The organism is Methanobacterium bryantii (assembly GCF_002287175.1).
GTDB lineage: Archaea > Methanobacteriota > Methanobacteria > Methanobacteriales > Methanobacteriaceae > Methanobacterium_D > Methanobacterium_D bryantii.
Map to the genome: position 1 here is coordinate 57,672 of NZ_LMVM01000001.1, position 115,343 is coordinate 173,014.

Annotated in this window: 115 protein-coding genes and 1 pseudogene (2 of these 116 cut by a window edge); 61 read left to right on the forward strand and 55 right to left on the reverse strand. The window is 32.6% G+C overall.

The genetic code is table 11. From position 1 onward, the window contains the following. From ASJ80_RS00265 to ASJ80_RS00295, 7 genes are all read right to left on the reverse strand, one after another. Positions 1-1,070, reverse strand: partial view of an ABC transporter permease gene (locus tag ASJ80_RS00265; RefSeq protein WP_069584406.1) — the 5' portion only. It extends 22 nt beyond the left edge of the window; only the first 1,070 of its 1,092 coding nucleotides appear in the window; its start codon is at positions 1,068-1,070; the stop codon falls past the left edge of the window. Positions 1,071-1,161: 91 nt separating this feature from the next. Next, positions 1,162-1,368 (reverse strand): helix-turn-helix transcriptional regulator, encoded by a 207-nt coding sequence (locus ASJ80_RS00270; RefSeq protein WP_048080975.1) that lies wholly within the window; start codon positions 1,366-1,368, stop codon positions 1,162-1,164. A gap of 122 nt (positions 1,369-1,490) precedes the next feature. After that, positions 1,491-1,829 (reverse strand): hypothetical protein, encoded by a 339-nt coding sequence (locus ASJ80_RS00275; protein ID WP_069584405.1) that lies wholly within the window; start codon positions 1,827-1,829, stop codon positions 1,491-1,493. 1 nt (position 1,830) lies between these two features. After that, positions 1,831-2,241 carry a hypothetical protein gene (locus ASJ80_RS00280; RefSeq protein ID WP_069584404.1) on the reverse strand — a complete coding sequence of 137 codons (411 nt, stop codon included), beginning with the start codon at positions 2,239-2,241 and terminating at the stop codon, positions 1,831-1,833. A gap of 40 nt (positions 2,242-2,281) precedes the next feature. Beyond that, positions 2,282-2,713, reverse strand: a complete 432-nt coding sequence (locus ASJ80_RS00285; protein WP_083241007.1) for a hypothetical protein — start codon at positions 2,711-2,713, stop codon at positions 2,282-2,284. A gap of 59 nt (positions 2,714-2,772) precedes the next feature. After that, positions 2,773-3,441: an ABC transporter ATP-binding protein gene (locus ASJ80_RS00290; protein ID WP_069584403.1), complete on the reverse strand. Its 669-nt coding sequence runs from the start codon at positions 3,439-3,441 to the stop codon at positions 2,773-2,775. Next, on the reverse strand, positions 3,434-4,528 hold the full coding sequence (locus tag ASJ80_RS00295) for an ABC transporter permease (protein ID WP_069584402.1): 1,095 nt from the start codon (positions 4,526-4,528) through the stop codon (positions 3,434-3,436). The genes ASJ80_RS00290 and ASJ80_RS00295 overlap by 8 nt, the downstream gene beginning before the upstream one ends. A gap of 551 nt (positions 4,529-5,079) precedes the next feature. Between ASJ80_RS00295 and ASJ80_RS00300 the strand changes: the two genes are divergently transcribed. The 3 genes from ASJ80_RS00300 (at position 5,080) to ASJ80_RS00310 (ending at position 7,414) form a co-directional block, all read left to right on the forward strand. Further along, positions 5,080-5,988, forward strand: coding sequence for a DMT family transporter (locus tag ASJ80_RS00300; RefSeq protein ID WP_069584401.1), 909 nt, complete (start codon positions 5,080-5,082; stop codon positions 5,986-5,988). A gap of 85 nt (positions 5,989-6,073) precedes the next feature. Beyond that, complete coding sequence (locus ASJ80_RS00305; protein ID WP_069584400.1) at positions 6,074-6,670, forward strand: TetR/AcrR family transcriptional regulator; 597 nt, start codon at positions 6,074-6,076, stop codon at positions 6,668-6,670. A 12-nt stretch (positions 6,671-6,682) separates the two neighbouring features. Next, positions 6,683-7,414 carry a 4Fe-4S binding protein gene (locus tag ASJ80_RS00310; RefSeq protein ID WP_083241006.1) on the forward strand — a complete coding sequence of 244 codons (732 nt, stop codon included), beginning with the start codon at positions 6,683-6,685 and terminating at the stop codon, positions 7,412-7,414. A gap of 12 nt (positions 7,415-7,426) precedes the next feature. Here the strand turns inward: ASJ80_RS00310 and ASJ80_RS00315 are convergent, their stop codons facing one another. After that, entirely contained in the window at positions 7,427-8,137 is a 711-nt protein-coding gene (locus ASJ80_RS00315) for a hypothetical protein (RefSeq protein ID WP_069584398.1), read from the reverse strand. Positions 8,138-8,433: 296 nt separating this feature from the next. Between ASJ80_RS00315 and ASJ80_RS00320 the strand changes: the two genes are divergently transcribed. Together ASJ80_RS00320 and ASJ80_RS00325 are read left to right on the forward strand one after the other, a co-directional pair. Further along, a complete protein-coding gene (locus ASJ80_RS00320; protein ID WP_069584397.1) occupies positions 8,434-8,931 on the forward strand; it encodes a S1 family peptidase in 498 nt (165 codons plus the stop codon). A 209-nt stretch (positions 8,932-9,140) separates the two neighbouring features. After that, positions 9,141-9,839, forward strand: coding sequence for a phosphoribosyltransferase (locus tag ASJ80_RS00325; protein WP_069584396.1), 699 nt, complete (start codon positions 9,141-9,143; stop codon positions 9,837-9,839). Positions 9,840-9,875: 36 nt separating this feature from the next. Here the strand turns inward: ASJ80_RS00325 and ASJ80_RS16720 are convergent, their stop codons facing one another. Then, entirely contained in the window at positions 9,876-10,028 is a 153-nt protein-coding gene (locus ASJ80_RS16720) for a hypothetical protein (protein ID WP_176720275.1), read from the reverse strand. A 154-nt stretch (positions 10,029-10,182) separates the two neighbouring features. On the opposite strand from ASJ80_RS16720, the gene ASJ80_RS00330 reads away from it, so the two are divergent. The 4 genes from ASJ80_RS00330 to ASJ80_RS00345 all read left to right on the forward strand — a co-directional run bounded on the left by ASJ80_RS00330 (position 10,183) and on the right by ASJ80_RS00345 (position 15,190). Continuing rightward, positions 10,183-10,386: a hypothetical protein gene (locus tag ASJ80_RS00330; RefSeq protein ID WP_048080964.1), complete on the forward strand. Its 204-nt coding sequence runs from the start codon at positions 10,183-10,185 to the stop codon at positions 10,384-10,386. Positions 10,387-10,948: 562 nt separating this feature from the next. Then, positions 10,949-11,884 (forward strand): hypothetical protein, encoded by a 936-nt coding sequence (locus tag ASJ80_RS00335; RefSeq protein ID WP_069584395.1) that lies wholly within the window; start codon positions 10,949-10,951, stop codon positions 11,882-11,884. Positions 11,885-12,150: 266 nt separating this feature from the next. Then, complete coding sequence (locus ASJ80_RS00340) at positions 12,151-13,224, forward strand: SIR2 family protein (protein WP_176720274.1); 1,074 nt, start codon at positions 12,151-12,153, stop codon at positions 13,222-13,224. A 100-nt stretch (positions 13,225-13,324) separates the two neighbouring features. After that, complete coding sequence (locus ASJ80_RS00345; RefSeq protein ID WP_069584394.1) at positions 13,325-15,190, forward strand: ATP-binding protein; 1,866 nt, start codon at positions 13,325-13,327, stop codon at positions 15,188-15,190. Here ASJ80_RS00345 and ASJ80_RS00350 read toward each other — a convergent pair. After that, entirely contained in the window at positions 15,144-15,419 is a 276-nt protein-coding gene (locus ASJ80_RS00350; RefSeq protein WP_141705194.1) for a hypothetical protein, read from the reverse strand. The two genes, ASJ80_RS00345 and ASJ80_RS00350, sit on opposite strands and share 47 nt — an antisense overlap. A 610-nt stretch (positions 15,420-16,029) precedes the next feature. Here ASJ80_RS00350 and ASJ80_RS00355 point away from each other — a divergent pair. Beyond that, on the forward strand, positions 16,030-17,205 hold the full coding sequence (locus ASJ80_RS00355; RefSeq protein ID WP_069584392.1) for a tyrosine-type recombinase/integrase: 1,176 nt from the start codon (positions 16,030-16,032) through the stop codon (positions 17,203-17,205). A 78-nt stretch (positions 17,206-17,283) separates the two neighbouring features. On the opposite strand, the gene ASJ80_RS00360 is transcribed toward ASJ80_RS00355, so the two are convergent. The 6 genes from ASJ80_RS00360 to ASJ80_RS00385 form a co-directional block, all read right to left on the reverse strand. Further along, positions 17,284-17,982, reverse strand: a complete 699-nt coding sequence (locus ASJ80_RS00360; RefSeq protein WP_069584391.1) for a bifunctional DNA primase/polymerase — start codon at positions 17,980-17,982, stop codon at positions 17,284-17,286. A gap of 372 nt (positions 17,983-18,354) precedes the next feature. Beyond that, positions 18,355-20,649 (reverse strand): DUF5906 domain-containing protein, encoded by a 2,295-nt coding sequence (locus ASJ80_RS00365; protein ID WP_069584390.1) that lies wholly within the window; start codon positions 20,647-20,649, stop codon positions 18,355-18,357. A gap of 222 nt (positions 20,650-20,871) precedes the next feature. After that, positions 20,872-21,087 (reverse strand): hypothetical protein, encoded by a 216-nt coding sequence (locus ASJ80_RS00370; RefSeq protein ID WP_069584389.1) that lies wholly within the window; start codon positions 21,085-21,087, stop codon positions 20,872-20,874. A gap of 183 nt (positions 21,088-21,270) precedes the next feature. Then, complete coding sequence (locus ASJ80_RS00375; protein ID WP_069584388.1) at positions 21,271-21,645, reverse strand: hypothetical protein; 375 nt, start codon at positions 21,643-21,645, stop codon at positions 21,271-21,273. Positions 21,646-21,655: 10 nt separating this feature from the next. After that, positions 21,656-21,952 (reverse strand): hypothetical protein, encoded by a 297-nt coding sequence (locus tag ASJ80_RS00380; protein WP_069584387.1) that lies wholly within the window; start codon positions 21,950-21,952, stop codon positions 21,656-21,658. A 41-nt stretch (positions 21,953-21,993) separates the two neighbouring features. Next, a complete protein-coding gene (locus ASJ80_RS00385; protein ID WP_069584386.1) occupies positions 21,994-22,179 on the reverse strand; it encodes a hypothetical protein in 186 nt (61 codons plus the stop codon). Positions 22,180-23,628: 1,449 nt separating this feature from the next. Here ASJ80_RS00385 and ASJ80_RS00390 point away from each other — a divergent pair. Both ASJ80_RS00390 and ASJ80_RS00395 read left to right on the forward strand, forming a co-directional pair. Continuing rightward, positions 23,629-23,820: a hypothetical protein gene (locus ASJ80_RS00390; protein WP_069584385.1), complete on the forward strand. Its 192-nt coding sequence runs from the start codon at positions 23,629-23,631 to the stop codon at positions 23,818-23,820. Positions 23,821-24,122: 302 nt separating this feature from the next. Then, complete coding sequence (locus tag ASJ80_RS00395) at positions 24,123-25,199, forward strand: type I restriction endonuclease (RefSeq protein WP_069584384.1); 1,077 nt, start codon at positions 24,123-24,125, stop codon at positions 25,197-25,199. Between the two features lie 11 nt (positions 25,200-25,210). Here ASJ80_RS00395 and ASJ80_RS00400 read toward each other — a convergent pair whose 3' ends face one another. Beyond that, positions 25,211-26,002, reverse strand: coding sequence for an ion transporter (locus ASJ80_RS00400; RefSeq protein ID WP_069584383.1), 792 nt, complete (start codon positions 26,000-26,002; stop codon positions 25,211-25,213). A gap of 685 nt (positions 26,003-26,687) precedes the next feature. Between ASJ80_RS00400 and ASJ80_RS00405 the strand changes: the two genes are divergently transcribed. Both ASJ80_RS00405 and ASJ80_RS00410 read left to right on the forward strand, forming a co-directional pair. Beyond that, positions 26,688-27,143: a dCTP deaminase gene (locus tag ASJ80_RS00405; protein ID WP_069584410.1), complete on the forward strand. Its 456-nt coding sequence runs from the start codon at positions 26,688-26,690 to the stop codon at positions 27,141-27,143. 277 nt (positions 27,144-27,420) lie between these two features. Then, positions 27,421-28,260 (forward strand): DUF2207 family protein, encoded by an 840-nt coding sequence (locus tag ASJ80_RS00410; protein WP_069584382.1) that lies wholly within the window; start codon positions 27,421-27,423, stop codon positions 28,258-28,260. Between the two features lie 14 nt (positions 28,261-28,274). Here ASJ80_RS00410 and acs read toward each other — a convergent pair whose 3' ends face one another. Together acs and ASJ80_RS00420 are read right to left on the reverse strand one after the other, a co-directional pair. After that, complete coding sequence (gene acs / locus ASJ80_RS00415) at positions 28,275-30,227, reverse strand: acetate--CoA ligase (RefSeq protein WP_069584381.1); 1,953 nt, start codon at positions 30,225-30,227, stop codon at positions 28,275-28,277. 250 nt (positions 30,228-30,477) lie between these two features. After that, positions 30,478-32,001 (reverse strand): PP2C family protein-serine/threonine phosphatase, encoded by a 1,524-nt coding sequence (locus ASJ80_RS00420; protein WP_083241003.1) that lies wholly within the window; start codon positions 31,999-32,001, stop codon positions 30,478-30,480. Positions 32,002-32,428: 427 nt separating this feature from the next. Between ASJ80_RS00420 and ASJ80_RS00425 the strand changes: the two genes are divergently transcribed. Both ASJ80_RS00425 and ASJ80_RS00430 read left to right on the forward strand, forming a co-directional pair. After that, a complete protein-coding gene (locus tag ASJ80_RS00425; RefSeq protein WP_245837412.1) occupies positions 32,429-34,015 on the forward strand; it encodes a thiamine pyrophosphate-binding protein in 1,587 nt (528 codons plus the stop codon). A 303-nt stretch (positions 34,016-34,318) separates the two neighbouring features. After that, complete coding sequence (locus ASJ80_RS00430) at positions 34,319-35,683, forward strand: B12-binding domain-containing radical SAM protein (RefSeq protein ID WP_069584379.1); 1,365 nt, start codon at positions 34,319-34,321, stop codon at positions 35,681-35,683. Positions 35,684-35,724: 41 nt separating this feature from the next. On the opposite strand, the gene ASJ80_RS00435 is transcribed toward ASJ80_RS00430, so the two are convergent. Together ASJ80_RS00435 and ASJ80_RS00440 are read right to left on the reverse strand one after the other, a co-directional pair. Then, the gene (locus tag ASJ80_RS00435) at positions 35,725-36,099 is read right to left on the reverse strand and encodes a hypothetical protein (RefSeq protein ID WP_069584378.1); all 375 of its coding nucleotides are present in this window, start codon (positions 36,097-36,099) and stop codon (positions 35,725-35,727) included. Positions 36,100-36,303: 204 nt separating this feature from the next. After that, on the reverse strand, positions 36,304-36,507 hold the full coding sequence (locus ASJ80_RS00440) for a DUF2795 domain-containing protein (RefSeq protein ID WP_069584377.1): 204 nt from the start codon (positions 36,505-36,507) through the stop codon (positions 36,304-36,306). A 512-nt stretch (positions 36,508-37,019) separates the two neighbouring features. Between ASJ80_RS00440 and ASJ80_RS00445 the strand changes: the two genes are divergently transcribed. The 3 genes from ASJ80_RS00445 (at position 37,020) to ASJ80_RS00455 (ending at position 38,859) form a co-directional block, all read left to right on the forward strand. Further along, a complete protein-coding gene (locus tag ASJ80_RS00445) occupies positions 37,020-37,202 on the forward strand; it encodes a hypothetical protein (protein WP_069584376.1) in 183 nt (60 codons plus the stop codon). Positions 37,203-37,434: 232 nt separating this feature from the next. Beyond that, on the forward strand, positions 37,435-37,965 hold the full coding sequence (locus ASJ80_RS00450) for a hypothetical protein (protein WP_069584375.1): 531 nt from the start codon (positions 37,435-37,437) through the stop codon (positions 37,963-37,965). Between the two features lie 228 nt (positions 37,966-38,193). Next, the gene (locus ASJ80_RS00455; RefSeq protein ID WP_069584374.1) at positions 38,194-38,859 is read left to right on the forward strand and encodes a hypothetical protein; all 666 of its coding nucleotides are present in this window, start codon (positions 38,194-38,196) and stop codon (positions 38,857-38,859) included. Between the two features lie 83 nt (positions 38,860-38,942). On the opposite strand, the gene ASJ80_RS00460 is transcribed toward ASJ80_RS00455, so the two are convergent. Continuing rightward, entirely contained in the window at positions 38,943-40,091 is a 1,149-nt protein-coding gene (locus ASJ80_RS00460) for a pyridoxal-phosphate-dependent aminotransferase family protein (RefSeq protein WP_069584373.1), read from the reverse strand. Positions 40,092-40,321: 230 nt separating this feature from the next. Between ASJ80_RS00460 and ASJ80_RS00465 the strand changes: the two genes are divergently transcribed. Beyond that, on the forward strand, positions 40,322-41,083 hold the full coding sequence (locus ASJ80_RS00465; protein ID WP_069584408.1) for a 6-hydroxymethylpterin diphosphokinase MptE-like protein: 762 nt from the start codon (positions 40,322-40,324) through the stop codon (positions 41,081-41,083). Positions 41,084-41,201: 118 nt separating this feature from the next. Here the strand turns inward: ASJ80_RS00465 and ASJ80_RS00470 are convergent, their stop codons facing one another. Continuing rightward, a complete protein-coding gene (locus tag ASJ80_RS00470) occupies positions 41,202-41,486 on the reverse strand; it encodes a hypothetical protein (RefSeq protein WP_069584372.1) in 285 nt (94 codons plus the stop codon). Between the two features lie 689 nt (positions 41,487-42,175). Between ASJ80_RS00470 and ASJ80_RS16725 the strand changes: the two genes are divergently transcribed. The 5 genes and pseudogenes from ASJ80_RS16725 (at position 42,176) to ASJ80_RS00495 (ending at position 44,869) form a co-directional block, all read left to right on the forward strand. Continuing rightward, positions 42,176-42,337 carry a hypothetical protein gene (locus ASJ80_RS16725; RefSeq protein WP_176720221.1) on the forward strand — a complete coding sequence of 54 codons (162 nt, stop codon included), beginning with the start codon at positions 42,176-42,178 and terminating at the stop codon, positions 42,335-42,337. After that, positions 42,301-42,510: pseudogene (locus ASJ80_RS16575) on the forward strand (hypothetical protein). Before ASJ80_RS16725 ends, ASJ80_RS16575 begins: the two are co-directional and overlap by 37 nt. Before the next feature lie 373 nt (positions 42,511-42,883). Continuing rightward, positions 42,884-43,012, forward strand: a complete 129-nt coding sequence (locus ASJ80_RS17580; protein ID WP_255360679.1) for a hypothetical protein — start codon at positions 42,884-42,886, stop codon at positions 43,010-43,012. A 31-nt stretch (positions 43,013-43,043) separates the two neighbouring features. Next, positions 43,044-43,457, forward strand: a complete 414-nt coding sequence (locus tag ASJ80_RS00490) for a zinc ribbon domain-containing protein (RefSeq protein ID WP_069583354.1) — start codon at positions 43,044-43,046, stop codon at positions 43,455-43,457. A 287-nt stretch (positions 43,458-43,744) separates the two neighbouring features. After that, a complete protein-coding gene (locus tag ASJ80_RS00495) occupies positions 43,745-44,869 on the forward strand; it encodes an ORC1-type DNA replication protein (protein WP_069583355.1) in 1,125 nt (374 codons plus the stop codon). 202 nt (positions 44,870-45,071) lie between these two features. Here the strand turns inward: ASJ80_RS00495 and ASJ80_RS16730 are convergent, their stop codons facing one another. Further along, positions 45,072-45,248: a hypothetical protein gene (locus ASJ80_RS16730; protein WP_176720222.1), complete on the reverse strand. Its 177-nt coding sequence runs from the start codon at positions 45,246-45,248 to the stop codon at positions 45,072-45,074. Between the two features lie 179 nt (positions 45,249-45,427). On the opposite strand from ASJ80_RS16730, the gene ASJ80_RS00500 reads away from it, so the two are divergent. The 26 genes from ASJ80_RS00500 (at position 45,428) to ASJ80_RS00625 (ending at position 76,707) form a co-directional block, all read left to right on the forward strand. Then, entirely contained in the window at positions 45,428-47,713 is a 2,286-nt protein-coding gene (locus ASJ80_RS00500; RefSeq protein ID WP_069583356.1) for a CDC48 family AAA ATPase, read from the forward strand. A gap of 54 nt (positions 47,714-47,767) precedes the next feature. Then, positions 47,768-48,208 carry an archease gene (locus ASJ80_RS00505; protein ID WP_069583357.1) on the forward strand — a complete coding sequence of 147 codons (441 nt, stop codon included), beginning with the start codon at positions 47,768-47,770 and terminating at the stop codon, positions 48,206-48,208. 793 nt (positions 48,209-49,001) lie between these two features. Continuing rightward, complete coding sequence (gene mcrB / locus ASJ80_RS00510; protein WP_069583358.1) at positions 49,002-50,333, forward strand: coenzyme-B sulfoethylthiotransferase subunit beta; 1,332 nt, start codon at positions 49,002-49,004, stop codon at positions 50,331-50,333. Positions 50,334-50,356: 23 nt separating this feature from the next. Next, entirely contained in the window at positions 50,357-50,845 is a 489-nt protein-coding gene (gene mcrD, locus ASJ80_RS00515; protein ID WP_069583359.1) for a methyl-coenzyme M reductase operon protein D, read from the forward strand. Further along, entirely contained in the window at positions 50,846-51,643 is a 798-nt protein-coding gene (mcrG, locus tag ASJ80_RS00520; RefSeq protein ID WP_069583360.1) for a coenzyme-B sulfoethylthiotransferase subunit gamma, read from the forward strand. A gap of 2 nt (positions 51,644-51,645) precedes the next feature. Further along, positions 51,646-53,298: a coenzyme-B sulfoethylthiotransferase subunit alpha gene (mcrA, locus tag ASJ80_RS00525; RefSeq protein WP_176720237.1), complete on the forward strand. Its 1,653-nt coding sequence runs from the start codon at positions 51,646-51,648 to the stop codon at positions 53,296-53,298. A gap of 358 nt (positions 53,299-53,656) precedes the next feature. Beyond that, positions 53,657-54,382 (forward strand): TetR/AcrR family transcriptional regulator, encoded by a 726-nt coding sequence (locus tag ASJ80_RS00530; RefSeq protein ID WP_069583362.1) that lies wholly within the window; start codon positions 53,657-53,659, stop codon positions 54,380-54,382. Between the two features lie 330 nt (positions 54,383-54,712). Beyond that, complete coding sequence (locus tag ASJ80_RS00535) at positions 54,713-55,429, forward strand: TetR/AcrR family transcriptional regulator (protein WP_069583363.1); 717 nt, start codon at positions 54,713-54,715, stop codon at positions 55,427-55,429. A gap of 266 nt (positions 55,430-55,695) precedes the next feature. Further along, a complete protein-coding gene (locus ASJ80_RS00540) occupies positions 55,696-57,192 on the forward strand; it encodes an MFS transporter (RefSeq protein WP_069583364.1) in 1,497 nt (498 codons plus the stop codon). Positions 57,193-57,285: 93 nt separating this feature from the next. Next, positions 57,286-58,884 carry an amidohydrolase gene (locus ASJ80_RS00545; protein ID WP_245837413.1) on the forward strand — a complete coding sequence of 533 codons (1,599 nt, stop codon included), beginning with the start codon at positions 57,286-57,288 and terminating at the stop codon, positions 58,882-58,884. A gap of 96 nt (positions 58,885-58,980) precedes the next feature. After that, positions 58,981-59,904, forward strand: a complete 924-nt coding sequence (locus tag ASJ80_RS00550; protein WP_245837414.1) for an SAM-dependent methyltransferase — start codon at positions 58,981-58,983, stop codon at positions 59,902-59,904. A 112-nt stretch (positions 59,905-60,016) separates the two neighbouring features. After that, a complete protein-coding gene (locus tag ASJ80_RS00555; protein WP_069583365.1) occupies positions 60,017-60,733 on the forward strand; it encodes a flavodoxin family protein in 717 nt (238 codons plus the stop codon). A 42-nt stretch (positions 60,734-60,775) separates the two neighbouring features. Next, positions 60,776-61,216 (forward strand): methyl-coenzyme M reductase operon protein D, encoded by a 441-nt coding sequence (gene mcrD / locus ASJ80_RS00560; RefSeq protein WP_069583366.1) that lies wholly within the window; start codon positions 60,776-60,778, stop codon positions 61,214-61,216. 26 nt (positions 61,217-61,242) lie between these two features. Beyond that, on the forward strand, positions 61,243-61,659 hold the full coding sequence (locus tag ASJ80_RS00565) for a hypothetical protein (RefSeq protein ID WP_069583367.1): 417 nt from the start codon (positions 61,243-61,245) through the stop codon (positions 61,657-61,659). Between the two features lie 320 nt (positions 61,660-61,979). Then, on the forward strand, positions 61,980-63,428 hold the full coding sequence (locus tag ASJ80_RS00570) for an RtcB family protein (protein WP_069583368.1): 1,449 nt from the start codon (positions 61,980-61,982) through the stop codon (positions 63,426-63,428). 260 nt (positions 63,429-63,688) lie between these two features. After that, positions 63,689-64,300: a hypothetical protein gene (locus tag ASJ80_RS00575; protein ID WP_069583369.1), complete on the forward strand. Its 612-nt coding sequence runs from the start codon at positions 63,689-63,691 to the stop codon at positions 64,298-64,300. Between the two features lie 86 nt (positions 64,301-64,386). Next, entirely contained in the window at positions 64,387-64,728 is a 342-nt protein-coding gene (locus tag ASJ80_RS00580; RefSeq protein ID WP_069583370.1) for a hypothetical protein, read from the forward strand. Positions 64,729-64,824: 96 nt separating this feature from the next. Continuing rightward, entirely contained in the window at positions 64,825-65,595 is a 771-nt protein-coding gene (gene mtnP, locus ASJ80_RS00585; protein ID WP_048080931.1) for an S-methyl-5'-thioadenosine phosphorylase, read from the forward strand. A gap of 298 nt (positions 65,596-65,893) precedes the next feature. Further along, positions 65,894-66,814, forward strand: a complete 921-nt coding sequence (gene nadA / locus ASJ80_RS00590) for a quinolinate synthase (RefSeq protein ID WP_176720223.1) — start codon at positions 65,894-65,896, stop codon at positions 66,812-66,814. A 172-nt stretch (positions 66,815-66,986) separates the two neighbouring features. Beyond that, entirely contained in the window at positions 66,987-68,132 is a 1,146-nt protein-coding gene (locus ASJ80_RS00595) for a DUF763 domain-containing protein (protein ID WP_069583371.1), read from the forward strand. Between the two features lie 777 nt (positions 68,133-68,909). Beyond that, on the forward strand, positions 68,910-69,443 hold the full coding sequence (locus ASJ80_RS00600; protein WP_069583372.1) for a PsbP-related protein: 534 nt from the start codon (positions 68,910-68,912) through the stop codon (positions 69,441-69,443). An 80-nt stretch (positions 69,444-69,523) separates the two neighbouring features. Then, positions 69,524-70,513, forward strand: coding sequence for an ATP phosphoribosyltransferase (gene hisG / locus ASJ80_RS00605; protein ID WP_069583373.1), 990 nt, complete (start codon positions 69,524-69,526; stop codon positions 70,511-70,513). Positions 70,514-70,985: 472 nt separating this feature from the next. Continuing rightward, positions 70,986-72,962 carry an FUSC family protein gene (locus ASJ80_RS00610; protein ID WP_069583374.1) on the forward strand — a complete coding sequence of 659 codons (1,977 nt, stop codon included), beginning with the start codon at positions 70,986-70,988 and terminating at the stop codon, positions 72,960-72,962. Between the two features lie 169 nt (positions 72,963-73,131). Then, a complete protein-coding gene (locus ASJ80_RS00615) occupies positions 73,132-73,899 on the forward strand; it encodes a hypothetical protein (protein WP_069583375.1) in 768 nt (255 codons plus the stop codon). Between the two features lie 316 nt (positions 73,900-74,215). Beyond that, positions 74,216-76,321 carry a sensor histidine kinase gene (locus ASJ80_RS00620; protein ID WP_069583376.1) on the forward strand — a complete coding sequence of 702 codons (2,106 nt, stop codon included), beginning with the start codon at positions 74,216-74,218 and terminating at the stop codon, positions 76,319-76,321. A gap of 125 nt (positions 76,322-76,446) precedes the next feature. Further along, positions 76,447-76,707: a hypothetical protein gene (locus ASJ80_RS00625; RefSeq protein ID WP_069583377.1), complete on the forward strand. Its 261-nt coding sequence runs from the start codon at positions 76,447-76,449 to the stop codon at positions 76,705-76,707. Positions 76,708-76,709: 2 nt separating this feature from the next. On the opposite strand, the gene ASJ80_RS00630 is transcribed toward ASJ80_RS00625, so the two are convergent. Together ASJ80_RS00630 and ASJ80_RS00635 are read right to left on the reverse strand one after the other, a co-directional pair. Further along, entirely contained in the window at positions 76,710-77,180 is a 471-nt protein-coding gene (locus tag ASJ80_RS00630; RefSeq protein WP_069583378.1) for a DUF1284 domain-containing protein, read from the reverse strand. A 340-nt stretch (positions 77,181-77,520) separates the two neighbouring features. Then, positions 77,521-78,183 carry a biotin transporter BioY gene (locus ASJ80_RS00635; protein WP_083240920.1) on the reverse strand — a complete coding sequence of 221 codons (663 nt, stop codon included), beginning with the start codon at positions 78,181-78,183 and terminating at the stop codon, positions 77,521-77,523. A gap of 695 nt (positions 78,184-78,878) precedes the next feature. On the opposite strand from ASJ80_RS00635, the gene ASJ80_RS17395 reads away from it, so the two are divergent. Further along, on the forward strand, positions 78,879-80,960 hold the full coding sequence (locus tag ASJ80_RS17395) for a histidine kinase dimerization/phosphoacceptor domain -containing protein (RefSeq protein WP_245837416.1): 2,082 nt from the start codon (positions 78,879-78,881) through the stop codon (positions 80,958-80,960). 170 nt (positions 80,961-81,130) lie between these two features. Here ASJ80_RS17395 and ASJ80_RS00645 read toward each other — a convergent pair whose 3' ends face one another. The 11 genes from ASJ80_RS00645 to ASJ80_RS00680 all read right to left on the reverse strand — a co-directional run bounded on the left by ASJ80_RS00645 (position 81,131) and on the right by ASJ80_RS00680 (position 88,956). After that, entirely contained in the window at positions 81,131-82,078 is a 948-nt protein-coding gene (locus ASJ80_RS00645) for a YbgA family protein (protein ID WP_069583380.1), read from the reverse strand. Between the two features lie 42 nt (positions 82,079-82,120). After that, positions 82,121-82,609, reverse strand: a complete 489-nt coding sequence (locus ASJ80_RS00650) for a TspO/MBR family protein (protein ID WP_069583381.1) — start codon at positions 82,607-82,609, stop codon at positions 82,121-82,123. A 122-nt stretch (positions 82,610-82,731) separates the two neighbouring features. Next, positions 82,732-82,941, reverse strand: a complete 210-nt coding sequence (locus ASJ80_RS17260; RefSeq protein WP_218105046.1) for a hypothetical protein — start codon at positions 82,939-82,941, stop codon at positions 82,732-82,734. 30 nt (positions 82,942-82,971) lie between these two features. Further along, positions 82,972-83,409, reverse strand: coding sequence for an MFS transporter (locus tag ASJ80_RS17265; protein ID WP_218105047.1), 438 nt, complete (start codon positions 83,407-83,409; stop codon positions 82,972-82,974). Positions 83,410-83,447: 38 nt separating this feature from the next. Continuing rightward, entirely contained in the window at positions 83,448-83,627 is a 180-nt protein-coding gene (locus ASJ80_RS17400) for a hypothetical protein (RefSeq protein WP_245837417.1), read from the reverse strand. 131 nt (positions 83,628-83,758) lie between these two features. After that, positions 83,759-84,022 (reverse strand): hypothetical protein, encoded by a 264-nt coding sequence (locus ASJ80_RS17405; protein ID WP_245837418.1) that lies wholly within the window; start codon positions 84,020-84,022, stop codon positions 83,759-83,761. Positions 84,023-84,151: 129 nt separating this feature from the next. Next, on the reverse strand, positions 84,152-84,457 hold the full coding sequence (locus ASJ80_RS00660) for a WYL domain-containing protein (protein ID WP_083240922.1): 306 nt from the start codon (positions 84,455-84,457) through the stop codon (positions 84,152-84,154). A gap of 143 nt (positions 84,458-84,600) precedes the next feature. Further along, the gene (xerA, locus tag ASJ80_RS00665) at positions 84,601-85,557 is read right to left on the reverse strand and encodes a site-specific tyrosine recombinase/integron integrase (protein WP_245837419.1); all 957 of its coding nucleotides are present in this window, start codon (positions 85,555-85,557) and stop codon (positions 84,601-84,603) included. A gap of 102 nt (positions 85,558-85,659) precedes the next feature. Next, complete coding sequence (locus tag ASJ80_RS00670) at positions 85,660-87,171, reverse strand: ATP-binding protein (protein WP_069583383.1); 1,512 nt, start codon at positions 87,169-87,171, stop codon at positions 85,660-85,662. A 118-nt stretch (positions 87,172-87,289) separates the two neighbouring features. Beyond that, positions 87,290-88,450 (reverse strand): DNA primase DnaG, encoded by a 1,161-nt coding sequence (dnaG, locus tag ASJ80_RS00675; protein WP_069583384.1) that lies wholly within the window; start codon positions 88,448-88,450, stop codon positions 87,290-87,292. Between the two features lie 98 nt (positions 88,451-88,548). Continuing rightward, positions 88,549-88,956, reverse strand: a complete 408-nt coding sequence (locus tag ASJ80_RS00680; RefSeq protein ID WP_069583385.1) for a toprim domain-containing protein — start codon at positions 88,954-88,956, stop codon at positions 88,549-88,551. Positions 88,957-89,260: 304 nt separating this feature from the next. Between ASJ80_RS00680 and ASJ80_RS00685 the strand changes: the two genes are divergently transcribed. From ASJ80_RS00685 to ASJ80_RS00705, 5 genes are all read left to right on the forward strand, one after another. Further along, positions 89,261-89,551: a DUF211 domain-containing protein gene (locus tag ASJ80_RS00685; protein WP_069583386.1), complete on the forward strand. Its 291-nt coding sequence runs from the start codon at positions 89,261-89,263 to the stop codon at positions 89,549-89,551. A gap of 6 nt (positions 89,552-89,557) precedes the next feature. After that, positions 89,558-90,223 carry an RraA family protein gene (locus ASJ80_RS00690; RefSeq protein ID WP_069583387.1) on the forward strand — a complete coding sequence of 222 codons (666 nt, stop codon included), beginning with the start codon at positions 89,558-89,560 and terminating at the stop codon, positions 90,221-90,223. Between the two features lie 149 nt (positions 90,224-90,372). Beyond that, on the forward strand, positions 90,373-91,440 hold the full coding sequence (locus tag ASJ80_RS00695; protein ID WP_069583388.1) for a UPF0104 family protein: 1,068 nt from the start codon (positions 90,373-90,375) through the stop codon (positions 91,438-91,440). A gap of 331 nt (positions 91,441-91,771) precedes the next feature. Continuing rightward, positions 91,772-92,038 carry an H/ACA ribonucleoprotein complex subunit GAR1 gene (locus ASJ80_RS00700; protein ID WP_245837421.1) on the forward strand — a complete coding sequence of 89 codons (267 nt, stop codon included), beginning with the start codon at positions 91,772-91,774 and terminating at the stop codon, positions 92,036-92,038. Further along, the gene (locus ASJ80_RS00705; protein WP_048080904.1) at positions 92,035-92,970 is read left to right on the forward strand and encodes a transcription initiation factor IIB; all 936 of its coding nucleotides are present in this window, start codon (positions 92,035-92,037) and stop codon (positions 92,968-92,970) included. The genes ASJ80_RS00700 and ASJ80_RS00705 overlap by 4 nt, the downstream gene beginning before the upstream one ends. 188 nt (positions 92,971-93,158) lie before the next feature. On the opposite strand, the gene ASJ80_RS00710 is transcribed toward ASJ80_RS00705, so the two are convergent. Continuing rightward, positions 93,159-93,359 (reverse strand): DUF2116 family Zn-ribbon domain-containing protein, encoded by a 201-nt coding sequence (locus ASJ80_RS00710; RefSeq protein ID WP_069583390.1) that lies wholly within the window; start codon positions 93,357-93,359, stop codon positions 93,159-93,161. Positions 93,360-93,541: 182 nt separating this feature from the next. Continuing rightward, positions 93,542-94,216, reverse strand: a complete 675-nt coding sequence (gene pyrH, locus ASJ80_RS00715) for a UMP kinase (protein WP_069583391.1) — start codon at positions 94,214-94,216, stop codon at positions 93,542-93,544. A gap of 290 nt (positions 94,217-94,506) precedes the next feature. On the opposite strand from pyrH, the gene prf1 reads away from it, so the two are divergent. Then, complete coding sequence (gene prf1, locus ASJ80_RS00720) at positions 94,507-95,736, forward strand: peptide chain release factor aRF-1 (RefSeq protein WP_069583392.1); 1,230 nt, start codon at positions 94,507-94,509, stop codon at positions 95,734-95,736. Positions 95,737-96,098: 362 nt separating this feature from the next. On the opposite strand, the gene ASJ80_RS00725 is transcribed toward prf1, so the two are convergent. The 7 genes from ASJ80_RS00725 to ASJ80_RS00755 all read right to left on the reverse strand — a co-directional run bounded on the left by ASJ80_RS00725 (position 96,099) and on the right by ASJ80_RS00755 (position 102,717). Continuing rightward, on the reverse strand, positions 96,099-96,698 hold the full coding sequence (locus ASJ80_RS00725) for an orotate phosphoribosyltransferase-like protein (RefSeq protein ID WP_069583393.1): 600 nt from the start codon (positions 96,696-96,698) through the stop codon (positions 96,099-96,101). A 251-nt stretch (positions 96,699-96,949) separates the two neighbouring features. Beyond that, a complete protein-coding gene (locus tag ASJ80_RS00730) occupies positions 96,950-97,903 on the reverse strand; it encodes a Gfo/Idh/MocA family protein (RefSeq protein WP_069583394.1) in 954 nt (317 codons plus the stop codon). Then, positions 97,900-98,769, reverse strand: coding sequence for a hydroxymethylbilane synthase (gene hemC, locus ASJ80_RS00735; RefSeq protein WP_069583395.1), 870 nt, complete (start codon positions 98,767-98,769; stop codon positions 97,900-97,902). Before hemC ends, ASJ80_RS00730 begins: the two co-directional genes overlap by 4 nt. A 443-nt stretch (positions 98,770-99,212) precedes the next feature. Then, on the reverse strand, positions 99,213-100,547 hold the full coding sequence (gene cfbE, locus ASJ80_RS00740; protein WP_069583396.1) for a coenzyme F430 synthase: 1,335 nt from the start codon (positions 100,545-100,547) through the stop codon (positions 99,213-99,215). A gap of 43 nt (positions 100,548-100,590) precedes the next feature. Then, complete coding sequence (locus ASJ80_RS00745) at positions 100,591-101,433, reverse strand: NAD(+) kinase (RefSeq protein WP_069583397.1); 843 nt, start codon at positions 101,431-101,433, stop codon at positions 100,591-100,593. Further along, the gene (locus ASJ80_RS00750; RefSeq protein ID WP_069583398.1) at positions 101,433-102,269 is read right to left on the reverse strand and encodes a bifunctional fructose-bisphosphatase/inositol-phosphate phosphatase; all 837 of its coding nucleotides are present in this window, start codon (positions 102,267-102,269) and stop codon (positions 101,433-101,435) included. The genes ASJ80_RS00745 and ASJ80_RS00750 overlap by 1 nt, the downstream gene beginning before the upstream one ends. 4 nt (positions 102,270-102,273) lie before the next feature. Then, entirely contained in the window at positions 102,274-102,717 is a 444-nt protein-coding gene (locus ASJ80_RS00755) for a pyruvoyl-dependent arginine decarboxylase (protein WP_069583399.1), read from the reverse strand. 869 nt (positions 102,718-103,586) lie between these two features. Between ASJ80_RS00755 and ASJ80_RS00760 the strand changes: the two genes are divergently transcribed. The 3 genes from ASJ80_RS00760 (at position 103,587) to ASJ80_RS00770 (ending at position 106,541) form a co-directional block, all read left to right on the forward strand. Next, positions 103,587-103,976: a translation initiation factor IF-5A gene (locus ASJ80_RS00760; RefSeq protein ID WP_048080894.1), complete on the forward strand. Its 390-nt coding sequence runs from the start codon at positions 103,587-103,589 to the stop codon at positions 103,974-103,976. A gap of 64 nt (positions 103,977-104,040) precedes the next feature. Next, positions 104,041-104,910, forward strand: a complete 870-nt coding sequence (gene speB, locus ASJ80_RS00765) for an agmatinase (protein WP_069583400.1) — start codon at positions 104,041-104,043, stop codon at positions 104,908-104,910. Between the two features lie 395 nt (positions 104,911-105,305). Then, positions 105,306-106,541 (forward strand): ornithine cyclodeaminase, encoded by a 1,236-nt coding sequence (locus ASJ80_RS00770; RefSeq protein ID WP_069583401.1) that lies wholly within the window; start codon positions 105,306-105,308, stop codon positions 106,539-106,541. 146 nt (positions 106,542-106,687) lie between these two features. On the opposite strand, the gene ASJ80_RS00775 is transcribed toward ASJ80_RS00770, so the two are convergent. The 9 genes from ASJ80_RS00775 to ASJ80_RS00815 all read right to left on the reverse strand — a co-directional run. Further along, a complete protein-coding gene (locus ASJ80_RS00775) occupies positions 106,688-107,050 on the reverse strand; it encodes a FeoA family protein (protein ID WP_069583402.1) in 363 nt (120 codons plus the stop codon). Further along, positions 107,047-107,304: a hypothetical protein gene (locus ASJ80_RS00780; protein ID WP_069583403.1), complete on the reverse strand. Its 258-nt coding sequence runs from the start codon at positions 107,302-107,304 to the stop codon at positions 107,047-107,049. Before ASJ80_RS00780 ends, ASJ80_RS00775 begins: the two co-directional genes overlap by 4 nt. Next, positions 107,291-107,479: a DNA helicase PriA gene (locus ASJ80_RS00785; RefSeq protein WP_069583404.1), complete on the reverse strand. Its 189-nt coding sequence runs from the start codon at positions 107,477-107,479 to the stop codon at positions 107,291-107,293. The genes ASJ80_RS00780 and ASJ80_RS00785 overlap by 14 nt, the downstream gene beginning before the upstream one ends. Before the next feature lie 277 nt (positions 107,480-107,756). Next, entirely contained in the window at positions 107,757-109,682 is a 1,926-nt protein-coding gene (locus tag ASJ80_RS00790; RefSeq protein ID WP_069583405.1) for a heavy metal translocating P-type ATPase, read from the reverse strand. Positions 109,683-109,747: 65 nt separating this feature from the next. Then, positions 109,748-110,197: a sirohydrochlorin nickelochelatase gene (gene cfbA, locus ASJ80_RS00795; RefSeq protein WP_069583406.1), complete on the reverse strand. Its 450-nt coding sequence runs from the start codon at positions 110,195-110,197 to the stop codon at positions 109,748-109,750. A gap of 503 nt (positions 110,198-110,700) precedes the next feature. Then, entirely contained in the window at positions 110,701-113,079 is a 2,379-nt protein-coding gene (locus tag ASJ80_RS00800; protein ID WP_069583407.1) for a heavy metal translocating P-type ATPase, read from the reverse strand. 306 nt (positions 113,080-113,385) lie between these two features. Next, positions 113,386-113,745: an ArsR/SmtB family transcription factor gene (locus tag ASJ80_RS00805; RefSeq protein ID WP_069583408.1), complete on the reverse strand. Its 360-nt coding sequence runs from the start codon at positions 113,743-113,745 to the stop codon at positions 113,386-113,388. A gap of 391 nt (positions 113,746-114,136) precedes the next feature. Continuing rightward, on the reverse strand, positions 114,137-115,015 hold the full coding sequence (locus tag ASJ80_RS00810; protein ID WP_069583409.1) for an alpha/beta hydrolase: 879 nt from the start codon (positions 115,013-115,015) through the stop codon (positions 114,137-114,139). Positions 115,016-115,072: 57 nt separating this feature from the next. Further along, a protein-coding gene (locus tag ASJ80_RS00815) for a class I SAM-dependent methyltransferase (protein WP_069583618.1) crosses the window boundary here: on the reverse strand, positions 115,073-115,343 show its 3' end. The gene runs 350 nt beyond the window's last position; the window shows 271 of its 621 coding nt (coding positions 351-621); its start codon lies off the right edge, out of view; the stop codon is at positions 115,073-115,075.

Genomic DNA, 115,343 nt, shown 5'->3' on the forward strand with positions numbered 1-115,343 from the left:
ACAACGTTTAGTTTAGATGCCCTCCATGCGGGATATAATCCTGCTAAAACACTTAAAATTGTAGCACCTACGATTACACCTGCAACTAACCACAAGGGCAGCATTTGGGTAAAGCTCATATTTTCTAGACCTAACTGGGGCCCATATAACATAATTCCCATTTCCATTAAAATGGCAGCTGCAATTATGCCTATTACTGAAGCCATAAATCCCAATAAACCCGCTTCTGTAAGAATACTTCCCAGTATTTCTCTGTTTGTAAAGCCTATTGCTTTAAGTACTCCAATTTCTCTTGTCCTCTCAGAAACATTAACTAACATGATGTTTACAATGCTTATAACACCCACCAGTAACGCAACGCTGGCTATGGCACTTACAAAGAGAGTTACTGTTTGCATTATATTATCTATCTGTTGTGTGTAGTCATTTTTTGTGAATGCACTCGTACCATTTATAGAACTTTCTATTTCTTTTTTAACAGTATCTGGATCGCCTTTAGTATTTGCAGAAATAGTAGATACATTGTTATGGCTCATATCAAGAGCTTTATCTATGTTTATGAATACAAGCCCTATTCCGAACCCTCCTTCGTTGGTTGTCCCAGTTACTGTTAATTTATGATCTTTAATGGTTATATTACTTCCAATTTTATAATTAAAATCATCAGCAAGCGATTTACTGATAACAACGCCTGGTGTACCGTTAATTTTTATCTGATTCCAGTCGCTGATTCCTTCAACAACTATCTGCATGTTGTTTAATTCGCTGTAGAATTGTGATTCTTTTTTAATATCATAAAGTTGAGGCATGTTCTCTATTTTGGAAACTGCAGCAGAGTTTAGAAATGTGTCACCGGTAGATCCTGTGATTCCTGATCCACCGGAGCTGTTTACTATCGTAATATCTCCCATAAGTGATTCAGTTTCCTCTTTCATGTAGGATGTCATCCCTGTACCAATACCCATGAGGACTACTAGGGCAGTAACGCCTATAATCACACCCAGCATAGTTAGGGCGCTTCTAAGTTTTCTTCTTTTAAAATTTTTAAAAGATAGTTTATAAATGCTCATTTGAAACCTCCAAACATACAATAAATTTAAGTAATGCATTTAATTATACAGATATTACATTTTATTTAATAACTTATTACAAAATTAATTATCATAGTTCTATGTCCTCCAGTTCGAATACTTCCTCAATGTATCCCCTTTTAAGAGCTTTAGTAATTCTGTAGGCTAAAATTAGAGAGGGGTTATACCTACCCTGTTCTAAAGCTATAATTGTCTGTCGTGTTACTTCAACAGCTTCTGCTAACTCCTCTTGAGTCATTTTAAGTTCTTTTCTATATTCTTTAATTCTTGTTTTCATAGGTGTTCTTCCATGAAATTGTATACAGGCACAAAAACACGCAGATGATTAAAATAATATGTTTGGAGGTTTCTGCCGAATTTATGCTGTACTGACATATGTAAAGCACCATTATAAAAAAATTATTTTCTAATCCTTTCTTCCTGGAAGTTGTAAAAGAAATAAGAAAGTACACAGATTATTATACTGCCTGAAAAAAGCAGAGTGAATGCTTGTGGAAAGTAAGACATATCTTTAGTCATGCTTATGTAAATTAAGGATATCGCACCTGCAAATATAACATAAAGAAATGTATTTCGGGTTGCCAGTCCAACATTTGCCTGCAACCTTTCATCATTTTCACCGTAAATTGTGAAATAGACCACAAATGCTGCAAAGCCTGCAAATGCAATATTTCCAGTTACAAAATACAGCAAACTCAGCGGGCTCAAAAATCCTAAGTACCATAATGCGTTTTTCATTTTAATTCTCCTTTTCCAGTTTATGTCTGGTTAAAATATTTGTTAAGGCACCTACCAGTGTAATTGATACAATTAAGATGCTTATATTATTTTTCATGTTGGTGTAGTCAAGAATAATGGCAGTTATGATCATCGTTATTATAATGGCCCATGCCATATTTCTCATGGCAATGGAATAATGGGCCTTTCCCCTTTCATCCATTGATTTGTAAGATGCCCTTATCATGTCCATAAACAAAAATAAAAACACAGCCGTAATTATTATACTGATTATCATATCTTGAGGCATCATTATTCCAGTAAAAAGCACTGAAATTGTAACTATAAAGTAGATCCATCCATGCCATGTCATTCCATAGCTGTAAAAAGGTTTATTTCTCCGATTATACCATTCAGATTTTGCAATCACCATTTTTTTCACCATGTTACATTATTTGTAAATATGCATTATTTTAATCATCTTTTTCTAGTTTGTAGTTTGTAACTGACTTTATCACTGCCCCAAAAACTAAAGCAGCTATTAAAAAGGGATCTACGTAAATTTTCTGCTGGAGCGCATTGTAAACTAATTCAATAAAAATTCCAATTGATATAATCACTATCATGCCCCAAGCTGCATTGCGCTCAGCCACAGCTTCATGAATATAATCTCTTTCATCTTTTTTGATATTCCACATCACATCTAACATGTCTACAAGTAAAAAAGCTAACCAAAATCCAGTAAGAACTAATCTAGTTTCTGTAGATAGGTTAGGGATAAGCTGCAGTGCAATTAACAGTGAGAATATAACTACGAGGTATGCTGCCCCTTGCCATGTTTTAATGCTTAAACCCCATCCGGTGTATTTTCTTCTCTCGAACCATTCTGGTTTTGCAATTATCACAGTATCACCATCCATTTTTTTTACTTTTAAAACTGGTAATATGGGTTTTAAACCCAAAATTACCATCCTAAATCCAGAATGTCTCCATCCTGCATTTTAATCACTTCCTCTACGAATTCTGCAGCGAGAGGATTGTGGGTTACTATTATAATAGTTAATCCCTTTTCTTGATTTAGATCTTTTAGTAATCCCATTATTTTCCGTGTATTTACTGTGTCGAGTTCTCCTGTAGGCTCATCGGCAAGTAAGATAGATGGATCATTGGCTAAAGCTCTGGCAATTGCCACCCTCTGCTGTTCTCCGCCTGAAAGCTGCGTCTGATAACGGTCGTACTTGTCTGATAATCCTACTTTGTCAAGGAGTTTTTTTGCTTTTCCTGAGTCCTGTGAGATCATGGGCAGCATAACATTTTCTAACGCTGTAAGCTGTGGCATTAAGTTATAACGCTGAAATATGAACCCAATATTTTTTCTTCTAAGTTCGGCCTGTTCATTCCCTTTATACTCTTTAATATTTTTTCCATTTAGTAAAACAGTTCCTTTACTGGGTGTATCGAGTATTCCTGCCAGGTGGAGCAGTGTTGATTTTCCGGATCCAGAAGGCCCCATTATGGCGATAAATGAACCTTTATTTACTGTTAGGTTTATACCGCGGAGTGCCTGTATATTTTCGGTTCCCATTTTGTATGTTTTCCACACGTCATTAAATTCCAGCACTTTGTTATTCATATCTCAGAGCCTCCACTACGTTTAATCTTGAAGCGTGCCATGCAGGATATAAACCTGCTAAAATACTTAAAACAGTAGCACCTGCAATTACTCCTGCCACCAGCCATAATGGTAACATTTGTGATAGGCTGATATTGTCCATATTGAATTGGGGAGCAAATACAACGATTACAATTTCCATTAAGATTGCCGCTATAATTATTCCAACTACAGATGCTGTAAATCCTAAAAATCCAGCTTCTGCAAGTATGCTGCCTAATATTTCTCTGTTTTTAAATCCTATTGCTTTTAACACTCCAATTTCTCTTGTTCTTTCAGAAACGTTAACCAGCATAATGTTTATAATGCTTATAACTCCCACTAGTAAAGCGATACTTGCAATTGCACCCACGAACATGGTTATTCCGTTCATCATGGTATCAATCTGTTTGCTGTAATCAGATTTGGTTATTGCGCTTGTACCATTTACTGTACTTTCTATTTCTTTTTTTACAGTATCTGGGTCGCCTTTGGTGTTTGCTGTAATAATTGACATCTTGCCATCGTTCATTTGGAGGGCTTTATCCATACTTAAAACAACAATTCCTGCTCCATACCCGCTTTCGTTGCTTATTCCTGTCACTGTCAGCTTCTTATTTTCAATGGTTATGTTGCTTCCAATTTTATAACCTAAAGCATCTACGATTGACTTACTGATAACAACACCTGGAGTCCCGTTCATTTTTACTTGATCCCATTGATCTGTTCCAACTACTACTATTGGCATATTACCTAATTGGCTGTTAAATTGGGTTTGTTCTTTAAAATTGTATAATTGAGGCATATTTTTTATCTTAGAAACTGCTTTTGAATTTAAATATGAATTAGTGCCTGTAGATCCCATAAATCCGGATCCACCAGAGCTGTTTACTATTGTAACATCTCCCATTACAGTTTCGGTCTGTGATTTCATGTAGGATGTCATTCCTGTACTGATACCCATAAGAACCACCAGAGCAATTACGCCTATTATTACGCCTAACATTGTCAAAGCGCTTCTGAGCTTTCTTCTTTTAAAATTTTTAAATGATAATTTGTAGATGCTCATTTAATTCCTCCAATTTAATTAGTTCATTCATGTTTCTTTTAGAGTTTTAATCACGTAATTTAAACGTTTAATTGATTATTCTCTATTTAAATCTGTATTATTTAATTTTTGGGGCGGAAAATGTCTTTTTAGATCCTTTATGCCTTTTGACTGCTATTTTTTCACCTCATGTAAAAAATATGTTACATCTAATGTAAGAAATATATTACATTATATATAAATGTTTTGAAATTGGGGCATGTTAAAAAAAGAAAATTATAATGACTAACTCCAATTATAATGAATGACCAAATATTTTTGATTAGAATCAAAATTTACGATTTTGCATGTACCTAAAATCTTAGATTTTCGAATACCTAAAATGTATAAGTTTAAAAAGTTACTTCATTCACTATAATATTAAAGGTCTAAACAGTATCTAACAAATGGTGAATTTAATTAAATTTAAAATTTCTCAGGTGTAGTATGAATCGTTTTGGGATATTTAATTAAAGGTTTAACAGTATCTAACAAATGGTGAATTTAATTAAATTCAAAATTCCAGGGATAATATGAATCGTTCATGGGGATATTTAAGCGCATTAATGGTGGCCCTTCTTTTTGGGGTATGGTTTTCACTGGACAAGATACTGCTTGGATATCTTCACCCTTTCGCCCTTGCAGCACTTACATATTTAATAGCAAGTGTATTCCTGTTTTTTGTTTATATTTCTCCCCTTAAAAATAGAATATTGAACACCATAAACAAGAAAAGCAGGGTGGAAAACTCCATATCTAAAAAGGAATATTTGATTCTATTTCTAACTGCAATTTTTGGCTCAGTTATAGCTCCAGCGTTATATTTGAGCGGTCTAAGTAGAATAACTGCGGTAAATGCTGCTCTTTTAACAAATGTAGAGATACTATTTATTATCGTTATTGGAATTTTTTTCCTCAAAGAAAAAGTTCATAAAAAAGATATTTTGGGCTTTGCCCTTTTGTTAATAGGGGCCATTTTTTTGAGCACAAATGGCCTGAGGGATCTTTCCTTTAATCAGAGCCTATTTGGAAGTCTCCTGGTAATTTCAGCATCATTTTTCTGGAGCCTTGATACAAGTTTAAGCAAATTTTTAAGCCATAAACGTGATATAATATTTATAACTGCTTTAAAATCTGGAATTGGGGGTTCTATTTTATTAGTTTTATCATTAATTTTAGGGCTGAACTTTACCTTACCTTTATTCAGGTTACCTCTCTTACTTTTTATTGGAATTGTTGCTGTGAGCTTTTCGCTTGTGTTGATCTATTATTCACTCAGGACTATAGGTTCAACAAGAACTGGATCTATATTTGCTCTTAGTTCGCTTTTTGGAGCTATAACTGCTTATTTTGCACTTGGTGAGCCTTTAACTGTTTTAAGAATATTGTTTGGAATTTTAATGTTAATGGGTGTTTTGATTTTGTATAAAGAGGAAAAATAAATTATTTATTGGGAGCGGTGATGTCGACATATTTATATGACTAAAAATTTAAAGTAGTCATAGAGTTTTAAGAGGGGATTATGTAATGAAAGCCTTCGATAAAAGTGAAAAAGAATATCTAAACAAAATGTTCATGGAGAAAGGTAAGGAATTATTTTCAGTGTATGGAATTAAAAAAACCAGTATTGAAGACCTTACAAAATCAGTAGGCATTGCTAAGGGGAGTTTTTACACGTTTTTTAGTTCTAAAGAAGAATTATATTTCAAGATAATGTCTGAAGAAATTAAAAATCTAGCAAAAGAAAATATTACAACACTTGATAGAGAAAAACCGGTTAAAGAAATAATTAAAAGCTTTTTAATTAATGCAGTTGGGGAAATTCACTCAAACCCTATTTTAAATAAACTATTAGTCCCTGGAGAATTTGAACTGGTAAGGCGTAAAATGGCAACTGTAAATTTGGGGGATAACACTAATTTTTTAGGGCCTATGATTGCGTTCTTATCCAAACTACAAAAAGAAGGCCTGATCATTGAAATTGATCCATCACTCCTGGCGAATGTAATACGTGGTTTGCTGCTTCTTTCAACCCACAAAAGAGAGATTGGAAAAGAGTATTTTGATGAAGTAATCCAGTTTTATGTGGATATGATCGCTCTAAAACTAACAGATGTGAAATAAGGGGAAATAAATATGGATCGCCAGAATAAAAGAAAAGGAATACTTTTGATAGCTCTCCTTATTTTTCCATTATTTAAACCATTTCTATCTCCAGTGACTGTAATGATGGGAACGCTTCATGGAGTTATAGTTGGAGGACTGGTTATTTACATATCCCTATTTTTATCATCTCTTTTTGTAGGTAGGGCATTCTGCGGATGGCTGTGTCCGGCAGGAGGGATTCAGGAGTACTGTTCTGTCGTTGTTAATAAGACTCCAAAGTCGACAAAATTCAAAAAACTTAAATATATTTTTTGGATTGGATTAGTATCAGCGATAGCTGTTGCAGTATTTAAATCTGGAGGATTAAATCAGATAGACTTGCTATATCAGAGTAAACTTAACATTCCTGAGCTGCAGGAGTATATCATATATTATGCAGGGGTTGGGATAATAACAGTCCTTGCTTTTACAGTTGGTAAACGTGCTGGATGCCTTTATATTTGCTGGTTAGCTCCATTTATGGTAGTTGGGACAAAAATAAAAGAATTGGCTAAATATCCTTCTTTACATATAAAAACTGATCCTCAAAAATGTATAAAATGTAATATATGTAATGATAAATGCCCGATGAGCATCAATATAGCAGGAAGAGTAAAAAATAAGTTTATATTTGATTCAGAATGCATCATGTGTGGAGAATGTGTGGATGCATGTCCTGAAAAAGTTATGGGCTATAATTTTGGTTCAATTAAAAAGGAATGATTGATCTTCAAATCATTCCTCTATCAATTCTTCAATTTCGTCAGCCACTTCCCAGTGCGAACCCCGTTTTTCAGCCCTTCTAATTAGCCAAACACCAATTAAAGCCCCAACAACTGCACCTGCCGTATCTGTGAACAGGTCATTCATGGTATCATCAAGGGGGTCCTGTGTTGGAGAGCCCTGCATTTGTGTATTTCCAGTGATTTGCCCGATAACTGTGTGAGATAAATATTTATCGTAAGTATACTCTCCCATTTCCAGTACGCCTCCAAATCCTATAGTTACAAGCACAATAAGCACAGCCATGGCAGGTATGGTTGCCTTCAGCCTGCCGTAGAAGTACATTGTATAAACAACCATCATACCTATTAAAGCGATATAGAGTGGCAGCATGAAATGCATGAAGTTATCGTAATGTGGAATGCTTACATAAAGCCCGAGGGCATCGCCTCCTACAAGCTCAAATAAAACCATTAATAGAATTAAAATTTCAATTTCTACAGGTATGGCCCGTATCCTTCCGCGGGTGAAAAATGATGGAGTATAAATTATAACAAGTGCAATAAGGATAAGCAGTCCAAAAATTCTTTCAGTACCGTTTACGCCGCCGAATATCAAAATATAAATACCTGAGATTAAAAGAAATATGCTCATTCCTCTTAACAGATTCTTTTCCCAGGATGGGATTTTTGGTTTATGTATCTTAGGTTTTGGATCAGTCATCTTTACGGCCTCATATTATGTATAACTACTAAACTGTTTTATGAATGTTTGATTATCAATAATTTAAATATTACTATTTTGTTTTATATAATAACTATTTTAAATTTTATGTTTGGATATTGAATTACCTGTAATTATATTATAGATATATAACGGCTTTAAAATGGTTATTTTTGGGTATAAACACTTATTTTATCTAATTTGCAGATTATTCAATTTAATTTTCATATTTTTTTATATTCATATTATTTAAAGAATTAATACTAAATTAATATGTAAAACAAAATAGCGTTAAAATGAAAACTCAAAAAGTAAGGGCAGGCGGGGCTTTAGTATGCAACCATAAAGATGGAGTTATTGGGGCAGTCCTGAAATATGAAAATAAAAACTGTATTTTAACTGCATTTCATGTTTTGAGGGCTGGAAACTGTAGTTTGGGTGATATTTTAAAGGTAAATGGGTTTAAAGCTGAGGTAATTGAGATACTATTTAACTACGACATTGCAGTGGCAGAAATTTATGCACATGAATCGGCATTAGAATTTTCAAATATTGAAAAACCAGAAATAGGACATGCATATGCACTTAAAGGTGAATTTAAAAATCCATGTAACATCATGACTCTTGGAAGGACTTACCATTACCTTTCGTTTTCATTCCAAACACTTCCTCTTCCCGGCGACAGCGGATCCCCTATAATTCAAAATGGGAATGTGGTGGGGATACTGGCATCTGTATTTTGCAATAATGCAGCGGGAATTGCAGTATCCCTTGAAAGATTTAGGAAGCAGTAATTACGGTTAATTTTTAAGGGGCAGCTTTTAATATTTTTAATACAAAGTCCAATTTTAGTAAGAAATAAATAAAATTAAATAAAGTATTAATTAAGGAACTCATAATTTCACTGATATTAATTGTAATAACGATATAACTGGTGCAGTTTCAAAAATTAATATCATTTCAACGGTAAAATATTTCATTAAAATGGTTGGAGAGTGTTTTTATGGTAATTCATTTGGAGGATAACTTTTTTGACGTCCCGGACTTTAGAAATAGGACTGCGGTTTTTCGAAACCGTGAACATGCAGGAGAAATTCTTTCAGAAATGTTAATGCAGTATAAAAATACAGAAGCTATTGTTTTTGCGATTCCTGCAGGGGGAGTTCCAGTTGGAGCAGTAGTGGCTTCTAAGCTCCAAATTCCGCTGGATATTGCAGTTGTAAGTAAAATTACGCTCCCATGGAATACTGAAGCAGGCTATGGGGCAGTAGCTTTTGACGGCACGGTGCGTTTAAACGAAGATATGATATCGCGAATCGGGCTTAAAGAAGAAATTATAGAGGCTGGAATTGAGCAAACACGTAATAAAGTTAATAAAAGAGTCGCTGAATTTAGGGGAGGAAAGCCTCCTGTTCAAGCAGCCGGCCGACCTGCTGTACTGGTGGATGATGGAATTGCATCGGGTTTTACAATGTTAGTTGCTGTAGAAGCTTTGAGAAAGGCAGGTGCAAATAGAATAATTGTTGCAGTGCCGACTGCTAACCTGGACGCTGTAGAATTTGTGCTCCCAAAGGTTGAAGAGGTGTACTGCGCAAATCTCCGGAATGAATGGGCATTTGCTGTGGCTGATGCGTACCAGCACTGGTCAGATGTGGGTGAAGAAGAGGTAAAGGAACTTTTGGGTTCATTTAGGAACCTTTAAACATTTTAGAGTTTTTTCCACTTTTTACTTGAAATCTTAGACTGCCCCTTTGCAAACATGAAAAGTTTCACCTTTTAAACTCGCCAGCAGAAATCTGAGTTCAGCTTCTCTGATAGCTTCCATAAGGTGCATATATCGGGTTTCATGTGAAATTGCCCTGTTAAGTTTAAAACCACTCTTATCGATCATGCTTTAAAGACACCAGTTGTAAGTAGGGTATTCTATTTTAAGTTCCTTGAGCTAGAGTATGTGAAACGTAATAGTTTTATCTGGCAATTAGATTTAATAATTATTAATAATAAAAATATACAGTGTATTATTAATAGATAAGGAGATGGATGTTATGCAGGGTATGCCTAAATGTTCTGATTTAGAAAAAGAAATAGATAATTTAGAAAATGAGATTAAACATATTCAAAATGAACTTTTTACAAGCAGGGGCGTAAGTATAGGAAATGCAGAAAATTCAGAAATTATGGGAAAGATTAACAGTTTACGTACTGAAATCAAATTTAAAAATTCAGAACGAGCACACTGCAGGCCGTAAAGGCCCTGCTATCTATGACGGTGCTTAATTTCTTGGATCAATCATCAATAATTACTTTACTTATTGTAATTGTAGTTAGTTTGATGATTTTTTATGTATATTATACTTTTCCTGATGTACTGGTTAAGATTTTGAATTTAATGAGAAGAAGGTAAATCTTTTGGAGAATTGGATTTTATTGAAATTTTAAACATGCAACTTAGAATTAATTGATGTATGTGGATATTAAGTTAAAAATAGTATATAAATCGGATTATTTCTGGATTTTTATTTTTAATGGGGTGTGTTTGAGATTTTTTGGTCGTGGTAGGTTTATCTGTTACTTGTTTTTGAGATTGTAGAATGAAAAATAACTGAAAAACGACTTAAAATCTTATATTTGAAATTTAACTCTGTAAAATTATTAATTTATTATTTAATTAGATATTAGTTTCGGTTAGGTTGTAATGGAAAATAATAAAAATAGTAATTTATTAATATATCTTCAGAGTTGTTTTTTGGCAATAATTCTGTTCAATTATGAGTAGTCGAATTAAAAATAGAATTAATGAAGGTTTTAAAGATGTTAATTACTAAAAGACGGATAAGAAGCTTAAAATCTAATATTGGAAATGTTGTACCGGGTACAAAGTTTGTAATGGGTATAAAAAACATTGAAAGGTATGGAGATACGCTGGAACACATCGGATTTACCGAAAATCTTGAAATTGGGGAAACAGTACTACCTATGCCTCAAGGTTCAGCTAGTGAATATAATGCAAATGGGAAATACTTAAAGCATAAAGATCAGCCAAAGGAAACCATATACAAAACTAGAGAATGGACTAGGGAACAATGGGCAGGTAGAGGACAGACGGAAACTGTAACTGATTTTGTGGAGTTTTCTTATAAGAGATATCCACGCACATTTATGGAACCACCAAGTATAGAATTTACAATTGCATCTACTACAAATGGAGATAAATTGATTACTGCTCCAGTTTTTGAATATAATGGAAATGATAGTGAATTTATCCATATAATTAATCTTTTTCTAGAATTATTTGGAGAATGTCAATTATTTCATGAAAATTTAGATGAAATAATTAAACCACCTATTAATAGGCTAAATTGGGAAATATTACCCCAAGGACCTATACCTTGGCAGCAAGTTTCAAGAATCATCATGCCAATTATTGATAAAGCTCCTAAAAGTAATCGCCCAGTAATCTTAGATAGAATTGAGACTATTGAAAATTTTAATCCTGATTTCCGTGCTTTTGGGAAAGCGGGTTTTGGAGGATATATTGTTTTTGGATTTGAGGAGAAAAATTTGTTTATATTTGAAAGTATTAAATATGGAAATGCTACTTACATATTTGATAATAATTGGGAGGAATTATCCCAAAAAACTAAAGCTGAAATTTTAGATAATGATCTTCATAAAGCTAGAATAGTTCATCGTATAAACTGGGGAGATCAAATTAAGGAATTATTTAATGATTTAGGGATTAGTTAGATAATAAATAGCTTAAAAATTTGTATTTTAATTAGATGGGGATTAAATGGATAAAGACAAAAAGAATATGAATTTTGATATTTATTACTTAAATCTCTTGAAATATATGAAATATCGATGATGATAAATAATGTAGTTACTTCAAGTGTGCAAAAGAAAAAATTGATACACAAGAAAACTTTCAAAAAATAAGATAAGGCTATATTATCAGTTTTCATGATGTCAAATAGTCTAAATGATTAATTCAAATTAAGGGGGATAACAAGGTGGCAGAAGATGTTATTTTTTTTGGTGCAGGGGCTTCTGTACCTGAAGGAGCACCTGTACAAGGAAACTTATTTGAAAAGTATTTCTCTTTACAGTTAGATGGCAAGTTTGATGAGATAAATAAAAGATTAAATAGTTTTTTTAAGGATTTTTTTGCAATAGATATTGAAAATGACAATTTAAAAAAAATTAATTTTCCAACATTTGAAGAAATATTAGGTATTCTTGAATTATCATTGGATCGGAGGGAAAGTTTCAAAAATTATGGGTTAGACCATAACTTTCCAGAAATACAGCAAATTAGGCAAGATTTAATATTTTTAATTGCTATTACAATAGGTGAAGAATTAAAAAAAAGTGAATTATACAAGGATTCAAATAAAGATAAAAGATGTCATGAGAAATTAATCAAAAGATTAGTCGATGATGATAATATTTTACATACAGATTTTATTAGTTTAAATTATGATATTATCTTAGACAATGCATTGACAGATATGCAATCCAAATATAATTTAGATTTAGATTATGGAATCGAATTTACTAATTTTGAAAAAGATTATGGTTGGAGTTATTGGAGAAGACCCCGTCCCCAAAAAGCTGTCCACCTTTACAAGCCTCATGGTTCCTTGAACTGGCTTTATTGTCCAACGTGTATATCTACAACATTAACTCCAGAGCAAAAAGGAGTTGTGGAGTTATTTTATAAGCCAAAAGAATGTAAAAATTGTGGAAGTAGAATGATTCCAATTATAATTCCTCCCACGTTTTTTAAGGTTATGTCTAATAGGTATCTACAAGAAATATGGTATAAAGCGGAAGATGCACTAAAAAATGCTAAAAGGATTTATTTTTGTGGTTATTCTTTTCCAGATGCAGATATTCATATTAAATATCTTCTAAAAAAAGCAGAACTTAATGGAAATTCTAATCCTGAAATTTATGTAATTAATGGAGAATCTAGAAAAATCAAATCAAAAGAAACTCAATCAAGATATGAAAGGTTTTTTAAGGGCAATGTTAATTGGACGGGTAAAAAATTTGAGTATTTCTGTGAAAATGACATAAAATAGATTATGATAAAATTAGAATTATTAGATGGTTTAAAATATAACTATTAAATTTATAAAAGTTATATGGCTTTAAAACATTAATTTGAAGGAGAGCTATTTAATGGCAAGGAATACTTTTGGTCCAGAAGTTACTGAAAAAGCATTTAAAGAAAATACTAAACATATTGTTTCCGATCCTTTTAATGCAATTATAGAACTTATTTCTAATAGTTGGGATGCTGGAGCAGAAAAAATCATCATAACATGGCCTGATGAACGTGGAGAAGAAGTTATACTTGAGGATAATGGCGAGGGGATGACAGAAACTGAGTTTAGAGAAATATATCCTAAAATGAGTTATAGTAGATTAAAAGTTAAAGGGAAAGAAGTTTATTTTAGAAGAAAAAGGGAGGGATATAGAGAAGCATATGGAAAACATGGTAAAGGAAGATTTGCACCATTTTGTTTTGCCGACTCTTTTATTGTTGAAACTTGGAAAAATGGCCAAAGTTCCAAATTTAAGATAAAAAGAGATAAAGAATCGGGATTTATAATTGAATTAGTAGAAACGGTGCCTAAAGAAGATAGTGGTACTAAAATATATTTTAAATTAAATGAAAATTATAGGGATTCAGAAAAAATAAAAAAAGAGATAGGGGCTCGATTTTTAACAGATCCTTTGTTTAGTATAACAATAAATGGTAAAAAAATCGAATTCGATGATTTAGAAGATAATTTAGATGAAATTCCATGTAAAATTGATAATGAAACTGTTAAAATATTGAAAATAAAATCTAATCAAAAAAGTAGAAACACTCATTTTCATGGAGTAACTTGGATACTTGGAAAAAGAAGAATAAAAACTACTAAATGGAATAAAATATTAGATGGTAGGATTGAGGAAGCAAAACAATATGCATATGTAATTCATTCTGATATCCTTAAAGATGAACTTAATGAAACAATGAGTGATTTTTCAAAATCAGATAATTCTATAAGAATTCAAAATAAAATTATGGGATGTATCAAAAAATCAGTTTCAAAAATAATGGCTGAAGAAAGGAATAATATCAAAAAAAAGATTATAACTGATAATTTGTCACATATAAAAGCTATGGGTAGTATTGATCAAGATGAAGTTGGTCAATTCATATCTGAATTACAAGAAGTACGTACTGCAATTAATCCTACTGATCTTAAAGCTGCAACTGAAGTATTTATTAAAATTAAGCAATCTAAAAATGGAGAAAAACTCTTTCATCAACTCAATAAATTAACTATAAAAGATTTTGATATTTTAAGCGAAATTCTTGAAAAGTGGACTATCAAAGAAGCGAGAGTGGTCCTTGGTTTAATACGATCCAGATTAGATTTAATTGAAGAATTAGAATTAAAATGCGATAATCCTACAACTTTAGAATTACAGGAGCTACAACCTTTATTTGAAGATGGTCTTTGGATTTTTGGTCCGGAATATGAATCAATCGAGTTTACATCTAATAAAAGTTTAACAACCGTTGTTATTTCACTTTTGAAAAAGAAAGGTATTAAAATTAAAGAATCAAGATTAAGGCCGGATTTTGTGGTTCTTCCTGACTCAGCTATAAGTTTTCATTCATGTAATGAAATAGACAAAATATTGTTTATTGAACTTAAAAGAGGAGGGTTCAAAGTTGATTTGGATGAACGTACTCAAGTTGAGAAATATATTAATATACTTGTTAATGAAGGAGCTATTTCTGAAAGTACCATGATTGAAGCATATGTTCTAGGAAGTACAGTTGTATGCGAGGAAGTTGAAGTGGGTAAACGAAAAAATATTAAAATTATCCCAATGCAATATCATAAAATTTTAGATAAAGCAGAAAAACGGTTATTAAACTTAAGGAAAAAAATAGAGGAAGAAAAAAATATAAAAGATGAGCCAACTGATCCTGCAATTAAAGAGACACTTGCCCAGAAGACAATTGTGGATTATTATAAATGATATTATTTTTCATCTTTTCCAATATTTCAATTAATTTTTTTAAATGAACTTTTTGTATTGCTATTTTATATTGCGGATAAAATGTAAATGGAATGTTTAAATTAAAACAGGAATCTATAAATTCCTTTAAATCTTCTTTTAGGCAGAATTCTAAGCAATAAGATTCTCTAAATTCAAATATTTCTTCATAAAAAGTATATCTCTCATTTAACCATTTTTTCTTATCCATACTATCATTTCTCCTTATTAACTTTTTCCATCTTTTACTTAAAAAAATTAGACTGACATTTCTAGATAACATAGAAGTTTCACCTTTCAACGAGTAAGTAAGGTTTAGGTGAATCTTCTTCAACTACTTCCGTGAGATGCATATATTCATTTTTGGAGTAATCTATGGTTTAAATGCATGTTAATTTTATATAGTCAGCCCCTTAAAGATTAATATTTTAATTCAATATTAAATAAACAGTGTTAGAGCATTTGAAAATTACTTATTTTTAGATAGTTTAAAAATTGGAAATTTTTAACCTTCAGAAATTGTAAATTTCTGCAAGTGAAAAGATTTTATTAAATTTAATCTATTTTTAATTAATTACAGCCGGCACGCTCTAGATCTGACTGAAACGAAGTATTTATTAGTTTTTAAGATAATTATAAGATATTCAAATATTTCTAAAAGGCGATAATCATGCTAGGCGAAAAAGAATGCCTTAAATCTTCATTTTACCTGCTTTTTTGATGTAACTTCATCATAATAAATAATATACTGTTATTTTTAAGACAGGTACAAACCGTTACCATCCATTTATTAATGCATATTAATGAAGAACGGTGGTAAAATGAAGAAATCCCATAAAGTAGAAGATGAAGACATATTTAAAGACTTTTGTTTTGATCGTGAAATACGAACCAGTACTATAGATAATTATCGAAATGCTTTACAGAAATATTCTAATTTTACAAATAAGACATTAAAAGAGTTAATTAGAGAAGCAGAGGATGAAGAAGATTCTGGAATAAGATTAAAAAGACGTAAGATTAATAAATATTTAAGGAATTTTAAAGTAAGTCTTAAAGAATCCGATCTGTCTGAAAGTACAATAGAACTAACAATTCTACTGGTAAAATCTTTTTATAGAGAAAATGAAATTGAAATACCAAGAAATAACAGAAAATCAGTTAAAAAAATACGAAGGCAGGAAACAATAGATGATCTTCCTAAAATGGAAGAAATAAGAAGATTTATGGAAAAATTAAATAGTGTATATAAAGCTATGACAGTACTTTGTTTGAGTAGTGGAATGGGAGCGAGTGAAGTTACCAGTTTAACATTTAAGCATCTATATAAAGCAACTTCAATTAAACCATATCCTGAAACAATAACTCAATTAATAGATCAATTAAAAGCTAAAGGCAATTTTATTCCAACATGGAACGTTAAAAGGGTTAAAAGAAATTTTGAATACGTTACTTTTTCATCGCCTGAATCAATAGAACGTATAATTAACTATTTAGAGGATTTGCAGTTTAAATTTGAAGATTATAAACCTCAACCTAAAGATAAACTTTTTAGGGGGTTAAAATTTAATAATCCACTAATAGCTAACGATTTCTTAGCTATGTATACAAATAAAAATAAACAATACTCTTTCAGGAAAACCGAAAATAACCGTAATGTAATAAGAGTGCATTCCCTAAGAAAATTTTTTGCTTCAACTTTAGAAGCTAATAAAATACCACATTTAACTACAAGACAATTATTGGGACATAACATAGATTCTACTACGTCAGCATACTTTAAACCTGATATAAATAGTTTAAAGAGAGAATATAGTCAAATCGTAGACAAATTAATAACAACTAATCAAGATGTAATTATAATTAACCCTTATGAAGACATTAAACAAGAGATGGATACATTAAAAGGGTTTGTTTTAGAAAGTGGTAAGCTACCTGAAGAGTATAGAGATATGATTCTTAAAGATCAAATGAAATTGAATCAAGAAGGAATGTAAGAAATTTTTAACTATTTTTTTAAACATTTTTTTTAAAAAATTTTTTGATACAATCTTTTATAATCTCTTGAAATATCATTAAATAAAAATAGGCATTTTTAAAATAGGTATATTATTTATTGGATTTACTTTAATAGGCTTAGGAATTTTATAACCTTTAAGCTCTAAAGCTTTTATAATATCTTTTAAAACATCATCACTATTAGAAACACTTAAAATACTATTTGGAGAACCATCTAATTTATCATAATATTCTTTATTGAGTCTTTTATTCCATACATAATTAGTTATAACGTATTTTAAAGAAGTACCATATTTTATATGATCTATACCATCTATATAATCTATACCAAAACCTATCGGTTTATGTTTTGGTTTATTTTCGCTTAATAAAAATATGTGGTAACCATCATTAGGTGTTTTAACTGAGTATGTATCAGTTATTATGTCTTCTATGGCTTCTTTGAATATTTCTATTGGTATAAGTTCGGGTATAATGTCTGAAAGTTCTGGTAAAATGTTTGAATATGATAAAAGTTTAGAATAATTTAGTTTATCTATATCTATTACTACTAAATATCTATCCAATTCTTTTATATAATCACATAATATAGCTGTTGGATATTTTAGGTCTTTAAAACCTTTATAATCTTTTGGTTGTTCGTATATATTTATGCTTGGATATTTATTAGATTTACCTGATAATACTTGCCCTTTGTGGGATATTGCTATTTTCTTAGCGTGTTTAAAAACTTCTTTATAATTATATTCTTTCATAATTCATCACCTGTAGTTTAATTTATTATTTAATCTTCTATAATTCCTTGAAATCGTTAATGAATTGATTAATTTAAAAAATAAGAATTTAAAGAATGTTTAGAAAAAATTTAAAAAAAAATAAGTCCACGGTATTATAATGATATTTCTAAAAAAGCAGGGTTTATTTATTATTTTTTAGAAGTACTCTATAAAAGTGGACAGTGTGGACAGTAAAAACGTACTTTTCTATTTAGTAAATTTTTTTAAAATTTTTTAAATTATTTTTTACCAACTCAAAAAGTTGTGGATTACTGTCTTTAGTGTCCAGTCTAATGTCGAAAAAAATTGAAGATGGATTTAACCTGTGGTGTACTTTTCAAATTATCATCATCAATACAGTGAACTTGTACTTTCTGTAAATATTGTTTGGCTTTGTTGATTTATTTCTGGATTAAAAACATATTTCCAATGGTCTTTTAATCTTATACATTCATATATGGATATTTTATCTCCATTTACAGTCTTTCTTCTGTCATAAAATCCTGCTTTGTCCATTGCTTTGTTTATTGCTTTAATTGATGGATTTCTGTGCTCACTGCTTATTAATCCATTTTTATAAGCTTCTTTACACCATTGTTTAATGTATCTGTGTACTTCTTTTTTCTCTAAATAGTCGGTTTCTTCATATGATTCTTCAAATATTTCTTCTATTCCACATTTAAGAGGATAAGCTTTAAAATCATATTCTCTTTTCATTCTCTGCTCATCTTCTTTAGTTGTTAATGGTTCATCTAATTTATCTAAATAAAGATTTATACTATTGTAGATTAGCCATTCTATACCGTCTTTATCGTATTTACCTGAAAGTATATCTGATTGTAGATATTCATCTTTATCTTCATAAGATATTTCATTATCAGCATGAATTAATAATAGTCTTCTTTCTATGCCTGTTCCTATCATTGGAGGTAGTGTGTTTCCATTTGCGAATAATTTAGGTATTTGTTCGGCTTCTGCTTGGATGCTGTTATTTTCCCCTTTGATTTCAACCTGTAAACCATTACCTGTAATGATACTGTTTAAATTTCCTATTCCTTTTAACATCCCATTACTAATATCATCATCTATATTTATTGCTTTCCCAATTAAAGGATGTAAAGTAAATCTTTCATTTTTAACTATTGTCTGCGTCTTTATTTCTGAAAAATTACCTGTAAACATCCTTTTTAATATAGTTGTTAATGTGGATTTACCTGTACCTGATTCACCTTGCACCATTACCATTTTACCTATCCGATTACTACCCATAAAGGCATGTCCTACAGCCCTTAACCATAATTCTTTATTATTAGGATATTTCGGATCATATAATATTTCATCTATTAGTTCACCTATTCGCCCTGATCTCGCATTTGGATTCCAATCAAAAGGTAATGTTAATTTGGGTATTTCTTCTAATTCCTCTTTATTTGGATTAAATTCTCTTGTTAGTGTGTTTAAATAGCCATTATTGAAAATAATTATATTATAATTCCTTTTTATATGATTAGTTATGTATTTGAGTACATTTTTACACTTTGCCGATGAAATTTGATTACTTCCAAATTCATTATTCATAAATGCCTCAATTCTTATATTGTCAATTTCATTTATAGTCCCATCTTCTAGTCTTTCATAGTATTTCATTACTTTTGGATCTTTGTATAATGTTAATTCATGATTTAAGAAGTCCGATAGTTCTTTATTACTTGGCTCTTGTTGTTTGGCTAATTTCCTCATAATTACACTTTTTAAATCTAATTCATCTCCTACTACTAAACTTTCTAATTCCCTTAAATCTGAACCATTTAAATGATCTTTTAGAGCATTCCAACCTCTTAAATCATTAATATTCATTTTATATGCTCTATTTACTACTTTTAATCGTTCATTTAATTCTTCATCATTTTTAAAAGCTGTTCTAATTATTTGAACTGTGGTTTCATATTTAAACTTCTGTTTCCGAAGATAACCTGAAATAGCAAGTGCCAGATCATTTCTATGTCCTTCACGTAAATTTCTACTAATTATATCAGCTATTTGTGATGTATATCCTGTTAATGGGCTTATTTTATATCCTTTTTCTTCTAATATTTTTAATAGCTCGTTTAGTACTTCATCAGTATTCTTAACTGAAAATATAATATCTGGAGATTCTTCTAATTTGGTATAATGTATTTTATTACCGTATTTGTCATAAATAAAATCAGATACAACATATTTTCCTTTCATATTCCCTGTATTGGTTTGATAATCGATATTAACGCGTGGTTGTTTTGCTCTTGGCTTTTCGTTAGATAGTAAATATACATGTATTCCGCCTGATCCAGTTCTTACACTGTATGTTTGATTTATTACTGGTTTCATACAGTCTTCTAATACCTCTAATGGTATATGTTCGCTGTTTGGTTTGGGTATATCTAAATCAATTACTACTAAATACTGATTTAATTCTTTGATATAATCACAAATAATTGCAGTACCATAATTTTCATCATTGAATCCTGTATAATCTGATGGTAGTTTATCCCAGTTTATACATGGTATTTTGGAAGGTCTACCTGCCATTACTTGATCTTTAGATGCTAATGCTATCTTTTTAGCATATTTAAAAACTTCTGTAAATTTAAATTCTTTATCTTCCATTTATACACCTTCTTTATCCATTTTCCAACGATTCCAATGTATTTTTAAAATATCTGCATAAGCACAGATATTTTTTATAAAATAAAATTCATCAATCATTATAATGCATTTATAAAAAGATAGCAACGTTTTTAAAAGTTTTTAGAATCGTTATAAAAAATTTGAGTTCAAAAAATACGATATTATTTACAATTGTCGAAAAAAAATTAGAAAATTAAAATATTAGTCTATGGTTTCTGATATTGATTTAATATCTGAGAAGTGTTCATCCCATAATTGATCTACTCTTTGGCAAGATTCTTCCCATTTTTTACTTACTGTTCGCTTACATTCTTCACTTATTAAATCAGGTCTAACAGATATAACAGGTTTGCCATCTATAAGTCCTAATGTTTTTAATGTTTCCTCAGTTGCTTCCATTTTATCATTAATATTCATTTAAATCATCTCCTCTTTTTAAGTTTTTAATTTCTTCATCTATTTCTAAATGTATTCTTTTTAAATCCTCTGTAATTTCGTTAATATCATCTAAAATTCTTTTAAAGTTGATAGTAATCCCTCATTTATTTTCTTTTATTTTTACTATTTGAAAATATAAAAAAATGTAACTACTGTTTATTATTAGTAATAGGTTAATTCTGTAGTTTCATTATGTCCAGCGGGATATGTTATAATTCCAATATCTCTTTTATAGTCTATTTGAACTCTAATTTTATTGTTATGTATTGTAAAAGCTCTTATAGAGAACATTTTTAATTTATCCCACATTTGATCATTAAATGTTTTAAGTTCATCTATTGTTCCTTTTCCTGATAGTTTATTTAGCTCTTTTTTATCAGCTAAAATAATATATTCCATAGTTAAAGCTGTACTTTTAAAATACATGCTGTCAGGATTCTTTTTAATGTCTAAATTGAATCTTTCAATTAAATATGTACTAATCTTTTTTAAATCAGATTCAAAAATCAGTTGACGTTCTTCAGCAGTTAATAACATACTTATCACCTCACTTTAGTTTCATCTGCTTTTTAGCCAATCCATAATCAAAAATTTCTTCAGGATCTGGAAATATGCCACAATTTATTTCAAAAGTAGTTCTATTCCTTATTTTCTTAACAATACCCAATCTTTTACCATCTATTTCATATCTATAACCCTCTTCTTGTGGTATAGTTATAGTTATATCATCCAAATCGGGATCTTTTACTTCTAATAGATTTTTATCCTGTTTCAACTGTCCATTTTCTATTAAACTTCTTTTAACCTTCTGATAATTATAATCCTTAACTGGTTTACGTTTCATCGTATCACCCCTTTAAAAAGAGTATTTTTGGAGAATTTTTTTTATAATTCTCCTTCTCTTATTGCATTTTTAAGCTCTATTAATCCTCTGTACCCTTCTGGAATCATTCTTCGGTATAATAATCCTCCGCTACAGCCAAGCTTAAAACAAATCTCAAAAATATTCTGATTTATATCAGCTTTTAATAGGTTTACAATGTCAGAAAAACTTATTTTATTTATTTGCATGGTTAATCACCCCTTTTTTTGTTATATTTTTTTATTTCTCTATATAATTTCAAAAAAAAATAAAATAAAACCCTTTTTTTCAATGAATTTAAAAGGATTTTTACTTTATGAGGATAAAGAAGCATGAAAAAACAATCAATTTTATTAAATCTTTCTTTAATATTGAATAGGAACGTTATGAATCTTATAAATATGTTAATTCACTAATTAAAGAATAACAAGAATTATTAACCTAAAAAAATGAATCATTTATACAAATAGAACCCTTATTTCAATGCAGGAAAGACTTAAAAAGAAAATATTAAATTTTATGTTTTTTCCATTTTTTTTTACTTCCTCAATATAATGGTCGATCTAAATTCCGTCTTTAAAAAGAAATTCGTTAACAAATAATTTTTCTAGTATATAAATCAAGTAAAATGCGATACTGTTTTAAATATTCCTTTAAATTGTTAAAGAAGTTTAATAGAATAATTACTGTTTAGGATATATGTAAATATGGATAAATAGGCATTTAACACTATTATACAGTGTTTTTTTATCATATATTGTTCGACATTGAACTAAAAAAATATGATCATATGATAGAAGCTTAGAATGTAAAGTTTGATGGGGGTATACTTGGGATTTTTTCGGTGGTCGTGGTCTTACCTGTTATTTAGTTATGTTTTATGATTTAACTTCGCTTTTTTTTTATAAATTATATTTTTTTATGAATTGATTAATGATCTGAATTAGCTCTGTTAATCATTTGTTTCATGATTTAAAGATTATGATTTGTCTTTTGTGTTTGTGATCTTAGTTCATTTTACTTCGTTAAACCCATATATTACGCAGTAGAAACGATCCTAAATTTCTATTTATATTTTTGATGTTTGTTAAAGTTTATCATTTATTATTGGTTTTATCTACATGAAACACTGATAAAGAATATTGTAATATAAATAACCTAATTAAAACGAGTAGTTCCTTAAAATATAATTAATTTATATCATTAAACAGTGTTTTAATTAATTGAATGTATGCTTTTAATGAAATGTATCTTGTTATTGTGCGTTATACAAAAATACAGTTGTAATAAGATTTTTAAAAAAGTATGAAAATACTTAAAATGTTTTATTTACTATCATCAATGATCATATGTGTACATTGAAATTACCAATTGAATGTCGAAAAAATGCACTAAAAAATTTAAACCTGTTCGTTCGGTGCATGATCTTAGATATTTTGAGTATAATTGATTGAGTACTATTTCTTTTTTATTCCATTTATAACATCTAATATTTATTTGGTTACGTTTTAAAGCTTTAATATAATATTTGCACTGTTATTATGTGTTATAAATCATAAAAGTTTATATATGATCTTATTCAATGTAATAAGTGTCTATTAAGCGTTTATTTTATTTAAATAAACAATATTGTAATAACTAAAAAGGAGTTTGATAATATGGAGTTTGTGATTAATATAATGAATAAATTTACTGGAGATTTTGAATATTTATGGAATGTTAAAAAGTTATTTTGTAGGATGTTAGGTCATAGTTTTGAATTAAAATCTGTTTCAAAAATAGATATGGATGAAGATATAACTTTTTGTGTATATGAATGTAAAGTTTGTGGTTTAATGTCATTTGAATGATTTAATCTCTTGAATGCTTTTTTTTTTTAATTATTTAAAAGATTTTTAGGGTTAATTTTACATTATTTTTAAAAAAGTTTATGTGGTTACATTTTGGACAATGGTATAATATTATATTTATTTCAATAGATTTTCATGTGTTTATTGATAAAAAAAAAGATATCTACAATTTTTAAATGGTAAATTGCAAAATAAACATTTAGTATAAGTTTGAAAATATTATAATAGTTGCTAAGATAGATACATGTTTAAATAATTGTAAAATAAATATATAATTTAATAATGTATGAAGAGGGAGCTAAATGGATTTAATCAACGACTTAAAAAACATTTCAGAATCCATACCAAAACAGATAGACCATATAGAAACTGAAGAAGCCACTAAAACTGCACTTATAATGCCTTTTATAAATGCTTTAGGATATAATTTATTTGATCCAACAGAAGTTGTTCCAGAATTTACATGTGATGTTGGCACTAAAAAAGGGGAAAAAGTGGATTATGCAATAATAAAAGATGGAAAACCTGCTTTATTAATTGAATGTAAACATTGTGATAGTGATTTAGATAAAGAACATGCTTCTCAACTTTTTAGATATTTTGCAGCGAATACTCCTGCTAGATTTGCTATTTTAACTAATGGTATTAATTATCGTTTTTTTACAGATATTGACAAGCCTAACATTATGGATAATAAACCATTTCTTGAAATTGACATGTGTGAAATTAAGGAATCAGATGTTAAAGAACTTGAAAAATTCACAAAAGATGAATTTGACCCTAGTGAAATATTTAAAGTAGCAAGTGAACTTAAATATGTAAATGAGATGAAAAAAATAATTCAAAAAGAAATAAACGACCCATCGGAAGATTTTGTTAAATTTCTGGCTAAAAAAGTATACAAAAAACCAATAACAGAAAAAGTACGTCTAAAATTTACTGGTATTACAAAAACAGCAATGAATCAAATTATTAAAGACCAAGTTAATGATAGGTTAAAATCTGCCTTAGAGGTTTCTAATAATCCAGATAATTCTGATACTGAAGCCAAAGATGAACTCAAGACAATTGATGATGACACAAAAAAGATTATAACAACAGAAGATGAATGGGAAGGATATTATATTGTAAAGGCAATTCTTCATGAAATAATAGATGCTGACAGGGTACTAATAAAGGATACTTTAAGTTATTGTGCTGTAAATCTTGATAACACCAAAAAACCTATTTGTAGACTTCGATTTAATACAAAACAAAAGTATATAGGTTTATTTGATGAGAATAAAAAGGAAGAGAAGATACCTATTGAAAATATTAAAGATATTTATAACTACGCTAAAAGATTAAAAGATACTATAGACTTTTATGATAAGTTATAAGAATCTTTAATTCATTTGTTTTTTTTAATTAAATCTTTTAATTCTTTGATTTCAGATTGCATCCCTATAACTAATTCTTTTAATTCATTAAGTTCTGATTCTTCTTTTGCGTCTTGCTCATTTTTTGATTTCGTTACAAGCCATGTAGCTAATGAAGCAGTGAACATTCCAAAGAATATTGCACCTGTTACCATTAAAACAATTCCCAGTACTTTACCAATTAATGTATGTGGAGTTACATCTACAGCTCCTGCATTTATGATATTTTGTGTTACATAGGAGAAAGATTCCCAAATATCGTATGTATTAGCTTTATTTCCAAATTCTACAATACAATATATGATAGTTCCTGCAAAAATTGAAAAAATAAGTACTCCAAAGCTCCAATCAAGATGGCTTTCTTTAATAAATTTATTAAATTTAGTAAAACTTTTTCTAAATAGTGCAAAGAACCTTAATAACATTAAAAGCCTTAACACTCTGACTAATCTTGCAAAACGGAATAATCTAAATGCAAAGAAATTAAGAGGGATCATTGCAATTATGTCAAGCCATACCCATTTATCTTTAAAAAACTCTTTTTTATTCTCAGCATTTTTTAATCTGAACATAAATTCACAAAATAAAACAAAACAAACCATTAAATCAAAATAAATGATATCTTCTGTAAGATTTGTGCTTAAATTAGAAAAATCGGATAGTATAAGTAAAAATGTATCGGATATAATTAAGCAAATTATAATAAAGTCTGCTATAACTTTGAAATTTATATTTAATTGTGATTTTATGTTATTTTCAGACATAAATTTCTATTAGTATCTTCCTTTATAAATAGATTATAATTGTTGTTATGTCAAATTAAAAATAGCTTTAATTTTCTTGTGTACACTATCTTAGATATTTTAAGAGCTCTAATTTTGATCTTTTTGATTATTAGTTAAATTATTTCATTTTTGATCAATTCTTTAAATATACCTCTTTTATCTTTAATCTTTGCTTCATTATTCGATGGCTTTTCAAGTAGATTTATATAATTACGTTGTCTTCCTAACATTATTGTGAGTTCATTAATTTCTTTCTTTAGTTGTTCTCGTTTGGTCTTAGGACTTTAACAAATTCGTTTAATTCAAAAAGGTTATTATCACTTAAAGGAATAATGAACTTTTCAAACAATTATTATAGTTCCCATTTTTTTTATCAACAATTTTGATACATCTTAGCATTTTCTAATTCTTGAACCAATAATGCCATATTAAGACATTTATTACGTACATGGACATCATATTTTAGAATTTTTGAGTTAGATCATTGAAAAGTACTTATTTTTTTTTGAAAATTTTAAAAAGATTTATATGGGTTAATTTTATAAAACTAAAAATGAAATACATTAAAAATGTTGGTAATGGATTATCCTATTAGTATAGTTATTTATTATGAATTTTATGGAGTTTAGTAGGAAAAAAACGGGTATAAATGAGGTGTTTTAGTATTCTAGGCGAAAAAGAATTAATCAAACTATTTCCAGATTTTGAAGGGCTCATACAGCCTTCAGGGATCGATTTACCATTAGAAGACGTGTTCGTTCAAAAAAGTGCGGGCTCTCTAATTGACAATGAAAAAAATCTTCCAGAATTAGAAAAGCTTGAAGGTCCAATCTACACTTTAAAAGCAAAAACAGCTTATTCAGTCACAGTGGCGCCCAAAGTTAAAATCCCAAAGGGATACTCAATGCTTTACCGCCCGCGTTCCACCCTTAACAGGTCCTTTATTTCAGTCCATACAGCAGTAGGTGACCCTGGATTTTACGGGACACTCCAGTTTATGGTCTACAACTACGGAGAATTTGACTACCAGATTAAAAAAGGGGAAAGAATTGCCCAGGCAGTTGTATTTAAAGTTTCAGGCTCTGGAGAGTACAACGGAAGTTATCAAGAGTCGGAATAATATTTTTTAAATAGCCTAACTTTTTTTTATTTTGAAACCCTTGAACGTGGAACATGCGAAACTTTTGAAAATCATCGATTTTCAATACATCGAAAATTTACAATTTTCGAATGCGCCGCTTTGCTGCTGCAAAATCAAAGATTTTTGCAAGCTTCGTACGGCATTCGAATGCCTTGATTTTTGAGTGTATAACAAAAATAGATAATTTTATATTACTTACGTTACAGATAGTGCGCCATAACAGTATTCTGTTAATTGAAATGAAAAGGTGTGTTAAATGGAATTCAATGTTCTCTTAGAGGTCTTTTTCATACTGCTGGTAGTTATTTTGGTTAGTTATGTGGTCTATACGAAGTATATAAAAAAATCATCATCATTAAATGATTCAAATTTCATTTTTACTCCAAAATACATGTTTAATTACTCTCCAGAATTATTAAATACCTATTTAAATGAAAAAACAGATTTAAATGGATATGAAGATGGATTTAAAGCAACCGTGCTTGATTTAATAAATAAAAATTACATTATTTTCTCAAATCCAGTTAATTCTAATTCCGCTAAAACAAATAATCATTCTTATGGCCCTTTAGTTAGAATAAATAAAAAAAAGAGTGTAACTAAGCTTAAAGCCTACGAATTAGATGTAGTTAACTTTTTGAAGAGGTATGATAAGAAAGGGGTAATTTCATTATACTTTATAGAAGAGGACTTAAAAAATTTAAAAGCTTCCAAAAAATTCGAAAGCAGATACAACAGCTGGGAAAAGCATCTTAAAAATGAATATTCCAATAATAAATTCTTTAGAGGAGACTCAACTGAATTTATGGATGAATTGGATAACTTTAAGTCGTATGTTTCTGGCAGGGATATAACTAATGCAGATATTTCTCTTGATGATATTAACCAGTTTTTGGTTTATGGAATGGCATTAGGCATTGGAAAGAAAGCGGTGGAGAACTTTGAAAAATATTTAGATGAAACTACCCTAAAAAATAGTGAAATTTACCAGATTATCAAAGTCAACGGCATAAATTTTGTTGAGCAAGGATTTAAAGGGCTATATCTAGTAAAACCTGGCCAGCATGACTCCAATACTGATGTTTACGGTTATTGATATTTATTTAAATCTTACAATGCTCTGTCAAGACCATCAACAGCTTCAGGGTTTGCAAGGGTGCTTGTGTCTCCAACATCTTCGCCTTTAACCTTGGCTTTTATAATTCTTCTCATTATTTTCCCACTTCTTGTTTTTGGGAGGTCATCAACGAATCTTATGTATTTTGGAGTTGCAACAGGACCTATTTCAACTCTAACGTGATATTTAAGAGTGTCTTTTAGTTCCTGTGTGGGTTTAAAATTATCCTTGAGTATAACAAATGCTGCAATTTCTTCGCCCTTTATTTCATCAGGCTTTCCCACCACTGCAGCTTCTGCCACGCATTCATAGCTTACAAGGGCAGACTCCACTTCTGCAGTCCCGATTCTATGCCCTGCAACACTTAAAACATCATCTTCACGGCCCTGAATCCAGAAGTAACCGTCAGAATCTTTTCTCGCCACGTCCCCGCTCAGGTACATATTTTTAAATGCGCTCCAGTACGTTTTGATGTACCTCTGCGGGTTCCTGTAAATGGTTCGAAGCATTGAAGGCCATGGAGTTTTGATTACAAGGTGCCCTCCTTTTTCAGTCAGAGACCTTCCCATATCATCTAGAATATCTGCCTGGACCGTTGGGAAAGGCATAACTGCAGAGCCTGGTTTAAGCGGAGATACTGGTAAAGGGGTTATAAGGTGCATTCCAGTTTCTGTCTGCCACCACGTGTCCATTATAGGGCATTTCTCCCTGCCGATGTATTTATAATACCAGACCCATGCCTCAGGGTTTATAGGCTCGCCTACAGATCCAAGAAGCCTTATGGAACTTAAATCATATTTTTCGGGCCATTTGGGGCCGTATTTCATGAACATCCGTATTGTTGTTGGGGCAGTATAGAATACATTTACTTTATAACCTTCTACCATTTTCCACAGTCTTCCGGGATCTGGATAATCTGGGGTACCTTCAAATATGATGGATGTCACTCCCAGTAAAAGTGGGGCGTAGACTATATAACTGTGGCCTGTTATCCATCCAATGTCGGCTGCACACCACCATATATCGTCGTCTTTAAGGTCAAAAACGAATTTTAAAGTGGTATAAATTCCGACTGCGTACCCTCCGTGAACGTGTACAACTCCCTTTGGTTTTCCTGTGGTCCCAGAGGTGTATAAAATAAATAATGGGTCTTCAGAGTCCATAACTTCAGTTTCGCACTCTTCGCTCATATTTTCTGTAATTTCATGCCACCAGAGGTCTCTGCCTTCATGCATTTTAACATCTATGCCTGCATTGTTAATTACAATAAGATTCTTGATTGTAGGTGTATTCTGGAGTATATCGTCCACGTTTTCTTTAAGAGGTATTAATTTTCCCCTTCTTGTAAATCCATCTGTGGTTATGGCCACTTTTGATTTTGAATCGTTTACCCTCTCTTGAAATGCCTTTGCCCAGAACCCTGAGAAAACAACGGAGTGCACAGCCCCAATTTTGGCACATGCAAGCATTGCCACTGGGAGTTCAGGTATCATCGGCAGGTAAATGCTTACAGTATCTCCTTTCCCAATACCCAATTCCCTTAATGCATTGGCAAATTTATTTACATCCCGCCAAAGCTGGCGGTAAGTTATTTTTCTGGTCTTTCCGTCTTCTCCTTCCCAAATATAAGCTAATTTATCTCCTTTGCCGTTTTTAATGTGCCTATCTAATGCATTATGGGCTATGTTGAATTTGCCCTCTAAAAACCATTCTGCATGGGGCGGGTCCCATTTTAATACATTTTTATAAGGTTCAAACCATTCAAGTTCCTTTGCAAGGTCATCCCAGAACCAGTCTGGATTATTATTAGCTTTTTCAAGTAATTCCATGTAATTTTTTATTTTATATTTATTCATCCACTGCTTGATGTTGCTTTTTTCCACAATATCTTTTGTAGGCTTAAATATCCTTTCTTCTTTGAGTAAAGCTTCTAAATCCTTTGGCATTTTATCCCTCAAGATTTTTGAAATCATGTGATTAAATTTATCCTCAATCTTACAGTAATACTATTTTTGTTTTATAGATGGTTAAAAATTTCCCATTTTTAACCTTTGGAAATTTCCTCAAGTTTAAAAATCTATCAAAAATCCTCAAAAATTTTCAATTTAAAATAAAATTTAAAAAAGCATTGATTTAAGAATAAAAATAAATTATAAAATCTGAAATAATGTTTTCCAGAATTTATCAAAAGTTGATTTATTTAACTTTCAGGACAACTAGAGTCATATCGTCGATTTGAAACTTACCTTTACTGAAGAATGAAATTTCCTGTTTTATTTTCAGGATCATGTCTTCTGATGATAAGCTGTAGTTTTCTCTAAGGATACTTTTAAGTCTTTCAATTCCAAAAGGTTCCTTTTCTTCATTTAAAGCATTAATGACACCATCTGTGTAGAAAATAAGGATATCTTCTGAATTTAAATCTATTGTTTTCTCTTCAAATTTCCTGTTTATTATTTTACCTAAATGAAATTTTTCATGTACAAGTTTTACAATACTTTCACTATTTTTTATAAATAGTAAGGGCGAATCATTACCTGCATTGATATAACGCAGAGTTTTACTTTTTGTATCTAATACTGCATAAAATAGTGCTAAATCAATTCCCGAGTCAGCTTCAATCATTACCAGTTTATTTAAGTACTCCATTACATCAGAAACATGCTGAGTTTCCCTGGCTTTTGTCTGGACAATAGTTTTGGAGAGGGCCATTAACAGGGCTGCAGGGACACCTTTTTCAGAAACATTGGCAATTGCAATACCAAGTTTATCATCTGTAACTGGAATAAAATCGTAGAAATCGCCTCCAACTTCTTTTGCAGGTATATTAAAAGCAGAGATGTCATAATCATTTAATAACGGAATTGTATCTGGTATAAATGTCTGCTGAATCTTTTGTGCTACTTTTAGCTCATTCTTTTTCCGCTCCAGTTCGTCAAAATACAGGTTGCGTTCTTCTGTAGTTTTCTGTTCTCTCAGCAGGTTTGATATTATAAACGAAAAAACAAGTATTCCCATGGCATTTGCGAAGATCATGGGGACGCTGACTTCTCCAACAATTGCCAGTGCCTGTGAATAGGGATGTATAAGGAGAATAACCAGTAACATATGAAACAGTTCCATTAAAACTGCAAAGATCACTGCACCAAAAATTCCGATGAATTTACGCCCGTTTGCTATAAATATAATTCCTGCAAATAATCCTGCAAGAATTGTAGCTATTGAACAGGGTACTGTGGTTGGGCCTCCTAAAAAGAAGTATCTGTAAAGCCCGCCAATAAGTCCAGTTCCTAAACCTACTATTGGCCCGCCAATTAAGCCCGCTATCATTGGGCCAAGATCTCTAACATTTGCAATGGCACCAAAGACATCTATCCCTGAATATGAACCAAAAATGGAAATTATTCCAAATAATAAAATAACTACAGCTTGATTTTTAATGGTGAATTTACCTGCCAGTATCTCCTGGAAATATTTAATACGTGAAACAATATAAGCAATTACGATAATTACACATGTTTTTTCTATAAGTACAAGTAAGTAGTGTATGGTGGAAGGTAATGATTCTTTTCCCCCTTCTAAAATGAGCAAAGCGCTTAAACTTCCTATTACTGCAATTAATGCATGGAGATACAATATGTTATGCTCTTCATTAGCTCTTAAATAAGTTTTAATTTTTGAAAAATCAAATTGTATGTATTTTTTTGGAATTTCAGACATTAATAAGCACCTTATATTAACATAAAATTTATTTTTAGGGGTTTGTAATTATAAATAAACCGGCTATAATTTAAGGATATTCATAATTAGAATATATAAATTTAATTAATTAAATAATTAATTTAGTTAATCGGAATGAAAATTAATATTATAATATGCAGTTTCAAACGTATAGTGGACTTTAACACAGGAATATTTTGGAGGCTTGTTTTAAAGTAGAATATAAATTAAATAATCTTAAATTTTGAATTTAGTAAAATTGTACAATTATTTTGTTTAAACATGAAAATGGTCAAGATAAAAATGTTTGCAGTAATGGGGGTAATATAGTGGCTGGAAAAGAATTTAATGGGAATAATAACGCTAACAGCAACTATAATAGATATAAAAACCATATTTATTCATGATGAATCTAAGGAAAGATAAAATGAGATGTGCAGATGCACTGATTAAAATTTTAGAATCAAACGGTGTTAAATTTATTTTTGGGCATCCGGGGGAGCAGATTTTGCCTTTTTACGATGCACTGCGGAGTTCCAAGATTAAACATGTTCTAATGCGCCATGAACAGGGAGCCGTGCATGCTGCAGACGGTTATGCAAGAGTATCTGGTGAGTTCGGGGTATGTGTTTCAACCGCAGGTCCTGGAGCTTTAAATTTAGTAATGGGTGTTGCAACTGCTTTTAAAGATTCGATACCACTGATTGTAATCACAGGGGATGTAGACACTGATCTTAAAGGAACGAATGTATTCCAGGATATTGATATTGAATCTATTTTCAGGCCAATTACGCTGGAAACATTCCATATTGAAGACCCAGATGATGGTACTTTGAAATTAAAAAAAGCAATTGAAATGGTAAAGCATGGGAAAACTGGACCGATTCATTTAAACTTTCCAAAAGATGTTTTAAATGCTTATGTTGATACATCCGCACCCACAGTTGAACATGTTGAAGATAAAGATATTTCATTAGATGATATTAATGATACAATTAAATTGATGGAAATGTCTGAAAGACCACTTATTCTTGCTGGAACTGGGATAATATGGGCACATGCCGTAAGCAAACTGCAGGATTTTTCTCTAAAATATAACATTCCAGTTGCGACAACGTATTCTGCTAGGGGTGTTTTGCCTGAAGATCACCCGCTTTGTCTTGGAATGATCGGACTTAGAGGCACAACCGCTGCAAATTTTGCTGGTAAAAACTGTGATCTGCTGATAGCACTTGGCTGTAGATTCTCAGAAAGGACTGTACTCGGAATTGGAGACCCTGAAATAATTCATGTAAATCTTGACAGCGAAGTTTTAGAAGGAAATGTTAAGATTCAGGGAAATGCTGGCCAGTTTTTAGATAAAATGGGAGATATAACTGTTAAAAACACTGGCAAATGGCTTCAGGAATTAGATAATCATAAAAGAACCTATGAAATTAAAACTGATTATAATGATATTCCAATTAAACCTCAAAGAGCTGTAAAAGAGATACTTGATGCTTCAGATGATTCAACAACAATAAGTGATGCAGGAACACATACCACGTGGGTTACTTTACTTAAGAAAGTAACGAGACCTTCGTCATTGCTTTTTTCAGGAGGTTTTGGACCTATGGGCTATGGACTGCCCGCAGCAATTGGTGCGTCACTTGCAGACCCTGCTGAAAGGGTAGTTCTGGTGGTTGGCGATGGCGGGTTCCAGATGACATTACAGGAACTTGCAGTAATTGCTCAGGAGAATCTTCCTATTTTAATTTGTATCATAAACAACTGCTGCCTTGGAATTATAAAACAGTGGCAGGAAATGCATTACAGGGAAAGATATGAAGTTAAACTTGAAAATCCTGATTTCTGTGAAATTGCAGATGCATACAGAATCAAATCAAAACGTGTAAATGCTCCTGGTGAAATATTTGATGCAGTTAAAAATGCTTTAGATTTAAATGAACCCTATTTAATTGATATCATGGTAGATACGGAAGAAGGCATAATTTTACCTAAAGTAAAACCTTAACTTATTAATTAATTATTTTATATTACTTGTAATATTCAAAAGGGTAGATTATTCAAATTATCTTCTGAAGCGATTTTATATATCGTTAATTTAATTATTGAAGTGTAACATAATTATTGGTATTATTTGAATAGTTGTAAAAGAATGACTTCACGTAAGAAGTAGAAAAAAATGTTTTATTAAGTTATTATGTAAAATGACTAACTGATTTACTTAAAACAATAATATTATTTAGAATGATGCGATATTAAATGAATTGATTTAAATTTATAAGATTTTACACAAAAGGCGAATGGTGATACAATGAAAGTTTTATTAATAAATCCGCCAGATACTGCTTCAAAATATAAATTTATAGGTCTTGTTGCCCCTACACTTGGAATAGCATATATAGCAGCTGTTCTTGAAGAAAATGGTGTTGATGTTAAGATCATAGATGGTTCTGCCCTTGAAATGAGCTGGGAAGAACTTGAAAAAGAAATTCCTAAGTATTCACCAGATATTATAGCCGTTACTGCAGTGACACCTGCAATCAATCAGGCTCTCAGGACTGCTAAAATTGGGAAAAAAGTATGTCCTGATGCATATATTGTTTTGGGAGGATATCATCCTACTTTTACATATAATGAAGTTTTAAAGAATGATTTTGTAGATATTGTAGTTTGTGGTGAAGGTGAATATACCATGCTTGAGCTTGCAGAGACTATTGAAAGCGGCGGTGATTTAAGAAAAGTTAAAGGAATAGCTACTAAAGATTTTAAGACACCTCCGCGGCCAATTATTCAAAACCTGGATGAACTTCCATTTCCTGCCAGGCACCTTCTTCCTATGGACAAGTATAAAATTTTAAATTCGAAATTACCTGTAGGCACACTTATTTCAGGGAGGGGATGCCCATTTCAATGTTCATTTTGTTCATCAGCAGCTATGCACGGCCATAAGTTGAGATTAAGGTCTGCTGAAAATATTGTCGATGAGATGGAACACCTGATCAACGACCATGATGCGGATATGATAGCTTTTATGGACGATACATTCACCGTAAACAAGAGGCGTGTTGAAGAGATATGCACTGGCATGAAAAAAAGAGGTTTAGATGTATATTGGGGATGTACAGCCAGGGTAGATACTCTGTCAAGGGGTATTCTGGAAAAAATGAAGGATGCAGGGTGCATAACTCTTTTTGTAGGTGTTGAATCTGCAGATCAGCAGCAGTTAGATAATTTAAATAAGCAAACAACCATCGAAAAAATTAAAAGGACATTTGAACTTACAAGGGAACTTGATGTCAGGACCATAGCATCTGCAGTGCTTGGAATGCCAGGTGATACTAAACAAAGCATTAGAAATACGATAAATTTCGTTAAAAACTTAAACCCGTCTTATGCTATTTTTTCACTGGCAACACCGTATCCAGGCACTCGATTTTACATGAAAGCAAAGGAAGAGAACTTAATTAAGATAAATGATTGGTCTAAATATTCCTTAATGACACCTGTCCTTGAAACTGTGGACTGTTCTCTTGAAGAGCTTAGAAAAATGCAAAGAAAGGCTTTCAGGGAATTTTATCTCAGGCCAGGTTATATTTTACGCCAGACACGTATGGATGGTCCTATTATTTTAAAGACAATACTTGCTATTCTTAAGGATGTTAGTAAACATAAATAGGCTGTAAGTTTTTACAGTAACTATTTTATTTTAGGTGATTATCACCGGACGTATCTTCCCAGATAACTTAAAAGAAACCCTAATACTATTAAAAGAACCATATAAACTGGAGATGAAAATAAAAAGTTAGAATTAGAACGTGCAAAATAATATATTATGTAATTAAAGGCATGGAATTTAATTAGTAAGCCGAAGATAAACAATATACCTAACCCTAAAGGCTTAATCATTTTTGAACTATGTAGTTTACTTTTAGAGCTTTTTTTAGATGAAACATTAAAGTCATCAATACCGCTGTTTAAATATTTTCTATATATAAGTTTTCCCCCGCACTGGCACCGATCGTAATCGTTGGCAGTTTCTCCTGGTTGAAGCTCGTAATAATCTCCACAATCTTTACAGACAAGATAACCCATAATTTCACCATTAATATTCTACTTTTATGAGTCTGTTATTAATATAAATAAATATTGTGGTAACTGATCTAAAATAGAAGATGGCTTGGAGTGATTAAAAGCGTTTAAAAATTGTGTTTAAAATTAGCAACTCTTATTTAAAATATAAAAAAAATATGTTTATGGACTATTTAACGGTGCTTTATAATGTGGAATGATTGTTTCTCAGCTTTTTGCGATTGTTTTCCTAAGTACTCCCACTAAACCTTTACGATCATAATATGTTTTTTCGTCCATACTATCTAATGTTTCTAAAACCACATAATCTGCATTATTTTTCTTAGCTTGTTCCATTATATCCTGTTTAGTTGCAGGATACAGGAGACCCTTTAAAAATGGTTCTACTTCATCAATCGTCCCGCAGGGCATAATTTTCACCTTTTATCATTTAATTATAATTTAATGGGATTGTAGACTGGAATTACATTTATAATCATTAATTACCAGTCTACAGTTATTTTTGAAGTTTAGATTATTAATATGTTGTTATGTAGTATTAAAATAGGTTGTTAATTTATGGTCTTTAAGATTACTTGGAAATATAATTCCATGTTTGATTTGGATTTATTTTTAGGTTAAGTTTACATTTATAGTTTAATAGGGATTTTAGACTGGAATTACATTTATAATCGGTGATTACCAGTCTACAGTTATTTTTGAAGTTTAGATTATTAATATGTTGCCATATTATATTAAAGAAGGGTTACTAATTCGTGTTTTTAATTACTTAAAAATCTGATTTCATATATGATTTAACTTTATTTTTTAAAATATGCTTATTTTATTTATTTTATGTGAAATAATGAAAAATAACCTATTTTTTTATTGGTACTGATAATTTTATAATTTAAAATGGATATAATATAATATGGGTTGAAATAATGGCAACTGTTGATGTATATTTTAAAAATAAGCAGAACAAAAAGCATTTTGCAGATGTTACAGACGTAATATATGAAAAGACATATGTTTTAATAGAATTTAACCAGGGACATGTGATGATACCATATTCAAGCCTGGAATATGTCAATGTTCAGGATGTATGGCCTGAAGAGGAAGAATAATTTTAATGCTACATTACAGATATTAACTTTATAAATCAATTTTACAAATGCTCATGTCTAACTGGTTGTGCCGATGTTACTTTAAATTTTTATGAGGTATATGGTTAATTACACTTCCAAATATAATTTCATATGATTAATTGATATTATAATAGCATGAAGTGTGCACATGATCATGGACAGGAGCGTTACTAAAAACTATTGCTAATTTTATAAACTAGGGCGTGAACTTATGAACCAAATACAGAAACAAATACTGGATCTATTAAATGAATTTAACGATCAAAATCCGGGATATTATCTTGCTCGCAATTATTTGCTGGATAAATTAAAAATAGATGATAAATTACTTGAGGAAAATGCATTTCAGTTACGTGATGAAAAGTATGTAGATATATCTCCAGGTCTAGGAGTAGAATTTAGCTCAGTTAAAATAACTGGTAAAGGAATAAACTTAATAGAAAATTCAGGCATGTCTAATTTTACAGTTGCAGAAAATAGTGATGAAATTACAACTTCAAGTGATCTCAGGATAAAAAATACTTTTAATCAAATATATAACACGATAGAATCTTTAAATTTAGATAATAAAGATAAAGTCATAGAAAAAGTTAGTATAATAAGAGAAGAATTAAAGAAAGATGAAATCAACACCTCTAAAATTAGAAGCTCTACAGCTTGGCTTAAAATAAACGCCAGCTGGACAATTTTCCCTCTTGCCCAGGTTATTATCACTGTTTATGGTTTAAACTGGTCTAAATGAAGTTTAACTACCATTTATTTTTTAAATAAATATTTTCTTTAATTTTTTAATGCTGTTTTAAAATTTAAGATAATTTATATATTTTTACAGGATTTATTTTTGAATTAATTTTTCTACTTCTTATTTTTATATGTTCATCTGTTTGTTCATTCATAGAAACGGTTAAATAGCATAACGTTTACATTAAAACGGGTACTGTAAATAAATTGAAATTTAAGGAGGTAAACTATGGAATATAGAAGATTTTTAGCCGTTATGTTAGTTTTAGGCATATTAGGCGTTGAACCTGCAGGTGCAGTTGAAATAGGATCCTTGAACCAGTTTAACTCTCCTGATACATTGAATTCATGTGCAATTGCTCAAAATATGGTTAAAAAAAGTGCTGTAGTTAATCAGGATCACAATAAATGTTTAAATAAACTAGAAATGCATAGTTCAACTGGTATAAATGAAACAATTTTAAATCAAACGGGTAATAAAACGGTTATAAATGAAACAGATTTTAATCAAACAATTGGTAATGAAAATGAAACGGTTTTAAACAATTCAATTGATGAAAATAAAACAGTTTTTAATGAAACAGGTAATGGGACTTTTGAAAATGAAACTAATGTCAATGGAACAGCTTTAAATAATACAACTTATGCAAATGAAACATCTTTGAATCAAACTGATAATGCTACTCAGGATAGTCCTGCTAAAACTCACACTTTAAATACTATAGAAAATGTGGGCTACGCTTTGGCAGCTATAGCTGGGTGTTTTGCAGTTGGTATTGCTGTAGCTCCTGAAGGAATAACTAAAACCATATGTGTTGTAGGGGCTGTACTTTGCGGAGTAGCTGCGGCAGCCTGTTTTGTTGCACATGCCATTGCAAGCTGGTTTGATTGGTGATAAAAAAAATATTTATTTATTATTTTATTTTTTAATTTTAAAGATAAAAAAACAGTTCGAAAAAATAGTAAAAAGAAAGAGAATTATCCTATAAGATAAGCCTCTTCTACTGCTGCTACTCCATTTCCGAGACAAATGTCCATTCCAAGACCTTTTAAAGTCATTTCGAGAGCAGCCATTGTAACAACAAGATCTCTGTAGTTGACATTACCCATATGGCCTATTCTGAAAACATTGCCTTTTAAGTGGTCTTGACCACCGGCAAGCACAATTCCATATTTATCTCTCATTGTGCCCCTCATATCTTTATCAGTTACGCCTTCAGGCATTTTTACAGCAGTTACAGTTGTGGATGAAACATCTTCGTCAGCAAATAGTTCAAGACCCATAGCTTTAACAGCATTTCTTGTGGCTGATGCAGCTAATTTGTGTCTTTCTATTCTAGCTTCGAGACCTTCTTCCATTACCATGTTTAATGCTTCACGCATTGCGTACATTAAAGATACGGAAGGTGTGTATGGAGTTTCGGATGGTGTATGTTCTGCGTATTTTTTGTATTTCCTTACGTCCAAGTAATATGAATTGGAGTCTACTTTATTGATTACATCCCATGCATCATCACTTACTGTGATTGCTGCCATTCCTGGTGGTGCGGCAAGACATTTCTGTGAACCAGTTACACAAATATCAATGTTATAATCGTCTACAGCTACGTCGTCCCCACCAAGGGATGAAACAGTATCTACAACATATAAAGCGTTATAATCTTTAACAATTTTACCTACTTCTTCTATTGGGCTTGCGACCCCTGTTGAAGTTTCGTTGTGAACTAATGTCACAGCCTTAATTTCATCGTCTTCTTCTAAAATATTTTTGACATCTTCGGGATTTACTGCTTTCCCCCATTCCACATCAAGCTTAACTGAGTTGCCCCCATTAGCTTCAGCTATCTGCGCAAATCTTTCTCCGAATTTCCCGCCAACAATATTTAAAATTTTATCCCCTTTATTCAGGATATTTCCAACTGCTGCTTCCATTGCAGCTGTTCCAGAACCGGTTATAGTGTAAGATGGATTTTCAGTCTGGAATACTTCTGACATCATTTCATTGACTTCAGTTAAAATATCAGCGAATTGAGCACTTCTGTGGTTCATCACTGCATCTGACATGGCTTTTAGTACTCGCGGAGCTACTTTGGTAGGTCCGGGTATCATTAGCAATGTTTCCTCCATTTTAAAAAACCTCCAATTTTAAAAACTATATTAAACTTGATTCTCTTTTTGAGATACACATAAGTTTATCGATTAAACAGTTAATATACCTTTACTTCAGTCCCTGATTCTTAAATAGTCAAACTATTTTATGACCATAAATTTTCATGATTTTACTTCAATTAGTCCTATTTTCTAAATTTGAATTTAATTCCAACAATTTATTTATTAAAAATAATATATCCACTTTCATGAATCTTGATGCTTGGTTTTCATGGTATGACAAAATACTAAAAGAATTTGGTTTCAGCCGTGAAGATGATGAAAAATCTGCGGAACTGTTAAACAACCTTTTAAACGAAGATAACAGTTCGAGCATTGCTGAGACTAATATAAAAGATATGGTAATTATTTTTGGAGCTGGACCATCCCTTAAAGGAAATATTGAAGAGTTGGACGAACTGGATCAGTTGGAAGAATTAAATTTAAATAAGTTTACATTAATTGCAGCAGATGGGGCAACAACTGCACTTTTAGAGAAAAATATAGTTCCAGATATTATAGTTACAGATTTAGACGGTAATATGGATGATATAATAGAAGCTAACGAGCGAGGAGCAATTCTGGCTGTCCATGCCCATGGAAATAATATTGATAAAATAAAAGAATATGTTCCTGGGTTAAAACGAATTTTGGGGACTACTCAAAGTGTACCTTTGGAAAATGTATCCAATTTCGGCGGTTTTACAGATGGAGACCGTTGTATATTCCTGGCAATTGAGCTTGGGGCAAGATTTATACTTCTTGCAGGAATGGACTTTGGGGATATCGTAACTAAATATTCTAGGCCGGATTTACCTGAAGCAGAGGGTAAAGCTGATGAAATTAAGCAGATGAAGTTGAATTATGCTAAAAAACTTACACAGTGGGCTGCAGAAAATGAAAATGTGAAAATAGTGAATATGTCTGGTGGAGAAAGCGTGCCTGGTGTTGATGATATCAAGTTTGAATAATATTTTTCATGATAAAAATGGGCACAGTTTGGGATTTACAATAAAATTAGAGTGTTAATATTTAAAAAAACTATTTATACTTAATTTAATATTAAAAAGATAATGGAAATAAATTAATTCACTTTAATTCGCTGCTTTTTTTATCTATAACAGTCCTCAGATCTTTTATTGCATTTTCTAAACTGTCTATTTCTTTTTCGTATTCTTCTCCTTCTTTTTTATTTGCAAGCTGCATTATAAGCTCTGCTGTTTTAAATTGGGTCTCCCCTAATTTGTTCATGATTTTACCCATTTCCTTGTATTTTCGTTCATGCTCTGTCCAGTCTGCTCCAGCACTTTCTTTCCAGTAATCTTTCCAGTAATTTTCCCAGCTACCTTTATGGTATTTTTCCCAATCTGGCATTATAAAACTCTCCTAATAATTAAAGATTTTTTAAGTGTTTCTGGAAATAGGGCCATTTGAAATATGAGGTGGCTTATTTCCAATACAATAATATTATTATAGTGAATATTATTAATATATTTTCATACCCTGAAATAAATAATTAAAAACTCCTAAAAACGAAGATAGTTTAAATGATATAATAAAAAATGATTTTATAAGTTTTTTAGTTGGTATATGGCCATTGAAAATCATTTATTTTAAAGGGAGAATGAAAATGGAAGTTATTAAATCATTTATACACTCGAAAATCCCTCAAAATCCTCAAAAATCTAGATTTTTGGGCCCTCGAAATTCATAGAATTTCGGGGCATGTAAAAACATTCGGTTTTTACGGTTGTGAAGCTTGCTTCACAAACACCGAAAATTTATATAAAAATTTTCGAGTGTTCAGAAAATCTCAAGGAGATTTTCTTCAACCTCAAAAAATTCTCTGAATTTTTTGGGACCCTCAAATGCTTTGTGTTTGGGGTATTGGAAATCTTTGATTTCCAAAAGGTTAGGAAATGCAAAGCATTTCCTAAAATTCTACGAATTTTGGGGCAGAAAAAATCGAAGATTTTTTCATGCTTGATTTTCGGTGCTCACAAAATTGAAAATTTTCACATGTTTGCAAAACTACGTTTTGCAACCGTAAAATTCTATGAATTTTGCATGCCGTCGAAAAATTTACAATTTTTCGGGCTACAGAACGAAGTTCTGTATGCTACGCGTTTGAGGGTTTTGTACTTACAGACTTCTGTGGAATAGTGGAGGATATCTTATATGGCTCTGGCTGCGTGATGGGGGAAGCTCCTGGGTTTCGGTTGTAGGTGGAATAATTCTGGTGCTGTATGGAATAGTTGCTGCCCTCCAGCCAGCAAATTTTGGAAAGGTTTAAGCTGTTTACGGCGGAGTCTTCATAGTTATGGCTATACTTGGGGGATGGCAGGTGGATAAGGTAATTCCTGATTGTTTTGATATTGGGGAGTATTATATGTCTTAGTGGAATGCTGGTAATAATGTACTGGCCAAGAAATTAGATCTGGATTAATCATATTGGGTTTTAAACTGTTTTCAGCAGGTTAATACATTTAATTTTAGAATTAACTCCAATGTATAACATTTATTTTTATTATAAAAGATTATGGATGATTATACTTATTATAAATATTGAATATGCTTTTATTTAATATAAAAAATAAAATACAGTTTTATTAAAAGTATATAATCATTCTTTTGGAATTAAATAAATAAAATAAACTGGAACATTATCATTATTTAATAATAAATAATATAATCCTTTCTATTTGGATATAGTAGTAAATAATATTATTATCTTCTAAAAAATAATTATGTGGCATAAAGGAGGAGATAATTTGAAGAAATCGGCTTTAAGATTTCTAGATATATCAATTATTTTAGTTGCATTAGATTTAAGGCATAGATATGGTTTATGTGGTGAAAATAGTTTCTATTTTACAATTTCTACGATAAATTCCAGTTAATGGAATTTTGGAAAACATAAACGGTGGTTAGATGCCTTATCTTGTTTGTGAAAAGTGCAAGGGCTATTATGTACTTCAGGCGGGAGAATCCCCCCATAATTTTGGCAGGTGTCCATGTGGAGGATCTTTAAGATACGTTAAAAAACTCCATAAACGATACAATCAAGAAAAATCAGAGGATAAATTAAATATTTGCCCCGAATGCGGAAAAGAAAATATCCATAGTTCAAAAATATGTGTATTTTGTGGTAAAATATTGAAATCTCATGATACTCCAAACATTTGTCATAGCTGTGGAAAAGAAAATGTAAAAACTTCTCAAGTATGCGTATTTTGTAGTAATCCACTAAAATCTAATTATAATAAACGGATAAAATGGAACATGGTTGGTTGCAGTTTTTTAGCCTTAATTATAGTTATTTTATTGTTCTGGATTTTACATTAGGTTTGTTTAAAGATTTTAGTTATTATACGGTGCTTATCTTTTTATAGTTACATAACTCTAGCTTTAAAAATTAGATATGGGCTTTATTTTTTGTTTAATTTTAATAACTACACTAAATGGATTATGGATGATGTTTTTTTATTGAATCAATAAATAATTAAATAGGGGAGCTACAAGTAGTATGTATTATATAGATTTATAATGAAATAGATAAAAATAAAGCTAGTATTGATATAAACATAATATATTTAAAAACTACTCAGATAATGAGTTTTTAGGTAAAGACCATGGACATTGATGACCTTCTCCTTTATGATGAAACTCTGTTTAAAAACATCGATGCATTTAATCCAGACTACATTCCAGACAATTTCATGTATCGAAAATCACAAATGGAGGCCCTTGCAATCAGCATAAGGCCTGCACTACGTAGCGGAAGGCCGGTTAATGGAGTTGTACTTGGCTCGTGTGCAACCGGGAAAACAACAGCCATTAAAAAGATCTTTGAAATGGTGGAGCGGACATCAGATAAAGTGGTTTGCGTTTATATAAACTGCCAGATACATACAACCCGGTTTGGTATATTTTCACAGATTTATCAAAAGATTTTTGGACATACTCCTCCAGAAACAGGGGTTCCCTTTTCAAGAATTTATCAAAATATAATGCAGCACCTTTCAAACGAGGGTAAAGCTCTCATTGTCGCATTAGATGATATTAATTACTTATTTTACAGTAAAAATGCCAATAAAATATTTTATGATATTTTAAGGGCTCATGAATCATTTGAAGGTGTAAGAACCGGTGTGTTTGCTATCCTGTCTGATATTGAATTCAGGTTCATGCTTGATAAAAATGTTAATTCTATATTCATCCCCCAGGAAATAATATTCAATCCATACTCAAAAGAAGAAATAAAAGATATATTAAAAGAAAGGGCCAGAATTGGTTTTTACAGTGAGGTGATTTCAGATGAATTACTGGATGAAATCACTGAATATACGGTATCAAATGGCGATTTAAGGGTAGGAATCGACCTTTTAAGGATAGGTGGAAATCTGGCTGAAGCAGATGCATCTAAAACAATAGAGCGAAAACATATTCAAGAGGCACTTAAAAATACTGGTTCTATAAATCTTATGTACACTCTCAAGTCTTTATCAGATGATGAAAGAACATTACTAGATCTTATACGGACTTCAGACGTAGATTTAACTGCAGGTGAACTTTACAGTCAGTTCAGTAAGAAAACTAAGTCAAGTTATGCTTCTTTTAACCGTATTTTAAATAAACTTGAATTTTTAAGGCTTATTGATACCAGGTTCACGGGAAAAGGAGTAAAAGGTAACTCAAGGATTATAATACTCAGATTCGACACAGAAGAAATCCAAAAATGTATGTCTCGTCTTTAGATATTTCTTATATTTGACTTATGGTGAATAATCAAATATTTTTCTGTGAAATCTATGATTTCTTTGACTTAAATCATATAAATTTAATTTTCACTAAATAATTATAAGTTTAAAAAGTTACGTTATTTGCTGTAAATATAATTGAATTTAAGAGAAATGTACGGCTATTTTTTTGGTTATGTGGAGTTTCATATGGCCTGTTTTAGATACCTGCAGGCATATTTGAGTTTGGGAATGAAGCAAAAACTGCAACACTTAAAATGAAAATAAGTACAATCATTGCTATTGTAATGCAGGATGCCATGTTTATTTCTTCTAAATTTATATAGTTTCGTTTTTTTCTTAGATCAATTGCGGTATTTCTACTAGTTTTTAACATATTAATCACTTCCTTGTTTAAATCCTCTATTTGCAGTTACTTAAAGGAAGAGATAGAGAGCGCATGAAAAGTAATCAGAATATGGAGGAATAACTTTACAAAAATATATATCAATGTATTAACATAAATATTAGAGTATATTGTCCATTATTTGATTTTACTTTTACGGAGGGATTTTAATGCCTGAACTTGGCGAAATTGAGCTTAGAGTTGCAGAAGCATTACAGCAAGATGTTGGAAAGGGTATTATAAGGATGGATAATGAATTACTTGCGGAAATGGACGTTGAACCTGGCGATATTGTTGAAATAATCGGTAAAAGAACAACAGGTGCAATAGTTGGACATGCCTATCCTGCAGATATTGGGCTTGAAATAGTGAGAATGGACGGCCTTACCAGATCAAATGCAGGCACATCCATAGGTGAAACCGTAACCATAAGACATGCTAAAATAAGAATTGCTAGAAAAGTTACCCTGGCCCCTGCAACAAAAGGATTAAGAATAATGGCATCAGGAGATATCATAAAGAGGAATATAATGGGGAGAGCAGCAGCAAGGGGGGATATTTTATCTTTAATATCTCCACGGAGAACGAGAGAGACCTTCCGAGAATTCCCTGGGGGAGAGAAAGTTTTTAGAGAATTTTTTGAATCTACAACTCCATTTTCACTGGGTGAAATTAAATTTTCAGTGGTATCAACTAACCCTGCGGGTATTGTAAGAATAAATGATGTTACAGAAATAGAAGTGCGGCCTGAGGCTGTAGAAATCGTTGAAAAAAAGGTTCCGGATGTTACATATGATGATGTGGGTGGATTAAAGCAGGAGATAGAGAAAGTAAGGGAAATGATAGAACTTCCTCTGCGCCATCCTGAGATATTTGATAGACTTGGTATTGATCCGCCCCGTGGAGTTCTTTTACATGGAGCTCCTGGTACTGGAAAGACTCTACTTGCTAAGGCAGTTGCAAATGAAAGCGGCTCAAATTTTGTTGCTATAAACGGTCCTGAGGTTATGAGCAAATATGTAGGGGAAGCCGAGAAAAAAATAAGGGACTTATTTAAAGAGGCTGAAGAAAATGCGCCCACTGTAATATTTATAGATGAGATTGATGCCATTGCACCAAAAAGGGAAGAAGTTACTGGAGAAGTAGAGCGTAGAGTTGTTGCCCAGATACTTGCACTCATGGATGGATTAAAAGAAAGGGGGAAAGTAATAGTTATAGGTGCAACAAACAGGCCGGATGCACTTGATCAGGCACTTAGGAGGCCGGGACGATTTGATAGGGAAATAGAGCTTAGAGTTCCTGATAGAGATGGTAGGAGTGAAATACTGCAAATTCATACCAGGGGAATGCCCCTGGAAGATGATGTAGATATGGAAGAAATTGCTGATATAACACATGGTTTTGTTGGAGCAGATCTTGCAGCCTTGAGCCGAGAATCGGCAATGAATGCACTTAGAAGGATACTGCCTGAATTAGACCTTGAAGAGCAGACTATCCCTCAAAAAGTCCTTGAAAAATTGTTTGTAACAAATAATGATTTTATGGACGCTTTAAAATCAATCAGCCCCTCTGCACTTCGTGAAGTCTTTATAGAAGTTCCGGATATCCGTTGGGAGGATATAGGTGGACTGCAGGAGTTGAAAGAGACTCTTAAAGAAGCTGTAGAATGGCCGTTAACTAATTCTGAAGATTTTAAGCGGATTGGAATCCAACCATCTAAAGGAATTCTTCTATTTGGTCCGCCTGGAACTGGAAAGACCATGCTTTCAAAGGCGGTTGCAACAGAGTCAAAGGCTAATTTTATATCAGTTAAAGGCTCAGAGATTTTAAGCAAATGGTTTGGAGAATCTGAAAGAAAAATAACCGAAATATTTAAAAAAGGAAAACAGGCATCTCCATGTATAATATTTTTTGATGAAATAGATGCTATAGCTCCTATGAGGGGATCTGCAGCAGGTGAACCAAGGGTAGTTGAAAGAATGGTAAACACATTACTCTCTGAAATGGATGGTTTAGAAGAACTAAGGGGTGTTATTGTAATTGGCGCTACAAACAGGCCTGATTTAATTGATGCCGCATTATTACGTCCTGGAAGATTTGATGAAGTTGTGCTTGTTTCACCGCCGGATGAAAAGGCACGTCTTGAAATATTAAAAGTCCATACTAAAAGTATGGCTCTTGATGATAATGTGAATCTTGTAGATCTTTCTAAAAGGGCGGAAGGATACTCTGGAGCAGATATAGAAGCATTGTGCAGAAAAGCTGGTGTAATTGCACTCCACGAAAATATTAAAATTGAAAAAGTTTCAAAAAGACACTTTGAAGCAGCTTTAAGTAAAGTAAATCCATCTACAACACCACAGACTAAAGAATATTATGAAGAAGTTGCAAGGAGACTTGGAAGAGGGTTAGAAGCTAAAAAAGTGAGGGAAGAGTTCCCAAGAGAAGTTGCCTAGATTATACCAAAGGTTAATATGATTATATATCCATATTTTTTTTGAGGTAGCACAGTGGAAAACGATAATCAAGGCAAAAAATTTGAATTTTTTGAGGTCACAGCTGATGTGGGCTATAGGGCACATGGAAAAACGCTGGATGAAGCGTTTGAAAATGCCGCTCTTGCAATGTTTGAAGTAATGACCGATACATCAAAAATAGAACATGAAATAGAACGGAAAATTGAAGTTGAATCAGAAGATGAATGTGCACTTTTATATGATTGGCTTTCAGAATTTCTTTTCATGCTGGACGTTGATTTCCTGATGTTTTCTAAATTTGAAGTCAAAATAAATAAAGGAAATGGCGGATTCTCTTTAAAAGGGACAGCATGGGGTGAAGAATTTAATCCCGAAATCCATGAAAGCAGGGCTGAGGTAAAGGCAGTTACTTACCATATGATGGATGTCAAACAGGATAATGGAGTTATGGTGCAGGTCATTTTGGATATATAAAATTATTTTTGGAATTATTAATACTAACTAAATTGGACTTTAACTAATTTTTAATACTTAATTTAAACCCCTGATTAAAAATATCTTTTTTTATTGTGTTGTGTGATTTAATTGGTGTTAATAATAATTTATTTTATTTTTATGTGTTAAATAATTTAAAATTAGCTCAAATACAGCCTTCAAAACCAAACATTTATATACTGACTTACTTCTAGTTATAGAATATCATTTGGTAACAAAATAACCTATGGTTATATTTGTAATATTTTTATCCAAATAAAAAATAATTGAGAGAAATTTATTTTAATTAAAATGATATATTAAATCCTCAATTCTATGAAAACATTTATTTTAGTTTGATGTAGTAAAATTATGTTTTCTTCTATCTTTATATGTACATTGCTTTTTTTAAACAAAACATTTAAATATCAATAATGACCATTGGCTATATTGTAACCACCAGTAACATGGTTACCGATGGTTACAAATAATGCACTAAGTCATAACCACGGAAATGTGAAACGAATAACCAGGATTATATTAATCTCCTAACGTTATCATTTTCTAATTCCGACGAGATCTATGACTTCCTTTAAACAGAAAACAAAATGTTGAGTTAAACCATATTTTCCCTCCGATTAGGGAGATCTTATCTGAATAACTTGCCACTATTGGTTTATTTTAACTATTTCTGTTTAAAAAATAACTGCTAAATGGGCGAGAGACTAATATAGTCTCTTATCCTCCTTAAATTTCATTTTAGAATGAAAACAAATAAAGAGGTGTAAGTTTTATGCCAACATATGAAGATAAAATAGACCTATATGGAGTAGATGGAAAGCTTTTAGAAGAAAATGTTCCTCTAGAAGCAATTAGTCCAATGTACAACCCTACTATTTCTAAGATTGTACAGGAAGTTAAACGTTCTGTAGCTATTAACTTAGCAGGGATAGAAAAAACATTGGCAAAAGCAGCTTATGGTGGAAAAGCAAACTTTATTCCTGGAAGGGAATTAAATTTACCAATAGTTGAAAACGTAGACGTAATTGCTGATAAACTTCAAAAAATTATCCAAATAGACGAAGATGACGATTTCAATCTCAAACAAATTAACAATGGGGCTCAGGTTCTTGTTCAGCTGCCTTCACAGAGAATGAACATGGCAGCAGATTACACAGTTTCCACATTAGTTACTGGTGGAGCAGTAATCCAGGCAATCATAGACACATTCGATGTAGATCAATTTGATGCTTCTGCAATAAAAACCGCAGTTTTAGGAAGTTACCCTCAGAGTGTAGACTTCAAAGGAGCTAATGTCTCAGCACTACTTGCACCTCCAGCTATGCTCGACAGTTTAGGTTACGGTTTCAGGACCATTGCAGCTAACCACATCGTAGCAGTAACCAAGAAAAACACATTAAATGCAGTAGCATTATCCGCAATATTAGAACAAACTTCAATGTTCGAAATAGGTGATGCTTTAGGTGCATTCGAAAGGTCCCACTTATTAGGACTTGCATACCAGGGTTTAAATGCTAATAACATCGTTTTCGACCTGGTTAAAGCAAACGGAAAAGGTACTGTAGGAACAGTAATCGCTTCACTGGTAGAAAGAGCACTTGATGACGGAGTCATTAAAGTAGCAAAAACAATGCCTTCAGGATACAAAATATATGAACCTGTTGACTGGGCTTTATGGAACGCTTATGCTGCTGCTGGATTAATAAGTTCAACAATAGTAAACATAGGTGCATCCAGAGCTGCTCAGGGTGTTGCTTCTACACTTCTTTACTACAACGATATAATAGAATACGAAACTGGTCTTCCTGGTGTTGACTACGGAAGAGCACAGGGTACTGGTGTAGGTATGAGTTTCTTCTCACACGGTATATACGGTGGAGGAGGTCCTGGAACCTTCAACGGAAACCACGTTGTAACCCGACACAGTAAAGGTTATGCTGTACCTTGTAACGCAGCTTCCATGTGTTTAGATGCAGGTACACAGATGTTTTCTGTTGAATCTACCTCTAGCTTAGTAGGAACTGTTTACAGTGATATTGACTACCTTAGAGAACCTATCAAATACGTTGCAGAAGGTGCAGTAGAGATAAAAGACAAAATATAATACCGCAGGTTTAAGGTGATTTTATGAACGAAATTAAAGCTGTGGATGTTAAAATATTTCCCCACAGACTTTTAAAACCCAAAACAACTGAAAAAATACTGAACTCTATAATTGACCTTGATGGAATTTTAAGGGTTCTTGTAAATGGTAAATCTTTACCACGAGTTGTAGGGTACGGACCTGCAAAAGGAACTATCGTAAATCACGAAGATAGAAAGGTTATTAAGGTAAAAGAAGAGAATTTTGAACTTTTAGTTTCTGTTGGAGAAATCATAGTAACTGTAAACCATGAAAAACTGGATTCCTTTAAAGAGGAACTAGAAAGAATCCTAAGTGATGCCCTTAACTTCAGATATGATGTTTCAGTAGGTATTTTCACAAAAACAAATATCACTGTTTCAGATTATATGAAATACGGCATAGGATTTGATAAAAGTATTGATCCACGGTTAATTGGAATGGTGGATCCAAGTGCAAAATCCTCAGAAACTGTAAGATTAATAGGTGATTAAATGTCGTATGAAGCTCAATACACACCTGGAAAAACAAAAATTGCTGAAAATCGTAGGAACCATATGAACCCTGATTATGAACTTAAAAAGATCAGGGAAGTAGCAGATGAAGATATAGTTAAAATTTTAGGTCACAGAAACCCTGGGGAAGGATACAAAACAGTACACCCTCCTCTTGAAGAAATGGACTTTGAATTAGACATGATGAAAGAACTCGTGGAACCTATTCCTGGTGCAAAAGAAGGTGTCAGGACCAGATATGTCCAATTTGCAGATTCCATGTACAACGCTCCAGCACAGCCTTATGACAGGGCTCGAACCTACATGTGGAGGTTCAGAGGAGTAGACACAGGTACTTTATCTGGAAGACAAGTTGTAGAAATCAGGGAACTTGACTTAGAAAAAATGTCTAAAACTTTAATTGAAACTGAATTATTTGATCCTGCAAAAACAGGTATAAGAGGTGCAACCGTACACGGGCACTCATTAAGACTCGATGAAAACGGTTTAATGTTTGACGCACTTCAGAGATACGTTTACAACGAAGAAGACGGTCAGGTATCCTATGTTAAAGACCAAGTAGGAAGACCTCTTGACGAACCTGTAGCTGTAGGGGAACCATTAGATGATGAACATCTAGCAGAAATGACCACCATCTACAGGTACGATAACGTAAGCATGAGAGATGATGAAGAAGCAATTGAAGTAGTCGAAACCATACACGACGCCAGAACCAAAGGCGGTTATGGATTAGGCGTATTCAAAAACGATTTAAAATGTAAATTGGGTGATGACTAATGATAGACGAAAAAAAGCTTTTCGCAAAAGCCTTAAAAGGTAAATTTGACGAAGACCCAAATGAAAATCACACCAACTTTTACTGCTTCGGCGGTTGGGAACAGTCTGCAAGGAAAAAAGAATTCAATGCAGAAGCTGAAAAACTAATGGAAGAAAGGGGCGGAGTCCCATTCTACAACCCTGATATCGGAGTTCCATTAGGACAAAGGAAATTAATGGCATACAAAGTCTCTGGAACAGACTCATACGTTGAAGGAGATGACCTTCATTTCTTAAACAATGCAGCTATCCAGCAGCTTTTAGATGATATTAAAAGGACTGTTATTGTAGGTATGGATACCGGTCACGCAGTTCTTGAAAAACGTTTAGGTGTTGAAGTTACTCCAGAAACAATAAACGAATACATGGAAACAATCAACCACGCACTCCCTGGTGGAGCTGTTGTGCAGGAACACATGGTAGAAGTAAACCCTGGTCTTGTAGGCGATTGTTACGCTAAAATATTCACTGGTGACGACAACTTAGCTGACGAACTCGATAAAAGAGTACTCATAGACATAAACAAAGAGTTCCCAGAAGAACAGGCTGAAATGCTCAAAAAATACGTAGGAAAGAAAACCTACCAGGTCAGCAGAGTCCCTACAGCAGTAGTAAGATCCTGTGACGGTGGTACTGTATCCCGATGGTCTGCAATGCAGATAGGTATGAGTTTCATCTCAGCATACAAACTCTGTGCAGGAGAAGCAGCAATTGCTGATTTCTCATACGCAGCTAAACACGCTGATGTTATTGGAATGGGTGCTATCTTACCATCAAGAAGAGCAAGAGGACCAAACGAACCTGGTGGAATCCAGTTCGGAGTTTTAGCAGATATGATCCAGACCTCTAGAGTGTCTGAAGACCCTGCAAAAGTAAGTCTTGAAGTTATAGGCGCTGGTGCAGCAATATACGATCAGATCTGGCTCGGATCTTACATGTCTGGTGGTGTCGGATTCACTCAGTATGCTACCGCAGCATACACTGACGATATACTCGACGACTTCTTATACTATGGTAAAGAATACGTAGAAGATAAATTTGGTTTATGCCAGGCTAAAGCAGATATGGATGTTGTTAAAGACATAACAACTGAAGTAACTCTCTACGGAATGGAACAGTACGAAATCCCAACACTCTTAGAAAGCCACTTTGGTGGATCCCAGAGAGCAGCAGTCGCTGCAGCAGCTGCAGGTTGTTCAACCGCATTTGCAACTGGAAACTCCAACGCTGGAATTAACGGATGGTACTTAAGCCAGATATTACACAAAGAAGTACACAGCAGACTCGGATTCTACGGATACGACCTTCAAGATCAGTGTGGAGCTTCTAACTCTCTATCAGTAAGAAGCGACGAAGGTTTAATCCACGAACTCAGAGGACCTAACTACCCTAACTACGCTATGAACGTAGGTCACCAGCCAGAATACGCTGGAATAGCTCAGGCTCCTCACGCTGCAAGAGGCGACGCTTTCTGTGTCAATCCTTTAATTAAAATAGCATTTGCAGATAAGAACCTTACATTTGACTTTACTGCACCAAGAGAATGCATTGCTAAAGGAGCACTCAGAGAGTTCTTACCTAGCGGAGAAAGGGATTTAATTTCCCCTGCAAACTAAGTTTGGAGAACGGTGGATTATTTCCACCATATTCTCTTTTTTTTAAACTTTTAACACGAATTATAATTAATTGATAACTGCTTTTTTTAAATAAGTTAATAGGACTACATGTAAGTGCGAATTTTACTGTGTTTTAAAGGTATTAGTCTGTTAGGTTGAAGTTCAAAATAATTCCATTTTAATCAACAATTACATAATAGTTTTGATTATAACATTTACACAATATGCAGATGAACTTTAAATTAAATTTTAACTTTAAACTCTATTTCAGGTTTAAAACCAAACTTTTATTAATAAATTCATCTTTTATATATAAACCAGCGGATATTATATTACTGTCAGTCAGCAAGGTGATGGTATGCCCATAAAAAGCAGAAAAGAAAGGGAAAAAGAGCAGAGAAGGAAGGACATAATCGATGCCGCCGAAAGCTTGTTCTTTAAAAATGGATATGATAATGTTTCTATGAATGATATAGCTAAAGAAGTTGAATTAAGTAAAGCAACGCTTTATCTTTACTTTGAAAATAAAGAAGAGTTATTTTTTGCAATAGTACTTCGAGGAACCCGTATCTTAAATGCAATGATAAGAGAAGCAGTTGCAGCTGCAGAAAATGGGATTAACAAAGTTGCTGCATTTAGAGTTGCATATCATAAATTTACAAAAGATTATCCTGATTATATCCACATTTACAACTATTTCCAGTCTGGAAGGTTTGATATGGAGAATATAGTAAATAGGGAATATGCAGAAGAAATCAGTAAGGATGCAAGGCTTTATTCTATAATGCACAATTCTGATTTTCAGTTTCTTCCTCCAGTAAGTGAATACGCCAGGGAAATCATGAGCTTGCGTAAAGAAAGGTTTGATGTTATGCGTGACTCCCTTAAAATTGGTATAATTGATGGAACTGTTAGGCCTGATGTAGATCCTGTAGAAGTTTCTATTTTATTATCTGCAATTTCTAAAAGTATGTCAGAAGTACCCCCTGATCACATAAGAATTCTGGAAAGCAGAGGAATTAACAGTGAAAAATATTTTATGGATGTAGAAAATCTTTTACGCCATATGATCAGGAATAAATAGGATGATGCATTCTTTAAGGTACATTTTAATTTAATCTTCAGTACTCTAATTGACAGTAAATGAAATCCTTTATATTATTTGCACCGCTATTTTTTTAATTATTACACGAATTTTTAATTGATAAATCATGTACCTGACTCAATAGATATGATTTTATAGTCAAGTGCAAAAATCATTATATTATCTACAAATGAAATTGTGAAATATTGAATTTTATCGATTAAAACCATTAACTGGACTTTTTAATTGTAAGTTTAATTAATTATTGCTCTTGACTATAAATGTCAAAGTATTAAGATAACAAGTAACAACATATATCTTGGTGAAAGAATGTCAGTTTCAAATTGGAAGGAAAGGGAAAGAGAACAAAGGCGTAATGATATATTAGACGCTGCAGAAACACTTTTCTTCTCAAAAGGATACGATAATGTTTCTATGAATGGTATTGCTAAAAAGGTTGGGTTAGGTAAAGCCACTCTTTATATTTACTTTGATAATAAGGAAGAACTTTTTTATACTGTAGTTTTACGAGGGGTCATTATTTTAAATACAATGATCAAAGAAAAGGTTGAAAAAGAGGATACTGGACTTGAAAAACTCATTGCATTCAAAAAAGCATATAATGAATTTATTAGAAGATATGCTGACTATTTCAAGGCTTACAATTATTTTCAATCTGGAAGATTTGATTTAAGTGATATGCTGCACAGTGATTATTCTGAAATTATGATGCAGAGCATGCTTTATTCTATACATCTTCCATCTAATTTTTTAAAGGTTGATGCCAATGAAACTATAAAAGAAATTTTTAAGTTACGTAAGGAAATATTCTTTACTTTACATAAATCTATAGAATTAGGTATAAAAGAAGAAACAATACGATCTGATGTAGATCCTTTGAAAATAGCAGCTATACAGATTCTAATTTGTGAAAATATAGGTAATTTATCCTTTGATTTTAGGATGATACTCAAAGGTCAAGGGGTCAATTATGTGAAATTTACTAAAGACCTTGATGATTTTATAAGCCAGCTTTATATCAAATAATGATAAAAGAATTTAATTAAATATCTATTTTTCTTTTTTACAGGGTTAAATATTGGTTTTTAGTGTAATTAATGTTTTAGGGCAAGTTATTGTATATTTAAATATTAAATATGCTTAATTTTTTTAATCTACGTAAATCTGGAATATTCTAATTACTTGTCATGTTATCAAAATATTTATATATCTAATTGTCCACTGGTTATATTAGTGACCGATGGTCGTACAAAAAACTGTTGGTTATACCGTGAAAATTGGGAGATTTGAAAATGCAACAAACAGCTCAAGAACAGGTGGGAATACCTGATTCTGTATATAAGAATAGATATGTAATTTTGGCTATAGTCTTGATTGGTGTATTGATGTCGGTTTTGGACGGTTTCATGGTTAGCATAGCGCTACCTACTATCACTACACACTTTAATGTTAACATAGTGCAATCACAGTGGATAATAACTAGTTATTTGGTAGTAATGACTGGTTTGTTTATTTTCTTTGGAAAAGTCTCTGAATATAGTGGCAATGCAAAATTATTCATGGCAGGATGGGCCTTATTTACCTTAAGCTCTCTGGCATGTGGTTTTGCTGCTAGCATTAATGAACTTATTCTCTTCCGTATAATTCAGGCTGTTGGAGCTTCAATGGTCGCAGGAGTTTCAGGTGCTATAATATTCCACTCTTTCCCTCCCAGTGAAATAGGCAAAGCTATGGGATATTTTGGAGTTGTAACAGCCATAGGTTTTCTCATAGGGCCGGGTCTCGGCGGTTTTATTACAAACCTCATTGGTTGGCAATACATATTTCTTGTTAACGTGCCTATTGGTGTCATTTTGTTGGTTTGTGCTTTAAAATATCTTAAGATTCCTGAAAATACATCCAAAAGCTTTAATATGGATTGGACCGGGGCAATAATGCTTGTTATTTCAGTAGCTACATTGATATTATTTTTCAGTGAACTTGCCAGTGGTTTAGTAATTACTGTTCCATTAACCGTATATGGAGTCATATTCGTATTTTCTCTCATTGCATTTCTATTACAGGAATCGAAATGTAAAAATCCTATGTTGGATCTTTCTATATTCAGAAATAGAATGTTCTCGCTGCCTGTACTGAGTTTGTTAATATTTACTATGGCTCTTAACATGGCATTTGTTATAGGACCATTCTATTTCCAAGGTGTAATGGATTACAACCCTTCACAAGTGGGATTATTATTTATGCTCGTGCCTCTGACAATGATATTTGCAGCACCAATGGGTGGAATGCTCTACGATAGATATCACTCTAAATATGCTGCGGGGCTTGGAGTACTGATATCGGCAGTTTCCTTCATATTGTTGGGTTACGCGTACTTGATAATGAATCTTGGTCTAATGGTAATAGCTTTACTTTTATGGGGTGTTGGAAATGGATTATTCACAAGTCCAAATAATACTGAAACTTTAAGTGCCCTTCCTCGAGAAAAAACCGCTATCGCTTCCAGTGTATCAACCACTGCTAAGAGCCTTGGAGGAGCATTGGGTGTATCATTTGCCAGTATTTTCATGACTATAAGCTTGAATACAGCAGGTTATAGTGGTGAAGTACTATCAGCGAGTCCATCCCTTCTATCAAACTCAATCAGTATTATCATGTTTATAACGGGAGTTTTATGTATTATATCTGCTGTGGTGGCTGTGTTAAGAAATATCAAGGGAAACTCTGTATTATATGGGCAATTAGGTGAAATGCAGGAACTTTCATCTGAAGAACATCTTGAAGATTAAAAAAGGTAAAATTTCATGAAAATGGGGATAAAATGATTTACAATTTGATATCGTTTATTCCCATTGTATTTTTGATAAAAAATAGGTGATATTTTGAAAAAAAGTACAACAGAAACTGAAGAAATTATTGCATTTACAGGTGGTCAGATATTGACCATGGATCCTGAAAAGAAAAATGCAGAAGTCGTAGTTATTCAAAATGGCCGTATTATAGATGTCGGTGATAAAAGTATATTGAAATCATACGCAGAATTTGAATTAATTAATATAAAGGGTAAGACTTTAATTCCAGCATTTATCGATGCCCATAACCATTTATCGTGGGGATGTCTTTTACTTAATGGAATTAATTTGAGAGGTATACTTAAAAAAGAAGATGTACTCCATAAGATTACAGATTATGCCCGGGAAAACCCTGGAAATGGGTGGATTATTGCTTATCCATGGATGGACGTGCAACAAGGTGGAGATGAGTTCACCAAAGAAGATATTGATAATCTTAATCTTGACAGGCCTGTTTTATTGATACACCACAGCTTTCATAAGAGTGTGGCAAATTCTAAAGCTCTGAAGCTTGCAGGTATTGGGAAATCAACACAAGATCCATCATTTGGGAATATAGTTAAAGATAATGATGGAAATCCAACAGGATTAATGATGGAACATGCCCAATTTTCATTATTTAGGGTAGCTTTGGAATCAAAAACTGAAATAAACACCAAAGATTATGCAGATCTTATTGAAGCACGTGCTAATGAGCTTCTTTCATTTGGTATCACATCAGTTCAGGACCCAGGGGTTACTCCCGCAGCAGAAGCAGCATATAAACTTCTGCATAATGAAGATAGATTACCGGTTTCTGTACTTATGATGCCTCATGGTGAGGTTATGCTGGATAATCAAGGTTTCAATTGTGCAGATAAGCCTTGCACTGGGTTTGGCGATGAACGGCTGCGTGTAGGTCCATTAAAGCTTTTTGCTGACGGTGGTGTACATGGTTTTATGGCATTTGCAGGTGAAATTGGAGGCGAAACATACGAATTTGGTAGAGTAAGGGATGATTTCGAAAGTAAGTTAATTGAAGCAACTCAGCATGGATTCAGGGTATGTGTACATTCAATAGGAAATGCAGCTACAGATGCTGTTTTGGACTCATTTGAAAATGCAGTTTCTAAAGCTCCTGAAGGCTTTGAAATGAGGCCGCGTTTGGAACATTTGTTCCTTATGAGTGACGATCAGATTAAACGCTTGGCATCAATGGGGGGATGTTCTGCAGTGCAGGCATGTTTCTTAGAAGGTTCACAAGGCCTGAAAGAGATACCTTTTAAAGGTTTAAAATGGTTTGCATTCAGGGATATGGTACAAAATGGGGTTGTTCTAGCTGGTTCAAGTGACGACCCTGGCGGATTCATGGATGGAAGAGATCCAGTCACATCTTCAGTTATGGGGGCAAATATGAGTGATAACGGTGGAAATGTTTTATTCCCTGACCAGACATTATCCTTTGAGAAATGGCTTGAAATGTACACTGCAGGGGCTGCATACGCAGGCGGACTTGAAAAAGAAAGAGGCATGCTCAAAAAGGGTTTAGCTGCTGATCTGGTTATTCTTGAAGGAGATTTGGACCAGGAGAACCCTCCTGTTGTGGCTGAAACATGGAAAACAGGTAGAAAAGTTTATTCGAGGGTATAATCTAATTTATACTCTTTTTGGATTTATTTATTGAATTATTATGAATGTAATATGGATTTGAGTTGAATACATTTAAATTTGTTTAAGGGTGATATTATGAAAAAAAATACAACAGAAAATAAAGGAAAAGATTTTAATGATCTAATGGAATATGCAAAAAAGATATCTGGCCAATATACGGAAGATAAAAGAAGATTTGAAGAATTAAAAACTGAAATTGGCCAAGCTGAATTAATTGCAAATGTAAGGGCATATGAATCTTCTAAAAGTGAAGATGAACGTATTTGTTATGATCCGTTGGCAATTCATTTTATAAATCCTAAGATGTGGGAAGTTCTCGTTGAACACCCGGAAATGGCAGCTGATACTGAAGCAGGTATTAATTCAATTGTAAGTAGAGTTAAATATTTGGATGACATTGTAGAAAAGTCAGTCAAGGAAGGGCTTGAGCAGCTGGTAATATTGGGGGCAGGATTTGATACTCGAGCTTACAGGATTGATGGCCTGGAAAATGTTACAGTTTTTGAAGTTGATCATCCAACTCCTCAACAATATAAAACCCAAAAAATCAAAGAAATATTCCAATCTGACTTGGAAAATGTTGTATATGTACCTGTTGATTTTGAATCAGAAAAAATCAGTGAAAAATTATTTAAGAAAGGTTACAATGCTTCATTGAAGACTCTTTTCATTATGGAAGGATTTATTTATTATATTACACCAGAAGCTGTTGCTGAAACACTTTCTTTTATTGTAAAAAATTCAGGTAATGGTAGTGCTGTAGTATTTGATTATTTACTTGATTCTGGAGTTATGGAAGGAAATAAACAGAGGCCTGGTGCTAATGTTTTTAAATTTGGCATTAAGGAAGATGGACTCGAGGAATTCTTAGGCCAGTTCGGATTTTCAGATATACAAGGTTCAAGCACTAAAGATCTTAAAAAGTTATACTACCATGGTAAAAACGAAAACAGATTTCCGTATGAAAAAATTTTATATTTTGCTATTGCCACGGTTTGAGAATATGTTTAACGAGCAGGGTAATTTGCGATCTTTTAGATTTATTTAGATGAATGATTTGAAATGTGAATTTAAGTATAGATAATAATTAAATTCATTTAAAGGCGATATTATGAACGTATTAGTGATTAATTCTAGTCCAAATAAAGATAAAGGAAATACTGCAGTAATTTTAAACCCATTTTTGGAGGGTGTGAAAGAGGAGGATGCTGAGGTTGAAATTTATTATACTAAAGACCTCAACATCAATCCATGTAAAGGTGAAGTCAGCTGCTGGATGAAAAACCCTGGCAAATGTATATTGAATGATGATATGAGCTGGCTAGCACCTAAGGCAATCAAGGCAGATATCCTCGTCTTAGCCACGCCTGTGTACTGTGATGGAATTAATACTCATATGCAGATGTTTTTGGAGAGATTATTACCTAGAGCAATGCCGTCAATCGAGCTGAGGGAAGGCCACACAAGACATCCACACCGGGAAATAACACATGGTAAATTAGTACTTGTATCCAGTTGCGGCTTGTGGGAACTGGATAACTTCGATTCAATGGTTTCTCATATCAAAGCTTATTGCAGAAACGCTGACCTTGAGTTTGCAGGGGCTCTTCTTAGACCCCATGCTCTGTTTCTTAAGCGCATGCTGGAACAGGGGGCACCTGTAAAAGATGTCATTGAAACGGCCAGGGAATCTGGCCGTCAGTTAGTTAAAGGCGGCAGAATCCCTGTCGATATGCAGGATACTGTCAGCAGACCGATTATATCCCTGGATATGTTTATAAGGACATATAATCATGGCGTAAAAAGGCGTCAAGGAGATGACGTATAATAAAAGAGGATTGCAAAGGTTTGTTTAAAAGGAGATGATTGAATGGATATTGAAATTTTTCCACACAGGTATTTGAGTGCTGATACAACTGAAAATTTGTTAAAAGACCTTGATGAAATTGGGGGCGTGAAAAGAATGGTTTTACAGGGACAAAGGCTTCCTCCAGCTGAAAGCGGACATCCTGACCGCAGGATTATAACTCTTAAAGGCCAGGAAATTGATTTACAGGTTAAAACAGGTAGAATTCTGATAGAAATCGAAGCAGAACCAGTTATAGATGAATTAAGGGACGTATGTGAAAATCATCTGCCCTTCGGATTTAATATACACGTCGGAACGTATATCCGAAGGCAAAAAACTGTTACTGATAAGTTAAAGTATGGAGAAAAATTGGGCGAAATTCCTGATGAACTTATTGGTTTAACTGATCAAAATGCACAGCTCAGCGAAAGAGTCAAAATACTTAAAAAGAAACGGGATTAACTTTTTTATTTTAAACGTGGATAAAAATGAGTACTGCTGAAATAACTGGAAATATACATCCCAAAAGAAAGATCATTATGGGCCTGTACTGGATAAACAAGAAAGCTGCAAGTACTGAAGGCTGTGAACCATTCTTAATTGAAAAAATTATCACTGGAACTAATACGCATGTATCTGGGGAGAATAAATTCCTTAAATTATCTGATAATATTTTAAATGATATATTATATAATATGGAACATCAGAGGGAAGTTAAATTTGAAATAAAGTTTGGAAAAGAAAATATTGGACTTTCTATATGTAAAAATGCTTTTTCTATATCTGCAGCCAAAAAGGAACTTGAGGTAGAGATAGCTGAAAAATTGGAATCAGAAGGAAAGAAGATGTATCCTGGTATTTGTTCAAAATTTCCCCAGCGTGTGGGAATTAAGGATTACCCCTAGCCGCGTGTTATTTGAAATTAAATTATCAAAAATTCTTATTTTTTTTATAGTCAGGAGTATAATAAATTAAACTTATAATATTTTGGAAAGTCCAGTGTAATGATTTTAAATTAATTCAATATTTCACTATTTTAATTGAATAGATAATCTAAAAATTTTTGCACCTGACTATATTTTGTATACGCAAAGACATCAAATATAAAAACCTTTTTTTAAAAGTTCGATCAAAAATTAAATTGGATGTTATCTAACTTTTTTCTACGCTAAATATTTTAATAAAATTTTAAATTTAAATAAATCATCGATAGGAGAGTTATCTTATGGAAGTTGAAGGAACTTTAAAAAAAATAAGAGATTGTGTCTGGGAAATCCCATCAAGTTATAAAAAAGGGATGTTAGTCCCTGGAAGAGTATATTTAAACGATGAAACTGTTAAAGATATAGAAAGTGGGGCAATAGATCAAGTTTCAAATGTAGCATGTTTACCTGGTATTAAAAAATTTTCAATTGGACTTCCAGATATCCACTTTGGATATGGATTCCCTATAGGCGGTGTCGCGGCATTCAGCGCACATAATGGAGTTATAAGCCCTGGGGGAGTTGGTTTTGACATTAACTGTGGTGTCAGGCTTATAAAGACAAATTTAACTGAAGACGATGTTAAACCAAAAATGAAAGAACTTGTAGATACTCTTTTTAATAATGTGCCCTCTGGAGTTGGAAGTAAAGGTAAAGTAAGACTTCAACCTGGACAAATTGATGAAGTGCTAGATCATGGGGCGCAGTGGGCTATTGAAAATGGATATGGTTGGAAACGGGACTTAAAACATCTGGAAGAAAATGGAAAAATGGAATCTGCAGACTCCAGTAAAGTCAGTGATAAAGCTAAAAAAAGAGGAGTGCCTCAATTAGGTTCTCTTGGATCTGGAAACCACTTTTTAGAAGTCCAGAAAATGGATGAAATTTATGATGAAGCTACTGCAGAAGTTTTTGGAATAGAAGAAGGTATGATCACTGTCTTAATCCACACAGGTTCCCGAGGATGCGGACATCAGATATGTTCTGATTATCTTAGAGTTATGGACAGGGCAGCCAAAAGGTACCAGATTAACCTTCCAGACAGGCAGTTAGCATGTGCACCTATTGGTTCTGAAGAAGCAACCGATTATTTCCAGGCAATGTCAGCTGCAGCTAATTATGCATGGACTAACAGGCAAATGATTGTACATTGGGTTAGAGAATCATTTGAAAAAGTTTTCAAAAGGGATGCTGAAGAAATGGGCATGGAAATAATCTACGATGTGGCACACAACATTGCAAAGAAAGAAGTCCATAATGTACAGGGAAGAAAAATGGAGCTGTTTGTCCACAGAAAGGGAGCAACACGTGCATTTGGTCCTGGAAGAGAAGAAATACCTGAAGAATACAGAAAAGTTGGACAGCCTGTTTTTATACCTGGAACTATGGGTACAGCATCATATGTGCTTGCAGGAACAGATGTGGCAATGGAAGAGACTTTTGGTTCTTCTGCTCATGGTGCAGGGCGTAAAATGAGTCGAGCAGGAGCTAAGAAAGAATACCGCGGTGAAGAAGTTCAAAAAGTCCTGGAAAACAGAGGAATTATAATAAGGGCTACTTCAATGCCTGTAGTGGCAGAAGAAGCGCCTGGAGCATACAAAGATGTAGATGCAGTTGTAAAAACATCACATGATGCAGGAATATCTCGAATGGTTGGAAAAATGATTCCTCTTGGTGTTGCAAAGGGATAACCCCTTTTTATTTTTTATAAACAGGATAATATTTATTTAGTTTACTATTTTTTTTATTTACTGAATAATAGTCTAAAATAGCATAAACTGCCTTTTAGATCATTTTTTATTTTTTTGTACAATTTTGGGACTACTCATAACTATAATAATTAATAATTTAATAATATACAATAATAAAAGTAGTAATAGTTAAAATGGTTGCTCTTTATTTATAAAATGGAGTCCTTTTGGTTAATTATAAAATTTAAAGAGGCTAATGCATGAATAAAAAGTTAATAGTCATACTTACAGTTATAATTATAGTTTTAGGAGCATATGGTAGTTATTATGCCTATGCAACCACTTATTTAATGCCTAAAGATATTGAGCTTTTAAAGGATGAAATTAAAACTATCAACGAATCTGGAACTTATGATGAGGAAATATCAAGTCTTGAAAGGCAGGCTGATAGAATTGAAAATTTATCACTGCTTAACAGTATTCCTTTAAGTGAACGGCAAAAACAGGCCAACGATCTGGAAAATGGTCGTGGAATCCAATCGATAAATAACACGTTAAATGAGCTTAAACAGAATATTACTGCCACTAAAAATATGGCTTTAGAATATGATCTACTTTTAATGGGAGATATTGCATCTGGTTTAAAATCCGCGTACAGTGATGAAATAGTGGACACATTGAATAGCATGGATCCATTAATGAGCAAATTAGCACAGGATTTAAGGAGTGGAGACAATAAAGCTGTTGCTGATGATCTCAGAAAATTAGCTGATGCTCTTAGAACTTTTAATAAACAGGAACAGATTTCAGCAGACAACCTCCAGGATGCGGTAAACAAATTGGAAGCTAAAAAACAGGGGATATTTTTCTAACATAATCCAAGTGATTTTTTAAAGATCATAAATAACTAGTTAATTAAACAAAATATTAATGTGGATCTATAATATAGTGGTTGACTATGTTAAAATTTGAGGGAATAAAAGAATTTGACATAGAAAAATTGGATAAAGGGTCAAATATCTCAAGAGATTTCCAGTTGATTTTTAGAGAGGATATGTTGACTGAAGAAGAATGCGAAATAGTTGAGAAAAAATTAAATAAGCACGATTTCCATATCAAAGACGAAAATATTGAGATTGAAGTTATATATAATATAGATCTAGATACTGCAGTCATTTCATTTACAGTTTACTGCCCCTTAATGCATCTAAATCAGATTTCAGAAGAAAAAATTTCTAATTTCATTGATAAACATAAAACTAATTTTGAAGAATATTATAAGCGGGTTAAGCCGTATTAATGGATAAAAACAACGCTTTTTATACTTTACAGGAAAAGGCATATCTATTTATTAGTGTATCCAGAACAGTTAACTATCATAGAAAAAGTTGAGAACATGATAGGAATAATTGGCGGCACAGGAATATACGAAATCGTTGAAATGGGAAAAGACGTTGAAACTAAGATTATAGAAACACCTTATGGTGAATCTCCAGAGATCAGCATTTTCAAATTACATGGTAAAGATATTGCATTCATGCCAAGACATGCAAAAGGACATGCAAATCCGCCCCATATGATAAATTACAGGGCAAACATTTATGCCATGAAAAAAATTGGCGTTGAGAGAATAATAGCAACCAATGCTGTTGGATCTCTGGATTTATCTGTTAAACCTGGTGATTTTTTAATACCTCATGATTTCATTGATTTTACAAAAACAAGAGAATTCACATTTTATGACACTAAAACAGTACATATAGATATTACAGAACCTTACTGTCATGATTTACGGAACTATTTAATAGAGTCAGGTGAAGTTGTCCCAAATGGTGTATATGTGTGCACTGAAGGACCCAGATTTGAAACTGCTGCAGAAATTGCAATGTTCAAACAGCTGGGCGGAAATGTTGTGGGAATGACTGGAATACCTGAAGCTATACTTGCAAGGGAACTTGAAATATGCTATGCAAGTATCTGTATGGTATCAAATTATGCTGCATCAATATCTCCAACCAAGCTGACAATAGATGAAGTATTTGAAGTCGTAGAAGGGCAAAAAGAGAATCTGGTTAAGTTAATATCTGAAGCAATAACAAAAACTCCAGATAAAAGAGAATGTCCCTGCAGTTACGCACTTTTAGGTGCAGAAATAGATGAAGTGTAATTTGAAGCTTCAAATAATCTTTATTTTTTCAATTAATTTTCATATTTAATTTTTTATATAAATAGTAGAATAATGGGTAGTAATGATTAAAATAGTTATTAACTAAGCTGTTTATTATGTACCTGCAGAAATTATGAGGTTATATAGTGATGCTGGCCAGTATCCAAACAGTATTAAGTCATGAATAATAAGATTTAAGTATTTATTGGATGAAACAGATACTATTTATAATTATATTATATTCAAAATTACTGTATTTTATACTAATTTTAATTAATATTACTTGAAGGCGATTTTTATGCTGAATGATTTACAAAAGGAAATTATAAAACTTAAAGAAGAGAAAAATGCAATAATCTTAGCTCACAATTATCAAACAGGAGATATACAGGAAATTGCAGACTTCATGGGAGATTCACTCGAGCTCTGCATAAAAGCATCAGAGATTGAAGGAAAAGACCTCGTAGTATTCTGTGGCGTTGACTTCATGGCTGAAACAGCAGCTATACTCAATCCTGATAAAAAGATAATAATTCCTGACCATCAAGCAGAATGTCCAATGGCACACATGCTCCCTGCAGATGAAGTAATAAAAGCAAAAGAAAGACATCCTGGGGCAGCAGTGGTTTTATACGTTAATACACTTGCAGAAGCAAAAGCAGAAGCAGATATACTCTGCACATCATCAAACGCAGTTAAAATCGTAAACAGCCTTGATGAAGATACAGTACTCTTTGGACCAGATATGAACCTCGCATGGTATACTTCCCAGCAAACTGACAAGGAAATAATTACCATACCTGAAGGAGGCCACTGCTACGTCCATAAGATGTTTACTACGGGGGATATCTTCTTTTCAAGGGAAAAATATCCGGATGCAGATATATTAGTGCATCCAGAATGCGACCCTGAAATTCAGAAATTTGCAGATTATGTTTTAAGCACAGGCGGCATGCTTAAACACGTTGCAGAGTCTCCAAAGAAAACATTTATCATTGGTACTGAAGTGGACCTTGTAACCCGTTTGAAGCGGGAAAATCCCGAAAAAACAATCATTCCAGCTTTATCTGAAGCTATATGTAAAACTATGAAACTCCACACCCTTGAAAAGGTTAAAAATGCCCTTTTAAATGAGGAATGTATAGTAACTGTTGATGATGAAACAGCAGATAATGCAAGGAGTGCAGTTGAACGGATGATTGAAGTATCTAAACGTTAAACTTCACCTTTTATTTAAAATTTATTTTTTTAGATTATTTGATTATATTCTTTTTTTGATTAATTTTCACATGTTGCCAAAATTTTTAATTTTCACATGCTCTTAGGATAATTCTTTATTATTTAAATCTAAATATGATTATTTGAAACTTAATTTTAAATGTGAGATAAAAATGCACGCAAAACGGGGAGTAGCAAACCTCCCATTACACGGGGGGCACGCGCCAAGATGGCTGTTTGACAGGATGGTTAAGCTAGCCGGAGGCATAACAGATGTAATTTTGTATGAATACGGTGCAGACGAGTTTTTAAGGAGGATATCAGATCCACACTGGTTTCAGGCGTTTTCATGCGTAATTGGATTTGACTGGCACTCTTCAGGAACCACAACCACAACCTGCGGCGCGTTAAAGCTTGCGCTTGACCCCCAGGAGCATGGAATCATGATTGCAGGGGGTAAAGGCAAAAATTCGAGAAAAACACCGTTAGACATCGAAACGGCAGCTGATTTTTTCTCATTATCTTCAAAGAAAATCGATGAACTTAAATATTCAAGCCGTATTTCTGCAAAAATAGATAATTCCTGCATTCAAGACGGCTATGACCTTTACCACCATTCATTCTTTTTTACAGAAGGCGGCAACTGGGCAGTTGTACAGCAAGGACTGAACAATAAAAATAATTATGCTAGAAGATACCACTGGCTTTCTGAATCTATAGATAATGTTGTAGAAGAACCACATAATGCTATCTGCTGCGATGAATCTAAATCCGATACTTTAAACATGACCTCCGATCAAAGCGGTGATGCAAGAGATATAAGCGTGGATTTAATTTGTGATAATCCGGATCATTTAAGGCCTTACTTCAGAAAAAAATCCCAGACACTTCTCACTGACTTTTTTGACGCGCCAGTACATTCGGATAATTCTAAAAATTATAAAGAAATGAAAATGCCGAGGCACCATCCAGTACTCGACATGGATATTAGCGACCGGGAATTTGAAGTCTTAAAAAAGGCATACGAGCTTCAGCCTCAAAATTACGAAGAGCTTATCACCCTTGAAGGGATAGGGCCTAAGAAAATAAGGGCTTTAGCATTGATCTCTGATCTGGTCTATGGCACAGAGCCAAGCTGGAGAGATCCTGTAAAATACAGCTTCACCCACGGTGGAAAGGACGGATTTCCATATCCAGTTGACAGGGAAGTCTACGATCACTCTATTTTCACGTTAAAAGACGCTTTAGATGAAGCTAAACTGGATAAAAAAGATAAATACAATGCAATTAAGAGATTGGAATCTTTTATTAAATGTTAAATTTATTGATTTTTAGTTTAATACCTAAAATTGAACTTAATTTTTAAGAATGTTCTTTTAAAAGAATATTTTTAATTATTATCTGCAAAATAAGAGTAAAAAGCCAGGGCAGACAAGTTTAATTGAGGTTTTAAACATTGATTGGAATAATAGTGCCCTGACTCCTAAAATAATATCTTGATTTAGATATTTAAACTTTTAGTTCCGTATGTTTATATTGATTTTAATGAATTCTAGAATGATTTCGGGCTTAATGAAAGATTTGTGTAGGAATTGAGAAATTAATGAAATTTGAAATGAGTAGCAAACATGTACTTCAAGAAGTTAAATCAAAACTTAAAAAATATATCAACTGTTAAAATCAAAGATTTTAACTTTGAAAACTCCGATTTTCACGGACTTCGTCATATCAACGTTTAACGAAGTTGAAAAAATTTTTAATTTTTGGTAGTTGACGAAAATCTGCCAAAAATCTGTGATTTTTGCATGCCACAAAAAATCAAGATTTTTTGTAGGCTCTGATTTTTGGAACGTCAAAAATTCTTTGAATTTTTGAAAGTATACGATAGGTCAATACATTCAAAATCAAAGAACTAAAAACTTTAAAAACTAGCAAAAATCAGTCACCACAGCTATATGTGGCGGTGAATATAATGCACTTTTTAATAAATTCACTTTTTATTTTAAAAATATTAATTTTAACCTGTTAATTATGTTTTAAATAAAAATCCCAATATTTATATGAACATAATAAAGACATCATAACTGGTGATTTAATTGAGGATATCAAGCAGGTATATGGGGATAACAATAATCATCTTAGTTTTTATAGTTTTAACATCGGGGTGTACATCAATCAACGATTTTGTAAAGAGCGGTAATGGTAGTTTTTCTGCATATAATGTTAGTTTTAACTACCCTAATGGTTGGCTTGCTTTTGCTGACAATCAAACTGGCGGTAAATCAATTTCTGTTTCTAAAGACAGCTCATTTAACGGTGTACAATTTAATTTACAGATAATGAATAACAATGGTTTATCAGAAAAAGGAGTAATTAAAGATATTAAAAACAGTAAAACTCCTGGTTGGAGGAAAATTTCCAGTGGAACACTTACAATAGATGGTAAAAATGCATATAAAGACGTATTTATATATAAAAATGGAGATTCTAATCAAAGTATGAGATTTGAACAGATATACTTTGTGAAAAATGGAAAAACTTATTTAATACTCCTTCAAGCTACAGATAACGACTTCGATAAAGAAAGACAGAACTTTGATATTATCCTCAACAGCCTCAAAGTTCAGTAACTCTTTATTTTTTTATAAAATGGGAATGGTTCAAAACAATATCGAAAAATTTTAATTACTCTTTTCTATATTAATGTAGTATGGAGAAAATAGTACTTGGTCTCCCAAAAGGGAGCTTGAATAATGTAAACAGAGGTAACACTTACCAGTTATTTGTTGATGCGGGTTACGAAGTCAAAGGATATGAACCAGGTAAGGAAGAAAACGAAATAGTGATAGCAAACGATCCTGAAATTAAAGCATTCCTTTCAAGGCCTCAAAGCTCCCCTGTGGAGCTTAACAGAGGAATTCTTGACATTGCAATTGTTGGTGAGGATTGGGTAAGAGAAGAATCTGTAGAAAGCGGAGAAAACTTAATAACAAGAATCGGCGACCTTGATTACGGACAAACAAGGCTTATTGTGGCTATACCAAATGAAGCACCTTACAATTCGCTCACCGAGTTTTTCAGGGCAAATAAGGATAGAAAAACACCAATACTGTGCTTTACAGAGTACCCTAACTTAACAAGGCAGCACATCATGAACAATGATGGATACAAAGAGATCTTCGGTGACAGTAAACCATTTGTTCAAGTAAGGGGTCTCAGGGACGGAGACAATAAACAGGTCCAGGTCATCAACTCGGATGGCGCGACTGAAGTTTACATAGCAAAAGGTGCTGATTTAATTGTGGACAACACCCAAACTGGAAGCAGCCTTAGAAAAGCAGGGCTTAAAATCCTGGAGACAATAATGGAATCAAGCGCAGGACTATATGCAGGTCCCAGCTGTTCTGGTAAGAAAGCTGAAAAAGCACAGATGATATTTGAGCAACTTTTCGGAGCAATCACAGCTAGAAAATACTTCGATGTAAAATTCAACATATCCAATGAAAAACTGGAAGAAGTTAAAGGATTTTTACTGTCAAAGGGTTTCTGCTCTGACGAACCTACAGCTGTAAAAGGGGCCAGCTTTTCTCAGGTAAACGTTTTAATTCCTAAAACTAAATTTCCTGCAATGCTCAGGGGAATAAAAAGTTATGGTGCCTCTGCAATTGTACGTGAAAACGTCAAGCAGTACGTTAAATAATTTTTTATAATTTAATCATTTGTTTTTTAAGGGGATCATTGTTAATTTATTAAATTTTCCATTAACTCAGTTTTATATCTCATTTTTCTTTTTTGTAATGCATAACTTAGTTTTAGAACATAAATAGAAGTATACAAAGTTATAATAGCAATAAAAAAGAAATTATTAATTATAAAAGATACTCCTGTCTGAAAGATTGTGTAAATAACATCAGTAAATCTTTCAAAAATCACAGATTTTTGAATGTTTACGAAATGTAGCTGTAGAAAAATGCATAAAATGCGAAAACTCTGTTTTCATGCCTAAAAAAACTATATTTGGTCACAAAATTAAAAATTTTGCAGGCGTTATAAGATCAAAGATGTTTGGAGTTTCGTAACTTGAAAAATTTTAATTTTTCCAAGTTTTATGCGGCTATTTTTAGTTGTGCACTATTATTAAGGACATGAACATAAAAGATAATGGGGTTAAAATGGAAAAAAAGGGAGTTATAAGTAGATTTAAAATACTTGCAAGACCTACTGGAAGTCCTAAGTGGGGACATGCTATTAGGGCTATTATTTTAATGATTTTGGCAGGTTTAATAGCTCATTTTTTGGGCTTTGATAGGGGAATTGGGGTTATAATGTTTGTAACTCTTTTAGCCAGTATAATAATTGATATTTCTCTTCCTATTCGTAAAGTAGCTATTTTGGCAATTTTAGGCCTTTTTATGACAGTTTTAGCTTTTTTAAGTGCTTATTTGGCATTATCAAGTCTTGAAATATTTATTTTCTTTACAGTTATATGGGCATTTTTTACCACTTCTCTCTATATTTTTGGGGCTGCCGAAGGTTCTTTGGGATTTACATTCTTTTTAATTTATTTTGTAGCAGTTTTAATGGTTAATACAGGTTCAAATCCAGTAGAATGGTGTATTTATAGTGTATTACCTTACCTGGTAGTTTCTATATTATTTATTCCTAAAATATGGCTTGAAAAGAGAAAAATAAGAGAGATGGTGACTGTTGGATTTAATCCCCAGTCTTCAATTCAAAGTGTTTTCATTACATTAAAGATCCTCTCTGGAGTTTCATTAAAATCTAATTATTATGATATTTTTAAGCTCGGAAGCTATTTGAAGGGTCTAAGGACGTACAGTGATTTAATTGCTTCAAGATTGCCTTTAAAATCTAAGGAATGCTTTAATAACTTTTTAAAGGCTGCAGATAAGTTCTCTTTAAAGGTTTCAAATAATTTTAAAAGTAACGGTGACATGGTGGATCTAAAGGAGATTGATGATGCCCTTTTGGAGGTTGAATCCTGCTTTTCAGGAAATAATAATGTGATTTTTGAACTTTCTCAGGGTATAAAGGATATATTAAATAAAAGCAATAAGTTACTTTCTGGAACTTCAAAAAAAGATGTAAAAAAAATAGAAACTTCTAAAATATCTTTTAAGGAAGTTTTGGAAGCTAACTTCAATATAAATAACATCTATATTCGCCATACTATTCGTTTTACACTTGCAATGACAATTGCACTTATTCTTGTTTATTTTAATCATGAACGGAGCGTAATATGGGTTACAATGGGGATTTTAATTATTTTAAAGCCGGATATTACCAGCACTGTTAATAACTTAATTTCAAGGGTAGGATTTAATTTGTTTGCTATAATTATAGCTATAATCATTTCATTCATATTCCCTCATTATGTTTTGATCTGGTTGGCTTTTATAATGCTCTTTTTATTTAGAGCATTTTTCCCGGGTTACATGGGACTTTCTATAATGGCAATTACAGTTTTTATAGTTTTAGTATGGCCCACAGGAACTGTATTTGAAAATGCAATTGCGAGACTTGTAGACATTTCTATAGGTGGAATTATAGCTTTTATATTTGCTTATGTGATTTTACCAAGCAGGGTCACAGTTAACCTTCCTGATCAGTTGATTAAAACTATTAAAGCTAATATAAATTATGCCAATCAGGTTTTAACTATTTCTAAAAATTATGATTCTAATATATTAAAATGTTTTAAAAAGTATATTGGAGAAGATAATAATCTTGAGGCAGGAATAAAGAAACTGGAAGATACTTTTGAGGATATAAATGATGATCTTAAGCTGTATAATGGGTTGATGATTTTAAATAAAAAAGTAGCTGCTGATTTAACAGCTGCATCTGCAATACTTTCTAAGGATCCTGAAAAATTGCAGCAGGATAGTGATATACATGTCAATAAACTTAAGGATATGCTTCATAAATTTGAAGTTCCATTAAATGGGGATATTAATCAATTAAAGCTGAATCCAGATGTTCTTAAAATGGATCATTCGTATGATCCTCAAAATAGCGAATTGGAACAGCTTTTAAACTGGATAACGGCTGATATTCAACTGATTATTAAAGGTATGGAAATAGCTGTTGAAACAGGAGCGCTGTCAAGATATAATAAGTTAGATTAATGTTCATGTTTTATCATATGTGAAATTTTCGCGTTAAATGATAAATCGGTTGACATGTTTAAAAAAATTCCATCATTAACAAGTTTACATAATTTAAATAGTGATATTTTGCATATACACTTAAACATGGAGTGTAGATTACTTATAATTAGTTAATGGGGGAGATTTATTGAAACAATTTTTAATTACACCTGCAGCTGGTAAAAGGTTAATAGCAAAGGCTCTGGCAAAGCATTCTGTTATAACTGAAGCTGTTAAATCTGGAACCGTGGTAATCATTGCAGGTACTACAAATGGATACGCGGCTGAAGAGATTTTATCCAGTATAGATCAACTGGAAGGATTTTCAAGAAAAAGATTTTTCAGAGGTATTGTACTCCCTCCAGGAGGGCCTGTAACTAGTGCTGGACGTGTTAAGGATGAAAGTGGATTTCATGGTGATGTGATAATTAAAGACGGCATCTGGCAGAAGGGACTTACTATTTTCGACGTTGTAGATGACCTTAAAAAGGGTGATGTTATACTCAAGGGTGCAAATGCCCTTAATTTGCCCCTTAGACAGGCTGGTATTTATATTGGCGATCCTTTTGGGGGTACTATAGGGGCAGCACTACCGGCTGTAGTTGGACGTCGTGTTAGGTTGATTTTGCCTGCTGGAATAGAAAAACGTGTTTACAGTGATTTGAATGATTTAGCATCGCGTTTAAATGTCCCAGGAGCACATGGTCCCCGTTTGCTTCCTGTAACTGGGGAAATATTCACTGAAATTGATGCCATATCTTTACTAACTGGAGCAAAGGCAGAGCTAGTTGCAGGCGGGGGAGTAAGCGGCGCTGAAGGATCGATCTGGCTTGCAGTTAGTGGAAAAGAGGAACAAATAAAATCAGCTGAAGATTTACTAAATTCTGTTGCCTGTGAACCCTTTTTTGAATTTTGATATGTAGTAATATGAATTTAAAAACTATTTAGATTAATTTACAACCATTTTTGGTTCTATTCTTTTATTTTAGGTTATTTAAATAAAGTATAATTGAGTGTTGAACGCTGTAATAAATTAAAAAAAGAGCTAAAAAATATATAAATTAATTTTAGTGCTTACATTTAAATATATATTAATTATAAGTTAATATTTCATTTATTATTCCACTATTATCAATATTTTTTTATAAATATCTATTAATTAAACTGTAATAATGATATAATTCACAAATATCTTTTTTTAATATTTAAGCATGTGAAAACTAAGCACAGATATGCCAAATAAAAGTGATCCGTTTGAATCATTTGTTAATAAATTAAAGGAAGCAGGTTCATATAGTAATATCCTTAAAATGCGCTTTATTTCATTTCGTAACTCTGTTATAATATCTTTAATAGTTTTAATTGGTTATTTATTTATTGTATTATTATCTAGGGATAAAAATTCAATGGCATGTTTCAGGGATATGGCTGGCCCTATGATTGAGCTATTAGTAGGTTTCTGTTTATTTTATGCAGCAAAACTTTCAGGTGTCCATGGGAGAAGAGTACAAAATTTTTGGTTAATTATAGGTATTGCTTTGCTGTGTTATGGTATAGGGGATGTAATATGGGCTATAATGGAATTAGTTCTTCATCAACAACTCTTTCCTTCATTTGCGTCTATTTTTTACTTTTTATTTTACTTTTTATTTGTTTTAGGTATACTTTATCTTCCAGGAGAATCCCTTTCCAAAAATAAAAAGATCAAAATGATACTAGATACATCTGTAATATTTATAACTGCGGGCATTATTTTTGGAATCTTTTTTTTACCTTACATTAATTCAATTTATGGTTTGAACAAGGTGAGTATGGCTTATGCTGTAGTAGATCTTGTCCTTTTCCTGGCATTACTGCGAATATTATTCAATAATTTTAAAGGTTTTTATAGAACTCCTCTGCTACTTTTGGGTATGGGTATTTTTTCTCAAATTGTAACTGATAATATTTACAGTTTTCAAGTTATACAGGGGATAGCTGTTTCAGGAGGTTTTTTAAATGCAGGGTGGTTGTTAGCAATATTATTTATATATTTAGCTGCCGCTTTTGAAATAGATCTTTTAAGGGGCAATAAAAAATGCATGGAATTTGAATTAGGGATACATAGGTTTAATTTTTCGCCTTATTTGCCTTTATTAACTGTGTTAATTACATATGTCCTGGTCATACTGGTGAACAATAATAAAATTTCTATAAGTGGGCTGTATATTGAAGCTGCTGTTGGAATTATCATACTTTTGGCAGTCTTCAGACAGGGTATTATACTGAATGAAAATGAAAATCTTTATGTGGCGGCAAAAAAAGAGATTGAAAGCCGTAAAAAATCTGAAGAAGCGTTAAAATTAGTCAATATTTATAACCGTAGTCTAATTGAAGTGAATTTAGATCCTCTTGTTACAATTGGGCTTGATGGGAAAATTACTGATGTCAATAGTTCTACAGAAGCAGTTACAGGTTATTCTCGCCATGAACTTATAGGCACTGATTTTTCAAGTTACTTTACTGAGCCTGATAAGGCTCAAGAAGGATATAAAAAAGCTTTTCAGAATGGATCCGTGAGAAATTATCCCCTTGAGATACAGAATAAGAATGGAAAATCTATACCTGTTTTGTATAATGCAACAACCTACAAAGATGAATCTGGAAGGGTTATCGGTGTTTTTGCGGCTGCACGTGATATTAATGAACTTAAAAAAGCTGAAGATAAACTTAAATCATCTTTAAATGAAAAAGAATTACTACTTAAGGAAGTTCACCACAGAGTCAAAAATAACATGCAAATTATAAGCTCTTTATTAAGTCTCCAATCTAAATATATCAACGATGATTTGACCATACAGGTTCTTAAAGAAAGTGAAGTGCGCATAAAAGCAATGGCTTTGGTGCATGAATCAATTTATCTTTCTGATAATTTATCAAGTATCCCTTTTCAAAGTTATGTCCAGAGACTTGTAATGGATATTATAATTCATTACAGTGCCCAGTGGATAACTCCCAAATTCAATATTGAAGATATAATTTTTAATATTGAAACAGCTATCCCCTGTGGTTTGATAGTAACTGAACTGGTTACCAATTCCATTAAATATGCATTTTTAGAGGATGAAGGAGTAATTAGCGTAGAATTTACTCGAGAAATGGATAAATTAAAATTAACCGTAAGTGATAATGGAAGAGGGTTACCTGAACATTTATTACATGAAAAATCTGACTCTTTAGGTCTTTTACTTGTTGAAATGCTTGTAAATCAGCTTGAAGGTGAATTAAAAATAGATAATAGGAATGGAACAACTTTTACCGTCATTTTTAAAGAATTAGAATATACAGAAAGGGTTTAAAGGGTATTTTATATAAATTTACTTTAAAATAATTAATGGATGTTTTAAATATAGTAACATTAGGTTTAAATAGTTTTATTACGCTATAAATAAAATATATAACAAATACTACTTAACGGGATTATATGACGGAATTACCCTACAGATTTACAATTGGTCAAATTAAAGAGGGCTATATTGAGCTTCATCCTGATTTTAGAGATGAATTAGATTCAGAAGAATATGCAGTAGTAATTCCACTTGAAGATTTCAGTACCTATCGAAATGAAAACAAAGTAAATACTGAAATGATATGTGAATTTTTAGAAATGGTCAAAGAAAAGAGTTTATATGATATAATGGTTATTATGAAGCAGTTAAAAGAAGAATTAGGTGAATCAAAATAGAATTATTTGCTGATTAACTTTGTACTAACTTCACATTTCTTTAGATACCAGAGACATTTTTCACTCCATCTGCAGTCTCCACATATATCTTTCACGTCAAAATATGTTTTTAGTTTTTTATTTGTAATTTTAAATATTTTTCCTGCTTCAAAAATAGATCCTGGGGATATATCTAGTTTTTTAAGTACATTAAGGTCCATTGATATTATTTTATCGTTGGCCGTCAAAATCTTTGATTTTGGACCCCCGAACACTTTGTGTTGGAGGGATACTTGATTTTCTTGACATTTCCCATTTATATTGTATGGACAGCAGGTACAGATTGCATCAGTCTCTGCAACTATCTCTATTTTGTATTTGGGAAAATTATATAGGATTTCAATTACTTCAGCCATATTTTTGCTGAAATCTTCGCTGTATCCGTATCCCTGGAATCCCTGCATGCATAAAAGGTGGTGTGCTCGAATTTTCATTGTTTGTAAAACTCTCCAAAGGATTTGGAGCACTCAAACACTTTGTGTTTGGTGCATGCAAAGATTTTCAGTCTTTGCGGTCCGAAAAAAATCATAGATTTTTTCAGACGACCACGAAATCAGAGATTTCGATGGCACAAAAATGGAAGATTTTTTAAGATTTGCAAGCTTCGTTCTGCGGCTGCAAAAAACTTTGTTTTTGTGGTTACGAAACGCAGCTAACAAAAATCTTCGATTTTTTAAGATTTGCAAGCTCCGTTTTTAAACCGTAAATAATTCATAGAATTTTCACGTCTATCAAATGGTTTAAAAATAAAAAATTAGAAGATCCTGATGGTTATCAGAATACTTTCCAGTTTGCTGCCTCTTTAACGTCTACTTCTTCACCAAATGCTTCTTTAGGTGTTATTGCTTTAGTTAATGCTGCTGCCCCTCCAATCTTCATCATGTCGCCAATAACGAATGGAAGAACTCCCATTGCAAGTAAACTCCATAAAGTTGGTTGTGCACCGTTTGCAGTCATCCATAGGCTTAAACCTATTACTCCGGGAACATATAACATGATGAAGTTTGCAATAAACATCAATCCAAGCATAGATGTAAAGCTTCTTGCTCTAATGTATTTATCAGTAAAATGGCCGAGGAATAATGACATGATAATAAATCCAATGAGATATCCGCCACTTGCACATAAAATTGCATCAAAGCCTCCTGACATTCCAGCAAACCATGGGACTCCAATTAAGCCTATTACAACATATAGGGCTTGGCTAATTCCTCCCCAGTATCTGCCAAGGATAATTCCGGCCATTAACACTGCAAAGGTCTGCCCTGTTACAGGTACGGGGGTCCATGGGAGAGGTATTATTATTTGCGCTGAGATCCCTGTAATACATGCCATTATCAAAGCTAAGACTGTTTTATTTACAAATGAGGAGTCATGGCGCCATTTAAAGAAGTTGTACCTCTTTTCGAAATAACTATTAACCATAGGTGTTTGCATTATTTTGCCTCCTAATCAATATCATTTTAAAAAAATATCATAATTGATATTTAAGTATATTTTACACATAATTCAAAGAATTTTGTGAGCGTCAAAAAATACTGATTAAAAAATCGTGTATATTGTATATCAAAGTGAATAATACTCTATAAATGAGTATTTTATCCTATTATTGATTAGATTTAAATATTATAAATACTTTGTTTTCATATTTTAGGTATGGTATAGTAATGTAATTGAATTAAATTAGAAAAATATACATTCAATGCTATAAAATAATCTTTGAAATAGTTTTGTTGGTTTTATAATCATTTACAACACCTTATTATAAAAATAGGAGGTATAATATGGTTAATTATAGATGTATATATGATTCTTTTTTTTAATGTAATATAAAGACTGATTAAATTGGTGTCATGTTTTTTATTATTCATAATAACTCGAATTAAAGGGAAATATATTGATATGGTGCTATACAAATTAAAGAAAAGTTATATAAATTAATATTACAAAAACAAGTTTATATGACTAATATTCACTTTTGTTGTAAATTAGTACAATTTAAATTTTGGGGCGTCTGAGAAATGAATATATATGCGTTAGTATCACTTTTATCATCTATTTTATGTATTTTTCTTGCTAATTTTATTTATTATAAGAATACCAAGAGTAAGTTAAATCAACTAACTGCATTAATGTGTTTTATGCTTGCATATCTATTGTTCCTTGAATTTGGATACAGGCAGGCAGAAACGTATTATATGGCTAATTTATGGTATATTGGTAGTTTTATATGGATTATATCTGCATCACTTATTTTACATGTAGTTTTAGTTATCACTGACAGGTTAAACTCTGAAAACAAAGTGAAAATTCTTTCTTTGGTATATGTTCCATCAATAATTGTTTCAATTTATTTTGTTATATCTAACTTAACATCTGTGAATATGGTAAGAGAATACTGGGGCTGGACATATTCTGTACAGCTTAACCCTTTACTTTTTGGTTTAAGTGATCTGTGGTTAACAATCCTTATAGCCACATCATTAGTTTTAGCTTATTTACACTATAGAAAATCCGATAATGAAGAAAGAAAGCTTGCCAAATATATTATTTTGGGATTATCCTTTACTATGGCGATAGGTATCGTTACTGATGTCCTGTCGTCATTCTCTATTAAAATTCCTGAAACATTTTATACGGCAGCTGTTTTAGGTATAACATTACTATGTTATGGAATTGAGAGGTATAGAATCCCTCAATTAACTCCTGCTATGGCTGCTGATGAAATAGTTTCTGCAATGTCTAATTTTTCAGTGTTAATAGACAATAAAAATAGAATTAAAAATGTTAACAGCATAGGATTAAAATTATTAGGCTATGGGAAATCAGAAATTTATGGAAAAGATATGAAAATGATATTTTCTGAAGATTTAAGCGCTTTTAAAGTTTATAAAGCCACAGAGAGTTGTATTTCTAATTTTGAAACAATTATGAGGGCTAAAGATGGAAAAGCTATACCTGTTCTTATGTCCATAGCTCCCATTAGTTACAGTTCTCATAAATTAGGCATATTATGTGTTGGCAGTGATATAACTAAGATTCGGCAGAAAGAATTACATAAAAACCTGTTAACTCAACAAATAATTGAAAGACAGGAAACTTTGCTGGATTTATCCCAAAAAGATTTGTCTAAAATGCCTGAAGGCCTACAAAAAATTACTGAAGCATCTTTTAAAACACTTAATGTTGATCAGGTGAGTATATGGTTATTTGATTTTGATAAAACAAAAATCATTTGTCAGGATTGTTATAATGGTAAAAGCCATGAAAAAGGCTTAATTTTGGAATCGGCAAAATTTCCTCGCTATTTTGAAGCTATAAAAAAATTTCATAATATAACTGCTGCCAATGCTCAAGGTTATTATTATACTTCTGAATTAAATGAATCTTACTTTAAACCTAACGGCATCTGTTCATTGATGGATGTTCCTATATGGCTAGAAGGAGAATTATTGGGAGTACTTTGCCATGAAACCTTCAAAACTAGACACTGGAAATTTGAAGAGCAGGATTTTGTATCTTCACTTGCAAATTTAATATCTTTAGGACTGGAAGCTTCTAGACGTAAAAAAGCAGAGGAGGATCTCAAAGCTTCCCTTAAAGAAAAAGAAATTCTCATGAAGGAAATCCATCACCGGGCAAAAAACAATTTAACAATTATATCAAGCCTGTTAAATCTGCAGTCCCGCCATATCAACGATAAAGAAGCATTAGGTGTTTTTAGAGAAAGCCAGAATAGAGCTAGATCTATGGCATTAATCCATGAGAAACTTTACAGGTCAGATAATTTAAGGAAAATCGATTTTGGTGAATATATTAGGAGCTTAACTATAGAAATCTTCAATTCTTATAGAGCATCCCAAGGAATCGAATTAAATATGGATATATCTAATATAGATTTAGATATTAACACGGCAGTTCCTTTAGCTTTAATTGTAAATGAAATTGTGACTAACAGCCTGAAATACGCGTTTCCTGATAAAAAAACAGGTAATGTATCAGTACACTTTGCTAAAAATGCCGATGAGATGCAGTTAATTGTAGAAGATAATGGTATAGGGTTCCCAGGTGACTTGGATTTTAGAAATACAAATTCATTAGGTATGCAGCTTGTAACCAGTTTAACTGATCAAATAAAAGGTAATATTAAGCTGGAAAGGAATGAAGGTACCAAGTTTATCATTGATTTTAAAGAAAAGCTTTATCATAATTGAAATTTCATTTTAAATATTTTTAAATTGAATTTTAATTGGAGAAATTTCATTTTAAACGATGTAAAATTCTTAACATACAATTTAGACAGTGATTAATACTGCCAAAAAAGGAATTTAAACGAAATATGCTGGAAAAAGAAATTAATATTATATTGTGGCATACTGATGAGTTATACTACTGTAATGGGAATTAATTCTTCGGGATAGGGCTCAAAGAAGGTTTGATCCGTTAAATATTCATTATTAAAGCGGATTATCCATGATTTTAAAATATTTAAACACACAAATAGTGGAAAAATACCATTTCTGTATTTTTCTACAGAATCTAAAAAGAAAGCTTTCTCATCATGTGTTAGTTCTTTACTAAAGTAACCCACAGCATGCATTAGGACATTAATATTGGCTTTATTTTGTGGAGGATCTAAAATACTGTCGTAGAAAATTTTTTGATATTTTGAAATTAACTCATCAAATGTCTTTTTATCAGCATTTCCAATTATTCTTCCTAATTTTCTCGTATTTTCTTGATTATGTGCCATTAAAAGCATTTTATTATGCGAATGGAATTTAATAAGCTCATTAAGGCTTCTGGATTTTTTTACTTTTCGAAAATCAGCTAATATGTATAATTTGGTTAAGAAGTTTTCTCTTATTTTAAGATTTCTAAGGCGGCCTTCATCTTCAACTGCAAGATATGGAAACATTTCTAAAACTGCGTTACCAAAAAATCCGGCTCTACTTTTTGTTCTTGAATTTCCAAAACCCTGATAAACTTTAACTGCTTTAATACCGCATGAAGGTGATCTATTCTTTAAAATAAAACCATCAATATCATCTATTTTGCCCAGGAAATTCTGGGTGAATTTTTTCATTTCCTCTGTTATATCAAGTCCAGCTGCCGGCTGATAAAGTATTAATTCACCTTCAAACTCAATAATTCTTATGGGATCTCTTGGGATTCCCAGACCTATTTCAACTTCGGGACATACAGGGTAAAAATCAGCATGGTCTTTAAGTTTTTCAACAAATTCGCTTTTAATTATAAGTCCATTATATCTGCAGGCTTCAAAACCTATGCATTTACTTACAATTAATCTGGGTTTTACAAATTTTCTCAAAATATGACCTTTTATATACAAAATAAAAAAATTAAGGTATTTCTAAATATTTAAAATGTACACTGTGTAAGTTAAGTAAGAGGCAATAGTTACCCATATTATATATGGTAAGAGGAGTATTCCTGCGGGTTTAGATATCCTGTAAAATGTGATGATTGTTGCGAGTATGGCTATCCATAAAAACACTATTTCAATTAATCCACCAAGTAAAGACTGCAGTCCAAAGAATATGATTGACCACAGCACGTTTAAAACAAGCTGTACTGCGAAAATAGAGACCGCTATTTTAACATCTTTTCTCCAGAGACCTTGACGCCACACAAGGAAAAGTGCAATACCCATTAGTATAAAAAGAGTTGTCCATACTGGTGCAAATACCCAATTAGGAGGCGCCCATGCTGGTTTCACCAGTGAGGCATACCATGTAGGTATGGAAGAAAATGTGGCAATAGAACCTATAAAACCTGCAATTAAAGGAATTAGTATTGATACTACCAGTTTTAAAATTTCTGATTTTTTAAAGCTTTCCATTAATTACACTCCATGAAATTTTAATTAAGTGTTGATAAATATATTGTTTTTAATAATACATAGTTTTTACTGTTTTATTAGTGTACATCTTTTGAATATACCTGAAAAAATGAAATTTGAATTTATTCAGATTTTTTTATTAACAGGAACAGTGGAACAGAAGCAAGTTGGGCCATCATAGAAAAGATAACAAGATACAAGAGGGAGATATTATATAAAATTCCCATAGTTAAACTGCCTATAAACCAGAACACTCCAAAGATAGTATTAAAAACTCCATAAGCAGTTCCACGCCTTTGAACCTGTGACATTCCTGCAATTGCGGCCCTCATTATAGATTCTTGCGCCCCAAGACCTATACCTCACAAAGCTATTCCTATCAGTGCTGAATAGAAACCTCCTAAAAACACAAGAGGTGCAAAGAAAGCGGAAAGAACAGCGGTAACTATCATAATGGAAAGGCCTATCTTATCAAATAAGCGGCCGAAGACAAGTGCAGCAAGGGCATCTACTCCCATGGCAATGGCATAAAATACTGGAGTTAAACTGTCAGATACAACAAGCGAATTTTTGAAATGGAATGCTATAAGTGGAAAATCAACAAAACCTAATGCAATTAAAGCTACAGCAGCCATATATATCCAGTAAACATGTTTAAATCCTTTAGTTTCAAGTTTTGGAGTTTTAATTTCCAGTTCATGGGGACTTGGATAAAGAAAACATGACACTACCAGCACACTTAAAGCTAAAACTGCAGGTATAAGAAGCTTTCGAAAATCGAAGATTTTCGATGTTTGCAAAACCTTTGGTTTTACAACCGTAAAAAATTTCCAATTTTTTACATGCCCCAAAATTCTTTGAATTTTGAGGGGATTGCAAAGCTGGTCTGGTAACTGCCGTTAAAAAATAAAACAAGCGCAACTATAAGTGGGCCTATTATGGCTCCTATCTGGTCCATTGCCTCATGTAGGCCTAATCCCCATCCCTGCCCAACTTCTGAACATGCATGTGAAAGCATTACATCACGGGCGGGAGTACGAAACGCTTTTCCTATCCTCTCTGTAATTAAAAGAACAGCAGCAATTTCCCACCTCCCTGCAAGTGCAAGGAGTGGTACAGCAAGTAAATTTATAAAATATCCTGTGATTGTTATTGCCCAGTATCTGCGGTTTTATCACTTAGATATCCAGAAACAAGACGCAGGGCGTAACCAATAAATTCTTCAAAACCTGCGACAAACCCAACTACAACTGCATTTGCCCCCAAAATTGCAAGGTATGGGCCAGTTATACTTCGAGCACCTTCATATGTCATATCTGCAAGAAGGCTTACTACACCAAGTAAAATAATGAATTTTAAAGCATGACTCCTTAAATTGTTTCTATCTTCAACTGGTACTGACCCATTATTCATCAATGTTTTATTTTGCAGTTTATTTTATAAAAATAGCATGTAAATATATCTTATAAATTAAAATGGTGGATTCTATAACATTTGAATTGATTAAATAAAATGAGAAATTTAAGTTATGTAAAATAAATTCTACAATTTAATACAGCAGTGTGAATTTTTAATAACAGGCTCTTTGCTGTAATGATGTCCAATAACAAAGTATTTGTCAGTGACTGCCACGCTTTTTATTTTAGAAGCCCTGAATAATTTCCAGCCAACGGGTTTGCCGGATTTACTTTTTCCTTTTACCTGAAAAGCTCTTAAAAATTCATTACCTGTTTTGCTTTCGCCGTAACAGTATGGTTCAGCTACACGTGCACTGTCTTCGTAGTTGAACTTGATCATCTTCTTGGACTGTATGGCAGAACAGATCACATTTTTAATATTATTTTCCATGATATTATTATGTGTTATAAAACATATTATTTTATTGGATAATTATAATTTTTAAAAAGAGTCTATTTAATTAAATAAGCTTTAATAGGATATTATATTCGGTGAAAAATAAATATAATGTCTTTTTTTAAAAAATAACAAATTTAATCCTCATGGACAGACTTAGCCTTATCGTAAGCATTTTTAAGCGTATGCATGTCAACACTGGTGTAAATCTGGGTAGTACTCAGGTTGGCGTGTCCTAAAAGCTGCTGAATCGCTCTGATATCGACACCGTTCTTTAAAAGGTGGGTTGCAAAGGAGTGCCTTAAAATGTGGGGAGTTACTTTTTTCTTAATCCCTGCAGCTTTAGCCTGGTCTTTAATCATCATCTGGATATATCTTGGAGTTAAATGATTTCCAGACCTGTTTACAAAGAGAAATGGGGTGTCATCATCTTTTTTTTCAATATATTCTTCGATTAATAATTTTGTTGTATCATCAAAAAGCACAATCCTGTCCTTTTCTCCTTTTCCACGAATTCTTATTGTCCTTTCTCTTAGATCAACATTATCAGTATGGAGATATACCAGTTCTGAAACCCTAAGACCTGATGAATAAAGTAAAGCTAAAATAACTTTATTTCTGAGATTTCTAAGTTGGGCATGTTCTGATAAGTTTTCTGCTTTATCAAAGGCGTGTATCAGGTTTTTCACTTCCTGTTCATTTAGATGTTTAGGGAGTGATTTGGTCCTTTTAGGTGTTTTAATTTCATTTAAAATGTGGATACCGCCGAATTCAAAGAACTTTTTCACCACAACTGTTACAAGGTATATGTAGTTCTGTGAAACGTTTTTGTCACGTTTTAGGTGGGTTATATACTTTTTAAATGCCCTTAAAACTCGTCTTTCATCAGTGAGGTTTTTTTCTGCAAGTAAAAAATTATAAAAATTAATAACTATTGATTTGTATGTTTTGATGGTATTTCTGGAATAGTTTCTTATCTCCATTTCAATGAGATAATCTTCTATCATTTCTGGAAAATCATAGTCTTCTAAAATAGAGTTTTTCATTTCATAGCCGTGCGCTTCAGAAACAACTTCGCCTCCGTTTCTTCTCATGTGATTAGAATATTGATTCATGGTATCAGCTATGACATGTTTATTTAATTGAAATTAGATAATAGCGTATTTTGGTTTAGGGGTTATACTACATAAGTTTTACTACATATAACTTCTGTCTACATTCTCATTTGGTCTGTATCCTTTTTCATTTCCCATGCTTTGAGAACTGGATAGATCTTTTTGAATAGCATTTTCAAAGGAATTATACCTTTTAAGAATTTGATCTTCGATTGAAATCGCGTTATTTACGGCAAAGTCCATATGTTTTTCAATTATAAGATCTGCACCTTCCATTACAGCCATATCACCTGCCATTTTAACAACACCTCCAAGATCTCTTAATCTAAGAGTTAAAGAATCTTTTTGATCATCAATAACTTTTGCCCTTTTCCTTGCTTCATCAATTAAGATGTTAACAGCTCCTTTTGATGCATGGGGTATTTTACCGTCCATTTCAATTTCCTGAGCTACAAACTGTGCAAGTTTTGCAACATTTTCTTCAGTATCAGGCATTGTTGTCTTCATGAGGATCTCATAACCTTCTCCCTGTATTCTTGAACGTAATGGTGGCAGGATGTACTGTATATCTCTGATATTACATGCTCCAACAAAAATAAAGTCGCATGGAACATTTTCAACTTTAACTGAACTTCCAGCACTTTGTGGATTTCTCCCTATAATTGGGAATACTTTGTCCTGCATAGCGCTTAATATATAACGCTGTAATCTTGCAATATGGACTATTTCATCTATAAAAAGAACGCCTTCATGGGCTTCGTGGATGGCGCCAGGTACGACTCTTTCATAGGGCTGCGTTCCTAAATCTGGATGTCCTCCATAAGGATCATGCCTGACATCACCTAAAAGTTCAGTTTCACTTGCTCCCGTTGCCTGGATAAATAATTTTCTTTTAAGTGGAACTATGACATTTTTTGGTTTTTCATCCACAAGTTCGCGCCGTTTTTCAAGAGCGTGCTGGTCAAGTATTTTAATTTGGTCCCCATCAATTCTTTCATAGATTACAACTTCTTCTTTCCCATTTTTAACTCTGGTTGTTGTTACTCTATCCTGGGGTATGCTTATGGGGCCGCTGTTCATCTCGAACATTCCTAGGAGATCACCAAGGTGTTTTCGTCTGGCATTGATATGTGAAAATTTGTCTCCCCCGCAGTCGGGGCATATGCTTTGATACGCGCTGTTGAAACTTCCGCAGTGGATGCATCTAAACCCCAGTCTTTCTGCAACTGCATCTGGGACTTCAGCAGGATCTACAATATCGCCTTCTGCTTTTTGTAGATCTATTCTTTCATTTTCCCGTTCTTTACGCGTTTTTAGTTCAACAAAAGGCCTTTCAGGTCTTTCAGGGTTGTGTACAACGGTTATTTCTTCATTAGGTTTGGTTAAATGAAAAGAAATTGCCTGGGCTATCAATGATTTTCCAATTCCGGGAGGTCCCACGAGCAGCAGGTTTCTCCTCTGCTTTGCAGCAATTTTTACAAATTTTATAATATCATCGTGCCCGATAACTCGATTTAAGGGGTCTTTTGGTATTAAAATGTCTTTTGTAGTTTCTATATCTCCTAAAAACTCTTTTTTCATGTTAACATACATAATAAATACCCCTGGAATGTGGATTTGGGGATGTTAATTAGATAACTATCCCAAGCGGCCTTAAATTTATGAATTATTAAATAAAAGGGTTTCCACCCGAAAGTGGAAATTAAAAAAATTATCTTGTTATAACTTTAATTGGACTTGGTTTTTTAACCACGTCACTCATTCTGACCGCTACAACGTGTTTAAGTCCTTTTTCCTTTGCAATGTCTATTAATCTCTGACTTATAACACCGTCAAATACTACTGCATATGTATTATTTTCGATGTTTTTAAGTTCATCATAGAGATTTTCAACTTTAACTTCCTTTAAGATGTTTAAAGCGTCATCGAAGATCTCTGCATTACCTGAACCTTCCAGGTCTTTTAATACATTTCGAAGAACAGTGATTTTATCTTCAGCTTTATCTTTTTCTTTTTCTTCTATTTTTTCAACTTTAACTCCAAGATCATGATACATCTGTTCAACAGGTACCTTGTCCCTTAAAGCTACCATTACTTCTTCTTTTTCTAGATCTTCAACTTCTTTTCCTCTTGGAGCTCTGGTGACGTAATCTACTTCACCAACCTGTAATAATTCTTTTAGTATAAGTTCTCCGCCTCTGTCTCCATCGACAAATGCAGTTACAGTTTTATTTTTAGTTAATTCTGCAACAGTTTTAGGTACACTTACGCCTTCTACTGCTATTGCATTTTTAACTCCATATTTGAGGAGGTTCAGGACATCTGCTCTTCCTTCAACTACAAGGATAGCGTCTGAAGTGGAAACATTAGGTCCTGCGGGAAGCCTTTCATCACCAAATTCAGTTATTTCATGAATTCTCATGGCTTCTTTTACTTCTTCTATCATTTTAAGGCTTTCAGGAGTCACTTCTTCCATCATGCCTTTGTACAATTCTTTTGCTCTGTCAACAACTTTCCTTCTTTTAACTGCCCTTACATCTTCAACTTTAGAAACCTGTATGTAAGCTTCGCAAGGCCCTACACGATTAATAGTTTCAAGTGATGCTGCAAGAATTGCAGTTTCAACCCTGTCGAGGCTTGAAGGGATTACAATTTCTCCTTTTGAACGTCCTCCCCTTGAATTGATGTTAACTTTAATTCGCCCTATACGTCCTGTTTTTTGTAATTCTCTTAAGTCAAGGTCATTGCTTAAAAGCCCTTCTGTCTGTCCAAAGATCGCACCGACGACGTCTGGCTTTTCTACAATTCCGTTAGCGTTAATTTGAGCGTGAATGAGGTATTTAGTTGTACTTATTTCTTCTCCTTTTCCCATAATGGGCCTCCTTTATTATTGTAATTATAGATACATTTGAATCGATTAAGATCATTAAGGCTGGGCTTTCCATTTCGGCGGAAATCCCTTGATAATAATTATAGGTAATTACCATAAGGGTTTATTTCTAATTCTAATTGTTTCATATGTTTTGGAAGACTTTCTATATCTTTAATATATCTTCGCGTGATTTTTATAATATTTTTTCTAATACTAAGATCAGGATGAGAGCCAAGGCTCTGTATATCTTCTGACAGTTTTTTTGCAAGTATATCTCCCTTTTTATCAAAATCTGTCAGTATAATGACTTTTGAAGATGTCTTGGCGGCTATTTCTGCAACTTCAAAGAGTTTAAGACCAGAACCTGAAACTTTGATGATATTACCATTAATACCTAACTCTCTTAAAGCCTCTTCGTCTTTCTTACCCTCGATAAGAATTGGCATTCCTTGTTCTACGCAGGATGATAGCTCTTCAACAATGCGAGATAATCTTCTAAAACTCATGGTAAGCCCTTTTTATGAAATGTCTAAATAGTATCTATGAGATTATATAGTCTATCTTATATAAATAATTGAACATTCAAAACAAGTATTAATTATAAATAATTAAATCATTTAATACATTTTATTATTAAGTTTAAGTTCTGATCTATATCAAATGATAGGTTAGCAGACTATTTAAATCAGAATTATGTAAATAATATAGTTTTTCGTTTAAAACTTGGATATAAATGTAAAGTTTTAAATGATATTGTAGAAATATGATTTAATATATACTAAAATTAACGATAATACGGAGGATATTAAATTGGCAAAAGGCCTAATACGGATTGTTTTAGATATACTAAAACCCCATGAACCAAATATACCCTATTTTGCAAAATATTTAAGTGAAATAGAAGGAGTAGATGGTGTAAATGTTACTTTAATGGAAATAGATAAGGAAACAGAGAATGTTAAAGTAACAATGCAGGGAAATGATTTAAATTTTGAACAAATAAGTGAAGCAATTAAGCAATACGGTGGTTCAATTCACAGTGTTGACGAGGTTGTTGCAGGTAAAAAACTTGTTGAAGAAGTTACAACACCTCAGGACTGATTTTACATGAAAAATAAGAAGAAGCTTTCACCTGAAAGCATCTTAGAATTATTTTCACCCAAATTTTCTGATTCTAAATTAGCCCGCTTGGATCTTAATACATCCCAGGTTTCAGATGCTTTAAACAAAGTAACAGGTAATCCTGGAGTGCTTTCGGGAATTAAACCCTTATTTGATAAGACCATCGTTGGAAGGGCAGTAACTGCCAGCACAATGGCTGATGACTGGGGCACAAGTATTAAAGCTATTGAAGCGGCTAAAGAGGGGGAAGTTCTTGTCATTCAGGTTGAAGGTGATGATAAAGCTGTATGGGGTGAACTAGCCTCAAAAACGGCGCAAGAGAGAGGAATAATAAGCACAATAATAGACGGGGCTGTAAGGGATGCTGGAGCAGTAAAAAGATTAGAATATCCTGTATTCTCAAAGACTATTGTTCCTAATGCCGGAAGCCCAAAAGCAGAAGGTAAAATTAATATTCCAGTAACCTGTGGAGATGTAACTGTTAAGCCTCATGATTTAATTATAGGAGATGAATGTGGGGTCGTAGTTGTACCAGATGATCATTTAAAAGATGTTATAGATGAAACATTACGTATTAAAAGAAATGAGGCTCAAATCATCTCAAAAATTGAAAAAGGCTATTCTTTTTCAGATATACTTGGATTAAATTAAATATTTAATCCTAATAATTTGTTTTTATAAACATATGTTAATTAGATTACTGCTTGAAAAACCTTTATATAAGTTTATATCCACATAAATTATGAAGATGTTTTTAGAGTACTAATTTAAGGATAATACTAGTTTTACAGGGATTTAATATGCAGAACACCACAGAATTTATAAAAGATCATAAATTGGAAATTGCACTATCATTTGCTGCGGGTTTATTCATCATATTCTTAGTATCTTTTTTTATAGGCTTAGATGAAATTTTAAGTGTTTTAGATCACACTAATTTAACGATAATGTTGTTTACACTGGTTTTAGAACTTGTTATGCTGCTTATGTGGGCTGTAAGGTGGAAATTTATTTTAGATCTTCTTGATAAGGCACCTAGATTTAAACAGATAATTTTGATGCTGTTTTCGAGCATTTTTGGGAATAATGTTACTCCTGGTGCAGCTGGTGGGGAACCATTACGAGCATATCTTCTTGATAAGTTTGAAGGTATCCCTTTTGAAACGGGATTTGCATCTACTACTGCAGATAGGGTTTTTGAATTTTTCCCATTTGTGCTGGTTTCTATTCTCACTATATATCTAATATTCACATTGGATGCTGGATTCTGGCTTAGTTTAATAATTATTATCCTGATTATGCTGGTTATAGTTATCTTTGGACTTATGATATATGTTGGCTATAAGAAAGATGTTGCCACTAGATTAGTTATTTCTATTGCGAAGCGTATGTATCCCCTTGCAAAAAGGTTAACATCTAAAGAAACACCTTTTAGCAGTATACATGATAAACTGATAGAATATATCGAAAGTTTTACTACTGGTTTTCAAGAAGTACTTAAGGATCGTAAGATGTTTGTTATAGGTATTTTAATCTCTTTTTTAATGTGGGGAATAGATAGTTTACGTTTTTATTTAACATTTGTGGCTGTAGGTTACCATCCTCCAATTTTACCTGTGGTAATTATTTATACTGTTGCATTTGTGGTCTCTATAATCCCGAATATACCAGGATCTCTTGGTATTCGTGAGGCTGTAATGATTGCCCTCTTCCTGCCGGTAGGTGTTTCTCCGGATATAGTCCTTGCAGTATCTTTGTTGGATCGTGTGGTAAGTTATGTCATTCCAACGTCTATTGGAGCCCTTGCAACGTTTTATTACGGTAAAATCTATAAAGAAAAAAAGGCAAGTTCAAAAGCTCAAGCTTGATATGGTATCAATTAATTTATGATTAAAAGCATAATTTTTTAAGAATTATTATTCATTAGGATCCTTTATTTTTAGTTTGATTGGGACTTTATAGATTTTAGAAACTTCGGATGCCTGAGCTCATGGTTTTTGTATTTTAGATTAAAATTGGATTATAGATTTATCTTACTATATGTAATTTTTAGTTTTAGGATTAAATGTTAAGTTATAAATTCAAAAGACTTATATTAGAGATTAACATTTATTATTTAAAAATATCGAAACATTTATATATAACTTCTACACACTATAATAATATATAAAATTATCGGTTGATGATAAACTGAAAAAATTGGGAATTATATCACATATCTCCAACAAGGGCAAGATCATACTACGATCCGATAAAACGCCTGGTTTTGGACTACCTGTTTTTACTGAAGATAAGAAAAGAATTGGAACTGTTCACGATTTCTTTGGACCTACCAAAAAACCGTATATATCAGTCAAAGTCTACGCAAAAAACACTAAAAATCTTGAAAAGCGAGTTGGAGAGAGCTTGTATATATCATCAAAACCTATAAAAAAATGGGGGCGAAAAAAACGAAAGAAAAGATGAAATACGACGTTTCAGAAATTGAAAAGGTCGAAACAAGATGCCCGGAATGCAATTCTGACAAACTCATTAATGATCACGAACGCGGAGAAATAGTATGCGGTGCGTGTGGACTGGTTATCGATGATAATTTAGTTGATATGGGACCAGAATGGAGAGCATTTGACCATGAGCAAAGGGATAAAAGGACAAGGGTAGGTGCTCCAATAACTTATACCATTCACGATAAAGGTTTAAGTACCATGATTGATTGGAGGAACAAGGACATCTACGGTAGGGATATTCCTGCCAGGAACCGTGCTCAATGGTACCGTTTAAGGAAATGGCAGAGAAAAATAAGGATTTCTGGTGCCACAGAAAGGAACCTTGCATTTGCTTTAAGTGAACTTGATAGAGACTCTTCGAGACTGGGTTTACCTAGAAGTGTGAGAGAAGCAGCTTCAGTTGTTTACAGAAGCGCTGTTGAAAACAAACTTATAAGAGGACGAAGTATAGAAGGAGTCGTTGCAGCATCATTATATGCAGCATGCAGACGATGTAACGTTCCAAGGACTCTTGATGAGATTGCAGAAGTTTCTAGAGTAAGTAAAAAAGAAGTTGGAAGAACATACAGGTTCTTAACACGTGAACTTAACATAAAATTACCACCAACATCTCCAGTTGATTACGTACCGAGATTTGCAAGTGAATTAAGCTTATCTGGTGAAGTACAATCCAAAGCTATTGAGATAATTGAAAAAGCTATGGAAAAAGGCCTTACATCTGGTAGAGGGCCAACTGGAGTTGCAGCAGCAGCTTTATACATAGCATCTGTGCTTCTTGGTGAAAGAAAAACTCAAAGGGATGTTGCAGACATCGCAGGTGTAACTGAAGTAACCATCCGTAACAGATACAAAGAGCTCACTGAACAGCTCGATATGGGTGTAACTTTATAGTTACCTTCCTTACTTACTTTAAATGAAATCTATTTTTAAGCATTGGTAAAAAAGGGTAATATGCACATTATTTAAAGCTGTTGCCTGTTAAATTTTATTAAAACTTGAAATTTGTTTTTATATTGTGCTAATTTTATTAATTATATTGCAGAATTAACTTGAAAAACTAATAAAAAATAAGAGGAATTTTAAAATCCTAATTGTCCTCTAAATACATATACTATATAAAGCACGATAATTACTGCAAGAATTATATAAAATATTCTCCGACTTTTGGCGACTTTTCTAGCTCTTTCTGCGTATGTTTCTTCACATTTGGGTGAACAAAATCTTTCTTCTAGTGGAATTGATATTCCGCATACTGGACAGTGTTTGTGTGGTTTTGTCATATTAATAACCTCAAGTAGTTTAAAATTGAATTTTCTAAAACTTTAAAAATATTGTATTCATTATTTAACCATCTTAACTAATGTAAAAAAATGATGTTTGGAATACTTTATGATACACATATATCCTTCATATTTATAAAGACTACCATGAATTATGAAAAATTAAGTAATGAACTGATTTTTTAATCATGAATAATTGTAGTCCCTATTTCGCTGGAAACTGCTTTTTGAATATTTTCAGCATGTTTTCCATTTACAATTCTGGTCTTTATTTGTGATCGTTTAATTATCTGTATTGCAGTGCTGTCGAAAAACTCATAGGTACCTGCTTTGGTTTCTTTACTGCTTAAAATAGACAGCATTTCTGTAGGGGTAATTTTTTCAAACATTTTAGCATCACTGTTCTTATTTGGGTCTTTATCGTATAATCCATCCACTGATGTGGCGTTTATCAAAAGATCAGCATTTACAAACTCTGCAAGGATACTGCTGACAGCGTCTGTACTGTGGGCAGGTTCAGTTCCACCCATAACTACAATCTTACCCGATACTGAAAATTCCATTGCTTCATGGAAATTTTTAGCTACTTTTGGATATGCATCTTCCCCAAGGGCCATAATTAACAGTTTAGCATTCAATCGTGTAACATCAATTCCTATATCATCACAGGCTGCTTCAGAAACTCCAAGATCCCTTGCAATTCCAATGTATTCCCGAGCGGGTTTTCCACCACCAACTACAATAAATAGCTTATGTTCATCATTCATACTTCTTAAAACATCGGCATAATCTTTAAATTTTTCATGGTTATTCTCTTTAATTATTATAGATCCGCCTACTGCGACCACAATTTTCATATTATCATCACCATATTAACTGTCAATGTAACTTAAATAAATATAATTCTAAATTATAAAGTAGAATTAGTAAGGTTTTAATTATATATTATTGAAGATATAATATAAATTAAATAGCTTATGTTCTGATATTCTAAATTATAGGGATAATAATGAACTAATTTACTAGTAATGTTTTAATTTATATATTGGAGATATAATATAAATTAAATAGCTTATGTTCTGATATTCTAAATTATAGAGATAATAATGAACTAATTTACTATTACTATTATTAAGGAGTGATTTTTTTGGCTGAAGTGTCATCAAAAGAGTTATACGAGTTTAAAAGAACGATTGAAGAACTCGCAGATAAAAAAGGAAGGGGAACTGAACTTGTATCAGTTTATATTCCTCCGGATAAGCAAGTGAGTGATGTTGTAAAGCACATGAGAGAAGAATTAAGTCAAAGTGCTAACATTAAAAGTAAACAAACCAAAAAGAATGTACAGTCTGCAATTGAAGTAATCGTGCAAAAATTGAAGTTATTCCCAAAACCTCCCGAACATGGATTACTTCTTTTTGTTGGGATGATCCCTAAAGGCGGCCCTGGTACTGAAAAAATGGAAACTTACGTTTTTGAGCCGCCAGAAGTTATACAAACTTACACATATCACTGTAACTCTGAATTTTACTTAGAACCGCTCCAGGATATGTTGGATGTAAAGGAAACATATGGGCTTGCGGTACTGGACAGAAAAGAAGCTACAATTGCTGTCTTACGTGGTAAACGAATTGATATTGTTAAAACATTAACCAGTGGTGTTCCGGGTAAGCACAAAGCAGGTGGGCAATCTCAGCGAAGGTTCGATCGTTTAATTGACCTTGCAGCTCATGAGTTCTTAAAAAGAATAGGACATCATATTAACGATGCTTTCTTACCAATCCCTGACTTAAAAGGAGTAGTACTGGGTGGACCAGGACATACTAAGGAAGAATTCCTTGAAGGGGATTATATGCATTATGAAATTAAAAATAAGGTTATAACCACTGTAGATACATCATACACTGGTGAATTTGGTATAAGGGAAGTCATCGACAAGTCCATGGACGTTTTAAATGAAATGGATATCATGCGTGAAAAAAAGCTTGTCCAACGGTTTTTAAAGGAACTCATAAACGAAAATGGGCTTTCATCTTATGGAGAAAAAGATGTACGGCGAAATCTTGAAATGGGTGCAGTTGAAGTCCTTCTTTTATCTGAAGATGTTAGTTACAAGCGTGAAACATGTGAATGCCCTGCATGTGCGTATACGGAAGGAAAGACTATTAAAAAATCTGAAGAAATAGAAAACGAGCAGTGCCCTCAGTGTGGAGAAATAATGAAAGTGGTTGGAACAAGGGACATCATTGATGAATTCGTTGACATGGCTGAAGAAGGCGGATCTAATGTTGAGATAATTTCAACTGAAACAGAGGAAGGAATACAGTTATTACGTGCGTTTGGTGGTATTGCTGCAATACTGAGATATAGAACTTAAGTATAGTCTTTTTAAATTTTCCGTAGCAAAAAACGGTGTTTTTTGCGAGGCAGTCGAAAATCTTTGATTTTCGTGCATTCAAAAGAATTTCAGTCTTTTGATGGCCCGAAAACCCGTGTTCGAGGGCCCAAAAAATCTTCGATTTTTTGAGGAACTTTTTGATCAACCTTTTTCAGGGAAAAAGGTTGAGGAGATGCAGTTATTACGTGCGTTTGGTGGTATTGCTGCGATACTTAGATATAGAACATAGATTTCTATCTCTATTTTTTTATTTATTTTAAAAAGTAGTTTAGATAAAATAGATTCTGATTTTTTTAAATAATTTAAGAAAAAGGGATTAAAAATAATTTTAAAGGGTAATTTTATCCTAACCTGCTTACACGAATCAATGACTCAACAGGAACGCCTTCAATCTCATCTATTCCTTTTTTATCAATCAAAACAACAGCACAAAGCGGATTTGCTCCAAGGTCGTTCAATATATTTATCGCTTCGTTTACAGTTCTTCCGCTTGTTATAACGTCATCCACGATTACGACTTTTTTACCTTCAACTGATGCAAAGTTACTGCTTATTGCTCCCCGTGCATCTTCCTCTTTTCTGTGTTTTATAGGGTGGAATATGGTTATATTTGCATCTATTATTTCTGCCATCATGGTTGCAAATGGTACTCCACTTACAGTTATACCTACTACTACTTCAACATCACCATATTCTAAAGCTAAATCAGCCATGGCTGCAGATACATGCATCATTCGTGTAGAACTGCTGCCTAAGTTTTTCCAGTTTATAGCAAAATCAACTGGAGCTTTTTGGGTTCCTTCTTCCATTTTTTTACCAGTTACCTGTAAAATAAGCCATCTGGCGGTGTCTTTAGAGACATTAAGTTCATCTGCTATTTCTCCAGTGGTAAAGCCCCTGCTTCTTAGTTCATAAGCTCTTTTTATAAGCTCTTCATTCATAAAAACACGTCCAATTTAATTGAGGATTATTTCTAATAATATACATACTTAATTTTTAAGATATTGCAATATAAGTTTTTATCTGTTACTAAACAGACATTATACAATGGTTTGATTTTTGAGAAATAAAAATATATGGGAATTCTATAACTAATAATCTTTAATTTATCACAATTTTAAATTATGATTATCTAAAAAAAAAGTTTAAATGTCGAAAAGCTAAGACTTTTATCGACATTTTAAAGACAGTGTTAGTAACCGTTTATTTCAACAGGAAGATTATCTTTTGCAGATTTCATAGCTGCAGTTACAACTTTAAGTGCATATATCCCGTCTTTACCGGTGATCTTAGGATCTTCACCGTTATCCACTGCATTTAAAAATGAACCTAATTCTTCCCTTAATGGTTCTTTGTACTCTATATCTACGTTTTGGGTAGATTTTCCATATACATGAACTGTTTGATCGATATAATCAATGGAAATTATTCCGTCTACACCAGTTATTTCTAATTTCCTTTTTTTGTATGGTGTAAGCCAGTTTACTTCGAGCATACCAATAATGCCGTTTTTAAAACTGCTCATTATTTCTGCATGGTCTTCATATTCACATTTTTCAAGTTTGCTTCCCATATTGGCATATATTCGAGATATGGGGCTGTCAAAAAGGTGGTACATTATGTCTACGTCGTGTATTGCAAGGTCTATTATAACTCCAACATCTTTAATTCGTGGGGGGAATGGACCTACTCTCTTTGCAGATGCAGATACAACTTCGCCGATAACATTATCTTTTATAAGTTCTTTTGCCTTTCCTACAGCGGGGTTGAATCTTTCAACGTGCCCAGTTGCAAGTTTAACACCTTCATCTTTTGCAGCTTTTACCATCGATTCTGCTTCTCTTAAGGTAAATGCTATTGGTTTTTCTACCAATACATGTTTACCATGCTCTATTGCATCCATAACAACATTAAAATGATGAGTAGTAGGAACACATACACTAACAACATCTATTTCAGGCATTTTAAGAATATCCATATAATCTACAAATCCCCGTGTATTGTATTGGTTAGCAACTTCCTCTGATTTTTCTCTCATAAGATCAGATATAGCCATTAGATTAGCATTCTCAAGTTCAGAATATACTCTGGCGTGGTGAACTCCCATAGCTCCTACACCAATTACGCCCACATTTACCTTATTCACACATAATCCTCCATTATTTTTGCAACATCTTTACCTAATTTTTCTGCATTGTTTATTGATCCGCTTAATTTGGCCTCAGACAGTACATCGCCTTCTTTTGTTAATAAAATACTGTAAACATTTAATTTATTGCCATTTGCCTTTGCAGATACTCCAAGTGGCCATTGACAGCCTACTCCAAGTTCTGCAAGCACAGCTTTTTCAGCTGCTATTTCTTGTACTGAATTAAAATGATTTAATTTTTCTAAAGTTTTCCTAACACTGCTGTCATGCCTTGCAACTACAGCTAATGCTCCCTGCCCGGCTGCAGGAGTGAAATAGTCTACTGGAAATATTTCTTGGATATGATGGGCTAGACCGAGCCTATTAAGGCCAGCTTCTGCCATTATGGTTGCATCGTATTCTCCACTAATCACTTTTTTAATTCTTGTATCTATATTTCCTCTTATGGGTTTAATATTCAATTTTTTGCCGTGATAATTACAAAAAGCTTCCCTTCTCAGGCTGCTTGTCCCAATAGATGCTCCTTCAGGGAGTTCATCCCATTTATGTGAAGATATAAGAGCATCATTTGGGGACTCTCTTTCTGGAACGGCTACTATTTCAAGGTCACCTGTGAGTTCTGTGGGAAGGTCTTTTAAACTGTGTACTGCAAAATCAACGTCTTCTTCCAGAACTGCTTTGTCCAGTTCCTTGGTGAATATGCCTTTTACATCAATGGAATAAAGTTGAGAATCAGTGATTTTATCTCCGGTAGTTTTAATTATTTCTATATCTATTTCTTCGTTTATTATTTTAGACAATTGACTGATTATACTTTTCGTTTGAGTCACTGCTAAATTGCTTCCCCGGGTGCCAACTTTCAAAGAATCCTCTCCAAATTATTTAATAAACTAAAATCATGCAAAATCATCAAAAATCCCTCGAAAATTCAAAAATTTTCGGGGTATGTAAAAAACCTTTGGTTTTTTATGGTTACGAAACTTTCAGTTTCGTAAACATGCGAAAATTTCATTTTCGCGGTTGCGAATTGAAAATTCGCAAGCATCGAAAAATCTTCTATTTTCAAGCATCGAAAATCGAAAGATTTTCGAATACTCAAAATAATACATAGTTTTTCCAACTCCATATTGAATGTTCATCAATGACCTTTAAAAAGATTTTTGTGAATAATTTCACATTTAGATCATAACTTTATAAGAATTGTCATAACATCATAACTTTATAAAAATTGGTTTATTGATCATTAGGTATATAATTTAAGATTTATCCCAGATTTTTATGTAATTTCAAAATTTTCATATTTAAATTATCTTCTGGCAAGATCTGAAAAATTAGATCTGTATATCAAAAGAATCATTTTAGAATTCATTTGGGCGGCTTCAGCAATAGCATTATCGAAGTCAATATACTTATATTTTCGTTTTATTATGTTTGCGATGCTTTTGCCAAGTTCATCAACCAGTATAAGCTGAATTTTAGAGTCCATAGAATTAAAAAACCTTGCAGTGGATTTTTCATCTATTTCTTCACAGGTTACTCCATATTTGCCCCCAAAAATAATTACTGGATTTTCTAGATCTTGAATCATTTTAACTGATTTTTTAATGGCTGTAACATTAATTCCAGGGTTGATTTCTTCTATAATTTTGTTTCCTTTGTAATTTTTTATGGAAGTTCGGCCATCAATTCCTTTAAAATTTCTTAATCCCGTTTTGATCTGATTAATGGAAGTTTTTAAAATTAAAGAGGCACATACGGCTCCGAGGACGTTGTTTAAATGGTGTTCTGCAGGTGCAAAAGTTGAAACATCGAAGGAAGTGTTTAAAATACTTCCATCTATGGTTTTAAGGTCGTTAACTTCCACATTAAAACATGTTTTATCAAGCCCAAATTTTACATTAGATGCACGGACATTTGCATTACTGTTGCCAAAGGTGTTTGTTTTTTTGTAGAAATCTGAATAAAATTGATTGAATGAATCAAAATCACAAGCTATTACATTGCTTTTAAATATTTGCGCTTTAGCCTGGCTTGCAGTTTTCCCTCCAGATGCTATGGAGTAATTCTCAGCTATATTGGTAAGTATGCCTGCATTTGAAAGTCCAGTTCCCCCAAGGGAAGTTTCAAATATGCAGATTCCAATATTTTTATAATCTTTAGCCAGCTGCCACGCTTCAATGATACTTGCTGGAGTTATACTTATATCTTTTTTTAAAAGTGTGCTTTTATGGTTTTCTACGACTTCAACACCTAAACTGCTTAAAATTAATGGGTTTAAATCTTTAAATATTTCTTTAAGCATTTTTACAGTGCTGGTCTTTCCTTTTACTCCCGTAACTTCAATTACTGGAACATTAATCTTGTCTTTCATCAGAAAATTAACTGCTTCGTGGTGAGTCATATCGATTTTTGAATCGATGTTAGAATGTACGGGGGCAATAATTAAAAAATTATCATTATTTGCTTCATCAAGAAATGATTTTTCAACAAATGTTATCCTTTTTTTCTCTAAAGAAAGTTTTTCATCTAGAGAAATGGTATTATAAATATCTAGTGCAAAGACATTAAAATCATCTAATTTTGAAAACTCTGAAGCTATTAATTTTCCTCCATGTGTCATGTCTACAATTAATGCATTCATTGAGTATGCTCCTATGTATTCACTAAAAATAAAAAAGAAATGGCTATTCTAGACCTATTCCTCCTTTTATAAGTTTCTCTCTTACTTTTTTATAGAACTCTTTGGTTAATCTTACAAAATAAGCATGCTGGTCTGATTTTTTAAATATAACTTCTTCCATGTAGTTGATCTCTTCTTCAACCTGTCCATCTATAACTGCTATGGCCTTTTTACCTTCTCTAAGCAGTTTTACGCTTATTATACTTTCGCCAGATACTACAGTAGGGCGCGAACCAAGTTTAAATGGACATATTGGAACTATTATAAATGCATTTACACGAGGATCAACAATGGGGCCTCCTGCAGACATTGCATAGGCAGTAGAACCACTTGGAGTTGCAATTATAAGTCCATCCGCCCTTAATTCTTCAACTATTTCATCATCAACCCTTATTTCAAGATGAAGCATTTTTGCAGGTTTTCTGGTCATTAAAACAACTTCATTTAATGCTGGTGCCAGATCCTTGTTGTGCCATACTTCAAGGCGAGTACGTTCTTCAATGAAATAATTACCATTTAAAACTTCTTTAAGGGCATGGAATGATTCTTCAGGACCTATTTCTGTTAAAAATCCTACTGTACCCATATTTATCCCAAATATGGGAATATTTTTTCCATCTATAAAGCTCTGGGTTCTTAAAATTGTTCCATCGCCCCCAATTGCAATGATAATATCTACATCCATGTCATGAATTTCTCTGGCGGAATCATGATATTTATTAAGTTTTTTTACAAGGGCCGGATCTAAAAAAACTTTTACACTATTTTTAATCAGAAAATCTGTTAAGTCATCAGTAAGTTCAATGGCTTTATGAATATCAAGGCGTGCTGCAATCCCTATTCTCATCATAAAACCTCCGTAATGTTTATTATGTCTGCATGAACGTTTAGATTACATGCTGCAATTATAGATGTTCTTTCTGTAACACCTAATTTATTATCCAAGCTTTTGCCCTGTTCATTGGTTACAGTGCCTCCAGCTTCTTCAACTATGAGTTTAGCGGCGGCTATATCTACCACCCTCAAGTTCCCTCTGATATCTAAAAAAGCATCATAGGTGCCATCGGCAACATAACACAGCTCAGTAGCAACAGAACCAAGTAGCCTAATTCGCCTTACAGTTTTACATATTTCATTCATTTGGGCCATTGCCCCGCGAACATAAGCTCCTATTAAAGAACCAGTAATATCTTCTCTTGGTGAAGGAATTGCAGTTTTACCGTTTAAACTAGCACCTTCTCCTTTAATTGCTTCATAAATGTCTCCAGTTGCAAGATTTTTAACAAAGCCAATTTCAATATCCTGCAGGGTAAGTGAATCCAATGATTTACTGGATGAATCTGCAATTGCAATGGAAATTCCATAAAATGGAATCTTTTTAAGGGCATTTATGGTCCCGTCCAGGGGGTCAACTACAAAAACAACTTCAGATGTTCGGTCCCCTATTTTATATTCGCCTATTTCTTCACTTATGAGGGTCATAGATCTTCCAGTATTTTTTAAAATTTCTATAACCTTTTCTTCTGCAACGACATCGATCATTTTGGTGGGGGTACCATCGGCACCCATTTTCACGGTTTCACCTGATTTTTCCTTACCCACAAGTGGAGTAATGGCTTCACCTACTTCAGTTATTATTCGATATGAAACAGCCCTCCAAAATTCAATATCCTCTTTTTTCATGATTTTACCCCAGATAAACAATTGAAGCGATTACTGAGCCTTCATTTTCCACCACATGGCTTTTCTCCTCAACGATTATTTTGTTTATCTTCATTTTTCTTATTTCCATCATCTGCTCTGCCATAAAGACAGCATATTTTTTTACTTCTTCTGGATCTTCGTTTACAGCTGAATGCTCCACAACACAGCCAAAATCATCAGATGTTGCAACGGCTATTACCGCAGTGATCACATCCCCTTTTTTGTCTGATGCTGCATGGGCTAAAACACAGTTTATCATGTCTCCTGCTGTAAGTTCAGGTAGTTCTACGAATTGTGAACCTGCTGGAAGAATACTGGATACTTTTATTAAATTCACGTCGCCTATTCCTGCATCTAACAGGGCATTATCGAATGCATTGAGTTTACTTGGACCTTCTGCTTTTCCTGATGTTATTGCTACTTTCATTGTTATCACTTAATAGATTTAAATATTGAAAAAGATATAGTTAACTTTAATAGATAATAAAACATTCATTGTGTAAAAATTATACGCTAATTAGATGCAAATGTTAACATGGATTTAAAAATCTGCTGTTGATAGTATTTGCACAGATTGAAATCTATGATTTGGATTATCTATAAAACTTTTATATACATACACAAATAAAATATCTTTTAGATTTAGTTAAAGAGCTAAATTTTGTTAGACATATTAATTTCATGTTTAAATATTTTTATAGTGAAATGTATTTTTATATTGGGTGATAGATTCTAATAATATTATCTCATTATGGAAAATTATAATTGCAAATGTCGGGAGTTAGTCATTTGGTATCACTATAAATTTCATAGGTTCTTTAATATTAATTTAATTTGGAGGTTGAAGAAAATACAAAGCATTCGAAAATTCTATGAATTTTCGATGCGTCAAAAACAAAGTTTTTGACAGCATGCAAAGTGTTTGCTGCGCCAAATCGAAGCTTACGAATCGAAGATTCGTGCTCCAAAAATTCGAAGAATTTTTGAGAGATTTGACAATATTTTCTGAACATTCGAAAATTGAAGATTTTCGATGCTTGCAAAACTAAAAGTTTTGCAGCAGTAAAAATTCAAAGAATTTTTACATGCCCCGAACATAAAATGTTCGAGGGCCCCAAAATTTGAAATTTGAGAAAAATACAAAGTATTTTTCTAACCGGAGGAAACCTGTTTCCTCGGCCACAAAAACAAAGTTTTTGTAGGCCATCACAATCTTTGATTGTGATGCCCCAAACGCTTCGCGTTTGAGGGCTCCCAAAAATCAAAAGATTTTTGAGGATTTTGGAGGTAAATAACATGTCAAAGAAGGTTGTAGAAGTAAAAACCTTAAAAGTAGGTAAATATGTCATATTAGATGGTGAAGCATCAAAAATCAAAAGTATCCAGACATCATCCCCTGGAAAACACGGGGCTGCAAAAGCAAGAGTAGAAGCTGTCGGTATATTCGATAACCAGAAAAGAAGCCTTGTAAAACCTGTAGATGCTAAATGTGATGTACCTATAATCGATAAAAGAGTAGCTCAAGTTCTTGCTCTAATGGGAAAAGAAGTTCAACTTATGGACATTGAAAGTTACGAAACTTTTGAACTACCTATTCCTGACGAACTTAAAGACGATATAGTTGAAGGTGTAGAAGTAGACTATATTGAAGCTTTAGGTAAACAAAAAATTATGAGGGTTAAATAATTGAATTAATTTCAATTATTTTCTTTTTTATATTTCAATTATCATATCTTTAACAGATGATAAAATGCTTTTTTATACAGAAAGCCCTTTACAATTTGCTTTTTCGAAATTAGGGGATGATGGTGAATCAGCAGATGATACTAAAAAATTTGGTTTTATAGGCATTCCCTTTGATAGCACTTCCACCTACAAACCAGGTTCAAGATTTGGTCCAAGGGCAGTTCGTGAAGCTTCTTATAATTTTGAAAGATATAATGTAATTTTAGATAAAAATTTAGATGTATCTCTTTTTGATTTTGGTGATATTGAAGTAATTCAAGGTAATTTTGAAAAAACATCTTCAATTATAGAATTTACGGTTAAAGAAATTTTAGATAAAGGTATCATTCCGGTGGCTGTAGGTGGAGAACATACCATAAGTTCTGGAATATTGAAAGCTCTTGATGTTGAAAATACTACTATTGTCCATTTTGATGCCCATATGGATTTAAGAGATGAATATATGGGTGAAAAGTATTCCCATGCTACTGTAATGCGTCGAATATTTGATTTAAATCCAAAAGACATGATCCAGATTGGTATAAGGTCTTGCTCTGCAGATGAAATGTCATTTGCAAAGGAAAACAAAATAACATATTTCACGCCTCATGAAGTTAATAAAAATATAGAACAGGTTAAAAATGTAATAAAGAACATTGGAGGGCCGTTATATGTAACTGTAGATATTGACGTGCTTGATCCGGCTTATGCTCCTGGTGTTGGTACTCCTTCTCCATGTGGATTAAACCCATTTCAACTGGAAAGCCTAATTCATTGTTTAAAAGATAAGGAAGTCATTGGATTTGATTTAGTAGAAGTTTCATCATCTGAAATTGGGGATATAACTTCTATAAACAGTGCAAAAATTATCTATGATTTTTTAGCTGTTCAATAAGTTAATTTTTGATTTACAGTCATGTTTTGGATGGTTTAAACAATTTTTTGGTGTTTGGTTTTTTTGTTCCATTGTAATAATTACAGCTCCAATTTTTATGTCTGATTTTTATAAAATAATGCATTAAAACAATATATATTGGTAATAAACCTTTTATATTTCTTTTAATTTCATTTTTATCTTTGATCCTTTTTTAAAATCCTCTCAAAATTTATATACCATGATTTATTAATAAATAGTCACATGAGAATTCTAGAGATAAAAAGTTTAAAATCAATTTAAAAAAGAAATCTTATGATATTTTGCATAATTAAATACCAAAAGTATACCAACTTAAATTTAATCAATATTTTAATGATTATTACTTTAATTTAGACTAAATTGGAGATGTTATTATGGATACAAGAGAAATTAAACTTTCAGGTCATATAATAGATTCATTAACACTTCCAAAGACCCTTGATCTTATAATGGATATGGGAGGGGACTTTGAGATTCTTGATGTTAACATAGGTAAACAGAAAAAAGATGTAAGCCATGCTAAAATCAGAGTTATAGGAAATGATGAATCTCATTTAGGTGAAATTCTTGATGAATTAAGCGAGATAGGGGCAGTTATTTCTGAAATTAAGGAAATCGAACTTGTTCCATCTACAAAAGATAAGACTCTCCCTGAAGACTTTTATTCCACCACCAACCACCCTACACAGGTGAGGTATAATGGGCAATGGATAGAAGTTGAAGACATTGAAATGGACTGTATGATTGTAATTGATCCAGAAAGCAAACGCGCATTTTGCAAGCCAATAGGGCGGATCGAAGAGGGAGACTTAGTGGCTGTTGGAAGAGAAGGTATCAAAGTGGAACCTCCTGAAAGGCCAAGAGGTAAAAAAGGAGTCTTTGAATTCATGTCAAGTGAAGCATCTTCTGAAAAGCCTGTAAGATCCATAGTAAAAAATATAGCTTCAGAAATCAGGGAAATTAAAAAGAGGAATGGAAAGATAGCTATAGTAGCAGGTCCTGCAATAGTACATACTGGATCAGCTCCAATTTTAGCCAGGATGATAAGGGAAGGGATCATAGATGTATTGTTTGCTGGAAATGCCCTTGCAACACACGATATTGAAAATGATCTATATGGAACTTCTCTTGGAATATGTACAAAAAGTGGTGAAGCTGTTGTTAGAGGTCACAGGCACCATATTTACGCAATTAATGAAATTAACAAGGCAGGTTCAATAAAAGAAGCTGTTGAGAAAGGAGTGTTAAAAAGCGGGATCATGTATGAGTGTGTTAAAAATAACGCCCCATTCGTGCTTGCAGGATCCATTAGAGATGATGGACCACTTCCAGATGTTATAACTGATGTTATCCAGGCTCAGGATGAAATGCGTAAATATGCTCAGGACGTTGACATGGTAATCATGATTGCAACAATGCTCCATTCCATAGCAGTTGGTAATATACTCCCATCATACGTAAAGAGTATATGTGTAGATATAAACCCTGCAACAGTTACAAAACTTGCAGATAGGGGAAGTGCGCAGGTTGTGGGCGTTGTAACAGATGTCGGGGCATTTTTACCTATCCTTTATGAAAGTTTGGAAGGTTTGGAGTGTATTAAGGACTAAAGATCTTTTTTATTTTTTTAATTTTGAAATTTTTATGTAAAAAATGTCTGTTTTTAATGTGTTCTGGATATTGCTTTAAACGGTTAAATAACATTTAATCATTTATATTTAAAAAATGAGGTATATATGGATGTTTCTAAAATGCTTTATTCTAAGTGATCCACGTATATATTATTTCTTAATGTATTGTCCACTGCAATCTGGATGTTTTCTACCTGAAATACGTGGGAAGGACTTGTTTGAATTATTTTAACTTCGCTGCCGTGTAAAATTGACAGCATTTTGTGCGATTTTTCATATTTTCCGGGTTTAATATGAGCTATTTTGCAGTACTGCCCTTTTTTCATTTGTGCAAGTGGTAAAAATGATTTTTTGGCACATTTACAAGATCTTCCGCAGCACCCGCACGCTGATTTGGAACCAGTACCTGATGAACATGTGCAGGTGTGTCCGTCAGTACTCTTTTTAATTAATTTAAAATGGGGAGATTTAATTTTCATATTTTTCACAGTAAAACCTCATGAATTATTTTTTTTGATTTTTCAGACAATTTACATCTGTTTATTATTTTTCTGGACTCTTCAAAACCTTCAGGAGTTAGATATATTTCGTTAAATTTGGGTTCTATTAATTTTAAATTTTCAAGTTCTTTAATTACGGTTTCATCATGCAGTTTTTTTTGTACTTTACTGTTTCCTTCCAGGTATACCCAGTATATCCACAGTTTTTGCAGTGTTTTCTCTGCCGGTTTACTTATTTCCACTTTTAATTCTCCTTTTTAAGAAGTTTATAAGTTTAGATTCTATTTTAAACTCTGGTAAAACTTCATATCCGCAGTTGGGACATTTGATTTTATTACAGCTTGATCCCATGCAGTGATTACATGTTTCGGGTTTTTTGGTTTCATCAAATATATATCCGCAAAGTTTGCATTGCATAAAATGGCCTCCAGTTTATTGATTTATTTTTATAATTCTTCGCATTTTTTGTTTAACAAAGTTTATCTGTTTTAAGTCTTTTTACGTGGCTTAAATAGATTTAATTCATTTTATTTCAGTTTAAAGTAACTTTTTAAATTACATTTTTTTAATTTTTTTAGGTACGCCTAAATATTGTTAGGTATACCTAAATCTTTCATTGTATATAAAGTTTGCTGCTTTTTTGGAATTCTACAAAAAAAGAATATAACCTATGCCTTAAACAAGTATTAAAACTTTATCTTTCAGTTTTAAGAGGATAATGTATATTTAAATTTTTAATTTTTTTCTGGGGGCTATGATTCATGCGGTATTTTATCAATCTTGATGAATTAGCTACTACCAGTACAGACCCCAAATTATGGATTAAAGCACCAGCTACAGGTCCAATAATTCCAAATGCAGCAAGCATGATGGCTGCAAAGTTGATTAAGATGGGTGCTGCTATATTTACATTTATTGTGCCCATAACTTTCTTTGAAAGGTCGATTAATTCTGGAATTTTGCTTATATCATCTGACATTAATGAAATGTCTGCCGTTTCTATGGCGACATCAGCACCAAGTGCTCCCATTGCCACGCTTACATTGGATATGGCTAGAGCAGGGGCATCGTTGATTCCATCACCAACCATACAAACCTTATTGTTATTTTTTAATTGATCCTCAATTACGTGCACTTTGCCCTCAGGGAGCTGTTCAGCGTAAATATCATTTATACCTATCTGTTTTGCAATTGAATGCGCGACATTTTTATTATCTCCTGTAATCAGCAGAATTTTATTTATACCCATCTCTTTGAGCTGCTGTATTGTTTCCATGGATTTGTTTTTTATTTTATCTGCAACAGTTATCAGCCCAATTACTGAATCTTCTACTTCAACTATCAAAACAGTTTTTCCATGGTTTTCATAGGATTTAATAAACTGGGACTGTTCCTCAGTTGTTTCAATCATCTTTTGGTTCCCGACCATGACATTTTTACCATTTATTAAAGCCGTGACTCCTTTACCTAATATTATTTTAAATTTTTGAGGTTCAGCTATATTTAGTGACATTTCTTTTGCCTTTAGGTAAACTGCTTTACCTAATGGATGTTCTGAAAATTTTTCTGCTGCTGATGCCAGTGATAGAACAGTATCTTTATCGTATCTATTATTTAGTGAAATAATATCGATTACTTCAGGATTACCACTTGTAACTGTACCTGTTTTATCAAATGCAATTGTATCAATTCTCCCTGCATTTTCCAATGCTTCACCGCTTTTAATTAAAATTCCTTTACGTGATGCATTGCCGATGCCTGCCATGATTGCTGTTGGCGTTGCAAGTACCAGTGCACAAGGGCAGAATACAACAAGAATTGTGACCAGCCGGGTGATATCTCTGGTCAGTAAGTATGTAACTATAGATGCGAGCACGGCAAGGGGTACAATTACTGTGGCTACTCTGTCTGTAATTCTAACAACCGGCGCTTTTTTATCTTCTGATTCTTTAACAAGCCTTATCAATTTTGCAAGAGAAGTATCTCCACCAACTTTTGCTGCTTTTATTTCAATAGCTCCTAAATGGTTTAATGTACCAACAAAGGCTTCATCACCCACAGTTTTGTCAACAGGCATTGATTCTCCTGTAATAATGGATTGATTTATGGATGTATGTCCTTTTATTATAATTCCGTCTACAGGGATCGATTCTCCAGGTCTGACGAGGATAATATCTCCAATTTTTACCTGTTCAATAGAAATTTCTTTCTCTCCGGCAGGGCTCTTTATTCGTGCTGTCTGTGGAGTCATCTGAATAAGTTTTTTAACACTTTCCTGTGATTTTCTAACAGTTCTATCTTCAAGTATTTCTCCAATCATCATAATAACTGCAATTTCTGCAGCTGCAAAGTATTCGCCAATTGCAGCTGATGCAATAAGAGCAATGCTCACCAGAACATTTGCTTTTAAATCAAATCTGGTGATTAACCCTTCTGCCGCTTCAAGTAGTATGGGGGTACCGCTGATTACAATGCTTATTATGGCAGGATCAAAGGGTAAAACATCTTTTAGCAATCCAAACCAGCTGATTAAAAGAAATATTCCTGAAATTACAGTTAAAATAATTGCCCGATATTCATCATCGTTTTTAAATCTTTTGAAGTTAATAATTTTCTCCATTTTCACCACAGATACACATAACGTTATGGAATTTGTTAAAAACTTTAAAATTATGATATAATTTTTTAAGCTTTTTCAAGTGGTTTAATTGAGTTATTTACCTTTTCTTCAAGTATTTCTACGATCCTTGAATCAGCACCAAATGGTTCGGTGTAGATAATTTCCCCATCGAAATCAATTCTTTCACTTTCATCAAAATTATGGATTTTTGATGGCCGTTTATCCTCTCTTAAGCGGAGGACATATTCAATATCCTGCTTTGTATGGATTCCATGTGCTATAAATGCAGGTACAATGATTATTTTCTCCACATGCTTTTTTTTAAGGGTATCAACTGCAGCAGCTATTGATGGTTCTGCTATATTCATAAATCCTACTTCAACAGGATAATCTGAATTTTTTCTATATTCTTCTGCCAGTTTATGGAGAACTTCCTGTCCATAGGGTAAACTGCTTCCATGTCCAACAAGTAAAATGCCTATTTCATTATCGTTTGAATTTAGATTTGCATGCATATTATCGCTTCCATTACATGTTTTTCCATGTTTTGAGTTATAACTAAATATTTGGAATTTTTTGCATGTCCCTTCCTTAAAGGGAAAACACTATTTACATCATAACTCATTTTGGACATTTATTAACAATAATGTAATGGTCATCATCGTATTTAAAGGCATGTTCAAGCTTATTTGACTATATATAAAATTAATTTGACTTATTTTAATCTTTAAACATATATTAAATCTTTTTTGATTAGAAATAAAGTTAATTTGAATAATTTACTTATTTGGAGCTTTTAAATTTTTAATTGAGGCACTGTTTTTAATAAAAAATTAAATGGTATAAAAACTGCGAGAATTTTCCAGAAAATAATTATACTTAAAAAAAATATTTAGCTCCGATTTTTAAACAAGTTTAAGCAAATTTAGGAGTACTTAAAATACTTCCCTTAAAATAAAGAATAAAATTGATAATAACTTGAATTTAAAAAAGAAAAAAGGATATTTTTAGTTAAATATCAATTCTGACCTTTAAATTTAAGATTGGGGTAATCTATATTGAGATCATGTCTCTCATTTTCATAAATAGCGTCATTCTTATTTTTAATTCCTATTTGCAGCGCATTCAATATAACAGCAAGTGTTAAACCCACATCTCCAAAGGTAACTGCTACCCACAGAGATACAAGCCCAAATACTGCAAGTGCTGCAAGTGCCAATTGGATTACAAGAGCTGCTGAAACGTTTTGTTTAACTACAGACATGGTTTTTCTACTTAAATCGATGAGATAATTGATTTTGGAGATGTCGTCCTGCATTAAAGCTATATCTGCGGTTTCTATTGCTACATCTGATCCTGCAGCACCCATTGCAATGCCTACATTGGCCCTTGCAAGTGCAGGGGCATCATTTGCACCGTCACCGATCATTGCAACATGTTCACCTTTATCCAGTAGTTCATCAATTATCCTGACTTTGTCTTGGGGCAAAAGGCAGGCATAGTACTTATCAATTCCTATTTTGGAAGATACGGCTTTTGCAGTGCATTCATTATCTCCAGTGAGCATTACAGTTTTAATATTCCTTTCTTTAAGTCCGGTAATGGTGCTTTTTGAAAGGCCCCTTATTCTGTCCATTAATCCTATAACTGCAAGTAAGTGTTCATCGTTACCAAGGATTATGGCACTTTTACCCTCATTTTGAAGTTTGTTTATCAACTCTTCAGGAAACTCAGGGTTGCCTTTAAAAAGACTCTTTTTACCTATATAAAACATTTTTTCATTTATTATGCCTTTAACACCGTTTCCAGTAATTGATTCAAAGTTTTTGACTTCTTTAAACTCCATATTTGATTCTTCAACGTAGTTTATAACAGCTTCTGCAAGGGGATGTTTAGATTTAGATTCCAGTGACCCTGCTATCTGGAGAATTTCATTTTTGGAGTAGTTATTTAAGGTCAAAACATCAGTGACTTCCAGCTTTCCTTCTGTAAGGGTCCCTGTTTTATCAAAGACGATGGTGTCAATATTCCTCATTTCTTCAATGTATTTAGAACCTTTAATCAATACACCGTTCCTTGTACTTGCAGTTACTCCTGAAACCATAGCTACTGGAGTTGACAGTAAAAATGAGCAGGGACATGAAATTACCAGCAGGACCAGTGCCCTGTAGATCCATGTATCTAAATTCTGTCCAAATGCAAGGGGAGGTATTATCGCTACTGCAGCTGCAATTAACACTACGGCAGGGGTGTAGTATTTTGCAAATCTTTCAATGAAAGCTTCAGTGCTGGATTTTTTCTTCTGTGATTCTTTTACAAGATTTATAATCTTTGAAAGCACTGTTTCATCTGATCTCTTTGTTACTTTAACTTCCAGATATCCCTCTTCATTTAAAGTGGCTGCAAATATTTTATCCCCTTTACTTTTAGTAACAGGTATGCTTTCTCCAGTAATTGCGCCCTGGTTTACTGTTGATACTCCATTAATCACAATTCCATCAAGTGAAATTTTCTCTCCAGGTCTTACAATGAGAATATCATTCACTTTCACATTATTTACGTCTAATTTAACATTTTTACCATTTATTTTAATGGTAGCGGTGTCTGGAGCTAGTTTTAATAGACTTTCTATTGATTTTCGTGCCCTGTTTCCAGCGTAGTTTTCTAAAAATTCAGCGATATAGAACAGGAATATTATCACTGCACCTTCTGCACCGGATCCTATTGCAAAGGAAACTGCAACTGCTATGGTCATTAAAAGGTTCATGCTGAAATTACCATTTAGAAGACCTTTAATTCCGCTTTTAATTATTTCATAACCTGATACTGCTATAACTGCCAGAAACAGGATTTCAGATAGTATTTCATGGCCTGTAAAGTAGTTGAAGTACAGTCCAGCAGGCAGCAGTACCGCTGATGTAATCATAACAAAGAGATTTTTTCTGGTCCATAAAGATTCCCTTTCTTCAAGTAGTCCTTCACTACAGCCGCATCCACAAGCATGACTTGAACGTTCTATTTCACATGTTTCATGTCCATTTTCGGCTGTATTTTCACAGCCGCAGCTGCATGAATCTGTTGATTCTTCACCATCATGATCTGAATGTTCATCGCAGTCGCAGTGGTCTTCGTGCTGATGGTGGCTATGGTTCTCTTCATTTTTGGTTAAACCTTCGCTGCAGCCCCCGCCACATGAATTATCTAATTTTTCACAGGTTGATTCTTTTTTGCTTTGGATTGAATCTTCATCACAGCTGTAGTGGTCTTTTATTTTTTCTATTTGATAATTATCCTGTTTTTCTTTGTTTTCAGCTGAATTTTCACTGCAGCCGCAGCTGCAGGGTTCACTTGATTTGTAATCCTTTGTTTTGCAGGAAATTATTTCTTTATTATCCATTTTTAAATCTCCCTTATGGGTACAATTGGCCTTGTAATCATATCATCATATGAATTGATGTTCATATGAGTATATATATTTTATGATTTAAAAAATTTTAAAATAAAAAAGTAGTTATATTATTTTTATAATAAATCAAAGCTAATTTAAATGGTTTTATCTATTTATAAAGTTTAATGCTAGCTTTTATATATATTAAATGTAGTTTATACTTATATTTTTAGTATAAATATATTTAAATGATTTATATGGAAAAATAAGGCTTAATTAAGAATATTATAAAATTGAGAATTATCTTAAGATTCTTTACAGCTTTTCTTGAGTATGTTCTACTCCTAACTCGATCATTGAAACAACATGGTCATCTGCAAGGAAATAATATGCCATTTTACCTTCTCTTCTAAATTTAACTAAATTTTTACTTCTTAAAACCCGAAGCTGGTGAGAAATAGCTGATTGGCTCATACCCAGTACTGCAGCTAAATCGCAAACACATAGATCCTTTTTAGATAACGCGTACAATATTTTAAGCCTGGTTGAATCTCCAAATATCTTGAAATTATCAGAAACTTCAAAGAGGAGTTCATCTTCAAGCATTTTGGACTTTATTTCTTTAACATTATCTTCATGCACGCATACAACTTCACAGGTATCTTTCTCTTCCATATGAATAACTAGTTGTACAAATTGTATAAAATTTTTGATTTAATGTTTTAACACTATGTCTATGATCATGCCTGAATTATGTTTCATGTTAAATTGTAATTTTAATGGAATTATCTTAAAAATGTGCAGTTTCTTCAGGAATACATATGAAAGTATAAATATAATACATCACAGCTTCAGAGTTTTTCTTAAAATATCGTAAATAACAGTTTATATTCATATATTTTTGTTAGTTAATACGTAACTTTTTCTTTATGTGGATAAGTAGGATACTAATCATTTCTAGGGGGGGGTGAACTCTAAAAATTAATGACTTTAAATTTTATTCAATGAATAAAAAATCATCTCAGAGATAATAAATTTTATATTAATTGTAAATATACAGTTCCAATTAATCAAATTTCACTTCTTTTAACTTTTCTACTATCGGATCAAGTATATTTTCGATACATTCATTAAAAATAAGGTGATAAGGCTCATCAAAAACAACCATTTCTTTTTCAGGTGCTTTTATCAACTCATAAACTTTTTTTGTATAACTAAATGAAAATAATGGGTCTTTAATTGAAGCGATTACAACTACAGGGCATTTTATGCTGCCGTCTGTAATTTTTGTCATATCTGCCCCAAAGAGCGATGATAAAAAATAGAGAGGGTAAGTTTTTAAGATAGAATCGTCTTTATAAATATCTTCTTTGATCTTTCTGGATTCAGTGACCCTATTTAAACTAAGATAAAATGTCATTGGCAACTGTAGCCCTGGAAAAATCTTTCCATTCCATTTTATAAAATTAACAACTGATTTATAAGAATATTTTAAGATGTGGGGAAACCTGGTGATCTCAATGCTTTCGGGCAGGGAAGGTAACAGGATATTATGTGGAAAAACAGCTTTAATTCTATTATCTTCACCTGCTACAGCTATAGCTAAAATTCCACCCTGTGAGGAGCCCATTAATATTGTTTGATTATTGAAATTAGTTAAAACATATGTAATTGCGTCTTTAACGTTCTGTTTCATATCTTCAAAAGAGAAAACTTTTTTGTCTTTGGGGCTTTTACCATGGGATACAAAATGGACTCCCACTACATTAAACCCATTTTCAGCTATTTTTAAAAGAAATTCATCATAAAAAAGTGGACTGACCATGGTCCCTGGTAAAAATACAACAACTGGCTTATTTTTGTCCTGTTTGTAAATAGATAAACATATTTTAGTATCAATTGAAGAAATAAAAGTTTCATAATAATTCACGGGTTTTAACGTCATAATTTCACTTTAAAAGATTCTATAATTAATAAAACGGCGTCTATTAACTCATTTAAATTATTTTCGAGCAATTACACATAACCATTTTCCATTTTCATGTTCATGTGAGATCACATCGCTAAACCCTGCTTTAATAAGCACATTTTTGAGCTGTTCTTTGTTATAAATATTCATGTCGATTATTTTGCTCCATTTTTCTGCTTCTTCCCCTTTAGATAATTCGTTGCAGATGAAAAATTTACTGCCAGGTTTAAGCACACGTTTAACTTCTTTAAAATCGTTGACTAAATCCGGCCAGAAGTAGACGGTTTCAAAAGCGGTGGCAAGA

Bases quoted from the DNA above. Each gene is read 5' to 3' on its own strand.
- ASJ80_RS00270 (WP_048080975.1), bottom strand. From the start codon at position 1,368: ATGAAAACAAGAATTAAAGAATATAGAAAAGAACTTAAAATGACTCAA.
- ASJ80_RS00275 (WP_069584405.1), bottom strand. From the start codon at position 1,829: ATGAAAAACGCATTATGGTACTTAGGATTTTTGAGCCCGCTGAGTTTG.
- ASJ80_RS00280 (WP_069584404.1), bottom strand. From the start codon at position 2,241: ATGGTGATTGCAAAATCTGAATGGTATAATCGGAGAAATAAACCTTTT.
- ASJ80_RS00290 (WP_069584403.1), bottom strand. From the start codon at position 3,441: ATGAATAACAAAGTGCTGGAATTTAATGACGTGTGGAAAACATACAAA.
- ASJ80_RS00295 (WP_069584402.1), bottom strand. From the start codon at position 4,528: ATGAGCATCTACAAATTATCATTTAAAAATTTTAAAAGAAGAAAGCTC.
- ASJ80_RS00300 (WP_069584401.1), top strand. From the start codon at position 5,080: ATGAATCGTTCATGGGGATATTTAAGCGCATTAATGGTGGCCCTTCTT.
- ASJ80_RS00305 (WP_069584400.1), top strand. From the start codon at position 6,074: ATGAAAGCCTTCGATAAAAGTGAAAAAGAATATCTAAACAAAATGTTC.
- ASJ80_RS00310 (WP_083241006.1), top strand. From the start codon at position 6,683: ATGGATCGCCAGAATAAAAGAAAAGGAATACTTTTGATAGCTCTCCTT.
- ASJ80_RS00315 (WP_069584398.1), bottom strand. From the start codon at position 8,137: ATGACTGATCCAAAACCTAAGATACATAAACCAAAAATCCCATCCTGG.
- ASJ80_RS00320 (WP_069584397.1), top strand. From the start codon at position 8,434: ATGAAAACTCAAAAAGTAAGGGCAGGCGGGGCTTTAGTATGCAACCAT.
- ASJ80_RS00325 (WP_069584396.1), top strand. From the start codon at position 9,141: ATGGTAATTCATTTGGAGGATAACTTTTTTGACGTCCCGGACTTTAGA.
- ASJ80_RS16720 (WP_176720275.1), bottom strand. From the start codon at position 10,028: ATGATCGATAAGAGTGGTTTTAAACTTAACAGGGCAATTTCACATGAA.
- ASJ80_RS00330 (WP_048080964.1), top strand. From the start codon at position 10,183: ATGCAGGGTATGCCTAAATGTTCTGATTTAGAAAAAGAAATAGATAAT.
- ASJ80_RS00335 (WP_069584395.1), top strand. From the start codon at position 10,949: ATGTTAATTACTAAAAGACGGATAAGAAGCTTAAAATCTAATATTGGA.
- ASJ80_RS00345 (WP_069584394.1), top strand. From the start codon at position 13,325: ATGGCAAGGAATACTTTTGGTCCAGAAGTTACTGAAAAAGCATTTAAA.
- ASJ80_RS00350 (WP_141705194.1), bottom strand. From the start codon at position 15,419: ATGGATAAGAAAAAATGGTTAAATGAGAGATATACTTTTTATGAAGAA.
- ASJ80_RS00355 (WP_069584392.1), top strand. From the start codon at position 16,030: ATGAAGAAATCCCATAAAGTAGAAGATGAAGACATATTTAAAGACTTT.
- ASJ80_RS00360 (WP_069584391.1), bottom strand. From the start codon at position 17,982: ATGAAAGAATATAATTATAAAGAAGTTTTTAAACACGCTAAGAAAATA.
- ASJ80_RS00365 (WP_069584390.1), bottom strand. From the start codon at position 20,649: ATGGAAGATAAAGAATTTAAATTTACAGAAGTTTTTAAATATGCTAAA.
- ASJ80_RS00370 (WP_069584389.1), bottom strand. From the start codon at position 21,087: ATGAATATTAATGATAAAATGGAAGCAACTGAGGAAACATTAAAAACA.
- ASJ80_RS00375 (WP_069584388.1), bottom strand. From the start codon at position 21,645: ATGTTATTAACTGCTGAAGAACGTCAACTGATTTTTGAATCTGATTTA.
- ASJ80_RS00380 (WP_069584387.1), bottom strand. From the start codon at position 21,952: ATGAAACGTAAACCAGTTAAGGATTATAATTATCAGAAGGTTAAAAGA.
- ASJ80_RS00385 (WP_069584386.1), bottom strand. From the start codon at position 22,179: ATGCAAATAAATAAAATAAGTTTTTCTGACATTGTAAACCTATTAAAA.
- ASJ80_RS00390 (WP_069584385.1), top strand. From the start codon at position 23,629: ATGGAGTTTGTGATTAATATAATGAATAAATTTACTGGAGATTTTGAA.
- ASJ80_RS00395 (WP_069584384.1), top strand. From the start codon at position 24,123: ATGGATTTAATCAACGACTTAAAAAACATTTCAGAATCCATACCAAAA.
- ASJ80_RS00400 (WP_069584383.1), bottom strand. From the start codon at position 26,002: ATGTCTGAAAATAACATAAAATCACAATTAAATATAAATTTCAAAGTT.
- ASJ80_RS00410 (WP_069584382.1), top strand. From the start codon at position 27,421: ATGGAATTCAATGTTCTCTTAGAGGTCTTTTTCATACTGCTGGTAGTT.
- acs (WP_069584381.1), bottom strand. From the start codon at position 30,227: ATGCCAAAGGATTTAGAAGCTTTACTCAAAGAAGAAAGGATATTTAAG.
- ASJ80_RS00420 (WP_083241003.1), bottom strand. From the start codon at position 32,001: ATGTCTGAAATTCCAAAAAAATACATACAATTTGATTTTTCAAAAATT.
- ASJ80_RS00425 (WP_245837412.1), top strand. From the start codon at position 32,429: ATGAGATGTGCAGATGCACTGATTAAAATTTTAGAATCAAACGGTGTT.
- ASJ80_RS00430 (WP_069584379.1), top strand. From the start codon at position 34,319: ATGAAAGTTTTATTAATAAATCCGCCAGATACTGCTTCAAAATATAAA.
- ASJ80_RS00435 (WP_069584378.1), bottom strand. From the start codon at position 36,099: ATGGGTTATCTTGTCTGTAAAGATTGTGGAGATTATTACGAGCTTCAA.
- ASJ80_RS00440 (WP_069584377.1), bottom strand. From the start codon at position 36,507: ATGCCCTGCGGGACGATTGATGAAGTAGAACCATTTTTAAAGGGTCTC.
- ASJ80_RS00445 (WP_069584376.1), top strand. From the start codon at position 37,020: ATGGCAACTGTTGATGTATATTTTAAAAATAAGCAGAACAAAAAGCAT.
- ASJ80_RS00450 (WP_069584375.1), top strand. From the start codon at position 37,435: ATGAACCAAATACAGAAACAAATACTGGATCTATTAAATGAATTTAAC.
- ASJ80_RS00455 (WP_069584374.1), top strand. From the start codon at position 38,194: ATGGAATATAGAAGATTTTTAGCCGTTATGTTAGTTTTAGGCATATTA.
- ASJ80_RS00460 (WP_069584373.1), bottom strand. From the start codon at position 40,091: ATGGAGGAAACATTGCTAATGATACCCGGACCTACCAAAGTAGCTCCG.
- ASJ80_RS00465 (WP_069584408.1), top strand. From the start codon at position 40,322: ATGAATCTTGATGCTTGGTTTTCATGGTATGACAAAATACTAAAAGAA.
- ASJ80_RS00470 (WP_069584372.1), bottom strand. From the start codon at position 41,486: ATGCCAGATTGGGAAAAATACCATAAAGGTAGCTGGGAAAATTACTGG.
- ASJ80_RS00490 (WP_069583354.1), top strand. From the start codon at position 43,044: ATGCCTTATCTTGTTTGTGAAAAGTGCAAGGGCTATTATGTACTTCAG.
- ASJ80_RS00495 (WP_069583355.1), top strand. From the start codon at position 43,745: ATGGACATTGATGACCTTCTCCTTTATGATGAAACTCTGTTTAAAAAC.
- ASJ80_RS16730 (WP_176720222.1), bottom strand. From the start codon at position 45,248: ATGTTAAAAACTAGTAGAAATACCGCAATTGATCTAAGAAAAAAACGA.
- ASJ80_RS00500 (WP_069583356.1), top strand. From the start codon at position 45,428: ATGCCTGAACTTGGCGAAATTGAGCTTAGAGTTGCAGAAGCATTACAG.
- mcrB (WP_069583358.1), top strand. From the start codon at position 49,002: ATGCCAACATATGAAGATAAAATAGACCTATATGGAGTAGATGGAAAG.
- mcrD (WP_069583359.1), top strand. From the start codon at position 50,357: ATGAACGAAATTAAAGCTGTGGATGTTAAAATATTTCCCCACAGACTT.
- mcrG (WP_069583360.1), top strand. From the start codon at position 50,846: ATGTCGTATGAAGCTCAATACACACCTGGAAAAACAAAAATTGCTGAA.
- ASJ80_RS00530 (WP_069583362.1), top strand. From the start codon at position 53,657: ATGCCCATAAAAAGCAGAAAAGAAAGGGAAAAAGAGCAGAGAAGGAAG.
- ASJ80_RS00535 (WP_069583363.1), top strand. From the start codon at position 54,713: ATGTCAGTTTCAAATTGGAAGGAAAGGGAAAGAGAACAAAGGCGTAAT.
- ASJ80_RS00540 (WP_069583364.1), top strand. From the start codon at position 55,696: ATGCAACAAACAGCTCAAGAACAGGTGGGAATACCTGATTCTGTATAT.
- ASJ80_RS00550 (WP_245837414.1), top strand. From the start codon at position 58,981: ATGAAAAAAAATACAACAGAAAATAAAGGAAAAGATTTTAATGATCTA.
- ASJ80_RS00555 (WP_069583365.1), top strand. From the start codon at position 60,017: ATGAACGTATTAGTGATTAATTCTAGTCCAAATAAAGATAAAGGAAAT.
- mcrD (WP_069583366.1), top strand. From the start codon at position 60,776: ATGGATATTGAAATTTTTCCACACAGGTATTTGAGTGCTGATACAACT.
- ASJ80_RS00565 (WP_069583367.1), top strand. From the start codon at position 61,243: ATGAGTACTGCTGAAATAACTGGAAATATACATCCCAAAAGAAAGATC.
- ASJ80_RS00570 (WP_069583368.1), top strand. From the start codon at position 61,980: ATGGAAGTTGAAGGAACTTTAAAAAAAATAAGAGATTGTGTCTGGGAA.
- ASJ80_RS00575 (WP_069583369.1), top strand. From the start codon at position 63,689: ATGAATAAAAAGTTAATAGTCATACTTACAGTTATAATTATAGTTTTA.
- ASJ80_RS00580 (WP_069583370.1), top strand. From the start codon at position 64,387: ATGTTAAAATTTGAGGGAATAAAAGAATTTGACATAGAAAAATTGGAT.
- mtnP (WP_048080931.1), top strand. From the start codon at position 64,825: ATGATAGGAATAATTGGCGGCACAGGAATATACGAAATCGTTGAAATG.
- nadA (WP_176720223.1), top strand. From the start codon at position 65,894: ATGCTGAATGATTTACAAAAGGAAATTATAAAACTTAAAGAAGAGAAA.
- ASJ80_RS00595 (WP_069583371.1), top strand. From the start codon at position 66,987: ATGCACGCAAAACGGGGAGTAGCAAACCTCCCATTACACGGGGGGCAC.
- hisG (WP_069583373.1), top strand. From the start codon at position 69,524: ATGGAGAAAATAGTACTTGGTCTCCCAAAAGGGAGCTTGAATAATGTA.
- ASJ80_RS00610 (WP_069583374.1), top strand. From the start codon at position 70,986: ATGGAAAAAAAGGGAGTTATAAGTAGATTTAAAATACTTGCAAGACCT.
- ASJ80_RS00620 (WP_069583376.1), top strand. From the start codon at position 74,216: ATGCCAAATAAAAGTGATCCGTTTGAATCATTTGTTAATAAATTAAAG.
- ASJ80_RS00625 (WP_069583377.1), top strand. From the start codon at position 76,447: ATGACGGAATTACCCTACAGATTTACAATTGGTCAAATTAAAGAGGGC.
- ASJ80_RS00630 (WP_069583378.1), bottom strand. From the start codon at position 77,180: ATGAAAATTCGAGCACACCACCTTTTATGCATGCAGGGATTCCAGGGA.
- ASJ80_RS00635 (WP_083240920.1), bottom strand. From the start codon at position 78,183: ATGCAAACACCTATGGTTAATAGTTATTTCGAAAAGAGGTACAACTTC.
- ASJ80_RS17395 (WP_245837416.1), top strand. From the start codon at position 78,879: ATGTGTTTTATGCTTGCATATCTATTGTTCCTTGAATTTGGATACAGG.
- ASJ80_RS00650 (WP_069583381.1), bottom strand. From the start codon at position 82,609: ATGGAAAGCTTTAAAAAATCAGAAATTTTAAAACTGGTAGTATCAATA.
- ASJ80_RS17260 (WP_218105046.1), bottom strand. From the start codon at position 82,941: ATGAGGGCCGCAATTGCAGGAATGTCACAGGTTCAAAGGCGTGGAACT.
- ASJ80_RS17400 (WP_245837417.1), bottom strand. From the start codon at position 83,627: ATGCTTTCACATGCATGTTCAGAAGTTGGGCAGGGATGGGGATTAGGC.
- ASJ80_RS17405 (WP_245837418.1), bottom strand. From the start codon at position 84,022: ATGAATAATGGGTCAGTACCAGTTGAAGATAGAAACAATTTAAGGAGT.
- ASJ80_RS00660 (WP_083240922.1), bottom strand. From the start codon at position 84,457: ATGGAAAATAATATTAAAAATGTGATCTGTTCTGCCATACAGTCCAAG.
- xerA (WP_245837419.1), bottom strand. From the start codon at position 85,557: ATGAGAAGAAACGGAGGCGAAGTTGTTTCTGAAGCGCACGGCTATGAA.
- ASJ80_RS00670 (WP_069583383.1), bottom strand. From the start codon at position 87,171: ATGTATGTTAACATGAAAAAAGAGTTTTTAGGAGATATAGAAACTACA.
- dnaG (WP_069583384.1), bottom strand. From the start codon at position 88,450: ATGGGAAAAGGAGAAGAAATAAGTACAACTAAATACCTCATTCACGCT.
- ASJ80_RS00680 (WP_069583385.1), bottom strand. From the start codon at position 88,956: ATGAGTTTTAGAAGATTATCTCGCATTGTTGAAGAGCTATCATCCTGC.
- ASJ80_RS00690 (WP_069583387.1), top strand. From the start codon at position 89,558: ATGAAAAATAAGAAGAAGCTTTCACCTGAAAGCATCTTAGAATTATTT.
- ASJ80_RS00695 (WP_069583388.1), top strand. From the start codon at position 90,373: ATGCAGAACACCACAGAATTTATAAAAGATCATAAATTGGAAATTGCA.
- ASJ80_RS00705 (WP_048080904.1), top strand. From the start codon at position 92,035: ATGAAATACGACGTTTCAGAAATTGAAAAGGTCGAAACAAGATGCCCG.
- ASJ80_RS00710 (WP_069583390.1), bottom strand. From the start codon at position 93,359: ATGACAAAACCACACAAACACTGTCCAGTATGCGGAATATCAATTCCA.
- pyrH (WP_069583391.1), bottom strand. From the start codon at position 94,216: ATGAAAATTGTGGTCGCAGTAGGCGGATCTATAATAATTAAAGAGAAT.
- ASJ80_RS00725 (WP_069583393.1), bottom strand. From the start codon at position 96,698: ATGAATGAAGAGCTTATAAAAAGAGCTTATGAACTAAGAAGCAGGGGC.
- cfbE (WP_069583396.1), bottom strand. From the start codon at position 100,547: ATGAATGCATTAATTGTAGACATGACACATGGAGGAAAATTAATAGCT.
- ASJ80_RS00745 (WP_069583397.1), bottom strand. From the start codon at position 101,433: ATGAGAATAGGGATTGCAGCACGCCTTGATATTCATAAAGCCATTGAA.
- ASJ80_RS00750 (WP_069583398.1), bottom strand. From the start codon at position 102,269: ATGAAAAAAGAGGATATTGAATTTTGGAGGGCTGTTTCATATCGAATA.
- ASJ80_RS00755 (WP_069583399.1), bottom strand. From the start codon at position 102,717: ATGAAAGTAGCAATAACATCAGGAAAAGCAGAAGGTCCAAGTAAACTC.
- ASJ80_RS00760 (WP_048080894.1), top strand. From the start codon at position 103,587: ATGTCAAAGAAGGTTGTAGAAGTAAAAACCTTAAAAGTAGGTAAATAT.
- speB (WP_069583400.1), top strand. From the start codon at position 104,041: ATGCTTTTTTATACAGAAAGCCCTTTACAATTTGCTTTTTCGAAATTA.
- ASJ80_RS00770 (WP_069583401.1), top strand. From the start codon at position 105,306: ATGGATACAAGAGAAATTAAACTTTCAGGTCATATAATAGATTCATTA.
- ASJ80_RS00785 (WP_069583404.1), bottom strand. From the start codon at position 107,479: ATGCAATGCAAACTTTGCGGATATATATTTGATGAAACCAAAAAACCC.
- ASJ80_RS00790 (WP_069583405.1), bottom strand. From the start codon at position 109,682: ATGGAGAAAATTATTAACTTCAAAAGATTTAAAAACGATGATGAATAT.
- cfbA (WP_069583406.1), bottom strand. From the start codon at position 110,197: ATGCATGCAAATCTAAATTCAAACGATAATGAAATAGGCATTTTACTT.
- ASJ80_RS00800 (WP_069583407.1), bottom strand. From the start codon at position 113,079: ATGGATAATAAAGAAATAATTTCCTGCAAAACAAAGGATTACAAATCA.
- ASJ80_RS00805 (WP_069583408.1), bottom strand. From the start codon at position 113,745: ATGGAAGAGAAAGATACCTGTGAAGTTGTATGCGTGCATGAAGATAAT.
- ASJ80_RS00810 (WP_069583409.1), bottom strand. From the start codon at position 115,015: ATGACGTTAAAACCCGTGAATTATTATGAAACTTTTATTTCTTCAATT.